Here is an 85,797-nt window from a genome sequence, read left to right as displayed (position 1 = left end):
TTAATACCAAACCCCAGCTTCGCAAGAGGCTGGGGTTTTTTTATGTCCGAAATTAGTCTTGCGAGCAGTGTGGAAGCTCCCTCCTTTGCATCCCGGTGATATACTGTTTTCACGAAACCAAATGCGATACGGAGTAATTCAATGTCTGGCAACGATCATCTGGTTATTTTTGATACAACTCTCCGTGATGGCGAGCAAAGTCCCGGCGCTACGATGAATAAAGCCGAGAAGCTCCGTATTGCCAGGGCTCTTGAAAAGCTTCGTGTGGATGTCATTGAGGCAGGTTTTGCTATCGCGAGTCAGGGAGATTTTGAAGCCGTTAAGTCCATCGCTGAAACGATCAAAGGCTCAACGATTTGTAGTCTCGCTCGTGCGCTGGACAAGGACATTGATCGGGCGGCTGAAGCGATTCGCCCCGCAGAGCGGGGGCGTATACATACGTTTATTGCAACCTCGCCAATCCACATGCAGCACAAGCTGCAGATGGAACCGCACGAGGTGATTGAGCAGGCAGTTCGGTCTGTAAAGCGTGCCCGAAGTCACGTGGATGACGTTGAGTTCTCCTGTGAGGATGCAGGGCGGTCCGAGCTGGATTTTCTCTGCAGAATTATTGAAGCGGCCATCGATGCGGGTGCCAATACGATCAACATTCCGGATACCGTTGGTTATGCTGTGCCAGAGCAGTTTGCTGAAACCATTCATCAACTCCTTAATCGTGTCCCTAATGCCGATAAAGCCATTTTTTCTGTGCATTGCCATAACGATCTGGGGCTTGCCGTTGCAAACTCTCTGGCAGCGGTAACTCGTGGTGCCCGTCAGGTCGAATGCACCATCAACGGACTGGGGGAGCGTGCAGGCAACGCCTCACTCGAAGAGATAGTGATGGCCGTCCGCACTCGGCAGGATTTTTACAATCTCGACACGCAAATAGATGCCAGCCATATCGTACCTGCTTCTCGACTCGTGTCTACGATCACAGGTTTTCCGGTACAGCCCAACAAAGCCATTGTGGGCGCTAACGCCTTTGCCCATGAGTCGGGTATTCACCAGGACGGAGTGCTCAAGCATCGCGAAACATACGAAATCATGCGCGCAGAAGACGTGGGCTGGCACACTAATAGCTTGGTGCTTGGTAAACACTCAGGCCGAAATGCTTTCCGCACGCGCCTCCTGGAGCTTGGTATTCAGTTTGAAACTGAAACGGAGTTGAACGAAGCATTTACCCGTTTCAAAGCCCTGGCTGATTTGAAGCACGAAATCTTTGATGAGGACTTGCAGGCAATTGCCAGTGACACTCGGCAGAAAGATGAAGAGGGCCGTTATGGCTTGGTGTGCCTGCAGGTTTGCTCAGAAACAGGTGTTGTTCCAACGGCTAACCTGACGTTAACGATGGATGGAAAAGAGCATAAGGTAGAGGCGGAAGGGAGTGGTCCGGTAGATGCGACTTTTAAAGCGATCGAGTCGCTGGTTGATTCGGGCTGCAATTTACAACTTTACTCAGTAAACAATATCACCAGCGGCACGGACTCCCAAGGCGAGGTTACTGTTCGGCTGGAACGTGGTGGGCGTATCGTAAATGGTATCGGCGCCGATACAGATATTATCATTGCTTCAGCTAAGGCCTACATCGAAGCGCTTAACCTGATCAGCCGTGGTGGGATTAGGCAACATCCACAGGTGGCGGATGTTTGAATGATTCAGACTGAGGCTCAAAGACAGTTCTATCTTGGTTCGGCGGGAATCCGGTTGTGGTATGCCCGTGAACCACTGCCGGGTGCTGCTTCGAGCCCGGCGTTTGTATTTCCTGAGCCAGATGAGGTTGTACATTCCCCCTCATTTGCTCCAAGCCGCGCGCCCGTAGAGGCTGAAAAAAATGGTTCGCCGGCGGCGAGCGTCGCCGCGAACAAGAAAGGTGTGCAGCGAATTGCCAGTCTTCAGGCTCTAATGGAGGGTAAGGAAGAGCCATCTGCGCAACCGAAGCAACCACCAGATCAGGGCTTGTCGGAGCTTTCTGTTCCGTCTCCTGAAGGTTCGGAGGTGACTGTTGCATCGCCGCAGGAAGTTGAAGATCCAGCAGTAGCCGTAAGTCTGGGAGTGTTTTTTGGGTCAAAGTACGTTCTCATCGCGGATATAACCCGGGAAGCGAGCCTGAGCCTCCAGGAAACTCTTGCCGCGAATATTGTGAAGAGTCTGGGAGATGGGCAGTTAAAGCCTGTTGACTGGGTTCACTGGCCCGTCTTCAATAATCGTGTAGTTCCCGGAAATTCCTTGTCCGATTTAAGGGCTGTGGTGCAGTACGTGTTGCGAGATATAGATGACAGGAAGGTGATTGTTCTTGGGACAGGTGAGGGCGTTGATAGAAGTGGTGTCGAAGCTGGTTGGCTGTTCAAAGCTCTTGGCCGAGCCCCTGACGTAAAATCTATTCACTCATTGGCGGCTCTTGCCAGCAACCCTCCGCTGAAGCGGTCTTTATGGGAACAGCTTAAGCCCCTGGCTCAGAAATGACACAGCGACGTTCTGATCGATACCACTCTATGCAAGGTCTTCAGCTGAGATTTCGGCCTCTGGCGCCTGAAGATATTCCGGAGATGCTTGAGATCGAGCGCCAGGGCCACTCCCACCCCTGGACTGAAGGGGTGTTTCTCGATTGCTTCAAGCCGGATTATCGCTTATGGGGTGCCTGCCTCGGCGACTCTCTTGCGGGGTTTGTGGTCGGAACTTATATGCTGGATGAAGTGCATCTGCTGAATATATGTGTTCATCCTCGAAGCCGAGGCCATGGGGTTGGGCGGTATTTGTTGAGGCACCTCATCGCAGAAGCTACTCATGAAGGCATGAATCAGATGCTTCTTGAGGTGCGGTTAAGTAACAGTGTGGCAAGCAAGCTCTACCGCAATGAAGGGTTTGTAGAAATAGGACGGCGCCCCGGATACTATCCTGCAGCCTCTGGCCGCGAAGATGCGCGGGTAATGTCGTTGCTTCTGTACCCCTGATATTACCGCTTGTGTTCGCGTAATAACCTCTTAGCCCCTATAATACCCGCCTTCTCCGAACATCTGACGCAGGTTTCTCTTCGACTATGTCTCACCTTTCCCAGGAAGTGGCCAAGCGCCGCACCTTTGCAATCATCTCTCACCCGGACGCCGGTAAAACCACGATTACCGAGAAAGTACTGCTATTCGGGCATGCTCTGCAGCGGGCGGGAACGGTCAAGGGTAAGAAGTCCGGGCAGCATGCAAAGTCTGACTGGATGGAAATGGAAAAGGAGCGGGGTATTTCTGTTACCACGTCTGTCATGCAGTTTCCTTACGGCGGAAAGCTGGTGAACCTGCTGGATACGCCAGGTCACGAGGATTTTTCGGAAGATACTTACCGTACCCTGACAGCTGTAGACTCCTGTCTCATGGTGATTGACAGTGCAAAAGGCGTTGAGGAACGTACCATTAAGTTGATGGAAGTTACCCGGCTAAGAGACACGCCGATTATCACTTTCATGAACAAATTGGATCGGGATACCAGGGACCCGGTTGAGCTTATGGATGAAGTGGAAGATGTTCTTAGCATTGCCTGCGCGCCGATTACCTGGCCTATTGGTATGGGCAAGAGCTTCAAGGGTGTCTATCACTTGCTGCGTGACGAGGTGATTCTTTACCAAAGTGGGCACGGTCACGAGATCCAGGAGGTTCGAACTATCAGCGGGTTGGACAATCCGGAGCTTGATAATGCTCTTGGTGGATACGCCAGCGATTTGCGCGATGAGGTCGAGCTGGTAAAAGGAGCGTCTCACGAATTCGATCAGGAAGCATTTCTGGCTGGTGAGCTTACGCCGGTATTTTTCGGTACGGCGCTAGGTAATTTTGGCGTTGATCACATGCTCGACGGTTTGGTGGACTGGGCCCCTGAGCCACAGCCACGCGAGACGGATCAGCGGTTGGTGCAGCCGGATGATCAGGGATTCTCTGGCTTTGTTTTTAAAATTCAGGCCAATATGGATCCCCAGCACCGGGATCGAGTTGCATTTATGCGCATAGTGTCGGGCAAGTACAGTCAGGGTATGAAAGCCAGGCATGTGCGCATAGCAAAAGACGTGCGTTTTTCCGATGCACTGACGTTTATGGCAGGCGATCGGGAGCACGCAGAGGAAGCCTACGCTGGCGACATCATTGGACTGCACAACCATGGGACTATTCAGTTAGGGGATACCTTTACCGCTGGCGAGGACATGAAGTTCAAGGGCATTCCAAACTTTGCGCCCGAGCTCTTCCGTCGTATCCGCCTGAAGGACCCATTGAAGGCCAAGCAGCTTCAGAAGGGCTTGATTCAGTTGTCGGAAGAGGGTGCGGTTCAGGTGTTCCGACCCTTGCGTAACAACGATTTGATTGTCGGCGCGGTTGGTGTCCTGCAGTTTGATGTGGTCGTCAGTCGCCTCAAGACCGAGTACAAGGTTGAAGCCGTTTATGAGCCGATCAACGTCGCAACTGCTCGCTGGGTAACCTGTTCGGATGATCGCAAGCTGGATGAGTTCCAGCGCAAGAACAATGACAATTTAGCACTTGATGGCGGTGATCGCCTGGCTTATATCGCCCCCACCATGGTAAATCTCAATCTGGCCCAGGAGCGCTATCCGGATATCGAGTTCCATAAAACCCGGGAGCACTGATCCATTAGCGGGTGGAGGCTGATTTGAAACTGGTTGATGCCCACTGCCACTTTGATTTCCCATTTTTTGATGGGCGGCGCGCATGGGAGCTTGAGGTCGCTTTTGATGAAGGTCTCGTTGGGCTGGTGATTCCCGGTGTGCGGCAACGGGATTGGGTCCGTGTTCGCGATACTGCCCAGGCGTACGCTGGCCTCTATTATTGTCTTGGAGTCCATCCGTGGTATGTCGGGGAGCACTCTGACGAAGCTTTGATGGCCCTTGACCGGGCTTTGCGAGCAAGGCCTGAGCGCTGTGTGGCGATTGGTGAATGCGGGTTGGACCGCCTCCACGGAAATATGAGCAATCAGTATCCGTGGTTTGAGGCTCAGGTTGGGCTGGCTTCCGAGTTGGGTTACCCTCTTGTTATACATTCCGTCAGAGCCCACGATGAGGTTCATGCAACACTGAGGCGTACGAACTGGAGTGGCAGGGCATTGGTGCACGGCTTTTCTGGCAGCTATCAGCAGGCTTCGAAGTTGGTCGATTTGGGCTGCTCTATTGGTGTAGGTGGGATAATCACAACCTCTCGGTCCCGAAAAACTCGCGATACCATAGCTCGTTTACCCCTAGAGGCTTTGGTGCTGGAGACAGACGCGCCGGATATGGCGCCGGAGGGGGTTGAGGTCGGAGCTAACTCGCCCGTGCATCTCCGCAGAATTCTTGAGTGTCTCTCTGATATTCGGGGGGAATCTGTGGATTATGTAGCGTCCGTAGTGTTTTCCAATACGAAGCTGCTTTATGGCGAAACCTTGTGGTAATGACAGGGTGATAAAACTATTACCTGCAGGGTTGGATTTCATTATTTGTTCGAGTATACTTCGCGCCCTGGCTTTTCAAGGCGATGTCACTATCTCAGCCCCGAATAGTGTCACTGCCGATCAAATTACAGGTACAGAACCTCCTCCGGGTGTACTACACTTTCCGGTGGCGGTTTTTAACGTTTCTTTTTATAGCGTTCAAGGCGGAATCAATGAAGACTCTGAGTGCGAAACCAGAAACCGTAAAACGTGACTGGTACGTTGTAGACGCAGCCGGCAAGACGCTGGGTCGTCTGTCAACCGAAATCGCCCGTCGTCTGCGGGGCAAGCATAAGCCTGAGTACACCCCTCATGTAGACACTGGCGATTACATTGTAGTTATCAATGCGGGCCAGGTGCGGGTTACCGGCAACAAGGCATCTGATAAGATGTACTACAGTCATACCGGGTTTCCGGGTGGGATCAAGTCCATCAGCTTCGAGAAGCTGGTTGATAAGGCGCCTGAGCAAGTTATTCAGAAGTCTGTCAAAGGCATGCTTCCGAAAGGCCCGCTTGGTCGTGCCATGTTCAAGAAGCTGAAAATCTATGCCGGCGCTGAGCACCCTCACACAGCCCAGCAGCCCAAAGAACTCGACATTTAACGGAAGGCGGATATGTCTGTAGCACAAAATTACGGTACTGGTCGCCGCAAAACGTCCACGGCTCGGGTGTTCATCAAGCCGGGAAGCGGTAATATTTCAATCAACGGTCGCACAATCGAAGATTTTTTCGGTCGTGAGACATTGCGTATGATTGTGCGTCAACCTCTGGTTGTTGCAGAATCTGCGGATCGTTTTGACATCAACATTACTGTTAAAGGTGGTGGTAGCAGTGGTCAGGCTGGCGCAATCCGCCACGGCCTGACCCGTGCGTTGATGGATTACGACGAAGCTCTGCGCCCAGCGATGCGTAAAGCGGGTTATGTTACCCGTGATGCTCGTGAAGTTGAGCGTAAGAAAGTTGGTCTGCGTAAGGCGCGTAAGCGTCCACAGTACTCCAAGCGTTAAGTTCCGCTGGAGCAGATCTCAGGAAAACCCGGCTATTTGGTCGGGTTTTTTTGTTTGGGGCGCAATGATAGTCAAATTGATCTGGAGCAGAGAAGTCGCTCTGGTGGCGGCTTTCTGACTTGTAAGGACATGGTAATTTCATTACCATTTGTTCGCTTATAATTTTGGATTGTGAAGTCCTTTTCGATGCACGCTGTCGGCTTTTCGGCGGGCTGTGACATCGCCTGATGGGAGAGAACCATAATGAATAATGGCGACGTGAGCCAAGGTCGACGCCGGTTTCTTATCGGCGCTACGGCTGCGGTAGGTGGGGTCGGCGTCGTCGGTGCGGCAGTCCCTTTCGTGGCATCCTGGAATCCCAGTGCCAAAGCGGAAGCGGCTGGTGCACCGGTAACCGTCAATATCAGTAAGATTGAGCCAGGCCAGCAGGTCACTGTTGAGTGGAGGGGTATGCCGGTCTGGCTTATTCGCCGCACAGATGAAATGCTGAGCAACATCGAGAAGCTCAACGACAAGGTGAAAGATCCTCAGTCTGAATCTCCGCAGCAGCCGCCATACATAGATGGCATACTGCGCTCGCTGAAGCCTGAGATAGCTGTGCTGGTAGGAATTTGCACTCACTTGGGTTGTGTGCCTTCCTATCGCCCTGAAGTGGCACCGGCGGATCTTGGTGATGAGTGGCTGGGTGGTCTTTTCTGTCCGTGCCATGGCACGCGCTATGACATGGCTGGCCGCGTCTACAAGGCGCAGCCTGCACCGCTCAACCTGCAAGTGCCGCCTTATCGCTATGACGATGATGAGACACTCACGATTGGTCTTGATCCGGAGGCAGCGTAATGCAGAAGCTACTTAATTGGGTGGACGAGCGTCTGCCAGTTGTAGATGCCTGGAATAAGCACCTGGCAAAATATTACGCGCCGAAGAACTTTAACTTCTGGTACTTTTTCGGTTCTCTGGCGATGCTTGTACTGGTTAACCAGTTAGTTACCGGTATCTGGCTTACTATGAGCTATAACCCGACAGGTGAGGGGGCATTCGCATCCGTTGAGTACATCATGCGTGATGTCCAGTGGGGTTGGTTGCTGCGCTATCTTCACTCTACGGGGGCATCTGCCTTCTTTATTGTGGTCTATCTCCACATGTTCCGCGGCCTTATGTATGGATCCTACCAGAAGCCGCGTGAGTTGATCTGGCTGTTCGGTATGCTGATTTATCTGGTGCTTATGGCTGAAGCATTTATGGGCTATTTGCTACCTTGGGGTCAGATGTCTTACTGGGGCGCTCAGGTTATCGTAAACCTGTTCGGTGCTATTCCTGTAATAGGTGAAGATCTATCCCTGTGGATTCGTGGTGACTACCTGATTTCCGGTATTACACTAAACCGTTTCTTCGCCTTGCACGTGGTTGCGCTTCCAATTGTTCTCCTTGGCTTGGTGGTACTCCATATTCTTGCGTTGCATGAAGTGGGCTCCAACAATCCGGACGGTATCGATATCAAGAAGAACAAGGATGAAAACGGCGTTCCGAAAGACGGTATTCCGTTCCACCCATACTACTCCGTGCACGATCTCGTGGGCGTGGCGGTATTCTTCTTTATCTTCTTTATCGTAGTGTTCTTTTTCCCTGAAATGGGCGGTCTCTTTATCGAGAAGCCAAACTTTGAACCTGCAAACGCGCTGAAAACACCTGAGCACATTGCGCCTGTGTGGTACTTCACACCCTTTTACGCCATGTTGCGTGCGGTAACGGTTGATCTGTTCGGCCTGTCTGCGAAGTTCTGGGGTGTTGTTGTGATGGGTGGTGCGATAGCAATCCTGTTTGTGCTTCCTTGGCTCGACAGAAGTCCGGTACGCTCCATTCGCTACAAGGGGTGGTTGAGCAGGATTGCGTTGACACTATTTGCAGTAAGCTTCGTTATTCTCGGTTATTTGGGGCTTGTGCCTGCAACCGAAGGTCGTACTACTGTGGCTCAGATATTGACGGTGGTGTACTTCCTCTACTTCATTCTGATGCCGTTTTATACGCGCATGGAGAAAACCAAGCCAGTACCAGAGAGGGTGACAGGATAATGAGAAAGCTGATTTTTGGTCTTTTCATCGCATTCCTGCCGGTTCTCGGACTGGCAGCCGGTGCCGGCGTTCCGCTTGATCACATCAAAACGGATCACACAGACAAGGCATCATTGCAGCGTGGCGCTGCAATGTTTACCAACTACTGCATGGGGTGCCACTCCATGGAGTATGCCCGCTACAAGCGGGTTGCTGATGATCTTGAGATACCCGCCAAATTGTTCGAGGAGAATCTGATTTTCACCGGCGCCCAGATCGGTGAGTTGATGAAGAACTCCATGAACAAGGACATGGCAGCTGCCTGGTTTGGTGCTCCGCCACCGGACCTTACTCTGGAGAGCCGCTTGCGTGGTGAATCCTGGTTGTACTCCTACTTGCGTGGATTCTATAAAGATGAGTCTCGCCCGCTGGGTGTAAACAACGTGGTGTTCGACAAGGTAGGCATGCCTCATGTGCTGGTCGATCTCCAGGGTTTGTGCGCGGTTAAGCCCAATATTGGCAAAAAAGCCAGTGTTGAGCCGCTGAGCGGAAATGTCAGGAATGCAGATGCTTGTCCGGAGTATGCCATTGAAGGCAGCATGACTGGTGCTGAGTTTGATCGGGCTATGTACGACATGACGAACTTTATGTCTTACATGGCTGATCCGATCAAAGTCGAGCGTGAGCGCCTCGGTATATTTGTGTTGATCTTTGTCGCTATTTTCTTTGTCTTCGCCTACCTGCTCAATCGTGAGTACTGGAAGGACGTACACTGAGAAATAGGGTATAATCCTGTTCCCTGAGTTCCAGTGGGTGTTAATCGGCCCGCTGGAATTTTTGCGTTTTTCAGGTCCATTTCGGTTTGTTTACTCGTGAGGTAATTCTATGGGCGTTGTGACTAAGCGGTCATCGATGACATTTTTCTCAGACCCGGCCAGCCACTATAGCCACAGAGTGCGCATTGTGCTGGCAGAGAAGGGTGTTACCGTTGATATCGTTGATGTTGACCCGGACAATCCGCCAGCTGAAGTGGCTGATATGAATCCGTATAACGCCCTGCCGACGTTGGTGGATCGTGATCTGGTTCTGTATGAGCCGAACATCATGATGGAATATCTTGATGAGCGTTTTCCGCACCCGCCTCTTCTTCCGGTTTATCCGGTGGCCCGTGCTAACAGTCGCTTGATGATCCATCGGATTCAGAGAGATTGGTGTGGTTTGGTTGATCAGATTCTGGCTCAGCCAAATGCCAAAGCTTCGGAGGCTGCTCGCAAGGAGTTGCGCGAAGGGCTGCTCGCAGCCGGGCCCTTGTTTGGCGAAATGCCGTTTTTCCTCTCTGAGGAATTCACAATTGTGGACTGCTGCATTGCGCCTATTCTCTGGCGTTTGCCTGCCCTTGGCATCGAACTTAATGATAAGCAGGCCAAGCCGCTCCAGAAGTACATGGACAACTTGTTCGCCCGTGAGGGTTTCAAGGCCAGCCTTTCTGATCTCGAAGAAGACATTCGCAGCTGATTTGGCTGGCTTCCGCGATAGGGAACAGGAGACAAGCAGTGCCTGATAACAAGATCACCATGACCTCCAGTCGCCCTTATTTGGTGCGCGCGTTCAACGAGTGGATACTGGATAACGACTGTACGCCATATATCGTTGTGGATGCGGGTATTCAGGGTGTTCAGGTGCCGACAGCACATGTGGCGAATGGTCAGATTGTTCTGAATATTAGCCCTGGTGCTGTACGTGCACTCGTTGTTGGCAATAGTGCGTTGGAATTCAGCGCGCGGTTTGGTGGCGTACCTATGCAGGTGTTCATTCCTCTGCAGGCGGTTATGGCCATTTACGCGAAAGAGAATGGTGAGGGCATGGTGTTTGGCAGTGAGCCCGGCTCTCCGGATCCCGATGGCACCAATGATCGCGAAAGCTCCAGGCAGAATGGCCAGGAAGAACGACCAACCGGGCGGCCCACGCTCAAGGTTGTTAAATAAGTATCAGATAGTAGTTTCAAGCTCTGATAAAAATGCCGGCGTAAGCCGGCATTTTTATCAGCCTCCAAATAGTTTTCCGTCTACCAGCGAACACAGGGCGTTGATCACTAGCATCAGCAAGGGTGTGGCCTCTGTGGGCGACAGGTCGTTCAAGGCGATCTCGTGGTCTTCCGAGTGCATGAGGGAGGTTATATCGGACTTCTCCCGTGCGCTCAGCACAACCACATTCATTTCCCGGTCATGGGCCGCCTGAATGGCCTGGATGAGGTTGGCTTTGTGGCCGTCGTCAACGATCACGAACAGAAGGTCACCTGGTTTGCCTATGGCTTTAACCTGGCGCGAGAAGGTGTCATTAAAGCGGTTGTCACGGCAAATGGCGGAATAGGTTGTAGCGTCTGCACCAAGGTTAATGGCAGGGAGGGCTGGTCGGTCTTGCTCAAAGCGGTTGAGAAAAGCCGTACAGAAATACTGGGCTACTACATTGGCATTGCCATTGGCGCAGGTGACGATTTTTCCGTCGTTTAGAAGGGCGTTTACGAAGGCGTCTGCTGCCTGCTCTATGGCGGGGCCGACGGTGCTGGCCGCTTGGGCGGTATGCTCCATGTGGCTCGCAAATAACTGGTTGATCAGGTTGCCCATGTCGTCGTTCATCAGAGTCTATACATCCGCCTGAATTGCATTTTTGATCCATTGTACCCGGTATTTTTTAACCGTTCCCGGGCTGATTGCCACTACGTCTATTCGGGTAACTGTGTCCCAGAGTTGGTGGCGGTGCAGATAGAACGATGCGGCTTTTATGAGCCGCTTTTGTTTCGGATAAGAAATTGAACTGGCCGGATCGACGAGGCTGCCACTGCCCCGGTACCGTACCTCAAAGAATACAAGGGTGTCTTGGTCTTGTCCTATCAGGTCAATCTCGCCACCACGGCTGTAGACGTTCCGCTCCCGGATATGTACACCGTGAGACTCAAGGTATCGTGCGGCAACACCTTCAAAATATGTTCCAATCGCTTTTCGGCCTTCCATGGCTCTTGTTATCCTTGTGAAGGCGGCGGTCAGTTCGCCAGCGTTTGAGCGTCTGGGGCGTCTGTATTGTTTTCACGGGCAGGTTCGGGGAGCAGCTTGGGTGTTCCGCTCCGGAATTGAGCCCACAGTTGCTGCCTGTGAATGCTCCCTTCGGGGGTCATGGTAAGTTGCCCTGTTTGTCCGTCAACAGAAGCGGTTTGGATTTGACGAAGCAAGGGGAGGCGCTTGCTTAGTTGCCATGCGTCTGCGCCCATGGCAAACAGGCGGCCCAGTTGGCCGCGGGTGCCAGGCAAGGCGTTACCTGCTTCTTCGCGCAGCGGGTTTTTGTCGTTAAGTACCCAGGGGATATCGGTGAAAATTACCTGGTTCAGATCACGATCACGACCGGCATCTGGTACACCTTCGTAAATAATCGAAGGTGAATATACTGGCAGGTCGCCTCCGAAATAGTATGCAAACAAGGGTTTTAGTTGGCGAGCAACAGCCGGTTCGGCGACCATGATAATGGCTTCTGCGTCTTGCCGACGGCGCGGCTCGAACTCTACGTTTAGCCCAATGGTGCGCTCAACCTGTATGGCCCTGTCCCGTGATACGGATATGCCCAGAAGGTCTGCAGTGACAGCCCGCAGGTTGTCCTCGCGGAAAAAACGTTCTATATCCAGAGCAGTTGCGCCGTTCTTTTGCATGCGCCTCAGCAGTGCAGCCTCGACACGGTCACCCCACTCACCCTGAGGGATAAGTACCAGAACCTGGTTGATGTTTTGCCCGGACAGCCTGTCTGCAATTTGACGGGCTTCGTCCTCAGCCGATAGGCCAAATTGGTACAGGCCATCGGGCAGCGTTGTTCCGTCAGCCAGGTAGTTAAGCCCCAGCGCGGGAACGGGAAGGGTTTTCATGTTTGTAAGGCTTGCCAGGGCTTCCTTCTCAAGGGGCCCTATGATCAGGTCGATATCCTCCGCAGCGAGTTCTTTGTATAGTTTTTCAAACGGTTGACCAGATGTGTCGATCACCCGAATGTCGGTTTTGCTTCGATCCGCCGATTTGTCCTGATAGTAAGCCGCTAGAAAACCATCTCGAATGGCTTTGCCAGCACTGGCCAGGGGGCCATTCAGTGGCAGGGCGAGTGCGAGTTTTTCGGGGCGACTTTCTGCCAGATTGGCAATGAGCTGTAACTCGGAAGGCAGTATCTGTGCGGCAGGGTGGCCGGGCCGGCTGTTTTGCCAGCGCCGAATAGTGCGCCCTTGGTCGTCAATGCTGAGTCCGGGTGCACGAATGCTGACTGCAAGTTCGAGCCATCCTTCGGTTTCAAAGCCAATGCTTTGTTCGCTTGCAGTTGCGAGTTTGTTATCTGGAACCGCTTTCAGGAATGCCCAGATCCGGTCATGTATCTGCTGTGGATTTACATTGCCGTCAGATTGGGAGAGTAGCATCAGGGTCATGGCCGCTGACAGTCTGTCATCTACGAGGGCGTAGGTGTCGGCCTGAAGATTGGCGGCCCGGTTAATAAATTCTGAGTTGTAGCCTTTGAAGTTGTCTGGCGAGATTTTCGTGACAATGCTGGCTGCCCATTCGCGATCTTCGAGTGCCACTGCGCTGGCCATGGCGAGTAACTGCTTTTGAGCCTGCAAGGCAGGTGCAGGTTGCGCCAGTTGAGTGCTCTGCAGTAATGTGCGGGCGGCGCGGTGGTCGCCTTGATCCTGAAACTGGCTAGCGACCTTCAGCAGGTATCGCTGCGCGACTTCAGCGTTACTTTCTTTTGCTGCAAGCTCAAGTGCCTGGGAAGGAGTCTGGGCAATGTGCGAGTCAAGGTCGATACTGGCGCAACCTGCAAACAGCAGGGTGAGCATGAATATACCGGCCAGGGCACGATAATTAGCAGGATTCTTTGTCATGGCAAGCTCTATAGATTCCGGGGTTTTGGCTTGTGGCGCCGATCTGATGGTGGCAAGTTTAACAGCTCCCGGGGCAATTCACATGACGCAGGTGTCATGGTGGCGCCATCTCTCCACGCGAGGCACACATTTTGAAATCTGAATCGGATCAGCCTGCTGTGCAGGTAATAAGGCCAAGTGATAATCGGGGAACGCTCTATATCGTTGCGACCCCTATTGGCAACCTGGACGATCTATCACCGCGCGCAGTTAAGGCGCTTTCGAGTGTGGCTGTTATTGCAGCCGAGGATACTCGCCACAGCGGGCGATTGTTACAGCATATTGGTATAAGCAAACCGTTGATCGCGTTACATGATCATAACGAGCGTGGCAGGGTTCAGAATATACTGGAGCAGTTGCGGGCTGGCGCTGATGTTGCCTTGATTTCAGATGCTGGCACGCCGTTAATCTCTGATCCGGGTTATGTGCTGGTTCGGGAGGCGAGAGCGGAAGGTCTGCGGGTTAGCCCGATACCTGGGCCCTGCGCATTGGTAGCTGCCCTGAGTGCTGCAGGCCTGCCCACCGACCGGTTTTTGTTCGCGGGCTTCCTTCCGGCAAAAGGTGCTGGTCGGCGAGCGGCTCTGGAGGAGCTTCGCAAAGAGGTTGCAACATTGGTGTTCTATGAGTCTCCTCACAGGATACTGAACACCGTAGCGGATATAGCGGAGGTTATGGGCGCGCAGCGGGAGATTGTGCTCGGTCGTGAGATCACCAAGGCCTTCGAAACGTTCTATTCTGGTACGGCTGCAAAAGTGCACGCCACATTGACGGATGACCCCCACGGCAGTCGTGGCGAGTTCGTTGTGATGGTGCGGGGTGCGGAAAAGGCTGAGGCAGGTTTGATGGCCGGTGAGTTGGATGTGGATCATTTGCTGCGCCTTCTTATGGCGGAGTTGCCGCTGAAAAAAGTGGCAAAGATAGCGTCTGGCTTGAGTGGGCTGAGCAAGAACGAACTGTATCAGCGCTCCCTGGAGCTCAAGGAGGGTTGACCCCTTGTTCTGCGCTTTTCCTTGCATGGTGCTTGGCGCAATAGTATTGTCTCGCCCGAGCTCGCCAGACAGTCGCCGCCGGTTTTACCGGGGGAGGAAAGTCCGGGCTCCGCAGGGCAAGGTGCCAGGTAACTCCTGGGCGGCGTGAGCCGACGGAAAGTGCAACAGAAAGTAGACCGCCTAAGTGTTTGTGACTCGTTCGCGAGCACCGGTAAGGGTGAAACGGTGCGGTAAGAGCGCACCGCGTGGCTGGCAACAGTTCACGGCGATGGTAAACCCCACCTGGAGCAAGACCAAATAGGAGTCCTATGGCGTGGCCCGCGCTGGACTCGGGTAGGTTGCTTGAGGCCTGTGGTGACGCAGGCCCTAGATGAATGACTGTCCAAGACAGAACCCGGCTTATCGGCGAGCTCGCTTTTTTTCCTTCATGAGGCGCATTAATTATCATTGTGCGTTTCTTATAGCCAAAAAATCTTAAACCTCACTTGTCTTCTTCAGACATTTTTGCAGGTGTTTGATTTTCCTTCTTTTCTTTTCCGTAATGTCATCTCTGGCTCTCGCTAGTCTCTGTAACCTGTTGTCATAAAAGGAACTTTCCCAAGAGTGGCGTCGTTGACGGCGCTTGCATTGTGAATTGCGTGTTTCTATAGTGTGCACAAGTGGGAAAAAGTGGTTTCTAGTGGTTATTTGTGGAATTTGAGTCTCCAGAGACGGTGTAAATGAGCAATTTTCTCGGCAGTCATGCCATCAATATGGATGCAAAGGGGCGCTTGGCGATCCCGGCCAAGGTGCGTGAGATCCTCATGCAAGCCTGTGGTGGTCGCATTGTATTGACTGCTAATGCTGATGAAGAACGCTGTGTACTGGTTTATCCCGAGCCTGAGTGGGAGATTCTGCGGGTTAAGATCGAAGATCTTCCCAATATGAAAAAGCCAGTCCGACGCCTGCAGCGCCTGGTGCTCGGTAATGCTGCACCCATGGAAATGGACTCGGCCGGGCGCATTCTGGTGCCACCAACCTTGCGTAGACACGCTAATCTGGAGAAAAAGCTGATGCTCGTCGGGCAGGGCAAGAAGCTGGAGCTATGGAGTGAAGAGCGTTGGTTCGAGTGGCTTGATGAGACTTCATGCGATGAAGACATACCGCCCGAGATGGAGGCGCTTTCCCTATGACCTCTGATCGCAAGCCGGAGACCGGAGGGGAGTTCTCCCATCGTTCGGTGCTCCTGGATTCGGCGGTCGACTATCTGGTTAGTGACCCCGAAGGCAGGTATGTGGACGCCACATTCGGTCGTGGTGGGCATAGTCAGCTCATTTTAGGGCAATTGGGCACCTCTGGTCAGTTGCTGGGCATCGACAAGGACCCCGAAGCGATTCTTGTCGCAGAACAGCTTGCGAAAACCGATTCCCGTTTCAAGTATTTCCACGGCTCCTTCGCAGAGCTCGACCGCGCTGTGTCTGAAGCTAGCTGGGAACTGGTGGGTGGCGTGCTGATGGACCTTGGTGTGTCGTCGCCACAGTTGGATGATGCGTCGAGAGGCTTCAGCTTTATGCGTGATGGTCCCCTTGATATGCGCATGAACCCGCAACAGTCGCCAAGTGCGGCAGAGTGGTTGATGTATGCGGAAGAGCGGGACATTGCCGATGTGATTTTTCGCTACGGCGAAGAGAAGTTTTCCCGTCGCATCGCCCGGCTGATTGTTGAGCGGCGCAAAGAAAGTCCAATCGAAACAACGCTTCAGCTGGCTGCGCTGGTTAGTGAGGCCGTACCAAAAAAAGAGAAGCACAAACACCCAGCAACCCGGACGTTCCAGGCGATACGGATTTTTATCAATCGCGAGCTGGAAGATCTGGAGGTGGGGCTGCAGGCGGCAGTTGACAGGATCGCGCCCGGCGGCCGGCTGGTTGTGATCAGCTTCCACTCGCTGGAAGACCGGCTCGTAAAGCGTTTTATGCGAGATCTCGCTCGCGGCCCCAGGTTGCCCAAGGGTATTCCAGTAACGGCGGCGCAGGAGACTTCGGATTTTCGGTTAATAGGCAAGGCGAGCAAGGCCGGTGCCGGTGAAGTTAGTGAGAATGTTCGCGCTCGCAGCGCTGTTATGCGGGTTCTGGAGCGTATCGACAACACAAAGATATCACAGGGGAGCGCGTAATTATGGGCGCCGTAGCCATAGAGACGGCTGTAAAGCCAGCAAAGTTGAACAAGGAAAAGGTTCGCGAGGGCGTTGTAGCTGCTGTGCGAATCTCCCGGCAGGTTTTCGATGCCACGCGCCAAACAAATGTACTGGTGTCTCTGGGCTTGGCCGTGGTGCTTGTGGGTTCGTCCATAGGTGTTGTTGTGAGCGCCCATGAGAACCGTGCGCTGTTCAATACCCTGTCTCAACTGCAGGCAGAGCGTGACAGCTTTCAGGCCGAATGGAGTCAGCTGCTTCTGGAGCAAAGTGCCATGGGTGGCCACGGCCGTGTAGAGAGACTTGCGGCAGAGCGCTTCAATATGGTGGTGCCTGGGCGTCAGGACATTGTTCTTGTGCCCCTGATGTCGCCGCTGGCCTCCCGTTAATTCACAACAATAACAACCTCAAGGTGAACTGATTGTCCAATCAGGAGTCGGCAAGAACATTAAGCCAGAGAGTCGCGGCGGGCCTGAAAGCCTGGCGCTTTGGCTCTGTGCTGGGTGTGTTTCTGGTTGTCGTGCTGGCCCTTGGTTGGCGCCTGGTTGATCTGCACGTTGTGGACAATGACTTTTTGCGTAAGCAGGGTGACGTGCGCACCATCCGCGTAGAAACGATTGATGCTCATCGCGGCGTAGTTACCGATCGTTATGGTGAGCCACTGGCTGTAAGTACCCCGGTTCAGACACTCTGGGCTAACCCTTCCGAGACCGATCCTGCCGAACCGCGCCTGACCAACCTGGCTCGGGTGCTGGACATCAGTGAAGCCAGGCTTCGGGAGCGCCTCGCGACATACGCTGGTAGAGAGTTCATTTATCTGCGCAGAAAAGTGCAGCCCGGGCTGGCTGCAAAAGCGATGGAGTTGGATATTCCCGGTATCTACACGCGGCAGGAATATCGCCGTTATTATCCTGCGGGCGAGGTGACATCGCATATCGTCGGGTTTACCAACATCGACGAGCGTGGTCAGGAAGGCTTGGAACTGGCTTATAACGATTGGCTATCTGGTGAGTCGGGTCGCAAACGTGTTCTGAAGGATAATCGGGGGCGGATCATCAAGGATCTGGCGCTGATCCGTGATGCGGCTCCTGGTCACAATCTTGAACTCAGCATAGATCTGCGCCTGCAGTATCTGGCTTATCGTGAGCTGAAAGCTGTGGTTAGTGCGCATAAGGCCCGTGGCGGCACTCTTGTGATGCTGGACGTCGAGACAGGTGAAGTGCTCGCGATGGTCAATCAGGGGTCCTATAACCCCAACGATCGCAGCCAGTTCGCATCGGAAAATCTCCGCAACAAAGCCATTACTGATTTGTTTGAGCCCGGCTCAACCATGAAGCCCATCTCTATGGCAGCTGCGCTCGAATCCGGGCAATACACCGCGAATGAAACCATTGATACCTCGCCCGGTTATCGGCGCTTCGGCAGGTTCACAATTCGCGACTACCGGAACTACGGCGTTATTAGCCTTACCGACATCATCGTGAAATCGAGCAACGTAGGTATCAGCAAGATCGCCACGGAACTAGGTGGTGACACGATTCGCAACCTCTACGCCCGCCTCGGGTTCGGTCAGCCAACTGGTATTGGATTTCCGGGAGAAGCTGTAGGGGTATTGCCAGCACCACCGAAGTGGCGCCCCTCCGAAGAAGCAACGCTCTCATACGGTTACGGAATGAGTGTGAACGCACTTCAGTTAGCTCAGGCCTACATGGTTATCGCCAATGGCGGTGTGCGTTACCCCCTGAGTCTGATGAAGCTGAACGAAAAGCCTGTTGGTGAAAGGGTTCTTTCCGAGCGGGTAACAAGTGATGTGCGGACAATGCTGGGAGAGGTAGTGTCCAGAGGGTCTGGTAAGCGTGCTCAGCCTGGCTTTTACAGTGCCGGAGGCAAGACCGGAACCGTTCATCTGGTGGGTGCCCAAGGCTATGAAGACAGTCAGTACAAGGCAATTTTTGCCGGTATGGCGCCCATCGATAATCCGAGAATTGTCACGGTTGTGGCAGTGGATGCGCCTCAGTCAGGCGAATACTACGGCGGCGAAGTGGCTGCGCCAGTGTTCTCCCGGGTGATGAGCGATGCGCTGCGACTGCTAAACGTAAAACCTGAACTGGAGGTTGGCGCAACAGGTCGGCCGCCAGCAAACATCGGAGCGAGGGGGTAGGCCTATGTGCATAACATCTCTCAGTACGTTGTTGCAGGGTATTGCGCCCGTGCCTTCTGTTTTCGATGTGACCATCCACGGGTTGCAAACGGATAGCCGTGAAGTTCGTTCCGGAGATGCATTTGTTGCTTTGGCAGGCGCAAAGACGCCCGCTAACCAGTATGTAGATCAAGCAATAGCGGCAGGCGCCACAGTTGTGCTTCTGGAAACGGAGAGCAGTGGCGAGTGCCATGAACATCGGGGTGCATTGATTGTGCCTGTTCCGGAACTCCGACAACTACTGGGGAAAATTGCAGCCCGGTTTTACGAGCACCCTTCGCGCAGGCTGCGGCTGATTGGTGTTACCGGTACCAACGGAAAAACTTCGGTGAGCCATTACATCGCTCAATTACTAGGCGTGGCAGACACGCCCTGTGGTGTTTTGGGAACTTTGGGTTACGGCATGCCCGGCGCCTTGCAAAAGGCCAGCCATACCACGCCTGACGCAGTTCAGATTAACCGTGCTTTGTCGGGCATCCTTTCCAGCGGTGGCCGTGCAGCAGCGATGGAAGTGTCGTCCCATGGTCTGGATCAGGGAAGAGTGGACGGCCTGGCCATAACCGGTGCCGTGTTTACCAATCTGACACGGGACCATCTGGACTATCACGGTTCAATGGAATCCTACGGTGCTACCAAGGCTCGACTGTTCGAGCGTGAGGATGTGCACTTCTCGGTGATCAACTTTGACGATCCCTTTGGCCGTCAGCTCTATGAAAAGCTTGAAGGTAAATGTGACCGCATTCGTTATAGCCTTCACGAATCCGAAGTCGAGCTATGGCTTAAAGAGTTCCGTCCTACCGATAACGGATTTGATGCTGTGGTTGATGGCGAGTGGGGTGAATTTGGCTTTTCCGCGCCGCTGATGGGAAGTTTCAATGCCAGCAACGTGCTTGCGGCAATTGCAGCGGTTATGACTCTTAATGTGACGGTCGAACAGGTGCAGCAGGCGGTAGAATTGTTAACACCGCCACCCGGACGGCTCGAGCGTTTCTGTGGCGCAAGCGGCGTTCGTGCTGTGGTTGATTATGCTCACACACCCGATGCGCTCGCGAATGCTTTAGCTGCGCTGCGGCCTCATGTAACAGGCAAGCTGATCTGTGTGTTTGGTTGCGGTGGCGACCGGGATAGCGGTAAGCGGCCTGAAATGGCGAAGGAAGCTGAAACGTGCGCCGATGTCATTATCGTTACAGATGACAACCCACGGACAGAAAACCCGGTGGAGATTGTCCGGGACATTCTGGCTGGATTCTCCCGGGCGAATGCCGCAAGCGTTATTCACGACCGGGCTGAGGCGATCCGCACGGCTATAAATATGGCCGTGCCGGGGGACCTTGTTCTTGTCGCTGGCAAAGGCCATGAATCCTGGCAGGAAATAGCGGGCCAGAAGCTCCCATTCAGTGACGCAGGTCAAGTGCGCCAAGGCTTGAAGATTGAAGGGGCTGGCCTATGATGCGCGCCTTCTCGCTTGCCGAGGCAGTAGGTTTTACCGGTGCCAAGTGTGTGTCACAGGGGCTGGATACGGTTCAGTTCACTGGCGTGTCTACCGACACCCGCGCCTTGAAGGCAGGTGACCTGTTTGTTGCCCTGCGCGGTGACAACTTCGATGGCCACAAATTTTTACAGGCTGCGCAGAAGCTGGGAGCGAGTGCTGCCGTAGTTGATACGCCGGTTGGTAGCAGTCCGGATATGCCGCAGATGGTTGTGGCGGACACCGTTAAAGCGCTGGCGAATCTTGCTGCGGGCAATCGCAGTGAAAGCGACGCGAAGCTGGTTGCGATTACCGGTAGCAGTGGCAAAACCACCGTTAAAGAGCTGGTCGCCGCCATTCTGGCGCGAATGGGGGAAACCCTTGCTACCCGCGGCAACCTGAACAATCACATTGGTGTGCCCTTGACCCTGTTCGGCCTGGAGCCCAGGCACGAATACGGTGTAGTTGAGTTAGGTGCCAGCGGGCTCGGCGAAATCGCTCATACCGTTGCCATTACAAAGCCTCAGGTTGTGATTCTCACGAATGCAGGAGAAGCACACCTCGAGGGCTTTGGCAGTTACGAGAATATCGTGCAGGCCAAGGGTGAAATTATTGAAGGCGTAAACGATGCAGGTCTGGTGGTTTTGAACCGGGATGATCCTGCGTTCGAGCGGTGGCGTGCCCGAGCCGGGAACCGGCGGGTTGTCAGTGTTAGCCGCTTGGGAAACCCCGAGGCGGACTACAGCGCAGTTATCCAACCAAAGCAAAGCCTGCAGGCCGAAGTTGTGTGTGCAGGGCCTGACGGATGGGGGCTCACGTTCCTGTTGCCCCTCGAAGGCGAGCACAACGTAACCAACGCTCTGCTGGCGATTGCAGCAGCCCGTGAGCTGGGTGCAACGGATTCGGCGATCAAAGACGGTTTAGCCGGGGTTCAGCCCGCACGTGGGCGCCTCCAGGTAGTCAATCTTCCGGGAGAATTGTCAGTTATTGATGACAGTTACAACGCAAACCCGGCCTCCATGAAAGCAGCGTTGGGTGTTCTGGCAAAGCGCCAGGGCGCGCATATTGCGGTTTTAGGAGCGATGGGCGAGCTCGGGCCAACTGCTCGCGAACTTCACCGTGAAGTGGGCGCCTTTGCTTCGGAGTTGGGGATTGCGCGCCTGGCAACGGTAGGAGCTGGCTGCGAAGGCTACGCCGAGGGCTTTGGCGACGCGACAGAGATGTATGAAACACACGATGAAGCCGTGCAGGTCATTTATCGGGCTAAAGAGCGGCCAATGACTGTGCTGGTTAAAGGGTCCAGAAGTTCCGCCATGGATCTCGTGGCGGATGGAATTATAAACAAGGTGAATAAAGCATGCTGCTCTGGCTGACAGGGGTTCTTTCAGACTATTTCTCGGCGCTGACGGTGTTTCAGTACCTGACCGTGCGCGGAATTTTGGGCACATTAACCGCGCTCCTGATCTCTTTGGTTATCGGGCCGGTGATGATCCGTAAGCTGAGCCAGTATCAGATTGGTCAGGCGATTCGCGATGATGGCCCTCAAACACATCTCAGTAAAGCTGGAACGCCAACAATGGGCGGAGCGCTGATTCTGGTATCTATCGGCATCAGCACATTGTTGTGGGCGGATCTGTCCAACCGGTACGTGTGGGTGACGTTGCTGGTTACCTTGCTGTTCGGCGCCATTGGTTGGGTGGATGATTACCGGAAAGTTGTCGAGCGCAACCCCCGTGGCCTGCCTGCACGCTGGAAGTACTTCTGGCAGTCGTTGATTGGTGCAGCTGCAGCCATAGTGTTGTACTTCAGTTCCGCTTTGCCTCAGGAAACCTCGTTGTACCTGCCATTCCTTAAAAATGTGTCACTGACCCTCGGGCCGGTGCTCTTTATCCTGCTTACTTATTTTGTGATTGTCGGTAGCAGCAACGCGGTGAACCTGACAGATGGTCTGGATGGCCTCGCAATCATGCCCACCGTCATGGTTGCAGGTGCCTTGGGCATTTTCGCCTACGTATCCGGTAACGTGCAGTTCGCAAATTATCTGCTGATCCCGCACTTGCCGGGCACCGGCGAACTGATTGTCTTTTGCGGAGCTCTGGTGGGCGCCGGTCTTGGCTTTCTGTGGTTTAACACCTATCCCGCACAAGTGTTCATGGGTGATGTTGGTGCGCTGGCGCTCGGTGCCGCTTTGGGTGTGGTTGCGGTGATCGTGCGCCAGGAAATCATCCTTTTCATCATGGGCGGTGTGTTTGTGATGGAAACAGTGTCAGTGATCTTGCAGGTGGCTTCCTTCCGGTTGACCGGCCGCCGGATATTCCGGATGGCGCCACTGCATCACCATTTTGAGCTTAAAGGGTGGCCGGAGCCGCGCGTAATCGTGCGCTTCTGGGTCATCACTGTAATTCTGGTTCTGATTGGCTTGTCCAGTTTGAAATTGCGATAGGAAGCCGGATTGATTATGAGTGTCATCACTTCAGATCGTCGCATATTGGTAGTAGGGCTCGGTAAAACCGGGCTCTCCTGCGTGCGCTATCTGACTGCACAGGGAAGAGAGGTTGCCGTGGCTGACAGCCGCGAAGCACCGCCGTGCCTGGATGACCTTCGTGCCGGGTGGCCTGATGTTTCTGTGCATCTGGGATCGTTCAGCCCGGAGCTATTTGCGGGGTTCAGCGAACTGGTCGTAAGCCCGGGAATCAGCATTGCTGAGCCGGCCATCGCCTATGCCGCCGAACAAGGTGCACGCATACGGGGCGATATTGATCTGTTTGCTGAAGCTGCCGATGCGCCGGTTGTGGCCATAACCGGCTCCAACGGGAAGACCACTGTTACCACCTTATTGGGCGAGATGGCTCGCTCTGCGGGTCGCAAGGTTCAGGTCGGCGGGAATATCGGCACGCCTGCACTGGATTTGCTGGGACTGGGCGCCGACTTGTACGTGCTGGAGCTTTCCAGCTTTCAGTTGGAAACCACAACTGGTCTGAATGCGCTGGCGGCAACCGTACTGAACGTGAGTGACGATCATCTGGATCGCTACCCGGACAAGATGGCTTATTTTCAGGCCAAGCAACGAATCTTCCAGGGATGCAAGAACGCTATCGTAAACCTTGACGATGCGCTCAGCACTCCCATGGCGCGGGATAACCTGCGGTTTGTATGTTTCGGCTTTAATCGGGTGAACCCGCAAACGTTCAGTACCCGGGAAGACGATCAGGGTCTATGGCTGACCTTCGGCTTCGATAACCTGCTGAATGCCAGCGAGCTGGAATTGATGGGCTGGCATAACCTCAGCAACGTAATGGCTGCGCTGGCACTTGGGCAGGCTGCTGGGCTGCCAATGGACACCATGCTGGATAGTGCGCGGAACTTCAGTGGGTTGCCGCACCGGTGTGAGCTTGTGCGCAGGCTTGCTGGCGTTGATTACATCAATGACTCCAAGGGCACGAATGTTGGAGCGACAGTCGCGGCAATTAAAAGCCTGGTGCCGGAAGGCGAGGGCAGGATCGTGCTGATTGCTGGTGGAGAAGGCAAAGGTGCCGAATTTACAGAGTTGGCGGCACCTATAAGTGACGGTTGCCGGGCCGTTGTTTTGATTGGCCGGGACGCAGATCGTATTGCGGGTGCTCTGATCTCGGGGACACCCGTATACCGGGCCCAAACCTTGAAGGCTGCGGTGGAAAAATCCGCCGAGCTTGCTCAGGAAGGTGATCGGGTACTCTTTTCACCCGCGTGTGCGAGCTTCGATATGTTTGCGGACTATATGGACCGTGGTGAGCAATTCTGCACCCAGGTCCAATCACTGCGGGAGGCAAACTGATGCAGTTAGGGCTATCAGCAGCACCCGAAAGGACACAATGGCTGGGCGAAATACAGCCCCTGCCGGTGCTGGTTATCAGCTCGGTTGCCTTGTTGATTATCGGCGTTGTGATGATTTCCTCTGCTTCTATGGATCTGGCGGTAGAGACCATGGGTAATGGTTATCACTATGTGATTCGCCAACTAATGTTCGCAATTATGGGCTGCATGCTGGCTCTGGTATCGGTCAACGTACCGGTGGCTTGGTGGGAACGCAGTGGTTGGCTGTTGCTGGGTATAGGTCTGCTGGTTCTGGTTCTGGTTCTTACGCCGCTGGGTCGCACAGTGAACGGTTCTACGCGCTGGATCCCATTCGGGTTGTTCAACGTGCAGGTGTCGGAAGTGGCCAAACTGTGTCTGATTGCCTACCTGGCTGGCTACGTTGTAAGACGCCGTGATGAGTTGCTGAATACCTGGCCGGGCTTTCTGAAGCCGCTTGTAGTTCTTGGTGTGGCATCGGCCTTGTTGGTTATTCAGCCCGACTTTGGAGCAACGGTGGTTCTGGTGACCGCGGCTGCCGGCATGATTTTCTTGAGCGGTGTGCGGCTTAGCCGGTTTGTGCCGCTGATCGCCATTCTGGTGGTGCTCGGAGTCATTCTGGTACTGACTCAGCCCTACCGGCTGAAGCGCGTAGTGAGTTACCTCGACCCCTGGAAAGATCAGTTCGACAGCGGCTACCAGCTAACACAGTCATTGATTGCCTTCGGTCGCGGCGACTGGAGTGGCGTTGGCCTCGGAAACTCAATACAGAAGCTGTTCTTCCTGCCGGAGGCTCATACAGATTTTATTTTCGCCATCATCGCGGAAGAGTTCGGGCTGATTGGCTCACTGATCGTGCTGGGGCTGTTCACTGTGCTGGTTGTAACCGGATTCGTGATTGCACGGCGGGCAGAAAAAGCAGATATGCCGTTTGGTGCCTGCTTCGCCTACGGCATCACACTGCTGATCGGCTTGCAGGCTGGAATCAACATGGCAGTCAGCACCGGATTGCTGCCTACCAAAGGGCTTACTTTGCCATTGGTGAGCTATGGGGGCTCCAGCCTGATGATCAGCTGTGTGTGTATCGGCATTCTGGCTCGAGTTGAAATGGAGCGGCTGGATAAAGAAAAGCAGGCTTCGGAAAAGACGGCCCCCCGGAAGCGAGGAGGTGCGCGCTATGAATGAACCTCGCCGCTTTCTGATGATGGCTGGAGGCACTGGTGGCCACGTGTTCCCAGCACTTGCCACCGCACGGGCACTCGAAGCCAAGGGGCATGAAGTGCACTGGCTGGGTGCTGTCGGCGGCATGGAGGAGCGGCTGATCTCAGACACTGGTATACCCATGTCGCTGATCCACATCTCCGGGCTCCGTGGAAAAGGCAAGCTGGCTTTGCTGGCAGCGCCGTTCCGTCTGATGCGTGCTCTGGGTGAAGCGTTCACCATCATGCGCCGCATTCGCCCGGACTGTGTGGTTGGCATGGGTGGGTTTGTGACTGGCCCTGGAGGCTTGGCCGCCTGGCTTACGAAAACGCCGCTGGTGATTCATGAGCAGAATGCCATCGCAGGCATGACAAACCGGATTCTGGTGCGTTTTTCCAAAACGGTACTGGAAGCCTTCCCGGGAAGTTTTGGAGCGGAAGTGATCACCCGGTGCACCGGTAACCCGGTGCGGGAAGACCTGGCGACCTTGCCGGCCCCGGAAGAAAGAATGGCCGGGCGCTCGAACGAATCCGGAGACCAGAACAAACCGCTGCGAATTCTGGTGGTTGGCGGCAGCCTGGGTGCCCAGGTGTTCAATCAGCAGTTGCCAGAAGCCCTGGCAATGCTGCCAGAACAAGAGCGGCCGCAGGTTCGGCACCAGTGTGGGGAGCGACATCTTGAAGATGCCCGCGCCTCTTATGAGCAGCACGGCGTGAGTGCCAATGTTGAACCGTTTATCAAGGATATGGCGGAGGCCTATAGCTGGGCCGACATAGTGTTATGCCGCTCAGGCGCGCTGACGGTTTCTGAGCTGTGTGCCGCAGGAATCGGCGCAGTGCTGGTGCCATTCCCCCATGCGGTGGACGATCATCAAACAAAAAATGGTCAGCAAATGGTAAATGCCAAGGCGGCCATTCTGATACCACAGTCACGGCTGACACCGGCTGTGCTGGCAGAAACCCTTGGCGATCTCGCCAGGGACCGCGCCCGGGTCATGGATATGGCCAAGGCTGCACGTACTTTGGCTCGCCCCGATGCAACGGAGCGAGTCGTAAATTATTGTCTGGAGGCCGCTAATGGCTGATACAAACAATCCGCCGCTTGCTTTTCAAGTACCGGAAATGCGCCGGATTCGCCACATTCACTTTGTGGGTATCGGTGGTGCTGGCATGAGCGGCATTGCAGAAGTGCTGAAAAACCAGGGCTACGACGTGTCTGGTTCAGACATCAAGCAGGGTGTCGTAACAGATCGCCTCAAAGCCATGGGCATTGAGATACAGATTGGCCACCGTGAGGAAAACAGCGCCAAAGCTGACGTGGTTGTGGTGTCGTCTGCTGTGGCGTCAGATAACCCTGAAATGGTGTCAGCTCGCAGTCGGCGGGTGCCCATAGTGCCCCGTGCTGAAATGCTGGCAGAGATCATGCGTTACCGTCACGGCATCGCCGTAGCTGGTACCCATGGCAAGACCACCACCACCAGCCTGATTGCGTCGGTGCTGGGTGAGGCCGGCCTCGATCCCACTTTCGTGATCGGCGGTAAGCTGAACAGTGCTGGTACCAATGCCAAACTGGGTGGGTCGCGCTATCTGGTGGCTGAGGCGGATGAGAGCGATGCCTCCTTCCTGCATCTGACGCCGACCGTGTCAGTGGTCACGAACATCGAAGCCGATCATATGGACACTTACGACGGCGACGTGGAAAAGCTCAAGCAAACATTCGTGGACTTCCTCCACAACCTGCCATTTTACGGCCTGGCTGTAATGTGCGTGGATGATCCCTATGTGAACGAAATCATCCCCCGAATCTCCCGGGCCATCATCACCTATGGCATCAGTAATCCGGATGCGGATTATCGGGCCGAGAACATTGTCTCTGACGGCCTGAGAACTCACTTCGTGGTGAAGCGGCCGGGCGGTCGAAGCGACCTTACTGTGGAGCTGAAAATGCCAGGGCGGCACAACGTTCTGAACGCCTTGGCCGTGATCGCTGTGGCAACGGACGACGGCATAGCAGATGAAGCTATTTGTCGCGGGTTGGCAGCTTTCGCCGGCGTTGGTCGTCGCTTTCAGGTTTACGGGGATTACAAAATACCCAAAGGCACCATCACGCTTGTGGACGACTATGGTCACCACCCTACAGAGGTTGAAGCGGTCATTCGTGCCGCTCAAGGTGCCTGGCCCGAGCGCCGCATAGTGATGCTGTACCAGCCCCACAGATTTAGCCGAACCCGTGATCTGTATGAGGACTTTGTTCGGGTTTTGTCGGAGGTTGATAGCCTGTTGCTCATGGATGTTTACTCCGCCGGAGAAACAGCGGTTCCTGGCGCTGATAGTAGGGCGCTATGCCGCAGCATAAGACAGCGGGGCAAAGTTGAGCCTTTGTTTGTGGAAGATAATCGAGAGATTGAAGGCTTGTTGTCCACTGTTTTACAGGACGGCGATCTTTTGATTACTCAGGGTGCCGGGGACATAGGTGGGATAGCGATCCGGTTAGCGGCGCAAGGAGTTATTTCAGGTGAGTGATGTGAAGCATCCCGGAATACCGGCGTATCAGGCCGAGCCAGAGATGGTTAAGGCGCTTGGGCGTGTGGCTGTGTTTATGGGTGGGGATTCTGCTGAGCGCGATGTCTCTCTCAAAAGCGGCAAAGCGGTACTAGCCGCTTTGGTATCTGCAGGCGTAGACGCCTTTGCCATGGATGTTCAGGGATGCCTATTGAAAAGTGTAGAGAATCCGGACTTTGACCGGGTATTCATTGCTCTGCACGGCCGTGGTGGAGAAGACGGAACCTTGCAAGCGATTCTGTCTCAGGCGGGAATTCCTTATACCGGAAGTGAAGTGATGGCTTCTGCCCTGGCAATGGATAAATTGCGAACCAAGTACGTCTTTGCTGGTTGCGGTTTGCCAACGCCTAAATTCAGAACCATGACGGCTGCAGGCGATGCTGAAAAACTTGTTCAGGAATTACGCACGCCTTTGAGTGTTAAGCCGTCGCGGGAAGGTTCCAGCATTGGCATCCGCAAAGTGAACAGCGCAGCAGAGTTGGTGGAAGCCTATGAGGCTGCTGCAGCACTGGACACCCAAGTGTTAGTAGAAGAGTGGGTTGAAGGCCCCGAGTTTACCGTCAGTCTGTTGCAGGACAGAGCGCTACCAGCCATCGGATTGAGTACCGATCACGTGTTCTACGACTATGACGCGAAATATCTGGCGGACGATACCCGTTACCGGATTCCCTGCGGCTTGTCGCCTCAGGATGAAGCGAAGTTACAGAACCTCGCGCTGGAAGCTTTTCGGGTCGTGGGCTGTCGGACCTGGGGACGTGTAGACATTATGCAGGATGCAGAGGGTGAGTTCTGGCTTCTGGAAGTCAACACCGTCCCGGGTATGACCGATCACAGCCTGGTACCAATGGCTGCAAAAGCTGCGGGCATCAGCTTTGAAGAGCTGGTTGTGCGGATCTTGAGCGACACGCTGGAGGGAGCCAATGCTTGAAACACTACTAATCCGGAGCCGGGCGATACCGTCCGACCCTCCCCGGCGCCGGGGAGCAACAACCCTCGGTCCCGAGAAGGACCGGTTTGGAGTGTTGAAGGCAATTCTGGCTGCGGTGCCCTGGCTCCAGGCGGGCATGGGCATTGCGATTCTGCTTGTGGCGGGCCTTGTGCCTTGGGCAACAGGCAAGGTGCTGGGGGCCATGGACCAGCAAATTCTGGCCATTGATGTGAATGGTGATTTTGTCGGCGACAGCCGTGTTGCCATTGAGCGTCAGGCCGGCAACTGGATTGGCAAGAGCTACTTTTCAACGGACCTTTCGGACATCAAGTCAGATCTTGAGAGGCGTCCCTGGGTTGAAACAGTAGCCGTGCGTCGGGTATGGCCGGATCGACTGGAAATTAATATCCGGGAAAAGAGGCCGCTGGCTTACTGGACTGACGGCCGTCTGGTCAGCCGAACGGGTGAGCTGTTTATGCCGCCCAACCCGGAAGTTGCAGGAAGATTGCCGCAGCTTGCCGGCCCGGATGAGCGTGTGCGTGATGTGATCAACATGGCGCGCACCATGAGCGACAAACTGGTTGGGCACGGCTTGGGATTCGCAGGGCTTTCACTTGAGCGGCGAGGCGCCTGGACACTTAGCCTCTCAAACGGAATCGAAGTGGTGCTCGGACGGGATCAGGTCGCGAAGCGCTTTGAGCGTTTTATCACAGTGTATGAAAACCGGCTGATATCACGGTCGGACGAAGTTAGCCGGGTGGATGCCCGCTACACGAACGGTGTGGCGGTTCAATGGAAGTTGGCGCAGGCCACTTCCGGCCCGAAAACATAGAAACAGTAAATTCAGACCTACGGTTTGGTGGAACACATGTCATCGGTTGAAACGGAAAACATGATTGTCGGCCTCGATATCGGAACCTCTAAAGTGGTTGCGATCGTCGGCAAACGCAAGATGGACGGAACCATTGAGGTGGTGGGTATTGGTTCCCACCCTTCCCGGGGTCTGAAGCGGGGGGTGGTGGTCAATATCGAAACCACGGTTCAGGCAATTCAGCGAGCGGTTGAGGAAGCCGAACTGATGGCCGGTTGCCGCATTCACTCTGTGTATGCAGGGATTGCAGGCAGTCATATCAAGAGCCTCAATTCCCACGGCATTGTCGCCATTCGCGATCGTGAGGTGACTCAGGCCGATATTGACCGGGTTATCGACGCTGCACAGGCCGTTGCGATTCCTGCCGATCAAAAAATCCTGCACATCTTGCCGCAGGAATTTGTGATCGATAATCAGGAAGGCATCAAAGAGCCCATGGGTATGTCCGGTGTGCGTTTGGAGGCGAAGGTGCACTTGGTTACCTGTGCCGTCAACGCAGCCCAGAACATTGAAAAGTGCATTCGCCGCTGCGGTCTTGAAGCCGACGACATCATTCTGGAGCAGTTGGCTTCGAGCCACGCCATTCTCACAGATGACGAAAAAGAACTGGGTGTCTGTGTTGTGGATATGGGTGGTGGCACCACGGATATCGCCGTGTTCACCGGCGGGGCCATCCGCCACACCGCGGTCATCCCCATTGCGGGTGATCAGGTTACCAACGACATCGCCATGGCTCTGCGTACGCCCACGCAGAACGCAGAAGAAATCAAGATCAAATACGCCTGTGCTTTGACACAACTGGCTGGCGCTGACGAAACCATCAAAGTGCCCAGCGTTGGCGACCGGGCACCGAGGGACCTCTCACGACAGGCCTTGGCAGAGGTGGTGGAGCCCCGTTACGAGGAGTTGTTTACCCTCGTGCAATCAGAGCTGCGCAGGTCAGGATTTGAAGACATGATTCCGGCGGGAATTGTGATTACAGGCGGATCTTCAACCATGGAAGGTGTGGTCGAGCTTGCAGAAGAAATCTTCCATATGCCGGTACGTTTGGCGTGTCCGCACGCAGTGTCCGGCATGACAGAAGTTGTTAATAACCCCATCTACGCCACCGGCGTCGGGTTATTGATTCATGGTTTCCGGCAGATGGATCTTGGCCGGGCACCGGTGCTCAAGGGTGAAGACGCACCCTCGCTGTTTGTGCGCATGAAAGCCTGGTTTACCGGTCATTTCTGACGGTTCCGGGCAAGCAGTAAACGAAGGTATCTCGAAAAAAACGATCTCGAATTAACAGCCTGGAACAAGGCTGAAAACAGCACGAAGGGGAAGGGTATGTTTGAACTAGTCGATAATGTCCAACAAAACGCTGTCATTAAAGTAATCGGTGTGGGCGGTGGTGGCGGTAACGCCGTACGGCACATGCTGAACAGTGACATTGAGGGTGTAGATTTTATCTGCGCCAACACAGATGCTCAGGCGTTGGCTGGAATGGATGCGCGCCAGATCATTCAGCTGGGCGGTAACATCACAAAGGGACTCGGAGCAGGGGCAAACCCGGAAATCGGGCGCCAGTCTGCCCTGGAAGATCGCGATCGTATCGCCGAGTCTATTAAAGGCGCGGATATGGTGTTCATCACCGCTGGCATGGGTGGTGGTACTGGCACGGGTGCCGCCCCTGTTGTTGCTGAAGTTGCACGGGAAATGGGCATTCTGACCGTTGCCGTGGTAACCAAGCCGTTCAACTTTGAAGGCGGCAAACGTATGAGCCTGGCCGAAGAAGGGCTCAGAGAACTGGAAGAATGCGTTGACTCGCTAATCACTATTCCTAACGAAAAGCTGCTGGCGGTGCTGGGTAAGAAGACCAGCCTGTTGGATGCTTTCGCAGCTGCAAATGACGTTCTGCTTGGGGCGGTTCAGGGTATTGCTGATCTGATTACCCGCAACGGCATGATCAACGTCGACTTTGCTGATGTAAAAACAGTTATGTCCGAAATGGGTATGGCAATGATGGGTACGGCGACCGCCACCGGCGAGAACCGCGCGCGGGAAGCCGCCGAAGCCGCCATCCGCAGCCCATTGCTGGAAGACGTCAACCTGCAGGGTGCCAAGGGCATTCTGGTCAACATTACTGCGGGTATGGACCTGAACCTGGGCGAATTCTCCGAGGTTGGCGACATTGTGCGTGAGTTTGCATCGGATACCGCTACCGTTGTTGTTGGTACCGTTATTGATCCAGAGATGACCGACGAGCTTAAGGTAACGGTTGTTGCGACAGGCCTGGGCGGAGACCGTGAAAAGCCTACCAAGGTGGTGGATAACACCCGCTCCCTGGACGGTAAAACAGATTACAAACAGCTGGACCGCCCCGCAATCCTGCGTCGCCGTGCGGTATCTCACGGTAATGTTGCGATTGATCAGAGCAAGGAAAGTGAAGAGCAGGGTGTCGACTATCTCGATATTCCCGCATTCCTTCGCAGGCAAGCTGACTGATAATCTGTTGCAAATGACATCCGGTTGGGAGTGATTGTTGCAATTTTTAATCATGAACCCGGATAACGAACGCTGGCTGCTGCAGCTACGTTGCTTAAAGTTTAGGCAGTGTTGGGCCGCGCAAATAGCAATCAGTCGTATTTTTTGGTATTCTGGACGCACGATTTTGTTTAGAATATCGCCAATTTTTACGGAATAACGAACCGATGATCAGACAACGGACACTTAAAAACACGATCCGTGCTACCGGTGTCGGGCTGCACTCAGGTGAAAAGGTTTACCTGACTCTCAAGCCTGCACCGATAGATTCGGGAATCATTTTCCGCCGCACCGATCTGGACCCAGTGGTCGAGATTCTGGCCTGCGCTGAAAATGTGGGTGAGACCATGCTGTCCACGACGCTGGTAAAAGACGGTGTCCGTGTGGCGACAATTGAGCACTTGTTGTCAGCCATGGCTGGTCTCGGTATCGATAACTGCTATGTAGAACTGAGCGCTGCAGAAGTGCCGATTATGGACGGTTCTGCCGGTCCATTCGTGTTTCTGCTGCAGTCTGCCGGCATTGCCGAGCAGGAAGCGGCCAAGCGATTCATTCGTATCAAGCGGGAAGTCACGATTGAAGAAGGCGACAAGAAGGCTACCTTCCTGCCGTTTGAAGGCTTCAAAGTGAGCTTCGGCATCGACTTTGACCACCCTGTGTTCAAAGGCCGTGCCCAGACTGCGACCGTGGATTTTTCAAGCACGTCTTTCGTGAAGGAAGTCAGCCGCGCACGAACTTTCGGGTTCATGCGCGATATTGAAAAGCTGCGAGCGATGAATCTGGCGCTGGGTGGCAGTGTAGATAACGCCATTGTGGTAGACGACTACAAAATCCTGAACGAAGACGGTCTTCGTTATGATGATGAATTCGTCAAGCACAAAGTACTGGACGCAATCGGAGATCTTTACCTGTTAGGCAATAGCCTGATTGGTGAATTCCGTGGCATCAAGTCTGGTCACGATCTGAATAATAAGCTGCTGCGCAAGCTCAGGGCGGAAGAAGATGCATGGGAAGTAGTGACCTTCGATAACGAAGAAACTGCCCCCATCTCCTATATGAAACCTGTGCTGGCGGTACCGGCATAAGGCTGGATGCCTTAATCCCGGACGTGGCTTGCGAGTTTTTCGAGAACCTCGCGTAGTTTTTGATCCTTCGTGTGCCCGGCTTCCTCTGTGAGGAGCTGGGCATTTTCTTTACTGAGGACTAACTTTTTCGCCGGTGGTTTTTCTTTAAATCTTGGTGGTACTACTTTTACTTTGAGCTTCCATACAAATCGGAACAGCTCGTGCTCCCGCAACTTCTCCATGATTTCATGCTGACGGAAACGTATCTGGCTGGCCCTTCCGGCGTTATCGGCTGAAAGTGTTAGCTCGCCCTCGATACAGCACACAAAGCGAGTGCCTTGTGCCAACGCAGGCGGTAGTAGCGCGATTACTTCCTCTTCAGCCTGGCGGTGGGTATTGGCTTTTGCAACCAGTTCGCGCAGAACCGGCGTCCGGCCCAGGTTGTCGAAGGTCATTTTTTGCTCACTTTTTCGTTTCATAAGGCGTTTTCTTCTCGACGACCACGATAACGATTGGTTACACTTCGGCACGTTTTGTGCGTAGCGCCGGTGTTACTGTTGTTTTACCTTGTTGTAAATCAGTATGTCTACCGGGCGCTGCGATATATCAGTACGTAGTAGTTGCTAAGGATGGCAAACCCACTCGGATTATTCCGGGCTGCAACACTACAGGAAACGGTTGCGGTTCATTGATGAAATCAGAAAACACTATGAATATCATTCTTGTTGGCAAGAGTCACGGCAAGTCCCGTGTGCTGGCGCTGAATAGCACGGTTGTTATTGCCATGGCGCTTTTGGGCGCGGCATTGGTAGCAGCTGCAGGCTGGGTGGGATATAGCGTGGCGGTAGGCCAGGCTGAAGCCCGCGAACCGACGGACTCTGAGTTTGTTTCCCATTGGCAGGGCACGCTGGGAGAACAAAAAGCCGAGCTCGCCGGTTTGCAGCAGAATGTCCAGGATCAAGTAGATGCTCTGACACTGCGCCTTGGTGAGATTCAGGGTCGTCTGTTGCGCCTTGATGCCTTGGGTCAGCGCTTCGTGGAGTCCGGTCTGATTGCGAGTGATGAATTCGACTTTAATCAACCGGCAGCGGTTGGTGGCCCGGAAGATTCACTTCCCGCAGATTCATTCTCAGCGCCCGATTTGACGAGGATGATTGATGAACTGGAGCGCAAAATGCTTGATCGCGAGCAGCAGTTGCGCTTGCTGGATCAGGTATCCTCCCGTCAAAAGCTCGAGGATGAGTTGTATCTGGAAGGCCGTCCCATCACATGGGGTTGGTTGTCGTCACGCTATGGCTACCGCTCTGATCCGTTCACGGGTAAGCGTACCTGGCACGCCGGAGTCGACCTTGCAGGGAAAGATGGCAGTGATATTATTTCTGTTGCTGGCGGTGTAGTTACCTATGCCTCCGAGCGTCATGGCTACGGAAATCTGGTTGAAGTTGATCATGGTGAGGGTTTGGTTACCCGTTACGCCCATAGCAAGACAATCAAGGTGAAGGTGGGTGATGTAGTCCAGAAAGGACAGGTGCTCGCACTTATGGGAAGCACAGGGCGCTCTACGGGCCCACACGTTCATTTCGAGGTTATTCGCAACGGGAAATCCGAGAATCCTGAAACCTACATCAAGAGAGCCAGTCGCTAATAGCTCAGGCATCGCCTGACGTTCGCTAAGCCACCCTCGCCAGCCTCATCAGGTTCTTTAACTCCCGGTATTTGGCACAGGATAGCTGCATAACTTCGGCTATGTGAGCCCTGCCTTTTGTACTCCCGCAAAATAAGGTTAGAATGCCGGCTTCCTCCGTTTAATCAAAGAAGCAGTGGTCTATGTTCTCAAAGTTTGCAACCAAGATGTTCGGCAGTAAAAATGCCAGAGAAATCAAGAGAATGCGCAAGCTGGCCTTGGGTGTTAATGAGCTTGAAGAGCAGTTTGGCAATCTTACGGACTCCGAGTTGCAGGGCAAGACTGCCGAGTTCCGTCGTCGGCTGGACGATGGAGAGAGCCTTGATGCATTGCTGCCTGAGGCTTTTGCCACCGTCCGCGAAGCCGGGCGCCGGGTTATGGGCATGCGCCACTACGATGTGCAGCTGATCGGTGGTATTACCCTGCATGAGGGTAGGATTGCCGAGATGAAGACCGGCGAGGGTAAAACCCTGGTCGCCACTGTTGCTGTTTATCTGAACGCCTTGCCAGGTAAAGGCGTGCACGTAGTAACCGTAAACGACTATCTGGCTAGCCGTGATGCTGAATGGATGGGCAAGCTTTATCGCTTTCTCGGTTTGCAGGTGGGTGTGGTTGTTGCAGGCCAGCCTCCCGAAGAGAAGCGCGCCGCCTATCAGGCAGATATTACCTACGGTACCAACAACGAATTCGGCTTTGATTACCTCCGTGACAACATGGCCTTCAGCACCGACGATAAGGTGCAACGTGGCCTCTACTACGCGATTGTCGACGAAGTTGACTCCATCCTTATCGACGAAGCCCGTACGCCGCTGATCATCTCTGGCGCTGCGGAGGATAGCTCCAAAGCATACTTGGCTATCAACGAGCTGATCCCCAGCCTTGAGAAAGGAGAGGTCAGTGAGGAGGGCGAGTCGTCCGGCGACTTCACCATCGACGAAAAATCCCGTCAGGTTGAATTGACTGAAGTGGGGCATGAGCGTGTTGAAGAGCTTCTGCTGGGTCGTCAGCTACTGGAAGAGGGTGAGAGCCTCTACTCTGCAGCCAACCTGAGCTTGCTGCACCACGTGCATTCAGCCCTTCGCGCTCATCACCTGTTCCAGAAAGATGTGGATTATATTGTTCAGGGTGGCCAAGTTGTCATTGTTGACGAGCATACAGGGCGCACAATGCCGGGCCGTCGCTGGAGCGAAGGACTGCATCAAGCGATAGAAGCCAAAGAAGGCCTCAAAATTCAGGCTGAGAGCCAGACACTGGCTTCAACAACATTCCAGAACTATTTCCGGCTGTATGAAAAGCTTGGCGGCATGACGGGTACCGCGGATACCGAAGCGTTCGAATTTCGCCAGATTTACGGCCTTGACGTGGTGGTTATACCGCCCAACAAGCCGATCCAGAGAATTGATTACAACGACCTTGTCTATCTTACCCAGGATGAAAAGTTCCACGCCATCATTGATGAAATCAAGGATGTTACAGCCGAGGGACGGCCAATTCTGGTGGGTACCGCTTCCATTGAAGCCTCTGAATTGCTCTCCATGCTGCTGAAAAAGGCGCGTATTGAGCACAAAATACTTAACGCCAAACAGCACGAATCGGAAGCACAGATTATTGCTCAGGCGGGGCGGCCAGGTGCTGTGACAATCGCCACAAACATGGCGGGTCGTGGTACGGATATTGTGCTGGGTGGTAACTGGGAGCACGAGGTTGCTGCCCTGGATAATCCCACCGAAGAAGAGGTTGCTCGCCTCAAGGCTGAGTGGACAGAGCGCCACAATCAGGTTCTGGAAGCGGGTGGTCTGCACATTGTGGGCACCGAGCGCCACGAATCCCGCCGTATAGACAACCAGTTACGCGGCCGTGCCGGGCGTCAGGGTGACCCGGGTTCGTCCCGCTTCTTCCTGTCTCTGGAAGATAATCTGATGCGTATCTTTGCGCCGGATCGCGTCAAGAGTCTGATGCAGGCTATGGGAATGAAGAAAGGCGAAGCCATTGAGCATCGGATGGTTACCAACGCCATTGAGAAATCCCAACGCAAGGTTGAAGGCCGTAACTTCGACATGCGTAAAACGCTGCTTGAGTACGACGACGTAGCGAACGATCAGCGTACGGTTATATACGACCAGCGCAATGAAGTGATGTCTTCAGAGGATGTCTCCGAGATGGTTGATACCATCCGTGAGGATGTTGTTGATACGCTGGTCAGCGAGCATATTCCACCCCAGAGCATGCCTGAACAGTGGGATGTAGCAGGTCTGGAAGCCCAGTTGCAGTCCGAAATGGCTGTTGATCTGCCAGTTCAGTCCTGGTTGGATGAGGATAAGAAGCTTTACGAAGACAATCTTCGTCAAAAAATTCTGGACGAAATCGTTGCAGCATACAGGGCGAAGGAAGAGATTGCCGGCGCTGAGTCCATGCGCAGATTTGAAAAACAGGTGTTCCTGCAGGTTCTGGATACCTTGTGGAAAGAACACCTTTCCAACATGGATCACCTGCGTCGCGGTATCCATTTGCGTGGCTACGCTCAAAAGAACCCCAAGCAGGAATACAAGCGCGAAGCGTTTAACCTGTTTGAAACCATGCTGGAAACCATGAAGCGTGATGTAACCCGCGTGCTTTGCCATGTTAGGGTTCAGAGCCGGGAAGAAATGGAAGAGGTTGAGCGTCGCCGCAAGGAAGAACTCGAGCAAGAGCTTGCCCGGGCACGCCTGCGTCACGATGAAACCAGTGCGACAGCGCAAGGCGAAGGCGAACGAAGGGATGAAGAGCAGGGTGCGCCAGAAACCTTTGTGCGCCAGGAGCGTAAAGTGGGTCGTAACGAACCTTGCCCATGCGGATCCGGCAAAAAATTCAAACAGTGCTGTGGCAAGGTGAGCTGACCACCCTGCACTGACACAAAAAATTACGGAGCCCGCAATCGACCAGTTAACTGGCAGACTGCGGGTTTTTCGTTTTCAGATCTATTCATACAAGTAGCATTCTCAACAGGAGCGGCAGGATGGCGGTTGGACCAGGAACCTTACCCGAGTTTTCCCCGGTAGCAGGTGTCAAGGTGGGTATTGCCAGCGCAGGGATCAAGAAGCCTGGACGCAAGGACATAGTGGTGTTTGAACTGGCACCGGGAAGCCGTGTTGCCGGCTTGTTTACCCGCAACCAGTTCTGCGCTGCCCCGGTAACCTTGAGTCGCAAGCATCTGGCTGAAAAAGCCCCGCGTTACCTTTTGATCAACACAGGTAATGCCAATGCGGGTACAGGTGCCCGTGGCATGGATGATGCGCTTGCGTGTTGTCAGGCCTTGGCGGAGCATGCCGGCGTCACTGCTGCAGAGGTGCTGCCGTACTCAACAGGGGTGATTGGTGAGCCTTTGCCGGTTCAGAAGATTGTGGGCGCTTTGCCAGAAGCCTTGGGCAGCACGGCGGACAATCGCTGGGCGGAAGCGGCGAGCGGTATAATGACCACAGACACACGGCCCAAGGGCGCATCGGTTCAGGTTGATCTGGGCGGCCACACAGTGTCTATTTCCGGTATCAGCAAGGGCGCAGGTATGATTCGCCCCAATATGGCCACCATGCTGGGCTTTATCGCCACCGATGCGCGTATTGCGCAAGATGCGCTGCAGGCTTTGGCATCAGAACTGGGGGAGCAATCCTTCAACCGAATCACCATTGATGGTGACACCTCCACCAACGATGCCTGTACGCTCATCGCCAGCGGTCAGTACTCCGGTCCGGAAATTACTCTCGACAGCCCGCATTTGCCGGCGCTTAAGGCGGCGTTGAAAGATATCTATATGGATCTCGCCCACGCCATCGTGCGTGACGGTGAAGGTGCCACCAAGTTCATTACCATTCAGGTTAATGGTGCAGCGGCCCAGCAGGAGGCTCTGGATGTGGCTTATACCGTCGCTCACTCACCTCTGGTGAAGACCGCGTTGTTTGCATCAGATCCCAACTGGGGGCGCATTCTGGCCGCCGTAGGCCGGGCTGGGGTGGTGGATCTGGACGTTAACGCCCTGGAAATTCATCTCGGAGACGTATGTCTTGTGAGCGACGGTGGACGCGCTGAGGATTATTCCGAGGAGCGAGGGCAGGCGGTTATGGACCAGGAAGAGATAACTATCGCTATCGATCTTAAGCGGGGCGATATCAGCGAAACCGTCTGGACCTGCGATTTCTCCCATGACTATGTCACCATCAACGCAGACTATCGCAGCTAAGTATGGCCCAGGCAGAAAGTGAGACTCGGGAAGTTCATGTCGCGGTGGGCGTCATTGTCCGCCAGGGGCGTGTGCTTATTGCCAGCCGCCCCGACCATGTCCATCAAGGTGGTTTGCTGGAATTTCCCGGTGGAAAAGTTGAGCCGGATGAAACGGTACAGGCTGCCTTGGTTCGGGAGATTGCCGAAGAAACCGGTTTAAACATACCGGAGAGCTCCTTGCGACCAGTGATTGGTATCCGCCACGACTACGGCGACAAGCGGGTGTTTCTGGATGTTTGGAGAACGGATCAGGCCCAGGGCGAAGCTCATGGCCGGGAAGGGCAGCCCATAGAGTGGGTTCGCCCTGAAAGCCTGCGGGATGAGGATTTTCCGGCAGCTAACCGACCAATTATCCGGGCCCTGCAGCTCCCTTGCTTGCTGGCGATAACCGGCGGGTTCAGTTCTGATGACACCGCCGGCCAGCTCCTAAGCAAGGCACTTGTGAATTTGTCAGAGCAAGACCATTCAGCGTTGGTTGTGTTGCGGGTACCGGCTTTGGATACAGAAAGCTATGCCTCTCTTGCCGAAGCTGCCTTAGGCATGTGTGAGGGGGCCGGTGTCGGCCTTGTGGTGCATGGCTCGCCTGCTGCGTTTGATGATGCCCCTGATGCGGCCGGGCTGCATCTGCCGTGGCGAGAGGCCCAAAAACTTGAGGCAAGGCCTGTGCCCGATGGGGTATGGCTTGGGGTTTCCTGCCACAACGCCCGTGAGATAGATCATGCGCTGGCGATTGGGGCAGACTATGTGACGCTTGGCCCGGTAAAGCCCACAGAGACGCACCCGGGCGCTCCCGTACTGGGCTGGGCGGGATTCCGTGATCTGGTCGCAAACGCACCCATTCCGGTTTTCGGGCTGGGAGGGCTGCAGCCAGAAGATCTTGATGAAGCTCAGCAGGCAGGCGCTCAAGGTATCGCCGGGATCCGGTACTGGTGGCCTCAGGGTTGACTTGGATTCGCCGCGTTGTCCTGCATCTCTGGTATGCTCCTGCAGCTCGATACTTATTTTGGTACTGCGTTTTAGTACTACGCACTCATTACTTACTGACACTGAACCCCGGGAGACACCGTGAGTAAACTGACCCATCTTGACGATAAGGGTGAAGCCCGCATGGTGGACGTTACGGAGAAAGCCGTAACGGAACGTGAAGCGCGCGCCGAAGCGACCATTCACATGGCGGCAGAAACCCTCCGGATGATCATCGACGGGGAGCACCCGAAAGGTGATGTGCTGGCCGTCGCCCGTATTGCCGGAATAATGGCCGCCAAACGAACCCACGATCTGATTCCGTTATGCCACGCCCTGAACCTCACTTCAGTGAAGGTGGAGCTAACCGCAGGGGCAGACGGCGCATCGGTACACATACTGACCCGGTGCAAACTTTCCGGGCAGACAGGCGTCGAAATGGAGGCTCTGACAGCCGCCAGTATCGCAGCACTGACCCTTTACGACATGTGCAAGGCCGTCGATAAGGGCATGGAAATTGGCAAGGTGCGTTTGCTGGAGAAGAAAGGCGGGCGCAGTGGGCATTGGATTGCTGACGACCACTGATGCCTGATGGGCGCGCCCATGATAGAATACGCGCCCAGATTTACTGAACCACGAGGACGTACTGTGGCTGTTCGTTACATCGAGACCTGCCGGTTGCCGACCCCGTTTGGGGTATTCGATATGCATGGCTTTGAAGAACCGGACACGGGAAAGGAGCATGTTGCCCTGACCCTGGGGTCGCTGGACGGCGACGAGCCCATGCTGGCCCGCACGCACTCTGAATGCCTAACGGGCGATGCGTTGTACAGCATGCGCTGCGACTGTGGTTATCAGCTTGAAGAGGCGTTACGCAGCATTGCTCGTGAAGGCCGCGGTATTCTGATGTATCTGCGTCAGGAAGGCCGGGGTATCGGCTTGCTGAATAAAATTCGTGCCTACCGTCTGCAGGATCAGGGAGCGGATACCGTTGAGGCAAACGAACGCCTTGGTTTCGCCGCAGACTTGCGCGATTACAGCATGTGCAAGGATATGCTGGAACATCTGGGTATCAAAAGCCTGCGCCTGATGACGAATAATCCCCGCAAGGTTAAAGCGTTGACCTCCTATGGCATCGCAGTAACCGAGCGAGTTCCCTTGCATGTGGGTCGCAACCCCCACAATGAGCACTATCTCGACACCAAGCAAAGCAAGCTCGGGCACTGGCTGGAAACCCATCAGGATGATGATCATCAGCAATAGCGCCAGCCTTGAGTTGCATGCAGACACGACAAAGCCCGCTTGATGAACTGAGCGGGCTTTTTGCGTATTGGCCGGCAGGTTGCGCTGGTGGAGGAGTTATTTGACTGCTTTGAGCCGCTGGCGCTGCAACCGCTCCATGCGAGTGCTTATGGCAGCGAATAGGCCATTGGCGTCCAGTCCACAATCCTTCAGAAGCTCGTCGTGCTTACCGTGATCAATGAAAGTATCCGGTAATCCGAGTTGAAGCACGGGCATCAAAACCTCCTGGCTGTTCAGGAATTCCGTAACAGCGCTTCCTGCGCCACCCGCAATGGCATTCTCTTCCAGGGTGACCAGCAGGTGGTGCTGCTCTGCGAGCTCCAGAACCAGCGCCTCGTCCAAAGGCTTGACGAAGCGCATGTCGGCTACGGTAGCCCCAAGCTGCTCTGCAGCTTCCAGAGCTGGTGTGAGCAGCGTGCCAAAATTAAGAATAGCAATGCCGCTGCCTTCGCGAACCTTGCGTCCCTTGCCAATTGTCAGAGGGGTAAGTTCTTTCTGGATCTCTGCACCTGGCCCGGTTCCGCGCGGGTAGCGTACTGCGGCGGGGCCATCGAACATCAGGCCAGTATGAAGCAATTGACGGGTTTCGTTTTCGTCTGAAGGCGTCATCAACACCATATTCGGGATGCAGCGCAGATAGCTGATATCAAACGCGCCTGCGTGCGTAGGGCCGTCCTCGCCAACCAGGCCCGCCCGGTCGATAGCGAACAACACATCCAGATTCTGGATGGCCACATCGTGAATCAGCTGATCGTACCCGCGCTGTAAAAAAGTCGAGTAGATTGCAACCACTGGTTTAGCACCATCACAGGCCATGCCCGCTGCAAGCGTTACAGCATGCTGTTCCGCAATGGCCACATCAAAATATCGATCCGGGAAGCGTTCAGAGAATGCCAGCAAATCCGAGCCTTCGCACATAGCGGGGGTAATGCCGCTCACGCGCTCATCCAACACAGCTGCATCACACAGCCATTGGCCGAATACGTTCGCGTACTTTTGCTTAGTGGCGACAGGTTTAACCGGCTCCGGCTTGCTGGTGGGCACAGGTTCAATCTTGTTGATTGCGTGGTAGCCAATGGGGTCGGCTTCCGCAGGGGCAAAGCCCTTACCCTTGGTCGTTACCACGTGGAGAAATTGAGGCCCCTCAAGCTCGCGGATATTCTCCAGAGTCTCTACCAGCAAGGGTAGGTCGTGGCCGTCGATGGGCCCGATGTAATTGAAGCCCAGCTCTTCAAACAGGGTGCCCGGCACGATCATGCCCTTGAAGTGCTCTTCGGTTTTCTTGGCTAGCGCCATCAGCTGTGGCGCACCTTGGAGAACCTTCTTGCTGCTATCGCGAACCTGATTATAGGTGCGGCTCGATAGCAGCTTGGCAAAATAGTTGGACAGACCACCAACATTGCGCGAAATCGACATGTCGTTGTCGTTCAGAATTACCAGCATATCTGCGCGCAGATGCCCGGCGTGATTCAGTGCCTCGAAGGCCATGCCTGCGGTCATGGCGCCATCACCAATAACGGCAATGCTCTTGCGACCAGTACCCTGCTGTCGGGCGGCGATCGCCATGCCCAGGGCGGCACTGATGGACGTGCTGGAATGGCCTACGCCAAAGGTGTCGTAGTCGCTTTCCGAGCGTTTGGGGAAACCGGCCAGGCCATCTTTGCGCCGAATGCTGCCCATCTGTTCGCGTCGGCCGGTGAGAATCTTATGTGGGTAGGCCTGGTGGCCAACATCCCATACCAGTCGGTCTTCCGGCGTGTTGAAAACATAGTGCAATGCTACGGTGAGTTCGAGCACGCCAAGCCCGGCGCCAAAATGGCCTCCGGTCTGCCCAACCGACCACAGCAGAAATGCCCTTAGCTCTCTCGCAAACTGAGTAAGCTGATCAGAGGCTAGCTCACGCAGTTGGGCGGGTACGTCAACCCGGTCCAGCAACGGCGTGTTGGGCCGCTGTGAAGGGATTTCCTTGAAAATATAAGTGTCCTGCATCTATACGGGTCTTTTCCGGGATGTTCGATAACTGGCTGCCATTATAATGGAACAGGGCGGCCTGTTTCACATATGTCAGCAAGTTCAGTAAGTTCTTGCCACCACGTAATCCGCCATGGCTCGAAGAGGATCGGCTTCCGGCCCGAAGCCTTTCAGGCTCTCAAGTGCGTTGTCCAGCAAAGAGGAGAGGTGCTCACGTGCTCCGGTTAGCCCCAACAGAGCCGGATAGGTCGGCTTGGCACGGGCGATATCCGAGCCTTGAGGCTTCCCGATAGTTTCGGTGTCGCCTTCAATGTCCAAGAGGTCATCCTGAACCTGAAAGGCGAGCCCGAGGGCTTTCGCGTAGGCTGTCAACGCTTCCAGTGAGCGATCACATACTCCGGGCGCGGTCAGTGCACCAATACGAACGCTGGCTTCAATTAATGCTCCGGTTTTATGTCGGTGCATGTTTTCGAGCTGTGCCAGAGTCAGGCTCTTGCCTACAGATTCAAGATCAATAGCCTGACCACCTACCATGCCGCTATGACCACTTGCGTGGGCCAGTTCCTGAATCATGGCAAGCCGTGCTGGCGCTTCTATGCCGGGCGCCTCCGCCAGCCATTCAAATGCCAATGCCTGCAGGGCATCGCCGGCAAGAATGGCTGTAGCCTCATCAAAGGCAATATGGGCGGTTGGCCGGCCGCGACGCAGTTCGTCGTTGTCCATGGCTGGCAGGTCGTCATGAACAAGGGAATAAGCGTGGATCAGCTCGATCGCACAGGCAGGTACCAGCGCGATCTCCATGTTCTGCCCCAGAGCACTTGCAGCGGCCAGACTTAATGCCGGCCGGATACGTTTGCCACCGCCCAGAACACTGTAGCGCATGGCCTCCTGTAGCCGCTCAGAGGTCGACCCGGACGCAATGAGGCGATCCAGCTCTGCATCCACGCGGCTGCGACAGGTTTCAAGATAATCCATGGTCGGCAGAGTCCCGTTAGGCATCAGTCGGCGTCGTCCGGAGAAAATGGGCGGGTTTCCAGGGTTCCGTCGCCATTTTGTACCAGCTGTTCAACCCGCTGCTCGGCGCCTTTAAGAGCCTGTTGGCATGCGCGGGTAAGTTTTACACCGCGCTCGAAGGCTGTCAGGGATTGTTCGAGAGACAATTCCCCTTGTTCGAGGTTGCGAACAAGTGTTTCCAGCTCATCAAGAGACTTTTCAAAGTCGGCAATGGATGTTGCGCCTTGTTGACCGGCCATTGGCGGCCCTCCGATCGGGTGGACGAATTTCGCGGATTATATCAGAGGCTGAGCGCTATCGCTGCCAGTGGAATTGCCGGTATTCCGCAGGGCGTCCGTCGGGTACCCAACTCTGTTCACTAACGTGGATGTCGCCGGTGATCGAGACGCTGATTACGGTGGTTGCGCGGGTGCCGTATTCTGTTCCTGTTATAAATGGAGATGAAAGAAAACGTTCGGTATCACGGTGCACGCCGGAATTCGGGAGCAGGTGGTCTGGTGCGGGTGTGGTGTCTTGCAGCAGGCTGGTAAGATCGTTGTGCAGAGTGTCTGTATTCTTCCCTGCAGATTTAACTGTGTGGCCAACCGCTTCCCTGAGGCGCAAAAGCTTGGGCCAGGGCGTTTGGAGCAGGTGATTGCTCAGGCCATAGGTGCCACGGAAAATTCTGCGGCCCGGGTGAGCATCTCTGTTGCTGTAGTACCAACCAGACGTGTCGCCGATACGAACCAGATTGAACCCTGCGTAGCGGGAAGATGTGCCTTCAAGGCTCCTTTGCATTTGCAGTTCCGATTCCTCAAGTGCTCGCAACGGTAACTCACCGCGACTGATTTTCCCGGCTTCCGGCGACCCCTCGCGAACATTGGTTACCGCAGTGACAAGCCCTTCAGGGGAAACGGCCAGCCAGGTGCCGCCGGATTGTAAGTCCTTGCCGGAGAGCACTCGGTTGCCGTTTTCAGTAGTCCACCAGTCCAGAGGTGCGGTGGGCCTTCGGAAAAACTCATCCCGGTTAGCGGCTACCACCAGCGGATAACGGGCGCTCTGGCCAAGGGAAAATGCGATCAGGCACATGCGACGTTGCTCTCCAGTGGGTGATAGGGGTGCTGCTTGTGGTGAAGTTGCCACGGCCGGTGTGTATCATACCAGCCTTGTTTTACCGGATGTGTGAGAGTGTATGTCCCTGTTATCCGTATTTGCCATCTATATGGTGCTTGGCGCGTTTGCTGGCACTCTTGCAGGCCTCTTCGGGATTGGTGGCGGCCTTATTATCGTGCCGGTACTGATTTTCAGTTTCGGGGCTCAGGATTTTAGTCTGGAAATTGCGGCACACATGGCCGTTGGCACCTCACTTGCGACCATCGTGTTTACATCCCTCAGCTCCATTCGTTCGCATCACGGTCATGGGGCTATCCGCTGGGATGTATTCCGGCCGATGGCCTTCGGTATCGTTGCTGGCGCGCTTATAGGCGCCTGGACAGCTGCCCTGCTAAGCGGAGCTATGCTGGAACTTATTATCGGTGTGTTTGTCATTCTGGTCGGGCTGAAAATGCTGTTCGAGGTAAACCCCTCGCCAGGCCGAAATGTTGCAGGCAAAGCCGGCCTTGCAGGTGCGGGTGCAGGTATTGGCTGGGCCTCAGCGATTTTCGGGATAGGCGGCGGAACGCTTACTGTGCCCTACCTGAGCTGGAGCAATGTTCGTATGCAGCAGGCGGTAGGCACCTCCGCCGCCTGCGGATTGCCAATTGCGGTTGCCGGTGCTGTGGGCAATGCCTGGACGGGGTGGGGCGAGCCGGCCCTGCCGGAATACAGCCTTGGTTATATCTATTTGCCGGCTTTGATCGGGATTATTCTTACCAGTGTGCTGTTTGCTCGCGTGGGAGCGAACCTGGCACACCGGCTTAACGCCAAAGCCCTGAAACGCGTGTTCGCCATCCTGCTGCTAATGGTTGGCCTACGTTTTCTTTTAAGTTGAGAGGTTATTGATGCTCCAGCATCCACAGATAGACCCGGTGGCCATTTCCCTTGGGCCGCTCAAGATACACTGGTACGGATTGACCTATCTCGTCGGCTTTGTTGCAGGCTGGTGGTTGGGCCGCCTGCGCGCCCGCAAACCCGGCTCTCCGATTTCCGAGGAGCAGATGGGCGACCTGCTGTTCTATCTGGCGCTCGGGGTTATCCTGGGCGGGCGCTTTGGCTACGTAATTTTTTACAACTTTGACGCCTTCCTGGCAGACCCCCTGTGGCTTTTGCGAGTATGGGAAGGCGGCATGTCCTTCCACGGCGGACTGTTGGGCGTTATGTTTGCCATGTGGTGGTACGGTCGCAAAATCGGTACCGGCTTCTGGCACCTTGCCGACTTCGTTGCACCTCTGGTGCCTGTGGGACTGGGAGCAGGGCGAATCGGTAACTTCATCAACGGCGAACTCTGGGGCAAACCAACGGATGTGCCCTGGGGCATGGTCTTCCGTCAGGCTCCGGATGCGCTCGCACGACACCCCTCCCAGCTTTACCAGTTCGCCCTTGAAGGTGTGCTCTTTTTCATTATTCTCTGGTGGTTCTCGGCCAAACCGCGCCCCAGAATGGCTGTGTCTGGCCTGTTCCTGGTTTGCTATGGCGTATTCCGGTTTTTAGTGGAATTTGTGCGCCAACCAGATGCCCAGCTAGGCTATCTGGCCTTCGACTGGCTCACCATGGGGCAGGTGCTGTCCTTACCCATGCTTCTGGCCGGCCTGGCCTTGATGTTCATTGCTTACCGGAGAAACGCGGAATGAAAGCCTATCTCGACCTGATGCGCGACGTAGTGGACAACGGATTCGACAAAGGTGACCGCACCGGCGTTGGCACCCGCTCGGTTTTCGGACGCCAGATCCGCTTTAATCTCCAAGACGGCTTCCCCTTGGTCACCACCAAAAAAGTCCACCTGCGCAGCATCATCTATGAGCTACTCTGGTTCCTGAAAGGCTCCACAGACAACAACTGGCTGAAAGAGCGCAAAGTCTCCATCTGGAACGAGTGGGCACTGGAAAACGGCGACCTCGGCCCGATTTACGGCAAGCAATGGCGAAGCTGGGAGTGCCCGGACGGCCGCGTGGTAGACCAGATCAGCGAAGTGATCGACCAGATCCGCAAAAAGCCAAACTCCCGCCGCCTGATCGTATCCGCCTGGAATCCGGCCGAGCTTCCGGATGAATCGATTGGCCCTCAGGAAAACGCCGAGAAAGGCCTGATGGCACTGGCACCCTGCCACTGCCTGTTCCAGTTCTACGTGCTCGATGGCAAGCTCTCTTGCCAGCTTTATCAGCGTAGTGCAGATCTTTTTTTGGGCGTACCCTTCAACATTGCGTCATACGCCTTGTTAACGCATATGATTGCGCAGCAGTGTGATCTGGAAGTTGGCGAGTTTGTGCATACCTTTGGCGATTGCCACCTGTATCAAAATCATCTCACCGATGACATCGTTTTCGAGCAGCTAAAGCGCGAGCCAAAAGCGCTCCCTAAGTTGGCCATTAAGCGTAAGCCGAGTTCAATCTTTGACTACGAACTGGAAGATTTCGAGTTTGAGGGTTACAACCCGTATCCCGGAATCAAAGCCCCTATCGCAATATAAATAAGGCAGGCTTCTCCCATAGTTTGATCGCAAGGGTGCGGGAAGGGCTGTCCAAAAATGTGCGGAGCCATGGATGGCGGAGCCAAGTGTACACGGACGTATTCACAGCGTTTTTTGGACAGCCCTTCCCGCACCCTTGCAGCCCCCCAACCTGAAGTGCGAGGCCGGCTCCGAGCCGGAATCAAAGGAACTCAAGCATGCGTAAAGCTCTGATTGTTGCTATGTCCCGAAACCGCGTTATTGGCCGGAACAACAACCTGCCATGGTATTTACCGGGCGACCTGAAATACTTCAAGCAAGCCACCATGGGCAAGCCCATCATAATGGGCCGTAAAACCTGGGATTCCATCGGCAGACCACTGCCAGGCAGAATGAACGTTGTTATTTCAAGAAACGCAGACCGGGAAGCCCCCGCAGGAACCGTCAGCGCAAAATCACTGGATGAGGCATTGATAAAAGCCGAAGCCCAGGCAGAACTGGACGGTGTCGATGAGGTAATGGTAATCGGGGGAGGGCAAATCTACACAGAAGCGCTACCCATGGTAGACCGCATCTATATCACTCAGGTGCACGCCGAAGTGGATGGCGATGCCTATTTCCCGGAAGTGAACTGGGATGAGTGGGAAGAAATCGGACGGGAGGATTTCTCCGCGTCCGATAACAATCCTTACGACTACAGCTTCGTCGTCTATCAGCGCTTGGCGTCAGATTGACGAGGAGGCCGCTTACCTGCCGGCTTGCCGCCTTTGCCGGGTGGCTTGCCACGGGCACCAGCGCCGCCAGGGCCGCCGCGTCCTTTGTAGCCACCTTTGGGTGGTCCTTTGCGGAATTCACCCGGGCGGCCGCCACCACCTTTGCGATCACGGCGAGCAGGTGCAGAAGCAGACACTACTGGCAGGGCTTCTGGCTGTTCCAGGGGTAGCAAGCCAGGCTGCATTGCCTCCATCCAGCACGCCAAAGCGCCCGCAACCATGGCAATGTCCATCTCGTTGCGCTCCGCGATCTCATCCAGCAGTGCCATGGACTTGGCGAGCTTTTTGTCTTCAGCATAGCCCAATAGCTGGGTTTCAAACTGCTCTTCGCGCATTTTCTTCAGTTCAACCGGCGAGGGCAGTTCATAAGCCATCATAGGCGAGTTGGTCGCGCGCTCAAGTGTGCGCAACCAGCTCCGCTCACGTGGGGTGACCAGAAGAATAGCCTTGCCTACGCGACCGGCGCGGCCGGTACGACCCACCCGGTGGATGTAGGCTTCGGTGTCATACGGCACATCATAGTTGATAACGTGAGTGATTCTGGGTACGTCCAGACCACGAGCGGCAACGTCCGTTGCAACGATAATATCTTTCTTGCCGCGCTTCAGATCCTCAACAGTCTGCTCGCGCTGACGCTGGTTCAGATCACCGTTCAGAGGTGCTACTGCGTGCCCACGGGCACTGAGCTTCTCGGCCAGAAGAGTGGTTTCAGCCTTGGTGCGTACAAAAATAATTGCACCTTCGGTTGGCTCCACTTCCAGAATGCGGGTCAGAGCGTCGAGCTTACGTTCTGCATAAACCGGCAGAAAATATTGAGAAATACGCTCAACGGTGCGGGTTTCGCTCTCGATTTTCACTTCTACTGCGTCGCGCAGGTAGGTTTGGGCAACCTTCTTGATCTGCGGTGGCATGGTGGCAGAGAACAATGCACGCTGACAGTCAGCTGGCGTTTTGGCCAGAATGGCTTCTACATCATCAATGAAACCCATGCGCAGCATTTCGTCGGCTTCGTCCAGCACAAGTGCCTTCAGGTTGCCCAGGCGCAAGGTGCCTTTGCGCAGGTGGTCGAGCATACGACCCGGTGTGCCGACAATAACCTGCGCACCACGCTTGAGGCCTTTGATCTGGGGATAAAAGTCCTGACCGCCGTAAATTGGCAGTACGTGGAAATTGCGAAATTTTGTAGCGTAGGAGGTAAAAGCCTCCGCCACCTGGATGGCCAGCTCCCGGGTTGGGGCCAGAACCAGAATTTGAGGTTCAGTTACAGATGCATCAACTCTGCTTAGCAGCGGTAATGCGAAGGCGGCGGTTTTACCCGTGCCGGTCTGGGCAACGCCCAGTAGATGTTTGCCAGCGAGCAGTGCAGGAATGCACTGGGCCTGGATGGGCGTTGGGGTTTCGTAGCCAATAGCAGATACAGCTTCAAGTACGGCTGGATCAAGCCCCAGTTCGGCAAAGGACAATTCAGACATTGATTTACTCGGTATTCGGGAGGTAAAGCATTGCCGGGCAATGCATATGTGGCGATATTATAACCGCTTTTGGTCTAATTTAATACGTGAAATCTTTCATGCTGTGTAGGTAGTTGCCGGGGCACTGCCATTGCATTGTTTTCGTGTTTTGTGCAGGCTTTCATTTTGACTGGTAGGTTGCTAACAGGGAAGCGCTATGACCTTTGATGAACTGATTGCTGCTGGCCGTGCCGGCAAAGAGCTGGAGATGCCTGCAACCTGGGCCCAGGGGCGTGCAACCTTTGGTGGCTTGGTGGCTGCCCTGGTTTTTGATCGCATGGACCATGCGGTGGTAGATGGCAGGCCAATGAGGTCCATGAGCGTATCATTTGTCGGGCCGGTAGAGGCAGAAGTGCCAGCCGTTTTCGATGTTCAAATTTTACGTGAGGGGAGAGCTGTTACCCAGGTCGAGGGGAGAATTGTTCAGAACGGAGAGCCTCGGGTGGTGTGTATTGGTGCATTTGCCGGCCACCGGGAATCGATTGTGCGGCTGGAGGGTGAATCGGCTCCGGACGCGAATCCGGTAGATAAATGCCAGGAACTGCCTTTCATTGAAGGTGTGACCCCCGGGTTTATTAGACACATAGAGATGCGTTGGGCATATGGGGGCATGCCGTTCAGCGGTGTGGGTGGGCGTGAAATGGGAGGGTGGATGCGCTTCCGGAAAGAGCCTGAAGAGCTTACAGATGCTCATATAGTGGCGCTGGTTGATGCCTGGCCTCCAGCGATTCTCCAACATTTTAAATCGGCCGTACCAGCCAGTTCGCTAACCTGGGCGCTGGATATTATTCATCCCAGGCCGGCGCTGAAAGCGGACGACTGGCTTTTGTACAAGGCGACGATTGATCAGTCAGGAGACGGCTATTGCCATTGCGAAGCCCGGGTATGGACACCTCGGGGCGAGTTGCTGGCACTAAGCCGTCAAACGGTCGCCGTTTTTGGCTGATGGCAGCTCAGGCCGCCATCTCTGCCTTTAATGCGTCAATAATGATTCGCGCGAAATCTTCGGGGGAGTCTTCCTGCAAAAAGTGCCCTCCGCGCAGTGTAATGTGAGGTTGCCCCAATGCGCCAGGGATGCGACGTTGCATATAGCGGTCCCCACCCCGGGTGATGGGGTCGCCGCTGCTGAAGCAGGTTATGAAAGGCTTACGCCATTTTTCCAGAACTTTCCATGCGGCCTTGTTGGCGCTGCTTGCCGGATCGCCAGGCGATACAGGTACCAGTTTTGGAAATGCCCGCGCCCCTGCTTTGTACTCTGCTGAAGGGAAGGGGGCCTCGTAGGCTGCTAACTCGTGTTTGTTCAAGGTTCGCTCGGTGCCCAGTTGTACAATTCGGCCAACGGGAAACCAGGGGCTGTGGGTAGCAAAGGCTTTCCACACGCTGAATGCTGCCGGCGCGCGGGTTTCTCCGGTTGGCAGCATGCCGTTACCTACAATAATGCGCTGGAATCGGTTTGGTAGTGCTGCAGCAAGGCGCAGGCCCAGAAGCGAACCCCAGTTTTGGCAAACCAGAGTGATATTCTGGAGATCCATAGCTTCCAGCCAGTGCGTGAGCCAAGCCAGGTGGCGTTCGTAAGTATAGTCGTCAACAGATGCTGGTTTGTCGGACTTTCCGAAACCTATCAGGTCAGGTGCCAGCACTCGGTGGCCCTCAGCCGCGACGATAGGGATCATATGGCGGTACAGATACGACCAGGATGGCTCTCCATGGAGCATAAGAACAGGCGAGGCGCCAGCTGGGCCTTCGTCAACGTAGTGCATGCGGAGGCCGGGCTCTACATCCATATAGTTGGGGGTGAACGGGTAATCCGGAAGACCTGCGAAACGGCTCTCATCGGTTCTCAGAATACGCATGCCATCGACTGTCCTGACTGATTGGTTGCGTGACCATTGCCGGCTTTGCTTATCCAGAGCCCGATCAACAATCTTCAATCACTAGGATAAATCAGTTCACAGGTTGCTGTGTTTGAGTTGCGTAACAGTGCGTTGTGGCTTTGAATCAGGAATTGTCCGGGGCCACTGCTGGGCGGCGGTTAGAGCGCTTGTCTTCCCAGCTGAGGTCTTTTGGGTCATACCAGCCGATTGCATCGAGCACTTTTTCCCGGGTTGAAGCTGATAGTGTTGGCCAGAGTTCCTGGAAATCATCCAGCCCCTGGTCCCGAAACCGCTGCTGTTTGCTTTGAAGCCGGTTGATGATGCGCGGCAATTGCAGAGCTTCGCCCAGTTGTCCTGGCACTATAACTTCCTGGCCCAGCACTTTTCTGCGATGGGTTCTGGCAGCGAGTACTCGGCGCAGTTCCGCCGCGGCGTCCAGAGCCGATTCTGTGGTAAAGGTTTCCAGATCCAACACCATAACCTGTTTAATAGTTGATCAACAACAGTCCACTATACCCTGAAGCATGCTTCAGTGGCCATGCGGTCGTGTTAGGCTATTATTCGACTGAATCTGCGAGGGATAAAACGGAATTATGTACGCAAAACTTGAGACACGAACTTTTCTTGCCATGCTGGTCGGTGTAACTCTTGCCTTCGTGTTGCTCATGAAGCCTTTTGTCGGGCCCATATTTTGGGCGATCGCCATTGCATTGATCTTTCATCCGTTTCAAATCTTTTTGGTGCGCCGGTTTGGTGACAGGCCAAATATAAATGCTTTGATAACTCTAATGGTTTGCATGCTGATCGTGGTTATACCGGTATTGTTGCTGGTGACGTCTCTGGTGAGTGAAGGGCTGGGGATCTATCAGCAAATTCAGGACGGAAATATAAAGCCTGGCGAATATATTGATCAGGTGAGTAAGTCTTTCCCGGGCATACAGACGTTCCTTGCGCAGTTTGATATCAACTTCGGCGAAATCCGGGATCGCGTGGTTAGCTTATTCGTGGGTGGTAGCCAGTTTCTCGCCAAGCAGGCTTTGGGTATTGGCCAGAACACCTTTCAATTTTTCCTCGGGTTGGCTCTGATGATGTACTTGTCGTTCTTTCTGCTGCGTGATGGAAGCAAGCTGATTGAGCTGATGATCCGCGCACTTCCTCTGGGTGATGAACGTGAGCGGTTGCTGTTTGCCAAGTTTGCTGAGGTAACGCGGGCAACCGTTAAAGGCAATCTTTTGATTGCTATTATTCAGGGCGCATTGGGCGGCATTATTTTTTGGGTTCTTGGTATTAGTGGCGCCTTGTTGTGGGGCGTGGTCATGGCCATCTTTTCACTACTTCCGGCAGTTGGCGCAGCCTTGGTATGGGTGCCTGCGGCGATTTATCTCGCTGCTGTAGGCGATATCGTTCCCGCCGTAGTGCTTACGATATTCGGTGTGGTTGTAATAGGGCTTGCGGATAATCTTTTGCGCCCGATTATGGTCGGCCGGGACACAAAATTGCCGGATTACATTGTGCTGCTCTCCACTCTGGGTGGCTTGGCCATGTTTGGTATTAATGGCTTTGTGATGGGGCCTTTGGTTGCCGCATTATTCATGGCGTTTTGGGGAATCTTTATTCGTGAGTTCAGCGAGGAGGCCCAAAAGGTCGAAACTACCGGGGACGATGTCGGTTAAGGCGACATGAGACAAAAGTATGTTAGGCTTTTACCAGTTCGCCTCAGCCTGTGGAGATTGGCACCACATAACAAGAAAGAAACGGATATCGTTGAGATATCAGGAGTAAAGCAGGTGAGTATCATGAAATACGCGACTACCCGTTTAGGCCGCTTTGTCGTTGCAGCTGGCACAACCGCAGTGCTGGGTTTCGCGCCCGCTGCGTTCGCTGATGAAACGGTTGCGCTCAAGAATGCCCTTCATGGCGCTGGGTACAATATTACCAATGTGAACCCTGGAATAGATAACAACACCCGGTCTGAGCTGTCTCGTTTCCAGAAGGAAAATGGGCTTCAGGCGAACGGTATTCTGGATGAGGCGACAAAAAAAGCGTTGGGAATGATCAGCGTTAATGTTGCCGCTAATACGACCGTAGCGGCGCCTGCGAAAGCCAAGGCAGCAGCGCCGAGCAATCCGGAGCCGGTTGAAGAAGAGGTTATTGAAGAAGAGGAAGATGGCGGCTGGTCACTGTTTTAAGACTGGCGCAACAAGCACATCAAAACGAAAAGCCCGCGCAGATAGCAAGTTCTGTGCGGGCTTTTTCGTGTAAGGCTCCAGATCAGCCGAGCTTTTCCAGATCCCTTACGGCGCCTTTATCAGCGCTGGTTGCTAGCAGTGCGTATGCTTTCAGGGCTGCGGATACAGCGCGGTCGCGGGGCTGTTCGGGTTTCCAGCCTTTGGCGTCGCGGGCTTCGCGACGGCGCTCCAGTTCCTGCTGATCCAGTTGCACATTGATGGATCGTCCTGGTATATCGATCAGGATGGTATCGCCGTCTTCGATCAGCCCTATTGCGCCACCTGCCGCAGCTTCGGGTGAGGCGTGTCCTATGGAAAGCCCGGAGGTGCCACCGGAGAACCGGCCATCGGTGAGCAGTGCGCAGTCCTTACCCAGCCCTTTGGACTTCAGGTAGCTTGTTGGGTAAAGCATTTCCTGCATGCCGGGGCCGCCCTTGGGGCCTTCGTAGCGGATAATGACCACGTCGCCAGCCTTGACCTCGTCTTCCAGAATACCCGCCACCGCAGCGTCCTGGCTTTCGAATACTTTCGCCTTGCCTTCGAATACAAAAATGCTCTCGTCCACGCCAGCGGTTTTCACCACACAACCGTCAATAGCGATGTTGCCATAAAGAACGGCCAGGCCACCCTCGGCACTGTAGGCGTGTTCAACGGAGCGGATGCAACCGGCTTCACGGTCGCCGTCCAGGCTGGGCCAGCGAGTGCTTTGGCTAAAGGCGGTCTGGGTAGGAATTCCGGCCGGCCCTGCTTTGTAGAACTCGACAACTTCGGGGGGAGGGGAGCGCATGATGTCCCAGGTTTCGAGGGCCTCTTTCATGGTTTTGCTGTGTACCGTTGGCAGATCGGTGTTGATCAGGCCGCCGCGCTCCAGTTCGCCAAGAATCCCCATAATGCCACCCGCACGGTGCACGTCTTCCATGTGGTATTTAGGTGAGTTGGGTGCCACTTTGCACAGCTGCGGAACCTTGCGGGAAAGCTGGTCAATCTCGTTCAGAGTAAACGGAACCCCACCTTCCTGAGCTGCTGCCAGCAAGTGCAGGATCGTGTTAGTGGATCCTCCCATGGCGATATCCATCACCATGGCGTTTTCGAATGCGGCCATGGACGCAATACTGCGAGGAAGAACGCTGGCGTCGTCCTGTTCGTAATAACGTTTGGTATTTTCCACAATCTGTCGACCGGCTTTCAGGAATAGCTGCTCGCGGTCGGCGTGGGTTGCAAGCATGGAGCCGTTGCCAGGTAGGGCCAGGCCAATGGCCTCTGCCAGGCAGTTCATGGAGTTGGCAGTGAACATGCCAGAACAGGAACCGCAGGTTGGGCAAGCGGAGCGCTCGTATTCTGCGACCTTTTCATCGTCGGCTGTGGGGTCGGCGGCTATCACCATTGCATCCACCAGGTCCAGCTTGTGTTCAGAAAGCTTGGTCTTGCCGGCTTCCATAGGGCCGCCAGATACGAAAATGGCGGGTATATTCAAACGCATGGCTGCCATTATCATGCCCGGGGTGATTTTGTCGCAGTTGGAGATGCACACCATTGCGTCGGCGCAGTGGGCATTCACCATGTATTCAACCGAATCGGCAATGATTTCGCGGGAGGGCAGGGAGTAAAGCATACCGTCGTGGCCCATGGCGATGCCGTCATCTACCGCGATGGTGTTGAATTCTTTGGCAACGCCACCCGCAGCCTCAATTTCGCGGCATACGAGCTGCCCCAGATCCTTGAGATGCACGTGCCCGGGCACAAACTGTGTGAAGGAGTTAACAACGGCAATAATCGGCTTGCCGAAATCATCGTCTTTCATGCCGGTGGCGCGCCAGAGCGCGCGGGCGCCGGCCATGTTACGGCCTGCGGTGGATGTCCGCGAACGATACTGAGGCATGGTGTTCTGATCTCTCTCTGTATGTAAAAGGGGTGATTGCTGGTGCAGATGCAAAGGATACCAGATTAGACCCCAGGCGCATGGCTGTTTTGCGGCGTCATGGTTACAATCGTTAACAGATGTTATAAAGCACTATTTCCCGCTTTGAGCCAACTTAGGAGATTATCTATGGCTAGCCAGGAAAGCCTGCCGCTGCGCCGCCTGAAGGAATTTCAGCCACTGAACCGGCTAACTGATGATCAGTTGGTTGTGCTGGCCAGTCGTGCGGAGCGCAGATCTCACGGCCCTGGCCAGCGCGTGTTGGAACGTGGTGTGCGCGACGGCCTTGATTATTTTCTGGTAACGGGGAAAGTTGAGCTGGAGTCAGTAGATGGGCGCAAATCGGTTATTGAAGCTGAAACCGACCAGGCGTTGAATCCCATCGCCAGACTGCAGCCAAGAATGTACGACGTGACGGCAGTTAAAAATTGCGAGTTTCTCGTGGTGGAACAGGATGTACTCAACCAGCTATTGCGTTCGGCGCCAGTGGCACAGGTAGAGATGGATTCGGGCGAAAGCCAGGATGGCGAAAGTGAGGAACACCATCTATTGATGGAGTTTTACGCGGAGCTTCGCTCCAATCAGCTTAAATTGCCCAGTGTTCCCGATGTGGCCTGGAAAGTGCGGCGCCTGGTAGACCGGGATGACTCCACAGCCGACGAAGTGGCCACCGCAGTGTCTGCCGATCCGGCCATGGCGGCCAAGCTGGTGCGGGCCTGTAACAGCCCACTTTATCGGGGCTTCAGTGATGTGCGCAACGTGCGCGAGACTGTGGTGCGTTTGGGAATGCGAACAACCCGGCAGTTAGTGACGGTGTTTTCCATGCGGGAAGTGTTCAAAAGCCGGCACCCATCATTGCAAAAGGAAATGGAGAAGCTCTGGCGCCATTCCCGAGAGGTGGCAGCGCTTTGCTGGGTGTTGGCCGATCATGCAACTCGTTTGAACCCGGAAGAGGCACTGCTGGCGGGCTTGCTGCACGACATAGGTGTGGTGCCCGTTCTGGTGCAGGCGGAACATCACGTGAACCTGTTTGCTGACGATACCAACCTGAAGAATGCCATCAGCGAACTGCGGGCTGACGTGGGTACCGCAGTGTTGGGAAGCTGGTCGTTTCCGCCGGCCTTTGTCGAAGCTGTGCGTCATGCGGAAGACTGGAGGTACGAAAGCCGTGAGGCCGAGCCGCAACTGGTTGATGTGGTTATTGTTGCGCAGCTACACGCCATGATCGGATCAAGCCAGAACGAAGGTTTGCCTGCGTTCGATGACGTGCCGGCCTATCGCAGGTTGGGCAACCTTGAGCTGAATGCATCCCGCAGCCTTGAGCTTCTCACCGAAGCGCGAGCTCGAGTTGAAGAAGTGCAACAGCTGCTGTCGATTCGATGAAGGTACCTGTCTTCCCACTCAATTCCGTTGTTTTGCCTGGCGGCAGGATTCCCTTGCAGCTGTTCGAGCCGCGCTACATCGATATGCTGAGCCGTTGCATGAAAGAGGATCAAGGGTTTGTTATCAGTTTGCTGCGCAACGGCAATGAAGCCGGCCGCACGGCATCCTTCTATGAAACAGGCACCTATGTGCGCATTGTCGATTTCAAAAAGTTAGACAACGGGTTGCTGGGAATCACCGTTGAAGGCGATTCAAAGGTGACCATCACGGATTCCTGGCAACAGGATGATGGGCTGAATCTGGGTGAGGTGGAGTTTTTGCCGGCTGAACCCGGTACGGGCATTCCCACTGCATTTCATGAGTTGCCATCCGTGCTGCGCGCCCTGTTTCGACACCCCGTGATCGATGAGCTCGGCATGAGTGTTGATTATGAGGATGCCCGCGATGTCAGCTGGCGATTGACGGAGCTGCTGCCTTTGGACAAACAGGATAAGCAGCAGCTTTTGGAAATGCAGGATCCATTGGCGCGCCTTGCTCGACTGCAGGAGCTACTGGATGCTCTTGACGAGGGCTGAAAGCGTCAAAGGGCTGGCGCGTAATGCTGTATGGCTCCAGACCACATGAACCATATGTAGCCCCCGCAAAACAACAGCCAGGCTAGTGCTGCCCCTACGCTTAATACATCCAGAGAAATAGGCACCCGGTCAAACCGGCTGAAGCTGGCCCTTGTTGCGCCAGTGATCGCCAACCCGAGTAGCAGTCCCCCTACAATATCGCTGAACCAGTGTACGCCCAAGTAAAGCCGGCTGATGGCGACAGGGATCAACGGTAGTGAAAACAGTATGTAGGTTTGCCAGCGCTTCCGGGTGTGCGTTTCTGCCGCTATGAAGCTGGCTAACATAGTGAAAAGCACTGTGATGCCTGTCGTGTGGCCGCTGGGAAAAGAGCCTGATGATGGCGGATTTACAACCTGGTCCGGACGCACTGAGCCAATGGCGTATTTAAGGCCCCATACCAGAAAAATTGTCAGAATTGCGGCTGAGAAAACATGCACAGACGCTGCATAGTGGCCCCTGAACGCCAATGCAGCGCACGCGAGGACGGCGGCAGCGATAAGAACAGGAGGGTCACCAAGCAGTGTGGCGGCAATGACGGGCGCATCCAGCAGTGGTTGGCGAAAATCACTAAACCAGTGCATCACCAGCTGATCGAACGGCGTGATCACGTCGGTCATCGTTGCGAGCTGGCCCCAGAGAATGAACAGGGCAAGAGCACCAAAAGCAAGCATAAGTGAAGCAAGGGGAAACTCGCTCTCTTTTGCTGGGCGTTCGTTGGAATAGAGACGCCAAAAACGATGCGTTGTTTCATACTGTGCCATCTTTCGCTGAAGCCACAAGTAGAGGCGACTATTATCGCCAAGGCCCAGTTGAAAGCGGAAGATAACCAGATAGATGATTGCCAGTGTTGCCAAGCTGATGCCGGTAACCAAATACACATGCGCTGGTGGCTGAAGTTCGCTGGCCAGTGCGCCGCCCACCAGAAAACCCGGCAAAATATAGGCCGGTGCCCAACCAATGGCTGAGCCAATGTTGAAGGCCAGAAAACGGCGCCAAGGCATCAGCAGAGCGCCCGCAACCAGGGGGATTATAGGGCGCAACGGCCCTACAAAACGCCCGATAATAACGCTCTTTCCGCCATGTAGAAGGAAGAAAGTCTCTGCTTTTCTGATGTGTTCCGGGTAATGGTTTAATGGCCATACACTTGCCAGACGTCCCTGAAACAGCCTGCCAATTGCAAAACTTACGGTGTCGCCGCTGACTGCGCCCAGCCAAGCCCAAACCAATACGGTCATAAGGGGCATGTCTATCTGAGCAGCCATAACCGAAAGGGTGAACAGGAAGGCAACGCCGGGCACAAGAATGCCGGCAATCGCCAGGGATTCAATAAATGCGGTGCTGAATAAAGCCAGAGATACCCAGCCGGGGTTGGCGCTAAGCCACGCAGTCAGATCTGAAAGCCAGGTGCTGCTCATGTGCGGAGCGTCTCTCCCGGGCTGAACCAGGCCGTATCAGCTCCGCGCTTGCGCGCTTCAAGCATGGCTTGATGGGCACGATTTCGGAGGGTGTCGGTGCGGGTATCGCTGCTCCCACGGGTCGTGCAGCCGAGACTCACTGTAGCCGTACCCGTTACCGGCCATTCGCTTTCGGAAATTGTGCGCCGGATGCGTTCTGCAATGACGCGTACACCTTCTTCAGGCGTGAAAGGCAAGATCAGGAAAAATTCGGAATCATTCAGTGTATACAGAGTGTCGCCAGCACGGATTACACCAAAAAGATGTTGGGTCATGTTGTAAAACAGCGCTTGCATGCCTGGCTCGCCATAGAGTTTAGAGGCCTCGTCGGCGTAATCAATGGTCAGGTTTATCACTGAGAGGTTGTGACCGGTGGCAATGGCCCGGCTGATTTCTTTCTGCAGGGTTTCGTCAAGGAAACGGGCATTGTGAGCGCCGGTAACTGGGTCAGTAATGGCAAGATCTTCTGCAGATTGCGCCATGTGGTCATACTGCCATATATAAAGTGCAGCAACCGTCAGGATGATGAATAAGCCACTGACAGCAGTAATCGCATCGGCTGCCGGCTGCTTTATAAACAGCAGAATCGACATTGGGATAAGCAGTAGCAGAGAAAGCATCAGGGCGTGGCGAAGGGGCAGTATGAGCAGATTGAGCAGCAGCAACGGCATTGCCCAGTGGGTAATGCTGGTGCTTCCGATTGTAAACATCGCTGCCAGGAGGCCGCTGTTCAGGCTTGCGAGAATAATCAGGTGGCCTGGTGCCGAGAGTTGGCGCCGGCGACTCACGAGTGTGTAGGCCATGCCGCCAAGGGTCAGGGCGGCCATGCCAGCGGCAAGGTAGAATAGCTCGTAGAAGCCGTATCGAAGGTTTTGCAGAGCCAGGGTAAATATAAACAGGGTGGCAATGCCATAGCCAATGCTGTGAGTCCAGGTTCTCAGCCGGGTTTCGGTCATGGTACAGATCCCTCCGCACGAGGCTGGGTTGGGGGTGTAGTCGGTGACCGTGTGCTATATGCCTGAGTCCGGTTGCCTCCTTGTTGCTGTGCTCTGCGTAGAGCGTTAGCGGCGCTCTGCTGGAGACTGTCGGCGTTGTCCCCAATGTTCAGCCCGGCGATGCCAGTACTGACGGTCAGATTCATACCGTGGGTTTCCAGCAGTGTTCCCAGCCCTTTGCGGATTGATTCTGCCCTGAGAGTAGCCTCCTGAGTGGCTATGCCCGGCAATATCACCAGAAACTGCAGGTCTGCGGCCCGGTAGTAGGTATCAAAATCCCGCAGTTGAGAGTGCAGAAAGCGGCCAATTCTTGGGAGAATTGAACGGATGTCTTCGTCAGGATCGTTGTCGCTGGCATGGGCGTCAAGGCCGATCATAATGACCGACATGTCTGTACCCTCGCGCTCGCTGCGCTGAATTTCTTTGTGCAGATCGGCAGAAAGATATTCCCGGCTGGCGGCTTGAGTTAGTTCATCTGTGCGCCTCAGGGGTGCTAGCTGGCGGGTTTTATACTCGCGCAAAAATATGAACACGGCAGAAAGCAGTACCGTTAGCAGGAGGGCGCTGATCATCTGATGTCGGTCAGCTATGCCTTCTGCCCAATGGGCTGCGGTCACGGCAAGAGCTACTATTACAATGGTTGTGGGAGCTGCGATGCCGCGGGGTATCAGGGCAAATACAACCAGCGGGAGTCCGTAGAGCCAGTGACTGAGTGCCCAGGGGCCTGTCCAGAAGCTGCTCATCAGCAGGAGGATAAGCGCTACAAAAAACAGCCTTTGAACCATTGGCCATGGAGTGGTGCCTCGGCTGGGATGAAAGCTACGCCCGCAGATAATAACGCCCGCCGCAGCTGCGGCGCTTGCCGCGGTAAGCGGCTCGCCCAATAAGGCGCACAAAACAGCAATTGCCACAAAAACGGCGAGGCTGGCGCGTGATAACCGGTTCAGCAAAAACTTATCGGCCGTCTGGGCCATGGTATTCGTCCTTTTTCGGGGTTCCCGTTGTACCGCAACGGTATAATATCTGTTTGGGGTGCGTACTTGAAACGGGAAAGGTAAAGTTAACCTCTATTTACTGAATTCTGGCAAAAATACATAAGGTAAAGGGATGGATATTGCAGCTTATATGACCGAAGTCGGGCAGCAAGCCCGGGCAGCGGCGACACTCGTTGCCCGGTCTACCACTGAAGTGCGAAACCGGGCGCTTCTGGCAACGGCGGAGGCGCTGGATGCGGCGCGCAGTGAGCTGGCTGAGGCAAATGCTCGTGATCTTGCCGCCGGGAAAGAAAGTGGTCTGGACGCTGCTATGTTGGACAGGCTTGAGCTCACGCCTGCGCGGGTAGATGCCATGATTGAAGGCCTGCGACAGGTTGCCTCCTTGCCAGACCCTATTGGTGCAATTACCGACATGACCTACCGCCCATCCGGCATTCAAGTAGGCAAGATGCGTGTGCCCTTGGGGGTTATCGGCATTATTTACGAATCCCGGCCCAATGTGACGGTTGAGGCTGCCAGCTTATGCTTGAAGTCTGGCAACGCCACGATTTTGCGCGGTGGTTCCGAATCTATCCATTCCAACCAGGCCATTGCCTTGTGTTTGGCCCGGGGGCTTGCCGATGCAGGTTTGCCAGAAACAGCTGTGCAGGTCATCAGAACGACGGATCGGGCGGCTGTTGGTGAGCTGATTACCATGCCGGATTATGTGGATGTGATTGTACCCAGAGGCGGTAAGGGCCTGATTGAGCGAATCAGCCGGGACGCGCGGGTGCCCGTTATCAAACACCTGGATGGCGTGTGCCATGTGTACATCGATAGCCATGCTGATCCTGAAAAAGCATTGAATGTTGCGGTTAATGCGAAAACGCACCGGTATGGCACCTGTAATACAATGGAGACTCTGTTGGTGGATAAGGAAATTGCCGCTGATATGTTACCGCTGCTGAGCTCTGCGTTTATTGAGAAGGGTGTAGAACTTAGAGGGTGCGAGCAAACCCGGGAAATTATTCCGGAGATGAACTCCGCCACCGTGGCGGATTGGGAGGAGGAATATCTGGCACCTGTGTTGGCCATTCGAGTGGTGGACGGGTTGGATGGCGCGATTGCGCACATCAACCGTTACAGCTCCCAGCATACCGACAGCATTATCACAGAGAATTACACCCGCGCCCGGCGCTTTATCACCGAGGTGGATTCAAGCTCCGTGATGGTCAACGCATCCACCCGCTTTGCGGATGGCTTTGAGTACGGCTTGGGAGCTGAGATTGGAATCTCCACCGACAAAATACATGCCCGCGGGCCGGTTGGGCTTGAGGGGCTGACCTCGCAGAAGTATGTGGTGTTCGGCGATGGGCATATTCGGGCCTGATGCTGATGCATGTGATTTATGGTGGAACCTTCGATCCGATACACCATGGGCATCTGCGCCTGGCACTGGAGGTTAGCGAGCGGCTTCGAGGTGTGCCCGTAAGTCTGATGCCCTGTCATATTCCCCCGCATAAGGGTGAGACAGGAGCGACAGCCGAGCAACGGTTGCGCTTGCTTGAGTTGGCGATTGCCGGTGAGCCTCGCTTGAGTGTTGACGATCGCGAACTGCGCCGGGGAGGCGCGTCCTTCACGGCGGATACCTTGCGCCAACTGCGCAGCGAGTTGGGTGCCAAGGTGCCGCTGGCTATGGTTTTAGGTACAGATGCCTTTGCCGGCCTTGATCGCTGGAATGAGTGGCGGGAAATTCCTGAGTTGGCTCACATTATTGTTGTGCAGCGTCCGGGCATAGCGTTGGATCCGAAAGATGAGCCAGCCAGGCTGCTTGAGGAGCGCAGTGTTGGTAACGCCGAAGATCTATACCGCAGTGCCGCCGGGAAGATTCTTAACCTGAATCCGCCCTGGCTGGATATTTCAGCAACCGGCATCCGTGACCGGATTGGCCGTGGCCTGTCACCCCGTTATCTGGCTCCGGATGCGGTCTTGGCGGAGATTCAACGTATGGGGCTTTACGGGGCATGCCCCGTAAAGAACTTTTAGTGCTACAATCGCCATCGAAAATGACTTTTCGGGTGGCCATTCCGGCCGGCACCCGGACAACAGGGTAATTATGCAGGCAGAGCAACTCAAAGATCTGATAGTGAATGCACTTGAAGATGTGAAAGCAAAAGACATCAGCGTTGTTGATGTGCGGGACCGTACCAGCGTTACCGATTTTATGGTTCTGGCATCCGGAACATCCAATCGTCACGTTAAATCCCTTGCGGATTCGGTTGTCCTTGACGCCAAAGAGAAGGGCGTTCGAGTCAATAGCGTGGAAGGTGGTGGCGGCAGCGACTGGATTCTGGTGGATATGGGCGACGTGGTTGTACACCTGATGCTCCCCGCCACCCGTGAATTTTATGATCTGGAACGCTTCTGGCGTGACGCGCCGGATGTCGAGGCTGAGGGCAGCGAGTAATCATGCGACTGCGCCTGATCTGTGTGGGGCAAAAGATGCCCGACTGGGTCAGTAAGGGCTACGACGACTACGCTCGTCGTATGCCTCCGGAAATGCCTCTTGAGTTGGTAGAAATTGCCATGCCTCATCGTGGCAAGAACCCCGATATTTCCCGGCTGATGCAGCGTGAAAGCGACGCGATACTGGCAGCAACCGGTCCTAAAGACAGAGTGGTCGCGCTGGAAGTGACAGGGCGCCCTTGGTCTACCGAAAAGCTGGCCAGCCAGTTGGAAAGCTGGCAGCAAGACGGAAGGGATGTGAGCTTTCTTGTTGGTGGGCCTGATGGTTTGGCCGACCCTTGCCGTCAGCGCGCAGATCAGCAGTGGTCTCTTTCCCCTCTTACCTTGCCTCACCCCCTGGTTCGGATTCTGTTGGCAGAACAGTTATACAGAGCCTGGTCGATTACCCGTAACCACCCGTACCACCGGGCTTAGGAAACATCCATGCCGTGGGGTGAATTCAAGGATACTGCCGCCGAGCGCAGACTGTTCCAGCGTCGTGTTACTGTTATGCTGGTGGTGGTATTCCTCCTTTTGTCAGTGCTTGTTGCCCGTATGTATCAGCTCCAGATTGTCGAGCATGATATTTACACCACCCTCTCTGATAAAAACCGCGTGCAGGTCCAGTCTGTGCCGCCCCCCCGCGGTCTTGTATACGATCGTAACCAGGTTTTGCTGGCGGAAAATCGCCCCGTCTTCAGCGTAACTGTAGTGCCGGAACGTGTTGGCGATACAGGTGCTGCGCTTGAGCAGCTTGTCAGTATTCTTGATATATCCGACGAGGATTTGGAGCGGTTTCAACGCCGCTTACGCGAGCCTCGCCGCCCGTTTCAGGAGATTCCGCTGCGCTACGACCTGACCGAAGATGAGATTGCTCGTCTGGCGGTACACCGGCACGAGCTGCCGGGCGTAGAGGTTGAGGCCGAACTGGTTCGATATTACCCCCATAGTGAACTGACGGCTCATGCGCTGGGGTTTGTCGGACGAATCAACCGTGACGAATTGCAACGGATAGACCCGGTTAATTATGCTGGCACCAACTACATAGGGAAATCCGGGGTTGAGCGGTTTTACGAAGCGCTTTTGCACGGAAGGGTTGGCTACCAGCACGTAGAAACCAATGCGCGGGGCCGCACTCTGAGAGTTCTTGAGCGCGAAAATCCGGTGCCAGGTGAGGACCTGAAGCTGCATCTGGACTTGCGTTTGCAGGCGCGGGCCCATGAGCTCCTTGACGGTCGCCGGGGGGCTATCGTCGCCATCGAGCCTGCAACAGGTGGGATATTGGCATTGGCCAGCGTACCGGGCTTTGATGCCAACCAGTTTGTGACCGGTATCAGTGTGGCAGACTATCGTGAGCTGAGTGAGAGCAAAGACAAGCCCCTGTTTAATCGAGCTTTGCGAGGGCAGTACCCTCCAGGATCTACGCTTAAACCCATGCTGGCGATTGCGGCTCTGGATAGTGGGGCGGTCACAAGGGATCACACCATTTGGGATCCCGGGCACTTTCAAATCAATTCGGCAGGTCGCCGTTGGCGTGACTGGAAGCGGGGCGGCCACGGCTGGGTTGATCTGACCTATGCAATGGCGCAGTCCTGTGACGTCTATTTTTATGAAGCGGCTATCGAAATGGGTGTGGACACCATGGTCGATTATTTGGCTCGTTTCGGCTTTGGCGAGGATGCGACTCTCGATGTGTCTGGCGCTTTAAGCGGCATTTTGCCTTCCCCGGACTGGAAAAGAGGCACACGTAATGAGCCCTGGTATCCGGGAGACACGGTCAATCTAGGTATAGGGCAGGGCTTTATGTTGTCTACGCCACTGCAGTTGGCCACAGCCACTGCGCTGATTGCCAACCGTGGCGAGTGGGTAGAGCCAAGGTTGCTGAAAGATATCCAGGGTGACCGTTCCGCAGACGAGTTTTTGCCTTCCGAAACCCACGAGCCGTTACAGCTCAAAAACCCGAGTGACTGGGAATTCATAGCCGACTCCATGGCCGAAGTGATGCATGGAGTGAGGGGCACCGCCCGCGCTGCAGGCCGCGGAGCTCCTTACCGCATGGCCGGAAAAACCGGCACCGCCCAAGTATTCAGCCTTGCAGAAGATGAAGAGTACGACGCCGAGGAGGTGCGGGAACGATTGCGCGACCATGCTCTGTTTGTTGGTTTTGCGCCGGTCAAAAACCCACAGATTGCGGTTGCTGTGATTGTTGAAAACGGCGGGGGTGGCAGTAGCACCGCAGCCCCTGTGGCCCGGGCTCTGTTCGATGCCTGGATACTGGAGTTTTCTGCCGCTGCAGGTTCCCTCATCAGCAAAACCGATTCGCAAAGTGAGACACCTTGATGGCCCCCCGGGAAGTGTTCAGTTCAACCGCCAGCAATCCTCTTGGTCGCCCGAAAGGCCTGTGGTCTGCCCTGCATCTGGACCCGATTCTTCTCTTCCTGCTCATTGCCCTGATTTCCAGTGGCCTTTTCGTGCTGTATAGCGGAGCTGATCGGAACCTGGATGTTGTTAAAGCACAGGGCGTGCGCTTTGCCATCGCGTTTGTAGTGATGCTGGTTTTCGCTCAGCTTGATCCTTCTGTTTTCCGGCGCTGGGCGCCCTGGCTCTATATTCTCGGGCTCGCGGGCCTGGTTGCTGTTTTGTTCATGGGTGTGGGCGCGAAAGGTGCGCAGCGCTGGTTGGCACTACCGGGTTTGCCACGGTTTCAGCCATCTGAGTTGATGAAGCTGGTTGTCCCCATAATGGCCGCCTGGTATCTGTCTCGCCACTTCTTGCCACCGCGGCTGTCTCGAATTGGCGTCGGTCTGGTAATTGTGTTGCTCCCGATGCTTCTGATCGTGAGGCAGCCTGATCTCGGGACCTCGCTTCTTGTGGGAATGGCGGGGCTGTTCGTGGTGTTTTTTGCCGGCATGAGCTGGAAGCTCATAGGCGCATTTTTGGCCATGGTGTCTGTCGCGGCGCCGGTGATGTGGTTTTTCGGAATGCGCGATTACCAGAAGCAGCGAGTGCTGACGCTGCTGGACCCGCAGAGCGATCCGCTGGGTGCGGGCTGGAATATCATTCAATCCAAAACTGCTATTGGTTCGGGCGGTTTTGATGGCAAAGGCTGGCTTCAGGGCACCCAGTCGCATCTTGAGTTTCTTCCGGAAAGCCACACGGATTTTATAGTGGCAGTTCTGGCGGAGGAGTTCGGGTTTGTTGGGATTCTGCTGTTGCTCAGTGTGTACTTCCTGATTATTTTGCGCTGCCTTTTTATTTCCGTTACCGCTCAGGATTCGTTCAGCCGTCTTGTGGCGGGTGCGTTGACCATGACCTTCTTTATCTACGTGTTTGTCAATGTCGGCATGGTGAGTGGTCTGCTACCAGTGGTCGGGGTCCCTTTGCCGCTTGTGTCCTATGGTGGAACATCAACCGTTACCCTGATGGCGGCGTTTGGTATTCTGATGTCCATACATACCCACCGCAGGATGATCTCGGCCTGATGTCAGGCCGGTAATGGTGATAGGGGCCGCGAACCCGTTACAATGATCGCGAGAGCTGTAACTTCTATTCGGCAGCGCATATTTCAGAGGGCATCTGTACAGTGACATTTTATCGCTCAGGGTTATGGCTGTTGGGCTTGGCGGCAGTAACTCTTGCCGGCTGCGCTTCAGCCCCAACGCCTGCGCCAAACGGCACCGATCATTCATCACGCTACACGATTACTCAGGACCGGGCGCCCACAGGAAACTTTGATGCCTCGGGCTTGTCAGATGCAGTGCCCGTATATCAGGCTCCCGTCAGGGCGGGGAACAAATCCCCTTATACAGTTTGGGGCAAACACTACACAGTAATGGACAGCAATGACGGCTATGTCGCTCGCGGAACCGCAAGCTGGTATGGCGAAAAATTCCATGGCCACAAAACGTCTAACGGCGAAACGTTTGATATGTACGAAATGTCTGCCGCCCATAAATCGCTGCGGATTCCGGGTTATGCAAAAGTGACCAATCTGGATAACGGCCAATCTGTGATTGTCCGGGTTAATGATCGGGGGCCGTTCCACGGCGACCGCCTCATTGATTTGTCTTACGCGGCGGCCAAGAAATTGGGTTATCAGTCTCGTGGGACGGCACGCGTAGAAGTAGCATCCATCACAGTGAAGCCAGACGGCAGGATGTTCCTGGCTGGTCAGCCCTTTGCGCTGGACGGGCAGCAGAGGCGCAGTCCAGTGCAAACACAAACTGCTGGCACCGCATTTGACGGGCAGGGCGGCGGACTGTTTGTTCAGCTCGGCTCCTTTAGCAGTCGCGACCCGGCAGAAAAGTTACAGACCCGCGCCATGGATATGCTCGGTAGCTCTTTGGGTGGTAACTCTGTGCGAGTGCGCGCAGTGGACACAGCCTCAGGGCGCTTTCACCGGGTTCAGGTTGGGCCGTTTCAGGATGAAGGCACAGCACGAAAAACACAGAGCCTTTTGGAAGCTGAAGGATTTGCGCAATCAATTGTGCTGACCGATTCTGACTAATCGTCAGATCACACAAAAAACACACTTAACGACGAACGAATGGACCCATGGCATTAAAATCAGTTTTTCGCTCACTCTCTTTTGTTTCAGCAATCTTTGCGTTTGTGCTGATGCTGACGGTATCAGGTCAGTCAGCTTCACAGACAGTACTGATTCCCTCGCCGCCGCAAATTGCTGGCAGTTCCTACGTGCTGATGGATCCGAAAAGTGGTCGAATCATCATGGAGGAGAACAGTAACGAGCGCTTACCGCCGGCCAGCCTGACCAAAATGATGACAGCGTACATTGTTGAGCGGGAGCTGGACGAAGGCCGGATCAGCATGTCCGACATGGTTCCTATCAGCGTTAAGGCATGGAAAACCGAGGGCTCCCGTACGTTTATCAAGGAGGGCACCAGCGTATCCGTAGAGGATCTCCTCAAAGGCGTAATCATTCAGTCGGGTAACGATGCCTCTGTTGCGCTGGCGGAGTTTGTTGCAGGCAGTGAGGGTGCGTTCGTGGATATCATGAACCAGCAAGCTCAGCTCCTGGGCATGAAGGATACTCACTTCCAGAATGCCACTGGTCTGCCTGCCGCCGATCACTTTTCCACCGCTTATGATCTGGCTGTTCTGGCCCGTGCGATCATTAATGATTACCCGGAGAACTACCCGATATACGCGGAGAAGCACTTTACTTACAACAATATCCGTCAACCAAACCGCAACAGCCTGCTGTGGCGCGATGAAAGTGTCGATGGGCTCAAAACCGGCCATACTGAAGAGGCAGGGTACTGTCTAGTTGCTTCAGCCAAGCGCAACGACACACGCTTTATTGCGACAGTGATGGGAACCAGCAGTTCTGAGGCGCGGTCTCAGGAAATTCAGAAAATGCTGAACTACGGGTTTCGCTACTATGAAAGCGAGCGCTTGTTCCGCGCTGGTCAAGAGCTGATTGAAGCCAAGGTATGGGGCGGTCAGTCGGACAAGCTTTCGGTGGGCATGCTTGAAGATGCCTACGTGACCATTCCCCGCGGGTCCCGCAACAGCCTGGAATCCAGCGTGGATCTGGATTCAGTGATCAAGGCACCGATTCGTGCCGGCGATGAGCTCGGCCGTGTGAAGGTGTCCTTTAATGGCGAAGTACTGATCGACCAACCAGTGCTCGCGCTGACGGAAGTTCCTGAAGGCGGTTTGTTCAAGCGCATCTGGGACGCCGTCAAGTTGTTTTTTGTTCAGTTATTCCAGTAAGGGCGAGTTGAGCCCGGGAGAAAAGCGGCATGAGCGAGCCGAAAGCGCCAAAAATAGAGTTTCCCTGTGATTACGGCATCAAAGTGATTGGCGATGCCGCACCGGATTTCAAAGAGTTTGTGGTAGCGGTTGTTGAGCAGCACGCTCCGGGAATCAAAGAAGAAGATATCTCGGTAAAAGACAGCAGGGAAGGTCGGTTCTGCTCGGTACGGCTGAATATTCTGGCGACCGGCGAACCACAGCTAAAGGCCTTGTTTGAGGATCTCAAGGCCAGCGGCCGCGTTCACATGGTGTTGTAAATGCCATGCCTGATCTGATTGTCAGGTCTTTAGGGCAACAGCCCTATCTGGAAACCTGGGAAGCCATGAAAAGCTTCACGGCGGAAAGAGGCGACGACTCGAATGACGAGCTTTGGTGCCTGGAACATCCCCGGGTGTACACCCAGGGCCAGGCCGGCAAGGCAGAACACATTCTGGCGCCGGGTGATATTCCGGTAATCCAGGTGGACCGTGGTGGACAGGTGACCTATCACGGGCCTGGCCAGCTGGTGGTTTACCTGATGATTGGGTTAACCCGTCGCAAGATAGGCGTGAGGGGGCTGGTCGACATTATTGAGCAGGGTATAGTGCGCACGCTTGCCGAGCTTGATATTGTCGCAAAACCTCGGTCGGATGCGCCGGGTGTTTACGTGGGTGATGCAAAAATTGCCTCCCTCGGATTGCGAGTTCGTCGTGGCTGTTCGTTCCACGGCTTGGCACTGAATGTGGATATGGACATGGAGCCGTTTCGGAGGATTAACCCCTGCGGTTATTCAGGTTTAGCCATGTGCCAAACCAGTGACTTTGCAGCCTCGGCGTCAATTGATGATATTGAGCAGCGGCTGGCAGCGCAGCTCGTTGCAGGGCTGGGCGATACTGCAGTGAGTTACCGGAAGGGCTGGGAGGATCAGGCTGGTTCGTGGGACTGATGAACGCAAACACGGTTGCGCCCGAGCGCTTTTGCACGATACAGGGCTTCGTCTGAACGCTGAAGAAGCTTGTCGATAGACTCCGCCCCCTTGATACTTGCGACGCCAATGCTGGCAGTGCAGTGCACTTCTGTGTGAGCCACCATCACAGCTTTTTCAGCGATTGATTCACGAATCCTGTTGGCAATCTGCACCGCCCCATCTGCGTCGGTTTCTGGTAGTAATACCAGATATTCCTCGCCTCCCCAGCGAGCGGTAGTGTCCAGTTTTCGGGCTCCTTCATGTAATGTTCTAGCAACCAGCACAATCAGCTCATCACCTACATGGTGACCGTAAGTGTCGTTTACGCTCTTGAACAGGTCGATGTCCACCAGTAGCACGGAAAATGGCCTGCTGGTGCGAAGGTAACGCTCGTATTCCGCTTCCAGTTGCGCCAAAGCTTCTCGGCGGTTTGCCAGTCCTGTGAGCGTGTCATGTTTGGCGGCGTACTCGAACTCCTGGGCCAGCGCGAGCAAACCAAGTTTGCTGCGCCGCCGGCTCCGATCAAGGATGTAGCAAGTGATCATTTCAAAGCCGAGGGCTACAACCATGGTAATCCGGAAGCTGGTGCTATAGGGCAGATTCAGTAATTGGTCTGCAAGCGGGCTGAAGAACAGCAGCATAACCCCCGTAAATCCGAAGAGGCAGGCGCCAACACCAAACCGCGCATCGCTGATGTAAAAAATGATGGGTGGGTAGGCAAAAAGCCAGATAATCGCTGAGCCATTCTCTAACGCGCTGACTGACACATAGATAAATACGGTGGTGGTCAGACCAATAAACGCGCGTCGCTGAAAGGTTTTGTGGCGAAACGCAGTGTAAATCAGCAGATTGGTGATCATCAGAACGGCAAATACTATGAGCAGACCCGCCGACAGGTGTTCGCCCTGCTCGACAGACCGAGAGGCAAAAAAAACAAGCAATGGCACTGCTGTAATACTCAGCCAGTTAATCAGAACCGGGACTGGAATTTCACCCGACACTCGGAGCTGAGAGTGCTCATTTGCAGGAGGATCAGGCGCAATATTCGACATAGAGTGAACTGGATCTTATTGATGATTATCAGCACGTTTGATTCCGTGTCCATCCAATAGTAGACCGTATTCAGAGCCGGAGTTGTGTCAAAACGTAAAACTAGCCAGAGGCTGACAGCAAACTACTTCGGCGATGGCCAGACTGTATGGGTATCAGAGCAGGTATAAACCGACGAGCATGGATGAACAATGGCCGGCAAGCCGCAAAACATGGGTCGAATCGGAGAGGTCGGGTGGCTGAAGTATCCGTATAATGACACGAGACACCCACTGCTGTTACGTTTAGAGTGCTAATCAGAGAGCCATTCAGGGTTAGTAAATTCTCAGATCCGGACAGGTCATACATGTCATCCAGACAGTCAGGTAATTCAGTCTCCCGTATCAAGACCGGCAGCTTTGAGCGCCGGCTGAGCCTAACTCGCGCCGGGCTCTTTGCCGGAACGCGTGTCGCTTCGCATATGGCTACAAACTGGTTCAGCAGCAAGGATAAGCGGGATGAACGCCACCGCGCCATGCTGTCCAAGCAAGCCCACCTTCTGGTGGAAGAGCTGGGGAGGCTGAAAGGCAGTGTGGTCAAAATTGGCCAGGTGATGGCGCTTTATGGCGAGCATTTTTTGCCCGAAGAGGTCACGGAAGCTTTACATACGCTGGAGGATCAGACTACCTCTCTGGAGTGGCCTGCTATTGAGCGGGTACTCAAAGCTGAGTTGGGCAGCGACAAGTTTGCTGAGCTGGATATAGACCCTGAGCCTATTGGGGCAGCATCTCTGGGGCAGGTGCACCGTGCTTTGCGGCGCAGCGATGGACTGGAGTTGGTGCTCAAGGTTCAGTATCCGGGTGTTGCCGATGCGGTTGATAGCGATTTAAATGCGGTGGCTCAGCTACTCAGAGTGGCTCGGTTGGTGAGCTTCGGGCCGGAGTTTGAGGACTGGCTGGAAGAGGTGCGACAGATGATGCACCGGGAGGTGGACTACCATCTCGAGGCGCGCACCACAGAGAAGTTTCGCCAAATGCTCAAGAGCGATCCTCGGTTTGTGGTTCCCCGGGTGTTGCCGGAGTATTCCAGTGCGCAGGTGATTGCGTCTACCTATGAGCATGGCCATTCGGTGAGTGCGGATGTGGTAAAGGAGCTGTCACTGGAGCGCCGTAGTGCGCTGGGAGAAGCCGCGCTTGAGCTGTTCTTCCGGGAGTTGTTTGTATGGGGTGAGATACAGACAGACCCCAACTTCGGCAACTACCGTATTCGCATTGCTGGAGAAAGCGGGGAAGGTGTGGAGCATGATCGAATCGTGTTGCTGGACTTTGGCGCGGTGCAATCCTACACCAGCGAATTTCTCGACCCGATTATCCAGATGATTCGTGCTTCCTATGAAAATGACCTGGAATCGGTGATCGATGGAGGGGTAAAACTGCGCTTCATGAGCACAGACTGGCCCAAAGAAGTTTTGGAGAAGTTTGGCGAAGTGTGTATGTCGGTACTGGAGCCCTTATCGAGTGATCACGTAAATTGGCCGGACTACGCAGTAAACAGCAAAGGTGAGTACCGCTGGAAACAAAGTGACCTGCCATCACGGGTAGCGCGGCAAGCGGCACGTTCCGCCATAAGCCGTTACTTCCGCGTGCCGCCTAAGGAATTCGTGTTCCTCAACCGTAAGCTTATCGGGGTGTACACCTTTATTGCTGTGCTGCACTCGGAGTTCAACGGCGAGCCCTTGTTGCGCAAGTACCTCTATGGCGGCGGTGATGATATGCCCGATGCTTCAGCGACCAACCAGATCACAAAGGCGTAACGTACACCTTTACCGATACCTACAAGCACAATGAAATTGAGCCAGGGCACTCGCATAATGCCGCCAACCAGCGTCAGTGCGTCACCGCCCAGGGGCAGCCAGCCCAAGAGTAAAGACCACTGGCCATAGCGGTTAAAACTGTTTCTGGCCTTGTGCAGCTGCGTTTCACTTAGGGGGAACCAGCGCTTGTGTTTGAAACGATCCACCTGCCTGCCGATGATGCCGTTCACCACAGACCCCAATGTATTGCCCAGTGTTGCCCAGAACCACAGCCACCACATGGGATAACCCTGGACAACCAGCGTGCCTGTCAGTATCTCCGAATAGGCAGGCAACAGAGTGGCCGCTGCGAACGAGGTCAGAAATAACGTCAGGTAAACCACAGAGTTGTCCTTAAGGTGATGGGTGTTTGTGCTTTCGCCCTGTTAAACCCTACTAAGTATGACCCGTTACTATAGCGGTTATTTAGAGCTTCAATTTTTTAAATTCCCTCAATCATGTCATCATGAATTCAGGTTTATTTATACCCCTTGTAACTACCCTGGAGTCGTTCAGGGGTAACTTTTTTGGAGGCGTTTATGGAACAAGTAACAATATACGGCCGTTCAAGCTGCGGGTTTTGCGTGCGTGCAAGAAGCCTGTGTGAATCTCGCAATATGCCTTACATTTGGGTTGATATGATCGAGCATGAAATGACCAAGGAAGATATTGCCGACAAAATTGGCCGTGCCGTTCATACCGTGCCTCAAATTCTTGTGGGCGAAACCTACATTGGTGGTTATGACGAATTTTCGGCGTACGTACGTGAGTTGGAAGCGGGAAAGGTTTAGTAAATCACGCTTCTGTTAATGAAAAAGGCTCTGCAGTTACCTGCAGAGCCTTTTTTTAACGGCACAGAATGGGCCGAGCATTAATCAGAGCTGAAAGTCGGTTTTCAGCTTCTTTTCCGCGAGAGTGTTCTTAAGCTTCGCAACCCGCGGCAGGCCGTTATCAAACGGAGGGAAGTTCTCGCCGGCGATCAGAGGTAGCAGGTAGTCGCGGCACTCTTGTGTAATGCCGAAGCCATCATCCGTAATGTAGTGGATCGGCATTTTCTTTTCCTGGTTAGCGACTTCACTAAGTGGAGCTTCGCCAATCGACCATACGTATGGTTTTGCTTTCTCGCGAACAATTGTAGGCATAACCGCCTGCTTGCCAGCCAGAGCCATTTCCACAGCCGCTTTGCCAACCGCGTAAGCCTGCTCAACGTCGGTTGCAGAGGCAATGTGTCGAGCGCTGCGCTGAAGGTAATCTGCAACCGCCCAGTGGTACTTGTGCCCCAGAGCCTGCCTGACCATGTTCGCCAGTGCTGGCGCTACGCCACCGAGTTGAGTGTGGCCGAAGGCATCTTTGGCGCCGGCATCCGCAAGGAAACGACCGTCTTCATACTGAGCGCCTTCTGACGCAACGACTACGCAGTAACCGTATTCTTTCACGCAGAAATCGACCCGCTCCAAAAATGCTTCGCGGTTAAACGGGATTTCAGGGAACAGAATAATGTGGGGCGGCTCACCTTCGCCCTGGCCAGCCAAACCACCGGAAGCTGCAATCCAGCCCGCATGGCGGCCCATTACTTCAAGAATGAATACCTTGGTGGACGTCTCGCACATGGACTTGATGTCCAGGCTGGCTTCCAGCGTAGATGTGGCAATGTACTTGGCTACAGAGCCAAAGCCCGGGCAGCAATCGGTAAACGGCAGGTCGTTGTCGACCGTTTTTGGCACACCGATGCAAGTAATGGGGTAACCCATCTTCTCGCCAATTTGTGAGACCTTGTAGGCGGTATCCTGGGAGTCTCCACCGCCGTTGTAGAAGAAGTAGCCGATATCGTGTGCACGGAATACTTCGATCAGACGCTCGTATTCCCGACGGTTTTCCGAGATGTTCTTCAGCTTGTGGCGGCAAGATCCGAATGCGCCGCCCGGGGTGTGGATCAACTCTTGAATGGCTTCATCACTTTCGAGGCTGGTATCGATCAGCTCTTCGTACAGCGCGCCCAGAATGCCGTTGCGACCGGCAAACACTTTGCCGATTTTGTCCGAATGCTTACGGGCGGTCTGGATGACCCCGCAGGCACTCGCGTTGATTACAGCGGTAACACCGCCAGACTGAGCGTAAAATGCGTTCTTGATGGCCATCTCGGGGTGGAGTCTCCAGTTGATTCAACAATGGTGCAGATGATACGTCAAATGCGCGCAATTTTCATGGCAGGAAGTGCGGATAGCAATGCGCTTGACGGCACCGAATGGATACGGGAGGCTTGTCGGGTTTCAACGCAGAGGACAGACGGCGAATGCACATTCATATACTGGGGATTTGTGGCACATTTATGGGAAGCCTTGCGGTATTGGCAAGGGAGCTCGGCCACACAGTTACCGGTTCCGATCAGGGTGTCTATCCACCCATGAGTACGCAGCTAGAGGCCCAGGGCATCAGCCTGATGGAAGGTTTCAGCCCGGAACACCTTGAACCCAAGCCGGACCTTGTATTGATCGGCAATGCCATGTCCCGGGGTAACCCTGAGGTTGAGGCAGTACTTAACCGTAATATCGATTATATGTCTGGCCCGGAGTGGCTGGCGAGAGAGGTCCTGCGGCATCGTTGGGTATTGGCGGTTGCCGGCACTCACGGCAAAACTACCACCACAGCTATGTTGCTCTGGGTTCTTGATCAGGCGGGGCTTGCACCCGGGTATCTGGTGGGCGGCGTGCCAAAAGATTTTCCGGTTTCAGCCAGTCTGGGTGATAGCGACTTTTTTGTTATTGAAGCTGATGAGTACGACAGTGCTTTCTTCGACAAACGATCCAAGTTTGTTCATTACCGCCCTCATACCCTGATCCTGAACAACCTTGAGTTTGATCACGCCGATATTTTTGAAAACGTAGAGGCGATTGAACGACAGTTTCATCATCTGGTTCGCACGGTTCCTTCCCAGGGCATGATTATTCGCCCAAGCCTGGATGAGCACCTGGATAAAGCCCTTGATATGGGATGCTGGAGCCCGGTTCAGGATATGGCTATCGGTAGCGAAACAGCCGCATCGGTTGATTGGCGTGCCGAACTGTTATCCGAGGATGGTAGCCGATTTATGGTGGTTCACCATGAGCAGCCCGTTGCGGTGGTGAAGTGGAATCAAACGGGTATGCATAATGTTCGTAACGCCCTCGCAGCCATTGCTGCTGCGAAGCATGTAGGGGTAACGCCCGATCATGCAGTGGCTGCACTCTGTCGCTTCTCTGGTGTAAAGCGTCGCATGGAGTTGCTGGCGGATATTAATGGCGTGAAGGTGTACGACGATTTTGCCCACCACCCAACAGCCATAGAAACAACGCTGGATGGGCTGCGTAATCAAGTGGGCGAGGAACCGATAATCGCTCTTATTGAGCCTCGCTCCAATACGATGAAGCAGGGTGTTCATCAGCATACGTTGCTGCCGAGTGCCGCTTTGGCCGACAAGGTCTATTGGGCCAACCTGAACACTATGGACTGGTTGCCTGAGTTGGTATCAGAGTGGCAGTCCGGCAATCCTGAATCCGGAAAGCATCTTGTAGAATCCACCGTAGAGGGGTTGATTGAGCGTGTAATGGCAGATCTGCCCAGCCCTTGCCACATCGTTATCATGAGTAACGGTGGCTTTGGTGGTATTCATGGAAAGCTCGTAGCCGAAATCGAACGAGTCCATGGTTGACCCGGTGTATAAGGAGTTATTTCGTTGACCCAAAACATACCCGATAGTTTGTCGAAAGCTCGAACCATAAATCTGGCGTTCACCGGAGCCTCCGGTGCCCAGTATGGCCTGCGTTTGTTGCAATGCCTCGTGGCAGCGGGCTGCCGAGTGCATGTAATGATCAGCAAGGCAGCGCAAATTGTTATTGCGACTGAAACCGACCTGAAGCTACCGGGAAGCCCGTCCGCAATCCAAAAGGTGCTGACAGAATACGCGTCAGCAAAGCCGGGGCAAGTTTTGGTATTTGGGCGTGAAGACTGGTTTTCCCCGCCCGCTTCCGGCTCAGGAGAGAAAGCACCACTTGTGGTCTGCCCCTGTAGTACGGGAACGCTATCGGCACTTGCCACTGGAGCCAGTAACAACCTGATTGAGCGTGCTGGCGATGTGGCGCTTAAGGAGCGCCGCCAACTGATTCTGGTTACCCGCGAATCGCCATATTCGCAAGTTCATCTGGAAAACATGCTGAAGCTTACCCAAATGGGGGCAGTGATCATGCCGGCCAGCCCCGGGTTCTACCACCGTCCCGAATCTATAGAGGATCTTGTGGACTTTATCGTGGCTCGAATTCTTGATCATCTGGGGTTGCCGCAAGACTTGATGCCGCGCTGGGGGGAGGCTCGGGTGAGCGCCAAAATAAGTCGCAACGATGGTTTTGGCCAGCAGGATTGATGGTTTTAACCATTGAGCAAACCCGCCTGCAAGAAGAGACTTGGTGAACGTTAATTACAACATTGTTCACTGACCGAGGTTTACCATGATTCCACGCACGCTCTTCGACGCAGACCTTGACGGCTTCCGGGACTCTGTCCGGAAATTTCTTGAGCAAGAAGCCGCGCCCTACCACGAGCAGTGGGAAAAAGATGGCCAGGTGAGCCGCGAACTGTGGGAGAAAGCAGGCGCATTGGGCTTTTTGTGCCCCACCATGCCTGAAGAATACGGCGGTGTAGGCGCTGATTTCCGATACAGTGCGGTTATCATGGAAGAGGTCTCCCGGGCCGGGCTTTCGGGCATTGGCTGGACGCTGCACTCCGATATCGTTGCACCCTACATTTTGAATCACGGTTCCGAAGAACAAAAAAAGCACTATCTGCCCAAGATGGCAACTGGCGAGATGATCACAGCTATCGCCATGAGCGAGCCCGGTGCGGGTTCTGATCTTCAGGGGGTGAAAACCACTGCTTTGAAGGATGGTGACAACTACATACTGAATGGCTCAAAAACCTTTATCACCAACGGGCAGATGGCTGATCTGGTGATCGTTGTCGCCAAAACGGATCCAAAGGAGGGCGCCAAAGGTATCAGTCTTCTGCTGGTCGAATCCGACTCGGAAGGGTTTCAGAAAGGCCAGAACCTGAACAAGGTTGGCATGAAGGCCCAGGACACCTCTGAGCTGTTTTTCCAGGATGTGAAAGTTCCGACCAAGAATCTGCTCGGCTCGATGGAAGGGCAGGGCTTTATGCAGTTGATGATGGAGCTTCCTGCCGAGCGCTTGCAGATTGGTATTACGGCAATTGCTGCCGCAGAAGCCGCCTGGCAGTGGACTCTGGACTACGTGACCGAGCGTAAAGCTTTCGGCAAGCCGGTGATCAAGTTCCAGAACACTCGCTTCAAAATGGCTGAGATGAAAGCAGAAATCACGGCTGCCCGAGTGTTCACCGACCGTTGCCTGGAACTTCACCTGGACAAAAAGCTGGATATCCCAACAGCGGCTATGCTGAAGCAGTACACCACCGATCTGCAGTGCAGAGTAATGGATGAGTGTGTTCAGTTGCACGGTGGCTACGGTTATATGTGGGAATACCCGATTGCCCGCGCCTGGGCTGATTCACGGGTTCAGCGCATTTACGGCGGAACCAACGAAATCATGAAAGAGATTGTTGCCCGCGCGTTTTAAATCAAGCTAAGGAAAGCCTCGGGCCAGTTCCCGGGGCTTTCTTGTTACTTAACTTTACAGATTGCCAAACCTATCAAGGTCTCCAGCCTTCACATCCCCTAAAGTAACGGCACAACCTCTAACAAGGATAAATGGTTGCCGTGATGAAGCCCCTTATTTTCCTGCCTGTTTCCGTACTTTTTCTCGCCATTGCCGGTTGCGGCAATGAATCCGATGAGCTGCCTGTCGATGGCCGTAATTTCGACGGTGTGCAATACAGCGATCCTGCACCCTATACCGGAAGGGTGATAGACGGTTACCTGAAAAATGCCCGGGTATGGTTGGATATGGACGGCGATAGCCAGTATACGCCGGGGCCCATGGAATATGAGCTTGCATCCGGCCGCATAGTTACCCTGCCTTCTGGAGAGCCTACCGCCATGAGTGGCGAAGATGGGCAGTTCTCGATTGATATCTCGGAACTGATGGTTGATCCAAAGATCGGCCCCAATATAGATTCTCGGGCTTTTCCTTTGTATGCGCTGGCGCTCCCCGGCAAGACAGTGGAGCAGACACGCATCGGAGACGTACCGGTTGCTCGCGCGTTCTTGCTATCTGCCGCGCCAGGTGTGAGTAATATCTCACCTCTGACGACTCTGGCACGCTATCGCAGGCTCACAACAGCGGGCTTGCTGTCGGGTTCCGGAAATAGCGTGTTATCGGGCTTCGAAGGTATCAACTTGCTGCGGGATTATGTCCTGGCTAAAGATGATAAGGCTCACGCATACGCGCAGGCCTTGGCGCGCTTCTCTGCTAGCCAATTCCCGGATGACTATAACGATGCACTGGCTCGGCCTGAAAGCGATGGCAAGGAGCGGCTGCTCAGCCCGCAGGGGGCTTACCTTCTTGGGATTTCCCTGTTGCAGAATGCCGGTGATGTCATTGCCGTTGTAGATTCGGCTGCTCAAGGCAACTACGCAAACGTGGACGTCGACCAGCTTGAATTACCCTTGGTGCCGTTGGAGTTAAGTGACCCGGTACTGCTGACAAGTCAGCGCATCTATGCTCAGCCCAGGCAATCGAATGAGCTCCCTACGAACAGTTCGAATTTGATGGTTTCCGCAGAACTGATGTTTGAATATAGCGAGGATGGGCGACTGCAAACTATTAGTTCAGAGGGGTGTCTTACGCCTTCGATGCAAGAGATTGCCAGGCTGATCAGTGTAAATGGGTATATGGCTCATCTCGGTACCCAGTGGTTGCCTTCAGCGTCGCTGTCGCCTCAGAGTAAAATTGCCTACGACAATCCAGGTGTCGATGAACGGTTGGTGTTTGACTGGGCGGCACGCAAAGCAACGTTTGAAACCGGTACCGCCTGTCACCTGCTTGAGGGGATTCAGGCGGGATCGACTGAGCTGGGGGGCGAGCCCGAGGTAGCGTATAGCTGGAGTTATAGTGGTGGGAAGTTGGCGCAGTTGGAGGCTAGGATTCCCCAGCAAAACGGTACGATTACCCGAACACTCACGCCAGAGCGGACTAATGCTCTTGAAGGCTTTCCTGGGTACCAACTAAAGGAAGAGGGGGTGGAGGTGGAGTCGTTGGTATACAGCGATGTTTTCCAAAGCTGTGCGATCGACGACAAAGTTGACCCTGTGACGGCCGCGCATGTGGTTACGGGGTTTCAAGACTATGACTTCTATGGCCATGAGCCCCAGCCTGCCGCATTTACAGGGCTTGCCTTGGAGTTTGATACCCGGGGTGAGCAGGTTCGGCTCCTGCGATACGGCTTCCTGGCGCCGGAAATGTCCGGGCTTGGTAACGTCGATGCCGATGGTGGTTTCGAGTGGACGATGTACTACCCGCCAAGATCCAGTGAAACCCCGCTCGGAGGTACACCAAATCTTATTCAGAAGGCTTATCTCAAAAACTACAGCCCTAACCAGGCCTGTGGTCGATCGTTCGAGGAATCGCTGTCGGGTGCTTATGCATGGATAGAGTATAAGTACAAAAACCTTTCTCAATACCTCGTGGATCAGCTGTAATAACGGATAGCTCGAAAGGTCGTGAAGAGTGAATTGGCATTCTCGTGTGCCGATATTAGAGCCACTGGTTCTGCACCAGTGGCTCTCTCTTTAGTTCGTTATTCAACTTCTACTACGATATCGTGAATTTTACCGGTGAAACGGGTTTCCTCTGGTCCGTAACCAATACCCAATGCGACGGGTGTCTGGTTATCCAAACCGACATCGGCCGTTTCATCGGCAGAGAATACATTCGGCTGGGTTTTTTCGATTCTGCCCTTGGCAACCTGCTTGCCATTGACCGACAAGGTTGCATTGCCTCCTTTGCCAAGACCGCCGCCGTCATAGTCAAAATCCAATACGATAGTTGCCTTACCCTCGGACAATGGCGTTTTGCTTTCCACGACATAGCGTTCGAGCCCGAGCCAGTTGTACTCGTAAGCTGGTTTGCCGTCACGCATATGCAGCGACCAACCACCATAGCGACTGCCCTGAACCAGCAGCGCACCTGAAGCACCGCCTTCCGGCACGTCAATATTGGCGGTAATGGTCAACGATCGGTTTTTTACGTTGAGGAAGGTGTTTTCCAGCATTCCGTCCATACCTTCGTACAGTGTCAGTGACTTTCGGTCGCCCATCAGGTCTGGACGCCCCGCAATTGCAGCATTCGTTCGCGCAATGGTTCTGTCGTCGATGGGCAATACATGGTACCTCTCCGCCTCAACCATAAACTCGTTTTGTAGCTCAGCAAGCTTTTCAGGGTTCGACGAGGCAATGTCAGTTGCCAGGCTGAAATCGTCGGGCACGTAGTAGAGCTCCCAGACGTCGTCCTCCAGAGGTGTAAGGTCAGAGGTTTGCCAAGGAGCACGGTGAATTGTGCGCGCCATCCAGCCGTCTTTATAGATGCCTCGATTGCCAAACATTTCAAAATACTGAACGGTGTGACGTTCTTTTGCCCCCGCATCGTTAAAGCTATAGAGCAAGCTGGTCCCCTCGATGGGCACCTGCTTTGTGCCGTTGACGCTTTTCGGTTCAGGTAAGCTGGCGGCTTCTAATATTGTTGGCGCAACATCGATCACATGGCTGAACTGGCTGCGCATCCCGCCTTTCTGTTTGATACCTTCAGGCCAGTGGACAACCATGCCATTACGTGTGCCACCAAAGTCACCCGCTACCTGCTTGGTCCACTTGAAGGGCGAGTCGAAAGCTACAGCCCAGGCTGCGGCCATGTGTGGGAACGTTTCCGGGCTGCCCCACTTGTCGATCAGCGGCAGCATATCTTCAACTTTTTCCTGCACACCATTGAAATAGGTCATTTCGTTATACATGCCAATCATGCCGCCCTCGGCACTGGTGCCGTTGTCTCCGGCGATATAGAAAACCAGAGTGTTGTCCAATTCGCCGATGGAATCGACGGCATCGATCAGCCGGCCTATGTTGTGATCGGTGTGCGCAACAAACCCTGCAAAGGTTTCAGCCTGTCGGCGAAACAGTCTTTTATGGTCGTCGGGTAGATCTTTCCAAGCGGACAGGTCCGATGGGAGAGGGGGGAGTTTGGTGCTTTCTGGTATCACCCCGGCTGTCTTCTGGCGCTCAAAAGTCGCCTGTCGTACAGCGTCCCAGCCGTCATCAAACTGGCCATGAAACTTCTCGATCCACGGCTTTGGCACATGATGTGGTGCATGGGTGGCGCCGGTGGCGAAGTACATGAAAAAGGGCTTGTCGGGGGTCATGGATTGCTGTGCCTTGACCCAGTTGATCGCCTGGTCCGTCATGTCTTCTGTGAAGTGATACCCCTCCCTTTTTGGCGGGACAACGCGTTTAGTACCATCAAAGATCAGAGGTGACCATTGGTCAGTTTCGCCACCAATGAAGCCGTAGAACTTGTCGAAGCCCTGGCGCGTTGGCCAGCGGTCAAAGGGGCCGGAGACGCTGGTTTCCCAAGCAGCTGTTTCATGCCACTTGCCAAAGGCACCGGTACTGTAGCCGTTGAGACGCAGCATCTCGGCCAAGGGTGCAACACGGTTCGGAATGCGGCCTGTATTACCAGGGTAGGCAGTGGCCGTTTCCATTATGGAGCCAGTGTTTGCGGTGTGATGGTTGCGTCCGGATTTTAGTGCAACGCGTGTTGGTGAACACAGCGATGTTGTATGGAAGTTATTATATCGCAGGCCACTCTGGGCGAGCTTGTCCAGCGTGGGTGTAGGAACAGGACCTCCGAATGTAGAGGTTGAGCCAAAACCGAGGTCATCAATCAGGACGATCAAAACATTCGGTGCGCTTTTGGGTGGCGTTACCTCCCACCGGGGTGGTGGCTGAGTGTTGCGCACATCCAGTTCAGTGTAGTGCTTTGGGTCTGGCTCTGATATGGGCAGGATAGTCCTGTCCAGTTGCTGACTTGCATTCTGCGAGGCAAATGAAATGCCGGGCAAGATAAAGCACGCCACTATCAATAGGGACTTCCATATGTTTCTATTATTATCTTGCACGGTCCTTCTCCTTTCTCCAATTATATTTAGAGCTTGGGAAGTATAGTCCACGTTAGTATTTGACAAGTAATTATGTTGTGTTTTACAGGTTTGCTTTTGCGGATTTGCGCCGGCGCCGCAGTTCTATTCAAATATGACAATTCTGTACCAGGCGATTTCAATGAAGAAGCAAAGCCGATCAGGGATGAAAACACTGCGTGTCCTTGCAGGATTATTCTGCTTTATTGTCATGGGTGCCGCAGTTTTTGCACATGCTACAACTGCTGAAGTTCGTTCAGCCCGGGCACCCGTAGTTTATGTTGGCGAGCCCGTCTGCAGTGGCTGTCATGCAAAGCAGTCTGTCACCTGGCAGACATCGCAGCACGCCCATGCGATGGCGCATGCAACTGAAAAGGCGGTGTTGGGAAATTTCGAAAACGTCAAATTTCACAACGCGGGCGTTACGACGACCTTCTTCCGCCGGAATGATGAGTTTTGGGTCAGCACGGATGGTGCTGATGGCGAGTTGGCAGACTTCAAGGTCAGCTACACGTTTGGTGTCTATCCGTTGCAGCAGTATTTGATCGAATTCCCTGATGGGCGCATGCAAGCTTTGTCGATTGCGTGGGATGCCCGGTTAAAAAAGGAAGGCGGTCAGCGCTGGTTCCACCTTTATCCAGATCAACGCATCGAAAGCAAAGATGAATTGCACTGGACCCGTAGCCAGCAAAACTGGAACTACATGTGTGCCGATTGTCATTCCACCAATCTCCGCCGTAACTACGATACCCATTCGAATACTTATGCGACCACCTGGAGTGATATCAGCGTAGCTTGTGAGAGTTGCCACGGCCCCGGATCTGCGCATGTGGAATGGGCTAAAGCAGTTGATGGCGCGCCGTCGGTGCCGTCCATGGGGTTGACGATCCCGCTTAATGAGCGCAAGGGGGTTGTTTGGGTTGCGGATGCTGGGGCAGGCACCGCGTCACGGAGCTCGCCAATGCAGAATCACCGGGAGGTTGAGACTTGCGCTGTTTGCCATTCGCGTCGAGGCTCGATCAGTACAAACCCAGGGCCCACTGGGAAATTGCTCGATACGCATAAACCATCGTTGTTGGTAGAAGGGTTGTATTATGCAGACGGACAGCAAGAGGATGAGGTATACACCTATGGCTCATTCCTGCAATCGAAAATGTACGCCAAGGGTGTGACCTGCAGTGACTGTCACGATCCCCATACCGCCGAGTTGCGGGCACCGGGAAATACACTCTGCGCCCAGTGCCACACGCCTGCTAAATTCGACACGACAGCGCATACCCATCACGAGCCCGACAGCCCGGGTGCGCAGTGTGTAAGTTGTCACATGCCAACACGCGATTACATGGTGGTCGACCCTCGTCGTGACCATTCGTTACGCATCCCGCGGCCCGACCTCAGTGTCAAAATGGGGACTCCAAATGCCTGCAATGATTGCCACACAAAACGCGGGCCAGAGTGGGCCGCCGCCACAATAGAGAACTGGTTCGGTCCCGATCGCAAGGGCTTCCAGATTTGGGGGCCAATCTTTGATGCGGCGCGTAAAGGGCAGGCCTATACGATAGAGGGGTTGGAGAGATTGTTTTCCAATCCGGAAATGCCTGGGATAGTGCGAGCTACCGCTTTGACTGAAATGCGACGGTTCCCCGGAGGGACTCTCTTCGCCGCTATCAATGAAGGTCTATACGACGATGATTCGTTGGTTCGGGTTGCGGCACTGGATGCGCTTACTGACTATCCTCCGGCGGCTCGAATAGCAGCGT

At 54.5% G+C, this 85,797-nt stretch carries 79 protein-coding genes, 1 other RNA gene and 1 pseudogene (1 of these 81 running past the window's edge); 62 read left to right on the top strand and 19 right to left on the bottom strand.

Annotated elements, in window-relative coordinates:
- The first annotated feature begins 141 nt into the window (after positions 1 to 141).
- From AADB16_RS16965 to AADB16_RS16910, 12 genes are all read left to right on the top strand, one after another.
- Positions 142 to 1,692: a 2-isopropylmalate synthase gene (locus AADB16_RS16965; protein ID WP_410804979.1), complete on the top strand. Its 1,551-nt coding sequence runs from the start codon at positions 142 to 144 to the stop codon at positions 1,690 to 1,692.
- Positions 1,693 to 2,505 (top strand): 2-isopropylmalate synthase, encoded by an 813-nt coding sequence (locus AADB16_RS16960; protein ID WP_410804977.1) that lies wholly within the window; start codon positions 1,693 to 1,695, stop codon positions 2,503 to 2,505. It abuts the gene before it with no gap.
- The gene (gene rimI / locus AADB16_RS16955) at positions 2,502 to 2,993 is read left to right on the top strand and encodes a ribosomal protein S18-alanine N-acetyltransferase (RefSeq protein ID WP_410804975.1); all 492 of its coding nucleotides are present in this window, start codon (positions 2,502 to 2,504) and stop codon (positions 2,991 to 2,993) included. The genes AADB16_RS16960 and rimI overlap by 4 nt, the downstream gene beginning before the upstream one ends.
- Positions 2,994 to 3,079: 86 nt before the next feature.
- Positions 3,080 to 4,660 (top strand): peptide chain release factor 3, encoded by a 1,581-nt coding sequence (prfC, locus tag AADB16_RS16950; RefSeq protein WP_309044934.1) that lies wholly within the window; start codon positions 3,080 to 3,082, stop codon positions 4,658 to 4,660.
- 23 nt (positions 4,661 to 4,683) lie between these two features.
- Positions 4,684 to 5,457 carry a TatD family hydrolase gene (locus AADB16_RS16945; protein ID WP_410804973.1) on the top strand — a complete coding sequence of 258 codons (774 nt, stop codon included), beginning with the start codon at positions 4,684 to 4,686 and terminating at the stop codon, positions 5,455 to 5,457.
- 212 nt (positions 5,458 to 5,669) lie between these two features.
- The gene (gene rplM, locus AADB16_RS16940; RefSeq protein ID WP_144780435.1) at positions 5,670 to 6,098 is read left to right on the top strand and encodes a 50S ribosomal protein L13; all 429 of its coding nucleotides are present in this window, start codon (positions 5,670 to 5,672) and stop codon (positions 6,096 to 6,098) included.
- 12 nt (positions 6,099 to 6,110) lie between these two features.
- Positions 6,111 to 6,503, top strand: coding sequence for a 30S ribosomal protein S9 (gene rpsI, locus AADB16_RS16935; protein WP_298449619.1), 393 nt, complete (start codon positions 6,111 to 6,113; stop codon positions 6,501 to 6,503).
- A 243-nt stretch (positions 6,504 to 6,746) separates the two neighbouring features.
- Complete coding sequence (petA, locus tag AADB16_RS16930; protein ID WP_298449621.1) at positions 6,747 to 7,340, top strand: ubiquinol-cytochrome c reductase iron-sulfur subunit; 594 nt, start codon at positions 6,747 to 6,749, stop codon at positions 7,338 to 7,340.
- Positions 7,340 to 8,572, top strand: coding sequence for a cytochrome b (locus AADB16_RS16925; RefSeq protein WP_309044932.1), 1,233 nt, complete (start codon positions 7,340 to 7,342; stop codon positions 8,570 to 8,572). Before petA ends, AADB16_RS16925 begins: the two co-directional genes overlap by 1 nt.
- Positions 8,572 to 9,327 (top strand): cytochrome c1, encoded by a 756-nt coding sequence (locus AADB16_RS16920; protein ID WP_410804969.1) that lies wholly within the window; start codon positions 8,572 to 8,574, stop codon positions 9,325 to 9,327. Before AADB16_RS16925 ends, AADB16_RS16920 begins: the two co-directional genes overlap by 1 nt.
- A 109-nt stretch (positions 9,328 to 9,436) precedes the next feature.
- A complete protein-coding gene (locus AADB16_RS16915; protein WP_309044930.1) occupies positions 9,437 to 10,066 on the top strand; it encodes a glutathione S-transferase N-terminal domain-containing protein in 630 nt (209 codons plus the stop codon).
- 59 nt (positions 10,067 to 10,125) lie between these two features.
- The gene (locus AADB16_RS16910; RefSeq protein ID WP_298450488.1) at positions 10,126 to 10,536 is read left to right on the top strand and encodes a ClpXP protease specificity-enhancing factor; all 411 of its coding nucleotides are present in this window, start codon (positions 10,126 to 10,128) and stop codon (positions 10,534 to 10,536) included.
- 57 nt (positions 10,537 to 10,593) lie between these two features.
- On the opposite strand, the gene AADB16_RS16905 is transcribed toward AADB16_RS16910, so the two are convergent.
- From AADB16_RS16905 to AADB16_RS16895, 3 genes are read right to left on the bottom strand one after another with little or no spacing between them, the layout of a single operon-like run.
- A complete protein-coding gene (locus AADB16_RS16905; RefSeq protein ID WP_298449629.1) occupies positions 10,594 to 11,187 on the bottom strand; it encodes an SIS domain-containing protein in 594 nt (197 codons plus the stop codon).
- A gap of 6 nt (positions 11,188 to 11,193) precedes the next feature.
- Positions 11,194 to 11,562: a YraN family protein gene (locus tag AADB16_RS16900; protein WP_298449632.1), complete on the bottom strand. Its 369-nt coding sequence runs from the start codon at positions 11,560 to 11,562 to the stop codon at positions 11,194 to 11,196.
- A gap of 29 nt (positions 11,563 to 11,591) precedes the next feature.
- Positions 11,592 to 13,454 carry a penicillin-binding protein activator gene (locus AADB16_RS16895; protein ID WP_410804966.1) on the bottom strand — a complete coding sequence of 621 codons (1,863 nt, stop codon included), beginning with the start codon at positions 13,452 to 13,454 and terminating at the stop codon, positions 11,592 to 11,594.
- A gap of 131 nt (positions 13,455 to 13,585) precedes the next feature.
- Here AADB16_RS16895 and rsmI point away from each other — a divergent pair, with 131 nt between their 5' ends.
- The 18 genes and pseudogenes from rsmI (at position 13,586) to lpxC (ending at position 33,322) form a co-directional block, all read left to right on the top strand.
- On the top strand, positions 13,586 to 14,482 hold the full coding sequence (gene rsmI / locus AADB16_RS16890; RefSeq protein ID WP_410804964.1) for a 16S rRNA (cytidine(1402)-2'-O)-methyltransferase: 897 nt from the start codon (positions 13,586 to 13,588) through the stop codon (positions 14,480 to 14,482).
- 56 nt (positions 14,483 to 14,538) lie between these two features.
- Positions 14,539 to 14,900, top strand: an RNA gene (gene rnpB, locus AADB16_RS16885) — RNase P RNA component class A.
- Between the two features lie 301 nt (positions 14,901 to 15,201).
- Positions 15,202 to 15,654, top strand: a complete 453-nt coding sequence (gene mraZ / locus AADB16_RS16880; RefSeq protein WP_309044927.1) for a division/cell wall cluster transcriptional repressor MraZ — start codon at positions 15,202 to 15,204, stop codon at positions 15,652 to 15,654.
- A complete protein-coding gene (gene rsmH, locus AADB16_RS16875; RefSeq protein ID WP_410804962.1) occupies positions 15,651 to 16,634 on the top strand; it encodes a 16S rRNA (cytosine(1402)-N(4))-methyltransferase RsmH in 984 nt (327 codons plus the stop codon). Before mraZ ends, rsmH begins: the two co-directional genes overlap by 4 nt.
- A gap of 2 nt (positions 16,635 to 16,636) precedes the next feature.
- Positions 16,637 to 17,041: a cell division protein FtsL gene (gene ftsL / locus AADB16_RS16870; protein ID WP_309044925.1), complete on the top strand. Its 405-nt coding sequence runs from the start codon at positions 16,637 to 16,639 to the stop codon at positions 17,039 to 17,041.
- A 32-nt stretch (positions 17,042 to 17,073) separates the two neighbouring features.
- Positions 17,074 to 18,813, top strand: a complete 1,740-nt coding sequence (locus tag AADB16_RS16865) for a peptidoglycan D,D-transpeptidase FtsI family protein (protein WP_410804959.1) — start codon at positions 17,074 to 17,076, stop codon at positions 18,811 to 18,813.
- Positions 18,814 to 18,817: 4 nt separating this feature from the next.
- Complete coding sequence (locus AADB16_RS16860) at positions 18,818 to 20,302, top strand: UDP-N-acetylmuramoyl-L-alanyl-D-glutamate--2,6-diaminopimelate ligase (protein WP_410804957.1); 1,485 nt, start codon at positions 18,818 to 18,820, stop codon at positions 20,300 to 20,302.
- A complete protein-coding gene (locus tag AADB16_RS16855) occupies positions 20,299 to 21,693 on the top strand; it encodes a UDP-N-acetylmuramoyl-tripeptide--D-alanyl-D-alanine ligase (RefSeq protein ID WP_410804955.1) in 1,395 nt (464 codons plus the stop codon). Before AADB16_RS16860 ends, AADB16_RS16855 begins: the two co-directional genes overlap by 4 nt.
- On the top strand, positions 21,678 to 22,763 hold the full coding sequence (mraY, locus tag AADB16_RS16850) for a phospho-N-acetylmuramoyl-pentapeptide-transferase (protein WP_298449644.1): 1,086 nt from the start codon (positions 21,678 to 21,680) through the stop codon (positions 22,761 to 22,763). Before AADB16_RS16855 ends, mraY begins: the two co-directional genes overlap by 16 nt.
- Before the next feature lie 15 nt (positions 22,764 to 22,778).
- The gene (gene murD, locus AADB16_RS16845; RefSeq protein ID WP_410804952.1) at positions 22,779 to 24,134 is read left to right on the top strand and encodes a UDP-N-acetylmuramoyl-L-alanine--D-glutamate ligase; all 1,356 of its coding nucleotides are present in this window, start codon (positions 22,779 to 22,781) and stop codon (positions 24,132 to 24,134) included.
- Positions 24,134 to 25,336 (top strand): putative lipid II flippase FtsW, encoded by a 1,203-nt coding sequence (ftsW, locus tag AADB16_RS16840; RefSeq protein WP_410804950.1) that lies wholly within the window; start codon positions 24,134 to 24,136, stop codon positions 25,334 to 25,336. Before murD ends, ftsW begins: the two co-directional genes overlap by 1 nt.
- Positions 25,329 to 26,435 (top strand): undecaprenyldiphospho-muramoylpentapeptide beta-N-acetylglucosaminyltransferase, encoded by a 1,107-nt coding sequence (gene murG / locus AADB16_RS16835; RefSeq protein ID WP_410804948.1) that lies wholly within the window; start codon positions 25,329 to 25,331, stop codon positions 26,433 to 26,435. Before ftsW ends, murG begins: the two co-directional genes overlap by 8 nt.
- Positions 26,428 to 27,873: a UDP-N-acetylmuramate--L-alanine ligase gene (gene murC / locus AADB16_RS16830; RefSeq protein WP_309044917.1), complete on the top strand. Its 1,446-nt coding sequence runs from the start codon at positions 26,428 to 26,430 to the stop codon at positions 27,871 to 27,873. The genes murG and murC overlap by 8 nt, the downstream gene beginning before the upstream one ends.
- Positions 27,874 to 27,916: 43 nt before the next feature.
- Positions 27,917 to 28,840 (top strand): D-alanine--D-alanine ligase, encoded by a 924-nt coding sequence (locus AADB16_RS16825; protein ID WP_410804993.1) that lies wholly within the window; start codon positions 27,917 to 27,919, stop codon positions 28,838 to 28,840.
- Positions 28,833 to 29,672, top strand: coding sequence for a cell division protein FtsQ/DivIB (locus tag AADB16_RS16820; RefSeq protein WP_410804946.1), 840 nt, complete (start codon positions 28,833 to 28,835; stop codon positions 29,670 to 29,672). The genes AADB16_RS16825 and AADB16_RS16820 overlap by 8 nt, the downstream gene beginning before the upstream one ends.
- Positions 29,673 to 29,708: 36 nt before the next feature.
- Complete coding sequence (gene ftsA, locus AADB16_RS16815) at positions 29,709 to 30,944, top strand: cell division protein FtsA (RefSeq protein WP_410804944.1); 1,236 nt, start codon at positions 29,709 to 29,711, stop codon at positions 30,942 to 30,944.
- A 96-nt stretch (positions 30,945 to 31,040) separates the two neighbouring features.
- Positions 31,041 to 32,082: pseudogene (gene ftsZ / locus AADB16_RS16810) on the top strand (cell division protein FtsZ); the annotation flags it as partial.
- Between the two features lie 322 nt (positions 32,083 to 32,404).
- On the top strand, positions 32,405 to 33,322 hold the full coding sequence (lpxC, locus tag AADB16_RS16805; RefSeq protein ID WP_298449661.1) for a UDP-3-O-acyl-N-acetylglucosamine deacetylase: 918 nt from the start codon (positions 32,405 to 32,407) through the stop codon (positions 33,320 to 33,322).
- Between the two features lie 11 nt (positions 33,323 to 33,333).
- Here lpxC and AADB16_RS16800 read toward each other — a convergent pair whose 3' ends face one another.
- Positions 33,334 to 33,780, bottom strand: a complete 447-nt coding sequence (locus tag AADB16_RS16800; RefSeq protein ID WP_410804942.1) for a DciA family protein — start codon at positions 33,778 to 33,780, stop codon at positions 33,334 to 33,336.
- Between the two features lie 212 nt (positions 33,781 to 33,992).
- Between AADB16_RS16800 and AADB16_RS16795 the strand changes: the two genes are divergently transcribed.
- From AADB16_RS16795 to ribA, 6 genes are all read left to right on the top strand, one after another.
- Positions 33,993 to 34,946, top strand: coding sequence for a M23 family metallopeptidase (locus AADB16_RS16795; protein ID WP_309044914.1), 954 nt, complete (start codon positions 33,993 to 33,995; stop codon positions 34,944 to 34,946).
- A 182-nt stretch (positions 34,947 to 35,128) separates the two neighbouring features.
- Positions 35,129 to 37,861: a preprotein translocase subunit SecA gene (gene secA, locus AADB16_RS16790; RefSeq protein WP_410804940.1), complete on the top strand. Its 2,733-nt coding sequence runs from the start codon at positions 35,129 to 35,131 to the stop codon at positions 37,859 to 37,861.
- A 119-nt stretch (positions 37,862 to 37,980) separates the two neighbouring features.
- Entirely contained in the window at positions 37,981 to 39,198 is a 1,218-nt protein-coding gene (gene argJ / locus AADB16_RS16785) for a bifunctional glutamate N-acetyltransferase/amino-acid acetyltransferase ArgJ (protein WP_410804938.1), read from the top strand.
- A gap of 2 nt (positions 39,199 to 39,200) precedes the next feature.
- Positions 39,201 to 40,184, top strand: a complete 984-nt coding sequence (locus AADB16_RS16780; protein ID WP_410804936.1) for a Nudix family hydrolase — start codon at positions 39,201 to 39,203, stop codon at positions 40,182 to 40,184.
- 120 nt (positions 40,185 to 40,304) lie between these two features.
- The gene (gene moaC / locus AADB16_RS16775; RefSeq protein WP_309044910.1) at positions 40,305 to 40,787 is read left to right on the top strand and encodes a cyclic pyranopterin monophosphate synthase MoaC; all 483 of its coding nucleotides are present in this window, start codon (positions 40,305 to 40,307) and stop codon (positions 40,785 to 40,787) included.
- 63 nt (positions 40,788 to 40,850) lie between these two features.
- Entirely contained in the window at positions 40,851 to 41,465 is a 615-nt protein-coding gene (gene ribA, locus AADB16_RS16770) for a GTP cyclohydrolase II (protein ID WP_410804934.1), read from the top strand.
- Between the two features lie 96 nt (positions 41,466 to 41,561).
- Here the strand turns inward: ribA and dxs are convergent, their stop codons facing one another.
- The 4 genes from dxs to AADB16_RS16750 form a co-directional block, all read right to left on the bottom strand.
- Complete coding sequence (gene dxs / locus AADB16_RS16765; protein ID WP_410804932.1) at positions 41,562 to 43,493, bottom strand: 1-deoxy-D-xylulose-5-phosphate synthase; 1,932 nt, start codon at positions 43,491 to 43,493, stop codon at positions 41,562 to 41,564.
- An 84-nt stretch (positions 43,494 to 43,577) separates the two neighbouring features.
- Complete coding sequence (gene ispA / locus AADB16_RS16760) at positions 43,578 to 44,474, bottom strand: (2E,6E)-farnesyl diphosphate synthase (RefSeq protein WP_410804930.1); 897 nt, start codon at positions 44,472 to 44,474, stop codon at positions 43,578 to 43,580.
- A complete protein-coding gene (locus AADB16_RS16755) occupies positions 44,474 to 44,728 on the bottom strand; it encodes an exodeoxyribonuclease VII small subunit (protein ID WP_410804928.1) in 255 nt (84 codons plus the stop codon). The genes ispA and AADB16_RS16755 overlap by 1 nt, the downstream gene beginning before the upstream one ends.
- 55 nt (positions 44,729 to 44,783) lie before the next feature.
- Positions 44,784 to 45,557, bottom strand: coding sequence for an NRDE family protein (locus tag AADB16_RS16750; protein ID WP_410804926.1), 774 nt, complete (start codon positions 45,555 to 45,557; stop codon positions 44,784 to 44,786).
- Between the two features lie 103 nt (positions 45,558 to 45,660).
- On the opposite strand from AADB16_RS16750, the gene AADB16_RS16745 reads away from it, so the two are divergent.
- The 4 genes from AADB16_RS16745 to AADB16_RS16730 all read left to right on the top strand — a co-directional run bounded on the left by AADB16_RS16745 (position 45,661) and on the right by AADB16_RS16730 (position 48,806).
- Positions 45,661 to 46,458 carry a sulfite exporter TauE/SafE family protein gene (locus AADB16_RS16745; RefSeq protein WP_410804924.1) on the top strand — a complete coding sequence of 266 codons (798 nt, stop codon included), beginning with the start codon at positions 45,661 to 45,663 and terminating at the stop codon, positions 46,456 to 46,458.
- Between the two features lie 10 nt (positions 46,459 to 46,468).
- A complete protein-coding gene (gene lgt, locus AADB16_RS16740; RefSeq protein WP_410804922.1) occupies positions 46,469 to 47,257 on the top strand; it encodes a prolipoprotein diacylglyceryl transferase in 789 nt (262 codons plus the stop codon).
- Positions 47,254 to 48,093 carry a thymidylate synthase gene (locus tag AADB16_RS16735; RefSeq protein WP_410804920.1) on the top strand — a complete coding sequence of 280 codons (840 nt, stop codon included), beginning with the start codon at positions 47,254 to 47,256 and terminating at the stop codon, positions 48,091 to 48,093. The genes lgt and AADB16_RS16735 overlap by 4 nt, the downstream gene beginning before the upstream one ends.
- A gap of 197 nt (positions 48,094 to 48,290) precedes the next feature.
- Positions 48,291 to 48,806 carry a dihydrofolate reductase gene (locus AADB16_RS16730; RefSeq protein WP_410804918.1) on the top strand — a complete coding sequence of 172 codons (516 nt, stop codon included), beginning with the start codon at positions 48,291 to 48,293 and terminating at the stop codon, positions 48,804 to 48,806.
- Here the strand turns inward: AADB16_RS16730 and AADB16_RS16725 are convergent.
- Positions 48,785 to 50,317, bottom strand: a complete 1,533-nt coding sequence (locus AADB16_RS16725; protein WP_410804916.1) for a DEAD/DEAH box helicase — start codon at positions 50,315 to 50,317, stop codon at positions 48,785 to 48,787. The two genes, AADB16_RS16730 and AADB16_RS16725, sit on opposite strands and share 22 nt — an antisense overlap.
- A 196-nt stretch (positions 50,318 to 50,513) precedes the next feature.
- Between AADB16_RS16725 and AADB16_RS16720 the strand changes: the two genes are divergently transcribed.
- Positions 50,514 to 51,302 (top strand): acyl-CoA thioesterase, encoded by a 789-nt coding sequence (locus AADB16_RS16720; protein WP_309044899.1) that lies wholly within the window; start codon positions 50,514 to 50,516, stop codon positions 51,300 to 51,302.
- Between the two features lie 7 nt (positions 51,303 to 51,309).
- On the opposite strand, the gene AADB16_RS16715 is transcribed toward AADB16_RS16720, so the two are convergent.
- Positions 51,310 to 52,209, bottom strand: a complete 900-nt coding sequence (locus tag AADB16_RS16715; protein ID WP_410804913.1) for a haloalkane dehalogenase — start codon at positions 52,207 to 52,209, stop codon at positions 51,310 to 51,312.
- Positions 52,210 to 52,354: 145 nt separating this feature from the next.
- Positions 52,355 to 52,708 carry a hypothetical protein gene (locus tag AADB16_RS16710; protein WP_309044897.1) on the bottom strand — a complete coding sequence of 118 codons (354 nt, stop codon included), beginning with the start codon at positions 52,706 to 52,708 and terminating at the stop codon, positions 52,355 to 52,357.
- A gap of 115 nt (positions 52,709 to 52,823) precedes the next feature.
- Between AADB16_RS16710 and AADB16_RS16705 the strand changes: the two genes are divergently transcribed.
- Positions 52,824 to 53,903, top strand: coding sequence for an AI-2E family transporter (locus AADB16_RS16705; protein WP_410804910.1), 1,080 nt, complete (start codon positions 52,824 to 52,826; stop codon positions 53,901 to 53,903).
- A gap of 123 nt (positions 53,904 to 54,026) precedes the next feature.
- Positions 54,027 to 54,419: a peptidoglycan-binding domain-containing protein gene (locus AADB16_RS16700; protein ID WP_309044945.1), complete on the top strand. Its 393-nt coding sequence runs from the start codon at positions 54,027 to 54,029 to the stop codon at positions 54,417 to 54,419.
- An 82-nt stretch (positions 54,420 to 54,501) separates the two neighbouring features.
- Here the strand turns inward: AADB16_RS16700 and ilvD are convergent, their stop codons facing one another.
- Positions 54,502 to 56,337, bottom strand: a complete 1,836-nt coding sequence (gene ilvD, locus AADB16_RS16695; protein WP_309044895.1) for a dihydroxy-acid dehydratase — start codon at positions 56,335 to 56,337, stop codon at positions 54,502 to 54,504.
- Positions 56,338 to 56,505: 168 nt separating this feature from the next.
- Here ilvD and AADB16_RS16690 point away from each other — a divergent pair, with 168 nt between their 5' ends.
- Both AADB16_RS16690 and AADB16_RS16685 read left to right on the top strand, forming a co-directional pair.
- Entirely contained in the window at positions 56,506 to 57,759 is a 1,254-nt protein-coding gene (locus AADB16_RS16690) for an HDOD domain-containing protein (protein ID WP_410804908.1), read from the top strand.
- Entirely contained in the window at positions 57,756 to 58,334 is a 579-nt protein-coding gene (locus tag AADB16_RS16685; protein ID WP_410804906.1) for an LON peptidase substrate-binding domain-containing protein, read from the top strand. Before AADB16_RS16690 ends, AADB16_RS16685 begins: the two co-directional genes overlap by 4 nt.
- Positions 58,335 to 58,339: 5 nt before the next feature.
- Here AADB16_RS16685 and AADB16_RS16680 read toward each other — a convergent pair whose 3' ends face one another.
- Genes AADB16_RS16680 through AADB16_RS16670 form a run of 3 tightly spaced genes read right to left on the bottom strand, consistent with a single transcriptional unit; the run spans position 58,340 to position 61,799 of the window.
- Complete coding sequence (locus tag AADB16_RS16680; RefSeq protein WP_410804904.1) at positions 58,340 to 59,791, bottom strand: bifunctional DedA family/phosphatase PAP2 family protein; 1,452 nt, start codon at positions 59,789 to 59,791, stop codon at positions 58,340 to 58,342.
- Positions 59,788 to 60,786 carry a GGDEF domain-containing protein gene (locus AADB16_RS16675; protein WP_309044891.1) on the bottom strand — a complete coding sequence of 333 codons (999 nt, stop codon included), beginning with the start codon at positions 60,784 to 60,786 and terminating at the stop codon, positions 59,788 to 59,790. Before AADB16_RS16675 ends, AADB16_RS16680 begins: the two co-directional genes overlap by 4 nt.
- Complete coding sequence (locus tag AADB16_RS16670; protein ID WP_309044890.1) at positions 60,783 to 61,799, bottom strand: GGDEF domain-containing protein; 1,017 nt, start codon at positions 61,797 to 61,799, stop codon at positions 60,783 to 60,785. The genes AADB16_RS16675 and AADB16_RS16670 overlap by 4 nt, the downstream gene beginning before the upstream one ends.
- 133 nt (positions 61,800 to 61,932) lie before the next feature.
- Here AADB16_RS16670 and AADB16_RS16665 point away from each other — a divergent pair, with 133 nt between their 5' ends.
- The 10 genes from AADB16_RS16665 to lipB all read left to right on the top strand — a co-directional run bounded on the left by AADB16_RS16665 (position 61,933) and on the right by lipB (position 71,007).
- Positions 61,933 to 63,189, top strand: a complete 1,257-nt coding sequence (locus AADB16_RS16665) for a glutamate-5-semialdehyde dehydrogenase (RefSeq protein ID WP_309044889.1) — start codon at positions 61,933 to 61,935, stop codon at positions 63,187 to 63,189.
- A 5-nt stretch (positions 63,190 to 63,194) separates the two neighbouring features.
- A complete protein-coding gene (gene nadD / locus AADB16_RS16660; RefSeq protein WP_309044888.1) occupies positions 63,195 to 63,845 on the top strand; it encodes a nicotinate-nucleotide adenylyltransferase in 651 nt (216 codons plus the stop codon).
- A gap of 70 nt (positions 63,846 to 63,915) precedes the next feature.
- The gene (gene rsfS / locus AADB16_RS16655; RefSeq protein WP_200202042.1) at positions 63,916 to 64,266 is read left to right on the top strand and encodes a ribosome silencing factor; all 351 of its coding nucleotides are present in this window, start codon (positions 63,916 to 63,918) and stop codon (positions 64,264 to 64,266) included.
- Positions 64,267 to 64,268: 2 nt separating this feature from the next.
- The gene (gene rlmH, locus AADB16_RS16650; protein WP_309044887.1) at positions 64,269 to 64,739 is read left to right on the top strand and encodes a 23S rRNA (pseudouridine(1915)-N(3))-methyltransferase RlmH; all 471 of its coding nucleotides are present in this window, start codon (positions 64,269 to 64,271) and stop codon (positions 64,737 to 64,739) included.
- A 9-nt stretch (positions 64,740 to 64,748) separates the two neighbouring features.
- Positions 64,749 to 66,644, top strand: a complete 1,896-nt coding sequence (gene mrdA, locus AADB16_RS16645; protein WP_410804900.1) for a penicillin-binding protein 2 — start codon at positions 64,749 to 64,751, stop codon at positions 66,642 to 66,644.
- Positions 66,644 to 67,786, top strand: coding sequence for a rod shape-determining protein RodA (gene rodA, locus AADB16_RS16640; protein WP_410804898.1), 1,143 nt, complete (start codon positions 66,644 to 66,646; stop codon positions 67,784 to 67,786). The genes mrdA and rodA overlap by 1 nt, the downstream gene beginning before the upstream one ends.
- 101 nt (positions 67,787 to 67,887) lie before the next feature.
- Entirely contained in the window at positions 67,888 to 68,811 is a 924-nt protein-coding gene (locus tag AADB16_RS16635) for a septal ring lytic transglycosylase RlpA family protein (protein WP_309044884.1), read from the top strand.
- A 47-nt stretch (positions 68,812 to 68,858) separates the two neighbouring features.
- A complete protein-coding gene (locus AADB16_RS16630) occupies positions 68,859 to 70,040 on the top strand; it encodes a D-alanyl-D-alanine carboxypeptidase family protein (protein ID WP_410804895.1) in 1,182 nt (393 codons plus the stop codon).
- A gap of 29 nt (positions 70,041 to 70,069) precedes the next feature.
- Positions 70,070 to 70,339 carry a YbeD family protein gene (locus tag AADB16_RS16625; RefSeq protein ID WP_410804893.1) on the top strand — a complete coding sequence of 90 codons (270 nt, stop codon included), beginning with the start codon at positions 70,070 to 70,072 and terminating at the stop codon, positions 70,337 to 70,339.
- A 5-nt stretch (positions 70,340 to 70,344) separates the two neighbouring features.
- On the top strand, positions 70,345 to 71,007 hold the full coding sequence (gene lipB, locus AADB16_RS16620) for a lipoyl(octanoyl) transferase LipB (protein WP_410804891.1): 663 nt from the start codon (positions 70,345 to 70,347) through the stop codon (positions 71,005 to 71,007).
- On the opposite strand, the gene AADB16_RS16615 is transcribed toward lipB, so the two are convergent.
- Positions 70,986 to 72,080 carry a GGDEF domain-containing protein gene (locus tag AADB16_RS16615; RefSeq protein WP_410804889.1) on the bottom strand — a complete coding sequence of 365 codons (1,095 nt, stop codon included), beginning with the start codon at positions 72,078 to 72,080 and terminating at the stop codon, positions 70,986 to 70,988. The genes lipB and AADB16_RS16615 overlap by 22 nt on opposite strands.
- Before the next feature lie 344 nt (positions 72,081 to 72,424).
- Here AADB16_RS16615 and AADB16_RS16610 point away from each other — a divergent pair, with 344 nt between their 5' ends.
- Positions 72,425 to 73,870 carry an ABC1 kinase family protein gene (locus tag AADB16_RS16610; protein ID WP_309044880.1) on the top strand — a complete coding sequence of 482 codons (1,446 nt, stop codon included), beginning with the start codon at positions 72,425 to 72,427 and terminating at the stop codon, positions 73,868 to 73,870.
- Here AADB16_RS16610 and AADB16_RS16605 read toward each other — a convergent pair.
- Positions 73,810 to 74,253: a YqaA family protein gene (locus AADB16_RS16605; protein WP_309044879.1), complete on the bottom strand. Its 444-nt coding sequence runs from the start codon at positions 74,251 to 74,253 to the stop codon at positions 73,810 to 73,812. The two genes, AADB16_RS16610 and AADB16_RS16605, sit on opposite strands and share 61 nt — an antisense overlap.
- A gap of 195 nt (positions 74,254 to 74,448) precedes the next feature.
- On the opposite strand from AADB16_RS16605, the gene AADB16_RS16600 reads away from it, so the two are divergent.
- Positions 74,449 to 74,700: a GrxA family glutaredoxin gene (locus tag AADB16_RS16600; protein ID WP_298449736.1), complete on the top strand. Its 252-nt coding sequence runs from the start codon at positions 74,449 to 74,451 to the stop codon at positions 74,698 to 74,700.
- Between the two features lie 84 nt (positions 74,701 to 74,784).
- Here the strand turns inward: AADB16_RS16600 and AADB16_RS16595 are convergent, their stop codons facing one another.
- Positions 74,785 to 76,047, bottom strand: a complete 1,263-nt coding sequence (locus tag AADB16_RS16595; protein WP_309044878.1) for a 6-phosphofructokinase — start codon at positions 76,045 to 76,047, stop codon at positions 74,785 to 74,787.
- Between the two features lie 155 nt (positions 76,048 to 76,202).
- Between AADB16_RS16595 and mpl the strand changes: the two genes are divergently transcribed.
- From mpl to AADB16_RS16575, 4 genes are all read left to right on the top strand, one after another.
- Positions 76,203 to 77,597, top strand: coding sequence for a UDP-N-acetylmuramate:L-alanyl-gamma-D-glutamyl-meso-diaminopimelate ligase (gene mpl, locus AADB16_RS16590; protein ID WP_410804886.1), 1,395 nt, complete (start codon positions 76,203 to 76,205; stop codon positions 77,595 to 77,597).
- A 24-nt stretch (positions 77,598 to 77,621) separates the two neighbouring features.
- A complete protein-coding gene (locus tag AADB16_RS16585) occupies positions 77,622 to 78,305 on the top strand; it encodes a flavin prenyltransferase UbiX (RefSeq protein WP_410804884.1) in 684 nt (227 codons plus the stop codon).
- An 85-nt stretch (positions 78,306 to 78,390) separates the two neighbouring features.
- Complete coding sequence (locus tag AADB16_RS16580; RefSeq protein ID WP_298449742.1) at positions 78,391 to 79,530, top strand: acyl-CoA dehydrogenase family protein; 1,140 nt, start codon at positions 78,391 to 78,393, stop codon at positions 79,528 to 79,530.
- Between the two features lie 143 nt (positions 79,531 to 79,673).
- The gene (locus tag AADB16_RS16575; protein ID WP_410804991.1) at positions 79,674 to 81,551 is read left to right on the top strand and encodes a hypothetical protein; all 1,878 of its coding nucleotides are present in this window, start codon (positions 79,674 to 79,676) and stop codon (positions 81,549 to 81,551) included.
- Between the two features lie 98 nt (positions 81,552 to 81,649).
- Here AADB16_RS16575 and AADB16_RS16570 read toward each other — a convergent pair whose 3' ends face one another.
- Positions 81,650 to 84,019, bottom strand: a complete 2,370-nt coding sequence (locus AADB16_RS16570; RefSeq protein ID WP_410804882.1) for a sulfatase-like hydrolase/transferase — start codon at positions 84,017 to 84,019, stop codon at positions 81,650 to 81,652.
- Between the two features lie 160 nt (positions 84,020 to 84,179).
- Here AADB16_RS16570 and AADB16_RS16565 point away from each other — a divergent pair, with 160 nt between their 5' ends.
- Positions 84,180 to 85,797, top strand: partial view of a tetratricopeptide repeat protein gene (locus AADB16_RS16565; RefSeq protein ID WP_410804880.1) — the 5' portion only. The gene runs 704 nt beyond the window's last position; only the first 1,618 of its 2,322 coding nucleotides appear in the window; its start codon is at positions 84,180 to 84,182; its stop codon lies beyond the right edge, outside the window.

This window comes from Marinobacter sp. KMM 10035 (genome assembly GCF_046537445.1).
Lineage (GTDB): Bacteria > Pseudomonadota > Gammaproteobacteria > Pseudomonadales > Oleiphilaceae > Marinobacter > Marinobacter sediminicola.
The sequence above is the reverse complement of the archived record's forward strand: the minus strand, read 5'-3'. Positions and strand labels throughout refer to the sequence as shown.

What these genes read in the sequence shown, in the direction of transcription:
- AADB16_RS16965 (WP_410804979.1), top strand. Translation starts at nt 142, where the DNA reads ATGTCTGGCAACGATCATCTGGTTATTTTTGATACAACTCTCCGTGAT.
- AADB16_RS16960 (WP_410804977.1), top strand. Translation starts at nt 1,693, where the DNA reads ATGATTCAGACTGAGGCTCAAAGACAGTTCTATCTTGGTTCGGCGGGA.
- rimI (WP_410804975.1), top strand. Translation starts at nt 2,502, where the DNA reads ATGACACAGCGACGTTCTGATCGATACCACTCTATGCAAGGTCTTCAG.
- prfC (WP_309044934.1), top strand. Translation starts at nt 3,080, where the DNA reads ATGTCTCACCTTTCCCAGGAAGTGGCCAAGCGCCGCACCTTTGCAATC.
- rplM (WP_144780435.1), top strand. Translation starts at nt 5,670, where the DNA reads ATGAAGACTCTGAGTGCGAAACCAGAAACCGTAAAACGTGACTGGTAC.
- rpsI (WP_298449619.1), top strand. Translation starts at nt 6,111, where the DNA reads ATGTCTGTAGCACAAAATTACGGTACTGGTCGCCGCAAAACGTCCACG.
- petA (WP_298449621.1), top strand. Translation starts at nt 6,747, where the DNA reads ATGAATAATGGCGACGTGAGCCAAGGTCGACGCCGGTTTCTTATCGGC.
- AADB16_RS16925 (WP_309044932.1), top strand. Translation starts at nt 7,340, where the DNA reads ATGCAGAAGCTACTTAATTGGGTGGACGAGCGTCTGCCAGTTGTAGAT.
- AADB16_RS16920 (WP_410804969.1), top strand. Translation starts at nt 8,572, where the DNA reads ATGAGAAAGCTGATTTTTGGTCTTTTCATCGCATTCCTGCCGGTTCTC.
- AADB16_RS16915 (WP_309044930.1), top strand. Translation starts at nt 9,437, where the DNA reads ATGGGCGTTGTGACTAAGCGGTCATCGATGACATTTTTCTCAGACCCG.
- AADB16_RS16910 (WP_298450488.1), top strand. Translation starts at nt 10,126, where the DNA reads ATGACCTCCAGTCGCCCTTATTTGGTGCGCGCGTTCAACGAGTGGATA.
- AADB16_RS16905 (WP_298449629.1), bottom strand. Translation starts at nt 11,187, where the DNA reads ATGAACGACGACATGGGCAACCTGATCAACCAGTTATTTGCGAGCCAC.
- AADB16_RS16900 (WP_298449632.1), bottom strand. Translation starts at nt 11,562, where the DNA reads ATGGAAGGCCGAAAAGCGATTGGAACATATTTTGAAGGTGTTGCCGCA.
- AADB16_RS16895 (WP_410804966.1), bottom strand. Translation starts at nt 13,454, where the DNA reads ATGACAAAGAATCCTGCTAATTATCGTGCCCTGGCCGGTATATTCATG.
- mraZ (WP_309044927.1), top strand. Translation starts at nt 15,202, where the DNA reads ATGAGCAATTTTCTCGGCAGTCATGCCATCAATATGGATGCAAAGGGG.
- rsmH (WP_410804962.1), top strand. Translation starts at nt 15,651, where the DNA reads ATGACCTCTGATCGCAAGCCGGAGACCGGAGGGGAGTTCTCCCATCGT.
- ftsL (WP_309044925.1), top strand. Translation starts at nt 16,637, where the DNA reads ATGGGCGCCGTAGCCATAGAGACGGCTGTAAAGCCAGCAAAGTTGAAC.
- AADB16_RS16860 (WP_410804957.1), top strand. Translation starts at nt 18,818, where the DNA reads ATGTGCATAACATCTCTCAGTACGTTGTTGCAGGGTATTGCGCCCGTG.
- AADB16_RS16855 (WP_410804955.1), top strand. Translation starts at nt 20,299, where the DNA reads ATGATGCGCGCCTTCTCGCTTGCCGAGGCAGTAGGTTTTACCGGTGCC.
- mraY (WP_298449644.1), top strand. Translation starts at nt 21,678, where the DNA reads ATGCTGCTCTGGCTGACAGGGGTTCTTTCAGACTATTTCTCGGCGCTG.
- murD (WP_410804952.1), top strand. Translation starts at nt 22,779, where the DNA reads ATGAGTGTCATCACTTCAGATCGTCGCATATTGGTAGTAGGGCTCGGT.
- ftsW (WP_410804950.1), top strand. Translation starts at nt 24,134, where the DNA reads ATGCAGTTAGGGCTATCAGCAGCACCCGAAAGGACACAATGGCTGGGC.
- murG (WP_410804948.1), top strand. Translation starts at nt 25,329, where the DNA reads ATGAATGAACCTCGCCGCTTTCTGATGATGGCTGGAGGCACTGGTGGC.
- murC (WP_309044917.1), top strand. Translation starts at nt 26,428, where the DNA reads ATGGCTGATACAAACAATCCGCCGCTTGCTTTTCAAGTACCGGAAATG.
- AADB16_RS16825 (WP_410804993.1), top strand. Translation starts at nt 27,917, where the DNA reads ATGGTTAAGGCGCTTGGGCGTGTGGCTGTGTTTATGGGTGGGGATTCT.
- AADB16_RS16820 (WP_410804946.1), top strand. Translation starts at nt 28,833, where the DNA reads ATGCTTGAAACACTACTAATCCGGAGCCGGGCGATACCGTCCGACCCT.
- ftsA (WP_410804944.1), top strand. Translation starts at nt 29,709, where the DNA reads ATGTCATCGGTTGAAACGGAAAACATGATTGTCGGCCTCGATATCGGA.
- lpxC (WP_298449661.1), top strand. Translation starts at nt 32,405, where the DNA reads ATGATCAGACAACGGACACTTAAAAACACGATCCGTGCTACCGGTGTC.
- AADB16_RS16800 (WP_410804942.1), bottom strand. Translation starts at nt 33,780, where the DNA reads ATGAAACGAAAAAGTGAGCAAAAAATGACCTTCGACAACCTGGGCCGG.
- AADB16_RS16795 (WP_309044914.1), top strand. Translation starts at nt 33,993, where the DNA reads ATGAAATCAGAAAACACTATGAATATCATTCTTGTTGGCAAGAGTCAC.
- secA (WP_410804940.1), top strand. Translation starts at nt 35,129, where the DNA reads ATGTTCTCAAAGTTTGCAACCAAGATGTTCGGCAGTAAAAATGCCAGA.
- argJ (WP_410804938.1), top strand. Translation starts at nt 37,981, where the DNA reads ATGGCGGTTGGACCAGGAACCTTACCCGAGTTTTCCCCGGTAGCAGGT.
- AADB16_RS16780 (WP_410804936.1), top strand. Translation starts at nt 39,201, where the DNA reads ATGGCCCAGGCAGAAAGTGAGACTCGGGAAGTTCATGTCGCGGTGGGC.
- dxs (WP_410804932.1), bottom strand. Translation starts at nt 43,493, where the DNA reads ATGCAGGACACTTATATTTTCAAGGAAATCCCTTCACAGCGGCCCAAC.
- ispA (WP_410804930.1), bottom strand. Translation starts at nt 44,474, where the DNA reads ATGCCTAACGGGACTCTGCCGACCATGGATTATCTTGAAACCTGTCGC.
- AADB16_RS16755 (WP_410804928.1), bottom strand. Translation starts at nt 44,728, where the DNA reads ATGGCCGGTCAACAAGGCGCAACATCCATTGCCGACTTTGAAAAGTCT.
- AADB16_RS16750 (WP_410804926.1), bottom strand. Translation starts at nt 45,557, where the DNA reads ATGTGCCTGATCGCATTTTCCCTTGGCCAGAGCGCCCGTTATCCGCTG.
- AADB16_RS16745 (WP_410804924.1), top strand. Translation starts at nt 45,661, where the DNA reads ATGTCCCTGTTATCCGTATTTGCCATCTATATGGTGCTTGGCGCGTTT.
- lgt (WP_410804922.1), top strand. Translation starts at nt 46,469, where the DNA reads ATGCTCCAGCATCCACAGATAGACCCGGTGGCCATTTCCCTTGGGCCG.
- AADB16_RS16735 (WP_410804920.1), top strand. Translation starts at nt 47,254, where the DNA reads ATGAAAGCCTATCTCGACCTGATGCGCGACGTAGTGGACAACGGATTC.
- AADB16_RS16730 (WP_410804918.1), top strand. Translation starts at nt 48,291, where the DNA reads ATGCGTAAAGCTCTGATTGTTGCTATGTCCCGAAACCGCGTTATTGGC.
- AADB16_RS16725 (WP_410804916.1), bottom strand. Translation starts at nt 50,317, where the DNA reads ATGTCTGAATTGTCCTTTGCCGAACTGGGGCTTGATCCAGCCGTACTT.
- AADB16_RS16720 (WP_309044899.1), top strand. Translation starts at nt 50,514, where the DNA reads ATGACCTTTGATGAACTGATTGCTGCTGGCCGTGCCGGCAAAGAGCTG.
- AADB16_RS16715 (WP_410804913.1), bottom strand. Translation starts at nt 52,209, where the DNA reads ATGCGTATTCTGAGAACCGATGAGAGCCGTTTCGCAGGTCTTCCGGAT.
- AADB16_RS16710 (WP_309044897.1), bottom strand. Translation starts at nt 52,708, where the DNA reads ATGGTGTTGGATCTGGAAACCTTTACCACAGAATCGGCTCTGGACGCC.
- AADB16_RS16705 (WP_410804910.1), top strand. Translation starts at nt 52,824, where the DNA reads ATGTACGCAAAACTTGAGACACGAACTTTTCTTGCCATGCTGGTCGGT.
- AADB16_RS16700 (WP_309044945.1), top strand. Translation starts at nt 54,027, where the DNA reads ATGAAATACGCGACTACCCGTTTAGGCCGCTTTGTCGTTGCAGCTGGC.
- ilvD (WP_309044895.1), bottom strand. Translation starts at nt 56,337, where the DNA reads ATGCCTCAGTATCGTTCGCGGACATCCACCGCAGGCCGTAACATGGCC.
- AADB16_RS16690 (WP_410804908.1), top strand. Translation starts at nt 56,506, where the DNA reads ATGGCTAGCCAGGAAAGCCTGCCGCTGCGCCGCCTGAAGGAATTTCAG.
- AADB16_RS16685 (WP_410804906.1), top strand. Translation starts at nt 57,756, where the DNA reads ATGAAGGTACCTGTCTTCCCACTCAATTCCGTTGTTTTGCCTGGCGGC.
- AADB16_RS16680 (WP_410804904.1), bottom strand. Translation starts at nt 59,791, where the DNA reads ATGAGCAGCACCTGGCTTTCAGATCTGACTGCGTGGCTTAGCGCCAAC.
- AADB16_RS16675 (WP_309044891.1), bottom strand. Translation starts at nt 60,786, where the DNA reads ATGACCGAAACCCGGCTGAGAACCTGGACTCACAGCATTGGCTATGGC.
- AADB16_RS16670 (WP_309044890.1), bottom strand. Translation starts at nt 61,799, where the DNA reads ATGGCCCAGACGGCCGATAAGTTTTTGCTGAACCGGTTATCACGCGCC.
- AADB16_RS16665 (WP_309044889.1), top strand. Translation starts at nt 61,933, where the DNA reads ATGGATATTGCAGCTTATATGACCGAAGTCGGGCAGCAAGCCCGGGCA.
- nadD (WP_309044888.1), top strand. Translation starts at nt 63,195, where the DNA reads ATGCATGTGATTTATGGTGGAACCTTCGATCCGATACACCATGGGCAT.
- rsfS (WP_200202042.1), top strand. Translation starts at nt 63,916, where the DNA reads ATGCAGGCAGAGCAACTCAAAGATCTGATAGTGAATGCACTTGAAGAT.
- rlmH (WP_309044887.1), top strand. Translation starts at nt 64,269, where the DNA reads ATGCGACTGCGCCTGATCTGTGTGGGGCAAAAGATGCCCGACTGGGTC.
- mrdA (WP_410804900.1), top strand. Translation starts at nt 64,749, where the DNA reads ATGCCGTGGGGTGAATTCAAGGATACTGCCGCCGAGCGCAGACTGTTC.
- rodA (WP_410804898.1), top strand. Translation starts at nt 66,644, where the DNA reads ATGGCCCCCCGGGAAGTGTTCAGTTCAACCGCCAGCAATCCTCTTGGT.
- AADB16_RS16630 (WP_410804895.1), top strand. Translation starts at nt 68,859, where the DNA reads ATGGCATTAAAATCAGTTTTTCGCTCACTCTCTTTTGTTTCAGCAATC.
- AADB16_RS16625 (WP_410804893.1), top strand. Translation starts at nt 70,070, where the DNA reads ATGAGCGAGCCGAAAGCGCCAAAAATAGAGTTTCCCTGTGATTACGGC.
- lipB (WP_410804891.1), top strand. Translation starts at nt 70,345, where the DNA reads ATGCCTGATCTGATTGTCAGGTCTTTAGGGCAACAGCCCTATCTGGAA.
- AADB16_RS16615 (WP_410804889.1), bottom strand. Translation starts at nt 72,080, where the DNA reads ATGTCGAATATTGCGCCTGATCCTCCTGCAAATGAGCACTCTCAGCTC.
- AADB16_RS16610 (WP_309044880.1), top strand. Translation starts at nt 72,425, where the DNA reads ATGTCATCCAGACAGTCAGGTAATTCAGTCTCCCGTATCAAGACCGGC.
- AADB16_RS16600 (WP_298449736.1), top strand. Translation starts at nt 74,449, where the DNA reads ATGGAACAAGTAACAATATACGGCCGTTCAAGCTGCGGGTTTTGCGTG.
- AADB16_RS16595 (WP_309044878.1), bottom strand. Translation starts at nt 76,047, where the DNA reads ATGGCCATCAAGAACGCATTTTACGCTCAGTCTGGCGGTGTTACCGCT.
- mpl (WP_410804886.1), top strand. Translation starts at nt 76,203, where the DNA reads ATGCACATTCATATACTGGGGATTTGTGGCACATTTATGGGAAGCCTT.
- AADB16_RS16580 (WP_298449742.1), top strand. Translation starts at nt 78,391, where the DNA reads ATGATTCCACGCACGCTCTTCGACGCAGACCTTGACGGCTTCCGGGAC.
- AADB16_RS16575 (WP_410804991.1), top strand. Translation starts at nt 79,674, where the DNA reads ATGAAGCCCCTTATTTTCCTGCCTGTTTCCGTACTTTTTCTCGCCATT.